The sequence below is a fragment of the Arthrobacter sp. TMS2-4 genome, assembly GCF_054511075.1.
Map to the genome: position 1 here is coordinate 1 of NZ_JBTNDI010000004.1, position 115,343 is coordinate 115,343.

The 115,343-nt window shown below is 70.0% G+C and carries 103 protein-coding genes and 6 tRNA genes; 67 read left to right on the plus strand and 42 right to left on the minus strand.

Annotated elements, in window-relative coordinates; translation table 11 throughout:
* Window positions 1–244 precede the first annotated feature (244 nt).
* Window positions 245–1,165: an acyl-CoA thioesterase II gene (tesB, locus tag ACX80F_RS06975; RefSeq protein WP_459335667.1), complete on the minus strand. Its 921-nt coding sequence runs from the start codon at window positions 1,163–1,165 to the stop codon at window positions 245–247.
* 184 nt (window positions 1,166–1,349) lie between these two features.
* Between tesB and ACX80F_RS06980 the strand changes: the two genes are divergently transcribed.
* Complete coding sequence (locus ACX80F_RS06980; RefSeq protein WP_459335668.1) at window positions 1,350–1,823, plus strand: acyl-CoA thioesterase; 474 nt, start codon at window positions 1,350–1,352, stop codon at window positions 1,821–1,823.
* Window positions 1,820–2,476, plus strand: coding sequence for a hypothetical protein (locus ACX80F_RS06985; protein WP_459335669.1), 657 nt, complete (start codon window positions 1,820–1,822; stop codon window positions 2,474–2,476). The genes ACX80F_RS06980 and ACX80F_RS06985 overlap by 4 nt, the downstream gene beginning before the upstream one ends.
* Before the next feature lie 7 nt (window positions 2,477–2,483).
* Here ACX80F_RS06985 and ACX80F_RS06990 read toward each other — a convergent pair whose 3' ends face one another.
* The 4 genes from ACX80F_RS06990 to pepN form a co-directional block, all read right to left on the minus strand.
* The gene (locus ACX80F_RS06990) at window positions 2,484–2,978 is read right to left on the minus strand and encodes a globin (protein WP_459335670.1); all 495 of its coding nucleotides are present in this window, start codon (window positions 2,976–2,978) and stop codon (window positions 2,484–2,486) included.
* Window positions 2,975–3,610, minus strand: coding sequence for a mechanosensitive ion channel family protein (locus ACX80F_RS06995; protein WP_459335671.1), 636 nt, complete (start codon window positions 3,608–3,610; stop codon window positions 2,975–2,977). The genes ACX80F_RS06990 and ACX80F_RS06995 overlap by 4 nt, the downstream gene beginning before the upstream one ends.
* Window positions 3,611–3,715: 105 nt before the next feature.
* Window positions 3,716–4,195, minus strand: a complete 480-nt coding sequence (locus ACX80F_RS07000; RefSeq protein WP_459335672.1) for an OsmC family protein — start codon at window positions 4,193–4,195, stop codon at window positions 3,716–3,718.
* 82 nt (window positions 4,196–4,277) lie between these two features.
* Window positions 4,278–6,827, minus strand: a complete 2,550-nt coding sequence (gene pepN, locus ACX80F_RS07005; protein ID WP_459335907.1) for an aminopeptidase N — start codon at window positions 6,825–6,827, stop codon at window positions 4,278–4,280.
* A 214-nt stretch (window positions 6,828–7,041) separates the two neighbouring features.
* On the opposite strand from pepN, the gene ACX80F_RS07010 reads away from it, so the two are divergent.
* Window positions 7,042–7,512: a ribose-5-phosphate isomerase gene (locus ACX80F_RS07010; protein ID WP_459335673.1), complete on the plus strand. Its 471-nt coding sequence runs from the start codon at window positions 7,042–7,044 to the stop codon at window positions 7,510–7,512.
* Window positions 7,505–8,386 (plus strand): Fpg/Nei family DNA glycosylase, encoded by an 882-nt coding sequence (locus ACX80F_RS07015; RefSeq protein WP_459335674.1) that lies wholly within the window; start codon window positions 7,505–7,507, stop codon window positions 8,384–8,386. The genes ACX80F_RS07010 and ACX80F_RS07015 overlap by 8 nt, the downstream gene beginning before the upstream one ends.
* Before the next feature lie 33 nt (window positions 8,387–8,419).
* Here ACX80F_RS07015 and ACX80F_RS07020 read toward each other — a convergent pair.
* Window positions 8,420–8,490: transfer RNA gene (locus ACX80F_RS07020), tRNA-Gly, on the minus strand.
* 113 nt (window positions 8,491–8,603) lie between these two features.
* Here ACX80F_RS07020 and ACX80F_RS07025 point away from each other — a divergent pair.
* The 5 genes from ACX80F_RS07025 to clpX all read left to right on the plus strand — a co-directional run bounded on the left by ACX80F_RS07025 (window position 8,604) and on the right by clpX (window position 13,334).
* Window positions 8,604–8,677: transfer RNA gene (locus ACX80F_RS07025), tRNA-Pro, on the plus strand.
* A 69-nt stretch (window positions 8,678–8,746) separates the two neighbouring features.
* On the plus strand, window positions 8,747–10,285 hold the full coding sequence (gene tig / locus ACX80F_RS07030) for a trigger factor (RefSeq protein ID WP_459335675.1): 1,539 nt from the start codon (window positions 8,747–8,749) through the stop codon (window positions 10,283–10,285).
* A gap of 245 nt (window positions 10,286–10,530) precedes the next feature.
* Complete coding sequence (locus ACX80F_RS07035) at window positions 10,531–11,157, plus strand: ATP-dependent Clp protease proteolytic subunit (RefSeq protein WP_277621623.1); 627 nt, start codon at window positions 10,531–10,533, stop codon at window positions 11,155–11,157.
* A 46-nt stretch (window positions 11,158–11,203) separates the two neighbouring features.
* Window positions 11,204–11,878 (plus strand): ATP-dependent Clp protease proteolytic subunit, encoded by a 675-nt coding sequence (locus tag ACX80F_RS07040; RefSeq protein WP_459335676.1) that lies wholly within the window; start codon window positions 11,204–11,206, stop codon window positions 11,876–11,878.
* A 163-nt stretch (window positions 11,879–12,041) separates the two neighbouring features.
* Window positions 12,042–13,334: an ATP-dependent Clp protease ATP-binding subunit ClpX gene (clpX, locus tag ACX80F_RS07045; RefSeq protein ID WP_459335677.1), complete on the plus strand. Its 1,293-nt coding sequence runs from the start codon at window positions 12,042–12,044 to the stop codon at window positions 13,332–13,334.
* A gap of 55 nt (window positions 13,335–13,389) precedes the next feature.
* Here the strand turns inward: clpX and ACX80F_RS07050 are convergent, their stop codons facing one another.
* Window positions 13,390–14,865 (minus strand): glyceraldehyde-3-phosphate dehydrogenase, encoded by a 1,476-nt coding sequence (locus ACX80F_RS07050; RefSeq protein ID WP_459335678.1) that lies wholly within the window; start codon window positions 14,863–14,865, stop codon window positions 13,390–13,392.
* Window positions 14,866–15,077: 212 nt separating this feature from the next.
* On the opposite strand from ACX80F_RS07050, the gene ACX80F_RS07055 reads away from it, so the two are divergent.
* On the plus strand, window positions 15,078–15,695 hold the full coding sequence (locus ACX80F_RS07055; RefSeq protein WP_459335679.1) for a mycothiol-dependent nitroreductase Rv2466c family protein: 618 nt from the start codon (window positions 15,078–15,080) through the stop codon (window positions 15,693–15,695).
* 67 nt (window positions 15,696–15,762) lie between these two features.
* On the opposite strand, the gene valS is transcribed toward ACX80F_RS07055, so the two are convergent.
* Window positions 15,763–18,387 carry a valine--tRNA ligase gene (gene valS, locus ACX80F_RS07060; protein ID WP_459335680.1) on the minus strand — a complete coding sequence of 875 codons (2,625 nt, stop codon included), beginning with the start codon at window positions 18,385–18,387 and terminating at the stop codon, window positions 15,763–15,765.
* An 87-nt stretch (window positions 18,388–18,474) separates the two neighbouring features.
* Complete coding sequence (locus tag ACX80F_RS07065) at window positions 18,475–19,998, minus strand: SulP family inorganic anion transporter (protein WP_459335681.1); 1,524 nt, start codon at window positions 19,996–19,998, stop codon at window positions 18,475–18,477.
* A 133-nt stretch (window positions 19,999–20,131) separates the two neighbouring features.
* Between ACX80F_RS07065 and ACX80F_RS07070 the strand changes: the two genes are divergently transcribed.
* A complete protein-coding gene (locus ACX80F_RS07070) occupies window positions 20,132–20,530 on the plus strand; it encodes a MerR family transcriptional regulator (RefSeq protein ID WP_459335682.1) in 399 nt (132 codons plus the stop codon).
* A gap of 46 nt (window positions 20,531–20,576) precedes the next feature.
* On the opposite strand, the gene ACX80F_RS07075 is transcribed toward ACX80F_RS07070, so the two are convergent.
* The 3 genes from ACX80F_RS07075 to ACX80F_RS07085 all read right to left on the minus strand — a co-directional run bounded on the left by ACX80F_RS07075 (window position 20,577) and on the right by ACX80F_RS07085 (window position 23,037).
* On the minus strand, window positions 20,577–22,103 hold the full coding sequence (locus ACX80F_RS07075) for an arsenic transporter (protein ID WP_459335683.1): 1,527 nt from the start codon (window positions 22,101–22,103) through the stop codon (window positions 20,577–20,579).
* A gap of 82 nt (window positions 22,104–22,185) precedes the next feature.
* A complete protein-coding gene (locus ACX80F_RS07080) occupies window positions 22,186–22,608 on the minus strand; it encodes an arsenate-mycothiol transferase ArsC (protein WP_459335684.1) in 423 nt (140 codons plus the stop codon).
* Window positions 22,609–22,671: 63 nt separating this feature from the next.
* Entirely contained in the window at window positions 22,672–23,037 is a 366-nt protein-coding gene (locus ACX80F_RS07085; RefSeq protein WP_459335685.1) for an ArsR/SmtB family transcription factor, read from the minus strand.
* A 102-nt stretch (window positions 23,038–23,139) separates the two neighbouring features.
* Here ACX80F_RS07085 and ACX80F_RS07090 point away from each other — a divergent pair, with 102 nt between their 5' ends.
* The 4 genes from ACX80F_RS07090 (at window position 23,140) to ACX80F_RS07105 (ending at window position 26,728) form a co-directional block, all read left to right on the plus strand.
* Complete coding sequence (locus ACX80F_RS07090) at window positions 23,140–23,580, plus strand: arsenate reductase ArsC (RefSeq protein WP_459335686.1); 441 nt, start codon at window positions 23,140–23,142, stop codon at window positions 23,578–23,580.
* A gap of 57 nt (window positions 23,581–23,637) precedes the next feature.
* Window positions 23,638–25,059, plus strand: a complete 1,422-nt coding sequence (locus tag ACX80F_RS07095; RefSeq protein WP_459335687.1) for an NAD(P)-binding protein — start codon at window positions 23,638–23,640, stop codon at window positions 25,057–25,059.
* Window positions 25,060–25,210: 151 nt separating this feature from the next.
* The gene (locus tag ACX80F_RS07100; RefSeq protein WP_459335688.1) at window positions 25,211–25,861 is read left to right on the plus strand and encodes an arsenate-mycothiol transferase ArsC; all 651 of its coding nucleotides are present in this window, start codon (window positions 25,211–25,213) and stop codon (window positions 25,859–25,861) included.
* Window positions 25,862–25,933: 72 nt separating this feature from the next.
* Window positions 25,934–26,728, plus strand: a complete 795-nt coding sequence (locus tag ACX80F_RS07105; protein WP_459335689.1) for an SDR family oxidoreductase — start codon at window positions 25,934–25,936, stop codon at window positions 26,726–26,728.
* Window positions 26,729–26,740: 12 nt separating this feature from the next.
* Here ACX80F_RS07105 and ACX80F_RS07110 read toward each other — a convergent pair whose 3' ends face one another.
* Complete coding sequence (locus tag ACX80F_RS07110) at window positions 26,741–28,069, minus strand: cytochrome P450 (RefSeq protein WP_459335690.1); 1,329 nt, start codon at window positions 28,067–28,069, stop codon at window positions 26,741–26,743.
* A gap of 394 nt (window positions 28,070–28,463) precedes the next feature.
* Between ACX80F_RS07110 and ileS the strand changes: the two genes are divergently transcribed.
* From ileS to ACX80F_RS07135, 5 genes are all read left to right on the plus strand, one after another.
* On the plus strand, window positions 28,464–31,772 hold the full coding sequence (gene ileS / locus ACX80F_RS07115; protein WP_459335691.1) for an isoleucine--tRNA ligase: 3,309 nt from the start codon (window positions 28,464–28,466) through the stop codon (window positions 31,770–31,772).
* Window positions 31,765–33,177, plus strand: a complete 1,413-nt coding sequence (locus ACX80F_RS07120; protein ID WP_459335692.1) for a bifunctional folylpolyglutamate synthase/dihydrofolate synthase — start codon at window positions 31,765–31,767, stop codon at window positions 33,175–33,177. The genes ileS and ACX80F_RS07120 overlap by 8 nt, the downstream gene beginning before the upstream one ends.
* Window positions 33,178–33,185: 8 nt before the next feature.
* A complete protein-coding gene (locus ACX80F_RS07125) occupies window positions 33,186–33,632 on the plus strand; it encodes a DUF4233 domain-containing protein (RefSeq protein ID WP_459335693.1) in 447 nt (148 codons plus the stop codon).
* A 73-nt stretch (window positions 33,633–33,705) separates the two neighbouring features.
* Complete coding sequence (gene ndk / locus ACX80F_RS07130) at window positions 33,706–34,122, plus strand: nucleoside-diphosphate kinase (protein WP_459335694.1); 417 nt, start codon at window positions 33,706–33,708, stop codon at window positions 34,120–34,122.
* A 59-nt stretch (window positions 34,123–34,181) separates the two neighbouring features.
* A complete protein-coding gene (locus tag ACX80F_RS07135; RefSeq protein ID WP_459335695.1) occupies window positions 34,182–35,147 on the plus strand; it encodes an aldo/keto reductase in 966 nt (321 codons plus the stop codon).
* 157 nt (window positions 35,148–35,304) lie between these two features.
* Here ACX80F_RS07135 and ACX80F_RS07140 read toward each other — a convergent pair whose 3' ends face one another.
* Window positions 35,305–36,948 (minus strand): GAF domain-containing sensor histidine kinase, encoded by a 1,644-nt coding sequence (locus tag ACX80F_RS07140; RefSeq protein WP_459335908.1) that lies wholly within the window; start codon window positions 36,946–36,948, stop codon window positions 35,305–35,307.
* A gap of 485 nt (window positions 36,949–37,433) precedes the next feature.
* Between ACX80F_RS07140 and ACX80F_RS07145 the strand changes: the two genes are divergently transcribed.
* Complete coding sequence (locus ACX80F_RS07145; protein WP_459335696.1) at window positions 37,434–38,063, plus strand: TetR/AcrR family transcriptional regulator; 630 nt, start codon at window positions 37,434–37,436, stop codon at window positions 38,061–38,063.
* 153 nt (window positions 38,064–38,216) lie between these two features.
* Window positions 38,217–39,836: an HNH endonuclease gene (locus ACX80F_RS07150; RefSeq protein WP_459335697.1), complete on the plus strand. Its 1,620-nt coding sequence runs from the start codon at window positions 38,217–38,219 to the stop codon at window positions 39,834–39,836.
* Between the two features lie 188 nt (window positions 39,837–40,024).
* On the opposite strand, the gene ACX80F_RS07155 is transcribed toward ACX80F_RS07150, so the two are convergent.
* From ACX80F_RS07155 to ACX80F_RS07195, 9 genes are all read right to left on the minus strand, one after another.
* Complete coding sequence (locus tag ACX80F_RS07155) at window positions 40,025–42,151, minus strand: 3-hydroxyacyl-CoA dehydrogenase NAD-binding domain-containing protein (protein WP_459335698.1); 2,127 nt, start codon at window positions 42,149–42,151, stop codon at window positions 40,025–40,027.
* Entirely contained in the window at window positions 42,148–43,407 is a 1,260-nt protein-coding gene (locus ACX80F_RS07160) for a thiolase family protein (RefSeq protein WP_459335699.1), read from the minus strand. Before ACX80F_RS07160 ends, ACX80F_RS07155 begins: the two co-directional genes overlap by 4 nt.
* Before the next feature lie 85 nt (window positions 43,408–43,492).
* Window positions 43,493–44,800, minus strand: coding sequence for an HRDC domain-containing protein (locus ACX80F_RS07165; protein WP_459335700.1), 1,308 nt, complete (start codon window positions 44,798–44,800; stop codon window positions 43,493–43,495).
* 57 nt (window positions 44,801–44,857) lie between these two features.
* Complete coding sequence (locus tag ACX80F_RS07170) at window positions 44,858–45,484, minus strand: DUF3000 domain-containing protein (RefSeq protein ID WP_459335909.1); 627 nt, start codon at window positions 45,482–45,484, stop codon at window positions 44,858–44,860.
* Window positions 45,485–45,546: 62 nt separating this feature from the next.
* On the minus strand, window positions 45,547–46,626 hold the full coding sequence (locus ACX80F_RS07175; protein WP_459335701.1) for a threonine aldolase family protein: 1,080 nt from the start codon (window positions 46,624–46,626) through the stop codon (window positions 45,547–45,549).
* Between the two features lie 7 nt (window positions 46,627–46,633).
* Complete coding sequence (locus ACX80F_RS07180) at window positions 46,634–47,341, minus strand: SDR family NAD(P)-dependent oxidoreductase (RefSeq protein ID WP_459335702.1); 708 nt, start codon at window positions 47,339–47,341, stop codon at window positions 46,634–46,636.
* Window positions 47,338–48,702, minus strand: a complete 1,365-nt coding sequence (locus ACX80F_RS07185) for a DUF6421 family protein (RefSeq protein WP_459335703.1) — start codon at window positions 48,700–48,702, stop codon at window positions 47,338–47,340. The genes ACX80F_RS07180 and ACX80F_RS07185 overlap by 4 nt, the downstream gene beginning before the upstream one ends.
* A gap of 212 nt (window positions 48,703–48,914) precedes the next feature.
* Window positions 48,915–49,340, minus strand: coding sequence for a peptide-methionine (R)-S-oxide reductase MsrB (msrB, locus tag ACX80F_RS07190; RefSeq protein WP_459335704.1), 426 nt, complete (start codon window positions 49,338–49,340; stop codon window positions 48,915–48,917).
* Window positions 49,341–49,354: 14 nt separating this feature from the next.
* On the minus strand, window positions 49,355–49,843 hold the full coding sequence (locus ACX80F_RS07195; RefSeq protein WP_459335705.1) for a hypothetical protein: 489 nt from the start codon (window positions 49,841–49,843) through the stop codon (window positions 49,355–49,357).
* Window positions 49,844–49,948: 105 nt separating this feature from the next.
* On the opposite strand from ACX80F_RS07195, the gene ACX80F_RS07200 reads away from it, so the two are divergent.
* On the plus strand, window positions 49,949–51,217 hold the full coding sequence (locus ACX80F_RS07200; RefSeq protein WP_459335706.1) for an alpha/beta hydrolase family protein: 1,269 nt from the start codon (window positions 49,949–49,951) through the stop codon (window positions 51,215–51,217).
* Here ACX80F_RS07200 and ACX80F_RS07205 read toward each other — a convergent pair.
* Both ACX80F_RS07205 and ACX80F_RS07210 read right to left on the minus strand, forming a co-directional pair.
* On the minus strand, window positions 51,201–51,641 hold the full coding sequence (locus ACX80F_RS07205) for a SufE family protein (RefSeq protein ID WP_459335707.1): 441 nt from the start codon (window positions 51,639–51,641) through the stop codon (window positions 51,201–51,203). The two genes, ACX80F_RS07200 and ACX80F_RS07205, sit on opposite strands and share 17 nt — an antisense overlap.
* A complete protein-coding gene (locus ACX80F_RS07210) occupies window positions 51,638–52,555 on the minus strand; it encodes a sulfurtransferase (protein ID WP_459335708.1) in 918 nt (305 codons plus the stop codon). Before ACX80F_RS07210 ends, ACX80F_RS07205 begins: the two co-directional genes overlap by 4 nt.
* Before the next feature lie 256 nt (window positions 52,556–52,811).
* Between ACX80F_RS07210 and zapE the strand changes: the two genes are divergently transcribed.
* The gene (gene zapE, locus ACX80F_RS07215) at window positions 52,812–53,843 is read left to right on the plus strand and encodes a cell division protein ZapE (protein ID WP_459335709.1); all 1,032 of its coding nucleotides are present in this window, start codon (window positions 52,812–52,814) and stop codon (window positions 53,841–53,843) included.
* 86 nt (window positions 53,844–53,929) lie between these two features.
* Here zapE and ACX80F_RS07220 read toward each other — a convergent pair whose 3' ends face one another.
* From ACX80F_RS07220 to ACX80F_RS07240, 5 genes are all read right to left on the minus strand, one after another.
* Complete coding sequence (locus tag ACX80F_RS07220) at window positions 53,930–54,181, minus strand: antitoxin (RefSeq protein WP_459335710.1); 252 nt, start codon at window positions 54,179–54,181, stop codon at window positions 53,930–53,932.
* Window positions 54,182–54,345: 164 nt separating this feature from the next.
* Window positions 54,346–54,419, minus strand: a tRNA-Gly gene (locus ACX80F_RS07225).
* A gap of 26 nt (window positions 54,420–54,445) precedes the next feature.
* Window positions 54,446–54,520 (minus strand) — tRNA-Val (locus tag ACX80F_RS07230).
* A gap of 27 nt (window positions 54,521–54,547) precedes the next feature.
* Window positions 54,548–54,618: transfer RNA gene (locus tag ACX80F_RS07235), tRNA-Cys, on the minus strand.
* A 52-nt stretch (window positions 54,619–54,670) separates the two neighbouring features.
* A tRNA-Gly gene (locus ACX80F_RS07240) sits at window positions 54,671–54,744 on the minus strand.
* 138 nt (window positions 54,745–54,882) lie between these two features.
* Between ACX80F_RS07240 and ACX80F_RS07245 the strand changes: the two genes are divergently transcribed.
* From ACX80F_RS07245 to rpe, 5 genes are all read left to right on the plus strand, one after another.
* Complete coding sequence (locus tag ACX80F_RS07245) at window positions 54,883–55,770, plus strand: cytochrome (protein WP_459335711.1); 888 nt, start codon at window positions 54,883–54,885, stop codon at window positions 55,768–55,770.
* A gap of 145 nt (window positions 55,771–55,915) precedes the next feature.
* Complete coding sequence (gene def / locus ACX80F_RS07250; protein WP_459335712.1) at window positions 55,916–56,524, plus strand: peptide deformylase; 609 nt, start codon at window positions 55,916–55,918, stop codon at window positions 56,522–56,524.
* Window positions 56,521–57,465 carry a methionyl-tRNA formyltransferase gene (gene fmt / locus ACX80F_RS07255; RefSeq protein WP_459335713.1) on the plus strand — a complete coding sequence of 315 codons (945 nt, stop codon included), beginning with the start codon at window positions 56,521–56,523 and terminating at the stop codon, window positions 57,463–57,465. Before def ends, fmt begins: the two co-directional genes overlap by 4 nt.
* Window positions 57,462–59,057 carry an RsmB/NOP family class I SAM-dependent RNA methyltransferase gene (locus tag ACX80F_RS07260; RefSeq protein WP_459335714.1) on the plus strand — a complete coding sequence of 532 codons (1,596 nt, stop codon included), beginning with the start codon at window positions 57,462–57,464 and terminating at the stop codon, window positions 59,055–59,057. The genes fmt and ACX80F_RS07260 overlap by 4 nt, the downstream gene beginning before the upstream one ends.
* 31 nt (window positions 59,058–59,088) lie before the next feature.
* Entirely contained in the window at window positions 59,089–59,751 is a 663-nt protein-coding gene (gene rpe, locus ACX80F_RS07265; RefSeq protein ID WP_459335715.1) for a ribulose-phosphate 3-epimerase, read from the plus strand.
* 8 nt (window positions 59,752–59,759) lie between these two features.
* On the opposite strand, the gene ACX80F_RS07270 is transcribed toward rpe, so the two are convergent.
* Window positions 59,760–60,431 (minus strand): acVLRF1 family peptidyl-tRNA hydrolase, encoded by a 672-nt coding sequence (locus tag ACX80F_RS07270; protein ID WP_459335716.1) that lies wholly within the window; start codon window positions 60,429–60,431, stop codon window positions 59,760–59,762.
* Window positions 60,432–60,529: 98 nt separating this feature from the next.
* On the opposite strand from ACX80F_RS07270, the gene ACX80F_RS07275 reads away from it, so the two are divergent.
* From ACX80F_RS07275 to nusB, 13 genes are all read left to right on the plus strand, one after another.
* Window positions 60,530–62,002, plus strand: coding sequence for a replication-associated recombination protein A (locus ACX80F_RS07275; protein WP_459335717.1), 1,473 nt, complete (start codon window positions 60,530–60,532; stop codon window positions 62,000–62,002).
* A gap of 301 nt (window positions 62,003–62,303) precedes the next feature.
* The gene (gene rpsD / locus ACX80F_RS07280) at window positions 62,304–62,930 is read left to right on the plus strand and encodes a 30S ribosomal protein S4 (protein ID WP_434994135.1); all 627 of its coding nucleotides are present in this window, start codon (window positions 62,304–62,306) and stop codon (window positions 62,928–62,930) included.
* Window positions 62,931–63,090: 160 nt separating this feature from the next.
* Window positions 63,091–63,465: a DUF948 domain-containing protein gene (locus ACX80F_RS07285; protein WP_459335718.1), complete on the plus strand. Its 375-nt coding sequence runs from the start codon at window positions 63,091–63,093 to the stop codon at window positions 63,463–63,465.
* Window positions 63,466–63,490: 25 nt separating this feature from the next.
* On the plus strand, window positions 63,491–63,769 hold the full coding sequence (locus ACX80F_RS07290; RefSeq protein ID WP_459335719.1) for a hypothetical protein: 279 nt from the start codon (window positions 63,491–63,493) through the stop codon (window positions 63,767–63,769).
* A 92-nt stretch (window positions 63,770–63,861) separates the two neighbouring features.
* Complete coding sequence (alaS, locus tag ACX80F_RS07295; RefSeq protein WP_459335720.1) at window positions 63,862–66,540, plus strand: alanine--tRNA ligase; 2,679 nt, start codon at window positions 63,862–63,864, stop codon at window positions 66,538–66,540.
* Window positions 66,541–66,548: 8 nt separating this feature from the next.
* Window positions 66,549–67,151 (plus strand): Holliday junction resolvase RuvX, encoded by a 603-nt coding sequence (gene ruvX / locus ACX80F_RS07300; protein ID WP_459335721.1) that lies wholly within the window; start codon window positions 66,549–66,551, stop codon window positions 67,149–67,151.
* Window positions 67,148–68,401 (plus strand): endolytic transglycosylase MltG, encoded by a 1,254-nt coding sequence (mltG, locus tag ACX80F_RS07305; RefSeq protein ID WP_459335722.1) that lies wholly within the window; start codon window positions 67,148–67,150, stop codon window positions 68,399–68,401. Before ruvX ends, mltG begins: the two co-directional genes overlap by 4 nt.
* A complete protein-coding gene (locus ACX80F_RS07310; RefSeq protein WP_459335723.1) occupies window positions 68,402–69,283 on the plus strand; it encodes a shikimate dehydrogenase in 882 nt (293 codons plus the stop codon). It begins immediately after the preceding gene.
* 32 nt (window positions 69,284–69,315) lie between these two features.
* Window positions 69,316–70,524, plus strand: a complete 1,209-nt coding sequence (gene aroC, locus ACX80F_RS07315) for a chorismate synthase (protein WP_459335724.1) — start codon at window positions 69,316–69,318, stop codon at window positions 70,522–70,524.
* The gene (locus tag ACX80F_RS07320) at window positions 70,524–71,126 is read left to right on the plus strand and encodes a shikimate kinase (protein WP_459335725.1); all 603 of its coding nucleotides are present in this window, start codon (window positions 70,524–70,526) and stop codon (window positions 71,124–71,126) included. The genes aroC and ACX80F_RS07320 overlap by 1 nt, the downstream gene beginning before the upstream one ends.
* Window positions 71,116–72,210 (plus strand): 3-dehydroquinate synthase, encoded by a 1,095-nt coding sequence (gene aroB, locus ACX80F_RS07325; protein WP_459335726.1) that lies wholly within the window; start codon window positions 71,116–71,118, stop codon window positions 72,208–72,210. The genes ACX80F_RS07320 and aroB overlap by 11 nt, the downstream gene beginning before the upstream one ends.
* Before the next feature lie 129 nt (window positions 72,211–72,339).
* Window positions 72,340–72,903 carry an elongation factor P gene (gene efp / locus ACX80F_RS07330; RefSeq protein ID WP_459335727.1) on the plus strand — a complete coding sequence of 188 codons (564 nt, stop codon included), beginning with the start codon at window positions 72,340–72,342 and terminating at the stop codon, window positions 72,901–72,903.
* Complete coding sequence (gene nusB / locus ACX80F_RS07335) at window positions 72,900–73,310, plus strand: transcription antitermination factor NusB (protein WP_459335728.1); 411 nt, start codon at window positions 72,900–72,902, stop codon at window positions 73,308–73,310. The genes efp and nusB overlap by 4 nt, the downstream gene beginning before the upstream one ends.
* 179 nt (window positions 73,311–73,489) lie before the next feature.
* Here nusB and ACX80F_RS07340 read toward each other — a convergent pair whose 3' ends face one another.
* The gene (locus ACX80F_RS07340; protein ID WP_459335729.1) at window positions 73,490–74,791 is read right to left on the minus strand and encodes a PrsW family intramembrane metalloprotease; all 1,302 of its coding nucleotides are present in this window, start codon (window positions 74,789–74,791) and stop codon (window positions 73,490–73,492) included.
* A gap of 102 nt (window positions 74,792–74,893) precedes the next feature.
* Between ACX80F_RS07340 and pyrR the strand changes: the two genes are divergently transcribed.
* The 13 genes from pyrR (at window position 74,894) to ACX80F_RS07405 (ending at window position 89,986) form a co-directional block, all read left to right on the plus strand.
* The gene (gene pyrR / locus ACX80F_RS07345; RefSeq protein WP_459335910.1) at window positions 74,894–75,475 is read left to right on the plus strand and encodes a bifunctional pyr operon transcriptional regulator/uracil phosphoribosyltransferase PyrR; all 582 of its coding nucleotides are present in this window, start codon (window positions 74,894–74,896) and stop codon (window positions 75,473–75,475) included.
* The gene (locus ACX80F_RS07350; protein ID WP_459335730.1) at window positions 75,472–76,512 is read left to right on the plus strand and encodes an aspartate carbamoyltransferase catalytic subunit; all 1,041 of its coding nucleotides are present in this window, start codon (window positions 75,472–75,474) and stop codon (window positions 76,510–76,512) included. The genes pyrR and ACX80F_RS07350 overlap by 4 nt, the downstream gene beginning before the upstream one ends.
* Entirely contained in the window at window positions 76,509–77,891 is a 1,383-nt protein-coding gene (locus ACX80F_RS07355; RefSeq protein ID WP_459335731.1) for a dihydroorotase, read from the plus strand. The genes ACX80F_RS07350 and ACX80F_RS07355 overlap by 4 nt, the downstream gene beginning before the upstream one ends.
* Complete coding sequence (locus tag ACX80F_RS07360; RefSeq protein WP_459335732.1) at window positions 77,879–78,457, plus strand: PH-like domain-containing protein; 579 nt, start codon at window positions 77,879–77,881, stop codon at window positions 78,455–78,457. The genes ACX80F_RS07355 and ACX80F_RS07360 overlap by 13 nt, the downstream gene beginning before the upstream one ends.
* Window positions 78,454–79,680, plus strand: a complete 1,227-nt coding sequence (carA, locus tag ACX80F_RS07365) for a glutamine-hydrolyzing carbamoyl-phosphate synthase small subunit (RefSeq protein WP_459335733.1) — start codon at window positions 78,454–78,456, stop codon at window positions 79,678–79,680. The genes ACX80F_RS07360 and carA overlap by 4 nt, the downstream gene beginning before the upstream one ends.
* The gene (carB, locus tag ACX80F_RS07370) at window positions 79,680–82,988 is read left to right on the plus strand and encodes a carbamoyl-phosphate synthase large subunit (RefSeq protein ID WP_459335734.1); all 3,309 of its coding nucleotides are present in this window, start codon (window positions 79,680–79,682) and stop codon (window positions 82,986–82,988) included. The genes carA and carB overlap by 1 nt, the downstream gene beginning before the upstream one ends.
* Window positions 82,978–83,829, plus strand: a complete 852-nt coding sequence (gene pyrF, locus ACX80F_RS07375; RefSeq protein ID WP_459335735.1) for an orotidine-5'-phosphate decarboxylase — start codon at window positions 82,978–82,980, stop codon at window positions 83,827–83,829. The genes carB and pyrF overlap by 11 nt, the downstream gene beginning before the upstream one ends.
* A gap of 169 nt (window positions 83,830–83,998) precedes the next feature.
* Window positions 83,999–84,337 carry an integration host factor, actinobacterial type gene (gene mihF, locus ACX80F_RS07380; protein WP_459335736.1) on the plus strand — a complete coding sequence of 113 codons (339 nt, stop codon included), beginning with the start codon at window positions 83,999–84,001 and terminating at the stop codon, window positions 84,335–84,337.
* Between the two features lie 10 nt (window positions 84,338–84,347).
* Entirely contained in the window at window positions 84,348–84,917 is a 570-nt protein-coding gene (gene gmk, locus ACX80F_RS07385) for a guanylate kinase (RefSeq protein WP_459335737.1), read from the plus strand.
* A gap of 46 nt (window positions 84,918–84,963) precedes the next feature.
* On the plus strand, window positions 84,964–85,224 hold the full coding sequence (gene rpoZ / locus ACX80F_RS07390) for a DNA-directed RNA polymerase subunit omega (RefSeq protein WP_043445516.1): 261 nt from the start codon (window positions 84,964–84,966) through the stop codon (window positions 85,222–85,224).
* 28 nt (window positions 85,225–85,252) lie between these two features.
* Entirely contained in the window at window positions 85,253–86,494 is a 1,242-nt protein-coding gene (gene coaBC, locus ACX80F_RS07395; protein ID WP_459335738.1) for a bifunctional phosphopantothenoylcysteine decarboxylase/phosphopantothenate--cysteine ligase CoaBC, read from the plus strand.
* A gap of 51 nt (window positions 86,495–86,545) precedes the next feature.
* Window positions 86,546–87,757, plus strand: coding sequence for a methionine adenosyltransferase (gene metK / locus ACX80F_RS07400; RefSeq protein WP_459335739.1), 1,212 nt, complete (start codon window positions 86,546–86,548; stop codon window positions 87,755–87,757).
* A 24-nt stretch (window positions 87,758–87,781) separates the two neighbouring features.
* Window positions 87,782–89,986 carry a primosomal protein N' family DNA-binding protein gene (locus ACX80F_RS07405; RefSeq protein ID WP_459335740.1) on the plus strand — a complete coding sequence of 735 codons (2,205 nt, stop codon included), beginning with the start codon at window positions 87,782–87,784 and terminating at the stop codon, window positions 89,984–89,986.
* Here ACX80F_RS07405 and ACX80F_RS07410 read toward each other — a convergent pair.
* A complete protein-coding gene (locus tag ACX80F_RS07410) occupies window positions 89,983–90,723 on the minus strand; it encodes a DUF2306 domain-containing protein (protein ID WP_459335741.1) in 741 nt (246 codons plus the stop codon). The two genes, ACX80F_RS07405 and ACX80F_RS07410, sit on opposite strands and share 4 nt — an antisense overlap.
* A 166-nt stretch (window positions 90,724–90,889) precedes the next feature.
* Between ACX80F_RS07410 and ACX80F_RS07415 the strand changes: the two genes are divergently transcribed.
* A complete protein-coding gene (locus tag ACX80F_RS07415; RefSeq protein WP_459335742.1) occupies window positions 90,890–91,594 on the plus strand; it encodes a TetR/AcrR family transcriptional regulator in 705 nt (234 codons plus the stop codon).
* An 11-nt stretch (window positions 91,595–91,605) separates the two neighbouring features.
* Here ACX80F_RS07415 and ACX80F_RS07420 read toward each other — a convergent pair whose 3' ends face one another.
* Window positions 91,606–91,893, minus strand: a complete 288-nt coding sequence (locus tag ACX80F_RS07420) for a hypothetical protein (RefSeq protein ID WP_459335743.1) — start codon at window positions 91,891–91,893, stop codon at window positions 91,606–91,608.
* A gap of 560 nt (window positions 91,894–92,453) precedes the next feature.
* On the opposite strand from ACX80F_RS07420, the gene ACX80F_RS07425 reads away from it, so the two are divergent.
* Window positions 92,454–92,918, plus strand: coding sequence for a nuclear transport factor 2 family protein (locus ACX80F_RS07425; protein ID WP_459335744.1), 465 nt, complete (start codon window positions 92,454–92,456; stop codon window positions 92,916–92,918).
* Between the two features lie 152 nt (window positions 92,919–93,070).
* Here the strand turns inward: ACX80F_RS07425 and ACX80F_RS07430 are convergent, their stop codons facing one another.
* From ACX80F_RS07430 to ACX80F_RS07450, 5 genes are all read right to left on the minus strand, one after another.
* A complete protein-coding gene (locus ACX80F_RS07430) occupies window positions 93,071–93,685 on the minus strand; it encodes a hypothetical protein (RefSeq protein WP_459335745.1) in 615 nt (204 codons plus the stop codon).
* A 128-nt stretch (window positions 93,686–93,813) separates the two neighbouring features.
* On the minus strand, window positions 93,814–94,965 hold the full coding sequence (locus tag ACX80F_RS07435; protein ID WP_459335746.1) for a glycosyltransferase family 4 protein: 1,152 nt from the start codon (window positions 94,963–94,965) through the stop codon (window positions 93,814–93,816).
* Window positions 94,962–95,834 carry an alpha/beta fold hydrolase gene (locus ACX80F_RS07440; protein ID WP_459335747.1) on the minus strand — a complete coding sequence of 291 codons (873 nt, stop codon included), beginning with the start codon at window positions 95,832–95,834 and terminating at the stop codon, window positions 94,962–94,964. The genes ACX80F_RS07435 and ACX80F_RS07440 overlap by 4 nt, the downstream gene beginning before the upstream one ends.
* On the minus strand, window positions 95,834–96,661 hold the full coding sequence (locus ACX80F_RS07445; protein WP_459335748.1) for an aldo/keto reductase: 828 nt from the start codon (window positions 96,659–96,661) through the stop codon (window positions 95,834–95,836). Before ACX80F_RS07445 ends, ACX80F_RS07440 begins: the two co-directional genes overlap by 1 nt.
* A gap of 61 nt (window positions 96,662–96,722) precedes the next feature.
* Window positions 96,723–97,724 carry a sugar-binding transcriptional regulator gene (locus ACX80F_RS07450; protein WP_459335749.1) on the minus strand — a complete coding sequence of 334 codons (1,002 nt, stop codon included), beginning with the start codon at window positions 97,722–97,724 and terminating at the stop codon, window positions 96,723–96,725.
* A gap of 121 nt (window positions 97,725–97,845) precedes the next feature.
* Between ACX80F_RS07450 and ACX80F_RS07455 the strand changes: the two genes are divergently transcribed.
* From ACX80F_RS07455 to holA, 8 genes are all read left to right on the plus strand, one after another.
* Window positions 97,846–99,588 (plus strand): glycerol-3-phosphate dehydrogenase/oxidase, encoded by a 1,743-nt coding sequence (locus tag ACX80F_RS07455; protein ID WP_459335911.1) that lies wholly within the window; start codon window positions 97,846–97,848, stop codon window positions 99,586–99,588.
* A 138-nt stretch (window positions 99,589–99,726) separates the two neighbouring features.
* On the plus strand, window positions 99,727–100,470 hold the full coding sequence (locus tag ACX80F_RS07460) for an MIP/aquaporin family protein (protein ID WP_459335750.1): 744 nt from the start codon (window positions 99,727–99,729) through the stop codon (window positions 100,468–100,470).
* Between the two features lie 69 nt (window positions 100,471–100,539).
* Window positions 100,540–102,057 (plus strand): glycerol kinase GlpK, encoded by a 1,518-nt coding sequence (glpK, locus tag ACX80F_RS07465; RefSeq protein WP_459335751.1) that lies wholly within the window; start codon window positions 100,540–100,542, stop codon window positions 102,055–102,057.
* Window positions 102,058–102,357: 300 nt separating this feature from the next.
* Window positions 102,358–104,856 carry a leucine--tRNA ligase gene (gene leuS, locus ACX80F_RS07470; protein WP_459335752.1) on the plus strand — a complete coding sequence of 833 codons (2,499 nt, stop codon included), beginning with the start codon at window positions 102,358–102,360 and terminating at the stop codon, window positions 104,854–104,856.
* A 54-nt stretch (window positions 104,857–104,910) separates the two neighbouring features.
* Window positions 104,911–105,780 (plus strand): DegV family protein, encoded by an 870-nt coding sequence (locus tag ACX80F_RS07475; protein WP_459335753.1) that lies wholly within the window; start codon window positions 104,911–104,913, stop codon window positions 105,778–105,780.
* 82 nt (window positions 105,781–105,862) lie between these two features.
* On the plus strand, window positions 105,863–106,753 hold the full coding sequence (locus ACX80F_RS07480; protein WP_459335754.1) for a helix-hairpin-helix domain-containing protein: 891 nt from the start codon (window positions 105,863–105,865) through the stop codon (window positions 106,751–106,753).
* Window positions 106,754–106,851: 98 nt separating this feature from the next.
* Window positions 106,852–109,329, plus strand: coding sequence for a ComEC/Rec2 family competence protein (locus ACX80F_RS07485; protein WP_459335755.1), 2,478 nt, complete (start codon window positions 106,852–106,854; stop codon window positions 109,327–109,329).
* Window positions 109,330–109,416: 87 nt separating this feature from the next.
* Window positions 109,417–110,430, plus strand: coding sequence for a DNA polymerase III subunit delta (gene holA, locus ACX80F_RS07490; RefSeq protein WP_459335756.1), 1,014 nt, complete (start codon window positions 109,417–109,419; stop codon window positions 110,428–110,430).
* 124 nt (window positions 110,431–110,554) lie between these two features.
* Here the strand turns inward: holA and rpsT are convergent, their stop codons facing one another.
* Both rpsT and ACX80F_RS07500 read right to left on the minus strand, forming a co-directional pair.
* Window positions 110,555–110,815 carry a 30S ribosomal protein S20 gene (gene rpsT, locus ACX80F_RS07495; RefSeq protein ID WP_459335757.1) on the minus strand — a complete coding sequence of 87 codons (261 nt, stop codon included), beginning with the start codon at window positions 110,813–110,815 and terminating at the stop codon, window positions 110,555–110,557.
* Window positions 110,816–111,026: 211 nt separating this feature from the next.
* Complete coding sequence (locus tag ACX80F_RS07500) at window positions 111,027–111,560, minus strand: type II toxin-antitoxin system PemK/MazF family toxin (RefSeq protein ID WP_459335758.1); 534 nt, start codon at window positions 111,558–111,560, stop codon at window positions 111,027–111,029.
* Window positions 111,561–111,780: 220 nt separating this feature from the next.
* On the opposite strand from ACX80F_RS07500, the gene lepA reads away from it, so the two are divergent.
* Together lepA and hemW are read left to right on the plus strand one after the other, a co-directional pair.
* The gene (gene lepA / locus ACX80F_RS07505; protein ID WP_459335759.1) at window positions 111,781–113,634 is read left to right on the plus strand and encodes a translation elongation factor 4; all 1,854 of its coding nucleotides are present in this window, start codon (window positions 111,781–111,783) and stop codon (window positions 113,632–113,634) included.
* A gap of 21 nt (window positions 113,635–113,655) precedes the next feature.
* Entirely contained in the window at window positions 113,656–114,885 is a 1,230-nt protein-coding gene (hemW, locus tag ACX80F_RS07510) for a radical SAM family heme chaperone HemW (RefSeq protein WP_459335760.1), read from the plus strand.
* Window positions 114,886–114,928: 43 nt separating this feature from the next.
* Here the strand turns inward: hemW and ACX80F_RS07515 are convergent, their stop codons facing one another.
* Entirely contained in the window at window positions 114,929–115,342 is a 414-nt protein-coding gene (locus tag ACX80F_RS07515; RefSeq protein WP_459335761.1) for a DUF4870 domain-containing protein, read from the minus strand.
* Window position 115,343: the final 1 nt, after the last annotated feature.

Below are 115,343 nucleotides of genomic sequence, written 5' to 3' on the forward strand. Positions count from 1 at the left end.
GGATCCTCCACCGCTGGTACAAACGCCCGACCGGCTGACGAGCCACACCCAGCAACGTCGACACGCCCATATCCGCGATGCCCTTCTCAAACCACGCTACAGCGGCCTCACACTGCTCCACCGACAACGAACTACGTGCATCCATGAAAAAGCTCCCCGGGAGTCGAAACTGAATTTCTCAGTCCAACTTCCGGGGAGCAGTTCAGCGCCTGCCGTGTCCCTTCCTGCGTCTGCGGGCCGGGTGTCAGGCGGACGGGATCCGAACCATGCCCTCCTGGGCCACGCTCGCCACCAGCGCACCGCTGCGGTCGTAGATGCGGCCGGCGGCGAGGCCGCGGGCCCCGGACGCGCTGGGGGAGCTCTGGACGTAGAGCAGCCACTCGTCGACCCGCACGGGGCGGTGCCACCACATCGCGTGGTCGAGGCTCGCCACGTTCATGCCGGGCTGGATCCAGCTCAGTCCGTGGGGTCGCAGGATCGATTCGAGCAGCGTGTAGTCGCTCGCGTACGCGAGGGCGGCACGGTGGATGTTCGGATCGTCGGGCATGGGCCCGAGGCTGCGCATCCAGACGGCGTTCCGCGGCTCCCGGGACCCTTCGTTGGACAGGTACAGCGGTGCGTCCACGTGCCGGATGTCGAACGGCCGGTCGAAGGCCCAGGCCTGCGCGACGGGATGGTCGAACGCGCCGAGGAGTTCGGCCGTCGACGGCAGGCTCTCGGGATCGGGCATGCCCTGGGGCATGGTGTCCTGGTGGGTGACGCCGTCGTCGGGCTCCTGGAACGAGGCGATCATGGACAGGATGGGCACGCCGTTCTGGTAGGCGTGCGTGCGGCGGGCGGAGAACGAGCGCCCGTCCCGCAGCCGCTGGACGCCGAACGTGATGGGCTGGTCCGCGTCTCCGGCCCGCAGGAAGTAGCCGTGCATGGAGTGGACCTCACGCGTGGGCTCGACCGTCCGCATCGCGGCGATCAGGGACTGTGCCAGCACCTGGCCGCCGAAGACGCGCCGGCCCGGCTGGCGGGCGGAGCTGCCGACGAAGATCTCCTCGTCGGTCTGCGCCCCCTCGGCACTGCTGAGGTCGAGCAGGTCGAGGAGCGCACGGGTGGGGTCCTTCGCCTGACCTCCCTGCGCCGGTGCCTCTGATGCTGGCGCGTGTTCTGCCATGGTTCGGTGTCTCCTCGTAGGGCGGGGGCGGTGGAAGCAGTCGCTCCCGGGCACCTACTGACAGTAGACGCCGCTCCATGAGCACTCAATACGGGCACGCGGCCGCGGCCATGGTGTTCCTCACACGGGTTCGGCGGGCCGCGGCGAATCGTCGGGCGGCGGCCGGGTTTGAGAGGATGGCGCTATGTCCCCGGTGCACACCTTTCCCCTCCAGCTGCGGTTCGGCGACGAGGATTCCTACGGCCACGTCAACAATGTCCGCTTCCTCCAGTTCCTCGAGGACGCGCGCCTGTCGCTGATGCACGAGCCACGGCCCGATGGTTCCTTCATGGAGCTGATCGACCCCGACCACTACACACTCGTCGGCCGGCAGGAGATCGAGTATCTCTCGCCACTGAGCGTGAGCATGGAGCCGGCCGCCGTCGATCTCTGGGTCACCGCTGTTGGCGGCTCCAGCTTCGAGCTCGGCTACACGGTGCGCGACCGGGTGGCGGAAGAGGGGAGCACCGCCAGTGCGGTCGCCGCCACCACGATGGTGCTGGTCGGCCGCAGCACGGGCCGTCCTGTGCGTCTCTCCGACGGCCAGAAGACGATCCTCCGGTCCTGGCAGGGCCCGGCGGTCCCCTTCCGCCGCGCCCGCGCCGGGGTGCGGGCGTGACCTCCCCGTCCCTGCGCTTCGCTGACCCGCAGACCGTCGCCGACCTGCGGACCTTCACCGCCCGTGCCAGGGCCGGCGACGACGCCGGCATGAGACTCGTGAGCGCGGGCCGGGTCCTCGCGGCGTACGTCTGCACCCTCCGTCCCACCGTGCTGGGCGAGGCCGTCCCTACCGTGCTCGGGCTCAGGACCATGGCGCTGGACGAGCAGGCCGACGTCGACACCACCGTCGCGCTCGGCTCGGTCCTCGACCGGCTCGCCCGCATGCCCGAGGGCGACGTCGTGTTCCCGGTGCCCACCGTGACGGTCACCGAGACCTGGGCCGGCGTCCTTCCTCCCCGGTCGGGGTGGGATGCGGCCGGGACCGTGGCGGCGGAAGTCCTCGACCAGGCGGCCCACCGGGGCATCGCCGAGGTGGCCCGGAGCCTGCCCGAACGCGCGGGCGCGCCCCTGGTGAGCAGCGCGAGGATCGCCGTGTGGGGGCGCCCCCTGGACGGTGTGCCCGGTGCCGTCCCGGCCGGAGCGGCCTTCGGGGCGTTCAGCCTCGGCTTCCTGCAGCCCGGGACGTCGGCGACCGTCCACACGAACGGACGCTGGTCCCGGGTCAGCACGGCGCGCGGTCATGTCCTCGTCCGGGCCGCCGCCGTCCTCTGACCGGTCGTCAGTCGGCGGCGTTCACCATCGAGTGTGCGGCGCGCTCGAGGTAGTCCCACAGGGTGGCCTTGTGCAGGGGAGCGAGGTCCAGGGTGTCCACGGCGGCGCGCATGTGCTGCAGCCACCGGTCGCGTGCCTGCGGCCCCACCCGGAACGGCATGTGCCGCATGCGGAGCCGCGGATGGCCCCGCTGCTCCCCGTAGGTCTTCGGCCCGCCCCAGTACTGCTCGAGGAACAGCAGCAGGCGTTTCTTCGCGGGACCGAGATCCTGCTCGGGGTACATGGGACGCAGCACGTCGTCCTCCGCCACGCCGTCGTAGAAGGCATCGACCAGCCGTACGAACGTGGGGTGGCCTCCCACGGCGTCGTAGAAGTTGTCGGTGTACTGCGGCTGGGTGAAGCCCTGCCCGGCGGCGACGAGCCGTTCCACGGGCAGCGCCGTCCGTGCCCCCGGAACGGGAGGGGTCGCGTCCGGTGCCTGCTGCGGGTCCTGCGTGTTCATGACTGCTCCTGGACGAGGGCGGGTGCTGCCGGGGGCGCGGGCTCGGGCGTTGGTTCCACGTAGTCACCCTGCGACCGGTTGCCCACCTTGGTGATGTCCCCGTTCCGCACGTACCAGATGGCGCCGTCCTGATCGACCATGCGGGTGATGCGCAGGCCGAGGGACTGGACCACGCCGACGGTGTCTCCGACCTCGATGGTGTCGCCGATACCGTACTGGTCCTCGATCGTGATGAAGAAGCCGAGGAAGGCGTCGCGGATCACCTCGCGCGCGCCGAAGCCGATGGCGATGCCGACGATGCCGACGCTGGCCAGGATGGGCCCGATGTTGAAGCCGAGGGTGTCGATGGCCATGAGGCCAGCGATGATCGCGATGGTCAGCGCTGCCACGCTCGACAGCAGGCCGCCGATCGTCTCCGCACGCTGGACGCGCCGGGCGCTGTCGAAGGGGCGCAGCGCGGGCTGGGCCCACTTGAAGTGCGGCTTCTTGAACACGCTGTAGCCGCTCTGGACACGCTTGACCGACCGGTTGATCAGGGCGCGGATCACGAGCCAGAGGATCAGGGCGCCGATCAGGATGACCAGGGCGCCGAGGACCTGGCCGCCATAGCCGAGGGAGTCGAGGAATGTCATGGGAATCGCTTTCGTGCGGGCATCCGGGGTCCGCCGGAGAAGGGCGCGGTAGGCGTAGGGATGCCTTAACAGGTTACAGCGGAGCCGGAGCGGTCCCGGTTCCGTTCAGCGCGGGGCCGCGGCGGACGTGGGCTCGTGATGGACCGGGAAGTTCAGGGACCGGGCGATGAAGCACAGGCGGTTCGCCTCCGCGTGCAGGGAGTCCGCGAGGCCGGACTGGGCGGCGTCCTGCAGCTCGACGACGGGGTGCAGGACGATCCCCGTGAACTCGCCGCTGCCGTCCCGGTTGAGCCGCATGGTGCCCGTCGCCGTGTCCCGGTACCCGGTGACGACGACGCCGGCCTTCACCGCGACGTGCAGGTAGGACAGCATGTGGCACTGCACGACGGCGGTCAGCAGCAGCTGTTCGGGGTTCCAGCGGTCCTTCGCCCCGTGGAACGTGGGGTCGGCCGTGCCGGCCAGGACACCCGGGCCGTCCACTTCCACCTCGTGGTCGCGGCTGTAGGCGCGGTATCCGGACGTGCCGGTGCCGAGGTTCCCGGTCCAGCGGACACGCGCGGCGTAGGAGTGTTCCTGCAGGTTCATGACACGACCCTAACGCCGGTCCGCCGGAGAGGGGCAGCAGGTGCCGGGCGGGGAGGACGATGCTCCTCCCCGCCCGGGGTGCCTACCGGTCGGCGGCCTGCGCCCTCAGGGCGCGGTCGACGCCGTCCCGGCTCTCCAGCACCAGGCGCCGGAGTGAGGGGGATTCCTCCCCGAGGGTTTCGAGGAAGGCATCCGTGCGGTCCAGCGTGTCCTGCGTGGTCAGGAGCGACGGGTAGAGGCCCACGACGATCTGCTGGGCGATCTCGTGCGTGCGGGTCGCCCAGACCTCCTGGATCGAGGCGAAGTACCGCTCCATGAAGGGCTCAAGGAGCGAACGGTCGTGGACGCGCGTGAACCCTCCGATCATCGACCGCTGGGCGGCGTTCGGCAGGTCTGCGGAGCCGACGAGCGCGGCCCAGGCCGCCTCCTTCGCCTCGGGGGTCGGTACTGCCGCCCGGGCCGCGGCCGCCGCGAGCTCGCCGGTCGCCGTCGAGTCCGTGGCGAGTTCGGCGTCGATCTCCCGCTCCCCGGCGCGACCGCCCGCCACGAGGCTGGTGAGCAGCTCCCACCGCAGGTCCTGGTCCACCACGAGTCCCTCGGGCACGTGGTCGCCTGAGAGCAGGGCCTGGACGGTGTCCAGCTGGGGCGCCGTGCGGGCGTGGGCGGAGAAGGCCTTCGTGAACTGCAGCTGGGCGTCGGAGCCCGCGTCGGCGGCGAGGGCGAGGTCCAGCAGGCTGTCCGCCGCGGCGTCACCCATCGGTTCACGGTCCTCCGGGCGGACGTAGAACGCGAGGGTCGCGGCGAGCTGCCTGAGCAGCACGAGGACCACGGACGAGTCCGATTCCGCGCCGATGTTCTGCAGCACGAGTTCCACGTAGTCGCGGGCGGGGGTCTCGCCGTCGCGGGCGGCATCCCATGCCGAGGCGAGGACGAGGGTGCGGGGGAGCGAATCGCGGAAGTCCTTCACATGCCGCACCGAGGTGCGCAGGGAGGCCGGGTCGAGGCGGATCTTCGCGTAGGCGAGGTCGTCGTCGTTCAGGAGCACGAGGGCGGGCTGCTTTCGGCCCACGAGGTCCGGCACCTCGGTGCGCCCGCCGTCGACGTCGAGTTCGACCCGGTGCACACGGACGAGGGCGCCGTCGTCGTCGTGGTCGTAGAAGCCGACGGCGAGACGGTGGGGCCGGATGGTCGGGAACGCCTCGATCGCGCTCTGCAGGATCGCGAAGGAGGTGATCGTGCCGCTGTCGTCCGTGGAGAACTCGGGGCGGAGCGTGTTGACGCCGGCGGTCTCGAGCCAGAGGGCGGACCACGCCTTCAGGTCCCGGCCGCTGGCCGCCTCGAGCTCGGACAGCAGGTCCACCAGTTCCGTGTTCTTCCAGGAGTGCTTCGCGAAGTACTGGCGCACGCCCTGCATGAACTCCTCCTGGCCCACCCACGCCACCAGTTGCTTGAGCACGGACGCGCCCTTGGCGTAGGTGATGCCGTCGAAGTTGACCTGCACGTCCTCGAGATCGTTGATCCGGGCGACGATGGGGTGGGTGGAGGGCAGCTGGTCCTGGCGGTAGGCCCAGCCCTTCTCGAGCATCGTAAACGTGGTCCACGCCTGCTCGAACTCCGTGGCTTCCGCGGCTGCGAGGGTGGACATGAACTCGGCGAAGGATTCGTTCAGCCAGAGGTCGTTCCACCAGCGCATGGTGACGAGGTCACCGAACCACATGTGGGCCAGCTCGTGGAGGATGGTGATGGCGCGCCGCTCGACCGTCGCGTCCGGCACACGGGAGCGGAACACGTACGTTTCCACGAACGTGACGGCGCCCGCGTTCTCCATCGCGCCGGCGTTGAACTCGGGCACGAACAGCTGGTCGTACTTCGCGAACGGGTAGGGCGTGCCGAACTGCTCCTCGTAGAAGGCGAAGCCCTGGCGCGTCAGGGCGAAGATGTTCTCCGCGTCCAGGTACTGCATGAGGGACTTCCGGGCGAACACCCCGAGCGGGATGGTGCGGCCGTCCGAGCTGGTCAGTTCGCTGCGCACCGACTGGTAGGGGCCGGCGATCAGCGCGGTCACGTAGGACGACATGACGGGCGTGGGCTCGAAGGACCAGGTGGAGGCGCCGCCGTCGGCGTCGGACCCTGCCTGGACGGGCTCAGGCGTGGCGGTGTTTGAGATGACGTCCCAGTGCGAGGGAGCGGTCACCGAGAAGCGGAACGTCGACTTCAGGTCGGGCTGCTCGAAGACGGTGAACACGCGGCGTGAGTCCGGGACCTCGAACTGGGTGTAGAGGTACACCTCCCCGTCCACGGGATCGGTGAAGCGGTGGAGGCCCTCCCCGGTGTTCATGTAGAGCATGTCGGCCTCGACGACGAGGACGTTGCTCGCGGCGACCACGGGAAGCTGGATCCGGACGCCGTCCGCGACCTCCGACGGGTCCAGCGCGACGCCGTTCAGTTCCACACGGTGCACGGTGTCCGTCACGGCGTCGATGAACGTCGTGGCGCCCTGGTGTGCGTCGAACGAGACCACCGTCGTGGAGCGGAACACGCGCTCACCGCGTGTCAGGTCGAGGGTGACGTCGTAGGAGTGGACGGTGAGCAGATCGGCGCGCGTACGTGCTTCGTCGCGCGTCAGGTTCAGACCGGGCAAGGATCGCCTCCAGGGTGGGGTTCGGGGTCGCCGCGTGTGATGGGGGTTACGCGCACGTTCGATTCTCCCACTCTGCCCGGCGGCCGCAAGCACGTCGACCCCTCCGCGCCCGCGGTCTAGGCTGGAAGCGTCCCGTCCCGCTGCGCGGACACTCCCGCAGCCCCGCCGGCCCTTTCCCGGCGCCCTCCCGAAGGAACCGATCATCATGCGCGTCCACCTCGCCACCGACCACGCCGGCATGGAGCTGAGCGCCCACCTGCTCTCGCACCTCACCGCTGCGGGCCACGACGTCGTCGACCACGGCCCGGCCGCCTACGATCCGGAGGACGACTACCCCTCGTTCTGCATCGACGCCGCTCAGGCCGTCGTGGCGGACCAGGACGCGGGCATCGAGGCCCTGGGCATCGTGCTCGGCGGTTCCGGGAACGGGGAGCAGATCGCGGCGAACAAGGTGCGCGGCATCCGGGCCGCCCTCGCCTGGAGCCTCGACACCGCACGCCTGGCACGCCAGCACAACGACGCGAACGTCGTCGCGGTCGGTGGACGGCAGCACTCCGTGGCGGAGGCGACCGCCATCATCGAGGCGTTCCTCGCCGAGCCGTTCAGCGGGGCAGAGCGGCACAGCCGCAGGATCGCGCAGGTGGCCCGGTTCGAGGAAACGGGAAGCGTTGCCTGAGGGCCATTCGGTCCATCGGCTCGCCCGCCAGTTCGGTTCCGTCTTCACCGGTGAGGCGCTCGCCGTCTCGAGCCCGCAGGGACGGTTCGCCGCCGGGGCCGAGCAGCTCGACGGCGCCACGCTGCTCAGCGCGCTCGCGCACGGCAAGCAGCTGTTCCTCCGCTTCGACAATCGGAGGGTCCTGCGCGTGCACCTCGGCCTCTACGGGGCGTGGACCTTCGGCGGCGACGAGACGTTCCGCGGGGCCTCGAGCATCGGAGCCCCCCGCCGGGTGGGGGAGTCGGAGCAAGCCTCCGACGACGGCGCCACCTCGGGTTACGCCGGACCTCCCGCGCCCGTCGGCGCCGTCCGGGTCCGCCTCGTGTCGGCGCACGGCTGGGCGGACCTCAGGGGGCCCACCGCCTGCGAGGTGATCACCGCGGCGGAGGAGAAGGCCGCCCGCGCGAAGCTCGGCCCCGACCCCCTCCAGCCGCGCTCGGACGGCGCCGTGTTCGCGCGGAAGCTGATGTCCAGCGTCACCCCCGTGGGCACCCAGCTCATGAACCAGGCGGTGATCGCCGGGATCGGCAACATCTACCGGGCGGAGGTGCTGTTCCTGCAGGGCATCAACCCGTGGCGACCGGGCAAGCAGGTGCGCGACGACGAAGCAGACGGTCTCTGGGCCGACACCGTGCGGCTGATGAAGGACGGTGTGCGGGACGGGCGCATCGTCACGACGACGCCGGAGGCACGGAACGGGCGCCCGAAACGCTCCGCCCCGCACTACGTCTACAAGCGGACGGGTCAGCCGTGCCGCCGCTGCGAAACCCCGATCCTCACCGCCGAGATGGCGGCGCGGAACGTCTACTGGTGCCCGCAGTGCCAGGAGCATTAACCACGAAAGCCCGGACCTCAGGTCCGGGCAGCGAGGGGATGACGGGAATCGAACCCGCGTAATCAGTTTGGAAGACTGAGGCTTTACCATTAAGCTACATCCCCGCAAGGGCACCTTCCGGAGCCCCGTGGAACGCCTATAACTACATCACAGCCGCAGCGCTATCGCCAAATGTGCGAGGTCGCCGTAAAGGTGCGTAGACTGGCACTCGCACTTACGGGGTGTAGCTCAGCTTGGTAGAGCGCCTGCTTTGGGAGCAGGAAGTCGCAGGTTCAACTCCTGTCACCCCGACTCTGTTGTGTGATGAGGAAAGTGCCTCCGCTGCAGAACCAATCCCAATCATCTCAGGAGTCCTACGCTGTGAAGAGCGCTGTTGAAACCCTTTCCCCCACCCGGGTGAAGCTGACCGTTGAGGTACCCTTCGAGGAACTGAAGCCCAGCATCGACGAGGCCTACAAGACCATCGCAACCCAGGTGCAGGTTCCAGGATTCCGCAAGGGCAAGGTTCCGCAGCAGCTCATCGACCAGCGCGTGGGTCGCGGCTACGTCATCGAGACCGCCATCAACGACGGCCTCAACGGCTTCTACCAGAGCGCCGTGCAGGAGACGAAGATCCGTCCCCTCAGCCGCCCCGAGGTCGAGATCTCCGAGGTCCCCGATCCCGCGAAGAAGGACGGCCAGCTGACGTTCAGCGTCGAGCTGGACATCCGCCCGGAGATCGAACTGCCCGACTACAAGGGCATCGAGGTCACCGTCGAGCCCGTCGAGGCATCCGACGAGGACCTCCAGAAGGCCATGGACGAGCTGCGCGGGCGTTTCGGCACCCTCATCGCCGTCGACCGTCCCGCCCAGGACGGCGACTTCCTCACCATCGACCTGACCGCATCGGTCGGCGACGACGAGGTCGACTCGGCCCAGGACCTTTCCTACCAGATCGGCTCGGGCACCATGCTCGAAGGCATGGACGAGGCCGTCACCGGGCTCTCCACCGACGAGGACGCGACCTTCGAGACCAAGCTGGCCGGCGGCGAGCACGCCGGCGCCGACGCGCAGGTCAAGGTCGTCGTCAAGGCCGTGAAGGAGCGCGAACTCCCCGAGGTCGACGACGAGTTCGCCCAGTTGGCGTCCGAGTTCGACACCGCCGAGGAGCTGCGCGCCGATCTGGCGAAGCAGGCCTCCGAGTCCAAGCTCATGGACCAGGGCGTCGAGGCGCGCGACAAGGTGCTCGACAAGCTCGTGGAGCTCGTCGCCGTGCCGGTCCCCGAGAGCGTCATCGCGGAGCAGCTCGAGCAGCACTTCAACGGCGAGAACGCCCACAGCGCCGGCGAGAACCACGACTCCGAGGAGCACCGCGCGGAGATCCGGACCAACACGGAGCGCGCCTTCCAGAACGAGGTCATCCTCGACGCCGTCGCCGAGAAGGAAGAGGTCGGCGTCAGCCAGCCCGAACTCATCGACTACATCGTCTCGACGGCCGGCCAGTACGGCATGGAGCCGAACCAGTTCGCCCAGATGCTCGACCAGAGCGGCCAGGTCCCGATGATCGTCGGTGAGGTGCGCCGCCGCAAGGCCCTCGCGAAGGTCCTCGAGTACGCGACCGTCACGGACACCAAGGGTGCCGCCGTCGACCTCAGCGAATTCGTCCGCCCCGTCGGCGACGACGCGGAGACCGTCAGCGCGGACGACCTCGAGGCGGACCAGGACGTCGTCGAGGACGGTCAGGCAGCCGAGACCGCAGAGGCCCCCGAGGCCGCAGCCCCCGAGGCTGAGGGAACGGACACCGAGGCCACCGAGGCAGAGGCCCCCGAGGCCGCGGCCTCCGAAGCTGTCGAGGAGCCCGAGGCCTCCGAGGCGCCGAAGAAGAAGAGGGCGCCGCGCAAGAAGGCGGCCTCCGAGTAGCCAGCAGACAGTCAGCGGTGCCGCAGCCTTCGGGCAGCGGCACCGCTGCTTCTTTAAGCCCTCGGGGAACGAGCGGAAGCCCTCGGCGAACACCGTCCGCGCCGCGGCGGCGCCACCGTGCGCCGTCAGCGAACAGTTCCCGACGCGGGAGCAATTCGTCGGACCTGCGGGTTAGTGTCCAAGAAGAGACAAACGGACGGGTCGGCCGAAGCGGCGACGGCCCGCCAGAGTGAGAGGTCAAGCACATGGCAACCGAACCAAGCACCCCGAGCATGGCCGGCCCCGAGATGGGCGGTCGTGACGACTACATCTACAACAGGCTCCTCAAGGAGCGCATCATCTGGCTCGGTTCCGAGGTTCGCGACGACAACGCGAACGCCATCTGCTCACAGCTCCTGCTGCTGTCGGCGGAGGATCCCGAGCGCGACATCTTCCTCTACATCAACTCGCCCGGTGGTTCGGTGACCGCCGGGATGGCGATCTACGACACCATGCAGTTCATTCCGAACGACGTCGTCACCGTGGCCACCGGCCTCGCCGCATCCATGGGCCAGTTCCTGCTCTCCTCGGGCACGAAGGGCAAGCGCTACGCGACGCCCCACGCCCGGATCCTGATGCACCAGCCGTCCGGCGGCATCGGTGGAACCGCGACGGACATCCGCATCCAGGCCGAGCTGATCCTGCACATGAAGCGGGTCATGGCCGAGCTCACCGCGGACCAGACGGGCCAGACCGTCGAGAAGATCCTGAAGGACAACGACCGTGACAAGTGGTTCACGGCCCAGGAGGCGCTCGAGTACGGGTTCTTCGACCACATCTCCGCGCACTCGGGCTCCGTGGCCGGCGGCGGCGGAACCGACCAGACCGCCTAGTCCGCGCCCCGTCCCTTTCTTCACCAGTCGTCCTACAGGAGACACCATGAACCACGAATTCCAGGCAGCAGCGGGATCGTCGGCGCAGAACCTGCCGACCAGCCGCTACATCCTTCCCCAGTTCGAAGAGCGCACGCCCTACGGTTTCAAGCGCCAGGACCCGTACACCAAGCTGTTCGAGGACCGCATCATCTTCCTCGGCACCCAGGTCGACGACGCCTCCGCCGACGACGTCATGGCCCAGCTGCTCGTCCTCGAGTCCACGGACCCCGAGCGCGACATCACCCTCTACATCAACTCGCCCGGTGGCTCGTTCACGGCCATGACGGCGATCTACGACACCATGCAGTTCATCCGGCCCGAGGTGCAGACCGTCTGCCTCGGCCAGGCCGCCAGTGCGGCAGCGGTCCTGCTGGCCGCGGGGGCACCCGGCAAGCGTCTGGCCCTGCCGAACGCCCGTGTCCTGATCCACCAGCCGGCACTCTCCGGAGGGCAGGGCGGGCAGGCCTCCGACCTGGAGATCCAGGCCAACGAGGTCATGCGTATGCGCACCTGGCTCGAGGACACGCTGGCACTCCACTCCGGGCGCAGCTCCGAGCAGGTCAACATCGACATCGAGCGCGACAAGATCCTCACCGCGGCCGACGCCGTCGAGTACGGGCTGGTCGACGAGGTCCTGACCTCGCGGAAGATCACCCCGCCGAAGATCAACACCCCGTAGCAGGACGGCGGATCCGGGGGTCGAGACGGCCCCGGGATCCGCCGCCCGACCCGCTCCTCGCCCGTGGTGCCGTACGGCACCACGGGCCTTTTGATACTGGCTCCCGCAGCCGGGTGGCCTACAGTGGTCATAGCAATCGCGATATACCTAAGGGGATTGAACCATGGCTCGCATTGGTGAGAGCACGGATCTGCTCAAGTGCTCTTTCTGCGGGAAGAGCCAGAAGCAGGTCCGGAAACTGATCGCCGGCCCCGGTGTGTACATCTGTGACGAGTGCATCGACCTGTGCAACGAAATCATCGAGGAAGAGCTGTCCGAGGTCGCCGACCTCGGGACGTTCGAGCTTCCGAAGCCCCGCGAGATCTTCGACTTCCTGCAGGAGTACGTCGTGGGCCAGGAGCCCGCGAAGCGCTCCCTCGCCGTCGCCGTCTACAACCACTACAAGCGCATCCAGTCGGGCAACGGTCCCCGCGCCGCCGGCACCCTCGCCGACGCCGTCGAGGCCGAGGACGTCGAGATCGCCAAATCCAACATCCTCCTCATCGGCCCCACCGGGTGCGGCAAGACCTACCTCGCCCAGACCCTCGCCCGCCGCTTGAACGTGCCGTTCGCCGTCGCGGACGCCACGGCCCTCACCGAGGCCGGCTACGTCGGCGAGGACGTCGAGAACATCCTGCTGAAGCTCATCCAGGCCGCCGACTACGACGTCAAGAAGGCCGAGCAGGGCATCATCTACATCGACGAGATCGACAAGATCTCCCGCAAGAGCGAGAACCCGTCGATCACGCGCGACGTCTCGGGCGAGGGTGTGCAGCAGGCGCTGCTGAAGATCCTCGAGGGCACCGTGGCCTCCGTTCCCCCGCAGGGCGGGCGGAAGCACCCCCACCAGGAATTCATCCAGATCGACACCACGAACGTGCTCTTCATCGTCGCCGGCGCGTTCGCCGGCCTCGAGGAGATCATCGGCTCCCGTGCGGGCCGCAAGGGCATCGGTTTCGGTGCACCCCTGAGCTCCCTCAAGAACGAGGAGGCGAGCTACGGGGATGTCATGCCGGAGGATCTGCTGAAATTCGGCCTGATTCCCGAGTTCATCGGCCGGCTGCCCGTCATCACCACCGTCACGCACCTCGACCGGCCCGCGCTCATGCAGATCCTGACCGCACCGAAGAACGCCCTGGTGAAGCAGTACCAGAAGATGTTCCTGCTCGACGGCGTCGAACTCGTCCTCGAACCGAAGGCCCTCGAGGCCATCGCAGACCTCGCGCTGGACCGGGGAACCGGTGCGCGCGGGCTCCGCGCCATCATGGAGGAGGTCCTCCTCCCGGTGATGTTCGACCTCCCGAGCCGTGAGGACATCGCCACGGTGGTCATCACCGAGGACGTCGTCGCCAAGCGCGCCGAACCCACCCTCATCTCGCACGAGGTGGCGTCGAAGCGCCGCAACAAGTCGGCCTGACAGCCCGCAGGCAAAAGGCCCGGCCGGTTGGCCGGGCCTCCCGCAGGTCTGCGCGTCAGGCGTTGGCCACCACCGCGGCGTCGGTGTCCGCAGCGGGGTACGACGGCGGATGCACCGCCGCCATCTCCTCGAGGACCCGCACCACCTGGCAGCTGTACCCGAACTCGTTGTCGTACCAGACGTACAGGACGACGTAGGTGCCGTCGGCGATCGTCGCGAGCCCGTCGACGATGCCCGTGCGCCGCGAGCCGACGAAATCCGTCGAGACCACCTCCGGGCTGTCGATGTAGTCCACCTGCTTGCGCATGCCCGAATGCAGGGACATCTCGCGGAGGTACGTGTTGACCTCCTCCTTCGTGGTCCCGTGCTCGAGGGTCAGGTTGAGGATGGCGATCGAGACGTCCGGGGTCGGCACGCGGATGGAGCTTCCGGTCAGCTTGCCCGCCAGTTCCGGCAGGGCCTTCGCCACCGCCGTCGCCGCGCCCGTCTCGGTGAGGACCATGTTGAGCGCAGCCGAGCGCCCGCGCCGGTCGCCGCGGTGGAAGTTGTCGATCAGGTTCTGGTCGTTGGTGAAGGAGTGGACGGTCTCCACGTGCCCGTGAACCACGCCGAAGCGGTCGTTGACCGCCTTGAGGACGGGCGTGATCGCGTTGGTGGTGCAGGACGCCGCGGTGACGATGCGGTCGGTGTCCTCGATGGCGTGGTGGTTGATGCCGTGCACGATGTTCTTCAGGGCGCCCTTGCCGGGGGCCGTCAGCAGGACCTTGGCCACCCCGCGGCTCTTCAGGTGCTGTGACAGGCCGTCGGCGTCGCGCCAGCGGCCGGTGTTGTCCACGACGATCGCGTCGTGGATGCCGTAGGCCTCGTAGTCGATGGATGCCGGGTCGTCGGAGTAGATGACCTGGATGCAGATCCCGTTGGCGGTGATCGTGTTCGACGCCTCGTCCACCTGGATGGTCCCTTCGAAGGGGCCGTGCACCGAATCGCGGCGCAGCAGGCTCGCGCGCTTGGCGAGGTCGTTGTCCGAGCCCCGGCGGACGACGACGGCCCGCAGCCTCAGCCCGTGGCCGCCACCGGCCTTCTCGATGAGCAGCCGGGCCACGAGGCGCCCGATCCGGCCGAAGCCGTACAGGACGACGTCGGTGCTCGTGCGCTCGTCGCGTCCGCCCTGGCCCACGATGTCCGCGAGCTCGGCGCGTACGAACTCCTCGAGGGTGCGGCCGTCCCCGGCCCGGTCGTAGGCGGAACGGAGGCGTCCGATGTCGATCGCGGCTGCCCCGAGGTCCAGATCGGCGAGCAGCTGCAGCAGGGGAGCGGTGTCCTCGAGGTGGAGCTCCTCGGTGGTGATGCGGCGGGCGAAGCGGTGCGCCTTGAGGATGCTCATCGTCGACTTGTTGATGAGGCTGCGTCCGTGGATGCTGGTCACCACGTTGTTGTCCCGGTACAGCCGCCCGATGAGCGGGATCATGGCCTCGGCGAGGGCCTCGCGGTCCAACCAGGTGTCGTGCGTCTCGGTCCGGTGGTGCTGCACAGCGGCGTCCCTTTCAACACCGGGGTCACCGGTGCGTGCTCATCCAGCCCGATGGCGACGCAGGGATAGCGCCAGGCATCCTCGACTGGTCGTGTCCTTTCATTAGACCGCCTTGTGCGGGCCCGCACCAATTCGGCCGGAATAGTGGGTCGTCGGTGCGGGTTGCACCGGAAAAGGCCCCGGCCTCCCCGACCCCTGAAGGAGCACCACGCATGAACACGTCCACGTCCGTCGAGAAAGCCGATTTCTGGTTCGACCCCCTGTGCCCGTTCGCCTGGATCACCTCCCGCTGGATCGGTGAGGTGGAGCAGGTCCGCGACATCTCGGTCGCCTGGCACGTCATGAGCCTGTCCGTCCTCAACGAGGGGCGCGACCTGCCCGAGGACTACCAGGCCATGATGCTGCAGGGGTGGAGGCCGGTGCGCGTGATCATCGCCGCAGCCGAGCTGCACGGGGACGAGTACATCAAGAAGCTGTACGACGCGATGGGCACCCGCATCCACATCGGCGAGAACCGGGACTTCGACGTCGTGATCCGCGAGTCGCTGGAAGAGGTGGGCCTGCCGGCGGAACTCGCCGCCCATGCGCACACCGATGAGTTCGACGCCCAGCTGCGCGCTTCCCACAAGGACGGCATCGACCGCGTGGGCGACGAGGTCGGCACGCCGGTCGTGGCCTTCAACGGCACGGCGTTCTTCGGTCCGGTGCTCACCCGAATCCCGCGCGGGGAGGACGCCGGCCGGATCTTCGACGGCGCCGTCATGATGTCCGAGTTCCCCGGGTTCTTCGAACTCAAGCGCTCCCGCACGGAGAGCCCGCGGTTCGACTAGGAGCCTGCTGCCACCAAGCCCGGGAGGGGACCCGCCACCGGCGGGTCCCCTCCTGGGTTGGGCGGCCCTACTCCGCGGGCTGCGGCACCAGCTCGACCTGGGAGACGCTCAGCGCGCCGTCCCCTTCGACCACCTCGAGGTCCCTGGCATTACCGGCTGAGAGGAGATCGGCCAGGCCGGCGCGGATCTGCCCCACCTGGGCGGCGGACGCCGTGACGACGGCACGCTCCACCTCGGTGCGCTGCTTGACCTTGGCCTCCGACTTCGCCTTCCGGATCCCTCCGAGGGCCAGGGCCACGGACGTGAGGACGCCGGCGTCGGCCGTGTCCGGCAGTGCCGTGAGCGCGTCGGCGCCGGGCCAGGCCGCCTGGTGGACCGATCCCTCGCGCCACCAGCTCCAGACCTCTTCGGTGGCGAACGGCAGGAACGGCGCGAACAGGCGCAGCAGGGCGTCCAGGGTCGTCGCCAGCGCGGCCTGGACGGACTGCGTCCCCGCGTCATCGGCATCGCCGTAGGCGCGGTCCTTGACCAGTTCGACGTAGTCGTCCGTGAAGGTCCAGAAGAAGGACTCGGTGAGCTGGAGCGCACGGGCGTAGTCGTACTTCTCGAAGGCGGCCGTGGCCTGCTCGGTTACCGTGCGGAGCTGGACGAGCAGGGAGGTGTCCAGCGCGTTCGAGACGCGGTCCAGGGCACCGGCGCCGACCGACGCCTCGGTGACCCCGAGGTTGAGGACGAACTTCGAGGCATTGAGCAGCTTGATCGCCAGGCGCCGACCGATCTTCATCTGGTTCACCTCGTACGCGGTGTCCGCGCCGAGCTTCGCCGACGCGGCCCAGTAGCGCACCGCATCCGCGCCGAACTGCTCCAGGACGTCCGTCGGGACCACCACGTTGCCCTTGGACTTCGACATCTTCTTGCGGTCGGGGTCGAGGATCCAGCCGGAGAGGGCCGCGTGCTTCCACGGCACCGAGTCCTGGAGGGCGTCGGCCCGGACCGCCGTCGAGAACAGCCAGGTGCGGATGATGTCGTGCCCCTGCGGGCGCAGGTCGAACGGGAACACCTTCCCGAAGAGGTCCTCGTCGCGCGCCCAGCCGCCCACGATCTGCGGGGTCAGGGACGACGTCGCCCACGTGTCCAGCACGTCGTTGTCACCGACGAAGCCGCCGGGCCGGTTGCGGGCGGACTCCTCGAAGCCCGGCGCCGGGTCGGCGGCCGGATCGACGGGCAGGGACTCCAGGGCCGGGATGATCGGGTCCTCGTACTCCGGCTCGCCGTCGGCGTCCAGGCGGTACCAGACGGGGACGGGGACGCCGAAGAAGCGCTGGCGGGAGACGAGCCAGTCCCCGTTCAGCCCCTCGATCCAGTTCTCGTAGCGGGAGCGCATGAAGGCAGGGTGGAAGTCGATCTCGCGTCCCCGCTGGATGAGGGCGTCACGCTTGGCGGCGTCGCGCCCGCCGTTGCGGATGTACCACTGGCGGCTGGTCACGACCTCGAGGGGCTTGTCGCCCTTCTCGTAGAAGTTGACCGGGTGCACGATCTTCTTCGGCTCGCCCTCGAGGTCCCCGCTCTCGCGGAGCAGGGCGACGACGGCTTCCTTGGCGCTGAAGATGGTCTTGCCGGCCAGCTGACCGTAGTTCTCACGGGCCTTCTCGGTCGCGATCCACTCCGGTGCCTCGGCACGGAGCCGGCCGTCACGGCCGACGACGGCGCGGGTCGGCAGCTGCAGCTCCCGCCACCAGGTGACGTCGGTCAGGTCGCCGAACGTGCAGATCATGGCGATCCCGCTGCCCTTGTCGGGCTTCGCCAGGGGATGTGCCTTGATCTCGACCTGGACGTCGAACAGCGGGCTGGTGACGGTGGTGCCGAAGAGCGGCTTGTAGCGCTCGTCGTCGGGGTGCGCCACGAGGGCGACGCAGGCGGGGAGCAGCTCGGGACGGGTGGTCTCGATGTGGATCCGCGAACCGTCGGGGGCGTGGAATGCGATGCGGTGGTAGGCGCCGGGCTGCTCGCGGTCCTCGAGTTCGGCCTGCGCGACCGCGGTACGGAAGGTGACGTCCCACAGGGTGGGTGCTTCCGCCAGGTAGGCGTCCCCGGCCTTGAGGTTCTCGAGGAAGGCGCGCTGCGAGACGGCGCGCGAGGTGTCGTCGATGGTCCGGTACGTCAGGTCCCAGTCGACCGACAGGCCCAGGGTGCTGAAGAGGTTCTCGAAGACCAACTCGTCCTCGACCGCCAACTCCTCGCAGAGTTCGATGAAGGTCTTCCGTGAGACGGCGTCGAAGTCCCGCTGATTCTTCGCAGGCTCGGCGGGAGGCCGGTAGTCGGCGTCATACGGTACGGAGGGGTCGCAGCGGACGCCGTAGTAGTTCTGGACGCGGCGCTCGGTGGGCAGCCCGTTGTCGTCCCAGCCCATCGGGTAGAAGACGTTGGCGCCGCGCATGCGCTTGAACCGCGCCATGACATCGGTCTGCGTATAGGAGAACATGTGGCCCACGTGGAGCGATCCCGATGCCGTGGGCGGGGGAGTGTCGATCGAGTAGACGTCCTCGCGCGTCGTGTCCCGGTTGAAGGCGTAGGTGCCGTCCTCGCGCCACTGGCGGGACAGTCTCTCCTCGAGGCCCTCGAGCGCGGGCTTGTCGGGGACGGAAACGGGCTGGGGGGAGGGCGTGTCTGTGCCCTGGGTTGTGTCGGCCATTCCTCCATTGTTCCCTACTGCCCGCGGACTCCGGCACGACAGCGGCTTCCGCGGGCGAAGTGCTCCGGCTGATCGCGGCTCACCCGGTCAGTGGCCGGCGCCGAGCTTCCCGCCGAGGCGCTCGCGCATCATCGTGGAGGCCTCGTTGAGTCCGACGATCGTGACCTCGGTGCCGTGGGTGCGGTACTTCTCGGTAATGGCGTCCAGGGCGGCGATGGTGGAGGCGTCCCAGAGGTGGGAGCCGTGCAGGTCGATGGTGACCCGGTGGGGATCGGTGGCGTACTCGAACTGGGTGTAGAGGTCGTTGGAGGAGGCGAAGAACAGCTCGCCGTCGACCGTGTAGGTGGCGTGCCGGTCGCCGTCCATGGTGCTTTCGGTGCGTTCGACGGTGACGAAGTGGGCGACGCGGCGGGCGAACGCGACCATGGCCACGAGCACGCCGACGCCGACGCCGATGGCGAGGTTGTGCGTCCACACGGTGACGATGACGGTGGCGAGCATGACGGTGGTCTCGCTCCTGGGCATCCGCTTCAGGGTGGAGGGCTGGATGCTGTGCCAGTCGAAGGTGGCGATGGCGACGAAGATCATGACGGCGACGAGGGCGGCCATGGGGATCAGGGCGACGATGCCACCGAGGGCGACCACGAGGATGAGCAGGAAGATCCCGGCGAGGAAGGTACTGATCCGGGTCCGGGCGCCGGAGGCCTTCACATTGATCATGGTCTGGCCGATCATGGCGCAGCCGCCCATGCCGCCGAAGAATCCGGTGATGATGTTCGCCGTGCCCTGGCCCCAGGACTCGCGGGTCTTGTTGGAGCGCGTGTCGGTGATGTCGTCGACGAGTTTCGCGGTCATGAGTGATTCGAGGAGCCCGACGGCGGCCAGCGCCAGGGAGAAGGGGGCGATGATCTGGAGAGTCTCGAGGGTCAGTGGCACGTTGGGGAAGAACAGGGACGGCAGGCTCTCGGGCAGTTCACCCTTGTCCCCGACGGTCGGGACGAGCACGTTGGCGAGGACCGCGAACACGGTCAGGACCACGATGGCGACCAGGGGTGCGGGGACGGCCCTGGTGAGCCGCGGCAGACCGAAGACGATCAGCAGGCCGACGGCGACCATCGGGTACACGAGGAAGGGTACGTCGACGAGCTCGGGGACCTGCGACAGAAAGATCAGGATGGCCAGGGCGTTGACGAAGCCCACCATGACGGAGCGGGGGATGAAGCGCATGAGCCGGGCGACGCCGGTGATCCCGAGGATCACCTGGAAGATCCCGCCGAGGATCACTGCGGCGATGAAGTAGTCCACGCCGTGGCTGGCTACCAGCGGGGCGATGACCAGGGCGATCGCGCCGGTCGCCGCGGAGATCATGGCCGGGCGTCCGCCGAGGAAGGCGATGGAGACCGCCATGGTGAACGAGGCGAACAGGCCCAGCCGCGGGTCGACGCCCGCGATGATCGAGAAGGCGATGGCCTCGGGGATCAGGGCGAGGGCGACGACGAGGCCGGCGAGGACCTCGGTCTTCAGCAGGCGCGGGTTCCGCAGGGTCCTGGCGACGGACTGCCGCTCGACCGGGGTGAGTTCGGTCGGCGTGGTGGGTGCGGCTACTGACATGGCAGATCCTTCGTGCGTTCGTCCCGACTGTGCGGGAAGGAGAATGTTTGGACGACGACGCACGCCGCTGTGCGGGACCGGTCCGCAACCAACCCTAACGTAAGGGTAGAGTTGCGGCGAAAGAAAGGTGGCCATGACCGACGCAGCCCATACCGCGGGGCGCCGGACCATGCACATCGGCGAGCTCGCCGAGCGCACGGGTCTGTCCCTGCGGACGATCCGCCACTACGACGAGGTCGGCATCCTGCCGGCAACGGCGCGCACGGAGGGCGGTTTCCGCGTCTACACCGAGCAGGACCTCGAGCGGCTCATGGTGATCCGCCGCATGAAGCCGCTGGGCTTCACCCTCGAGGAGATGAAGGACCTCTTGGCCGTCCTGGACGCCCTACAGGGGGCGGAGGATGCCACCGACGCAGCCGAACTGCGCGCTCAGCTTGCCGTTTTCCGCGCATCAGCCGTGGAGCGGCGGGCAAAGCTGATCGAGACCCTCGCACGCGCCGACGAGTTCATCGACGTCCTCGGCCGCTACTGATGCACGGGATACTCCCTTCGCGTCCGGACTGAAAGGCGCGGGAAGGTCAGACCCCGACGACCGTGAGCCATCCCGCGAGGGCGACGAGCGTGATGAGGAGGACCGGGAGAGTGAGGACGATGCCGATGCGGAAGTACTGGCCCCACCCGATGTGGATCCCCTTGCGGTCCAGGACGTGGAGCCATAGGAGGGTCGCGAGGCTGCCGATCGGCGTGATCTTCGGACCGAGGTCGGAGCCGATGACGTTGGCGTAGATCATCGCTTCGTGCGTGAGGCCCGTGGCGCCCGCGGACCCGATCGCGAGGGACGCGATGAGGACGGTGGGCATGTTGTTCATCAGGGACGCGAGGACCGCGACGATGACACCCACACCGAGGGCGGTGATCAGGACGCCGTCGGAGCCGATCGCCGAGAAGACGCCGGCGAGTTCGTCGGTGAGGCCCTGGTTCTTCAGCCCGTACACCACGAGGTACATGCCGAGGGAGAACAGGACGATCTGCCAGGGCGCTTCCCTCAGGATGCGCGGAACCGAGATCCTCCCGTCCGCGAGCGCGACAGCACCCGCGCCTCCTGTGGCCGGTGCGGCACCGTGGGGGTTCAGGCCGGTGCCGGCAGGGGCACCGGCGGTGCCGGTTGACGTCGTCGAGAGGTGAGCCGCGCCGACCGTCTCGTAGTCGAGGTCCGCGACCCGCGCATCAGTCGGCTCTGGCGTGGGCGCGTGCCGTGCCACGGTGGTTGTGAGGATGCTCGTGCGGGAGAACAGGAAGGCGGGTCGGCGGGAGGCGACGATCATGAGGACGAGCGCGCCGAGGCCCGCGACGGCGGAGAGCGGGATGTGGAGGGGGTCCGCGGCGAAGTAGCCGATCAGCAGGACCCCGAGGATCACCCAACCGGTCCTGAAGGTCAGGGGGTCCGCAATGGCGGATCGGGGGGTCGCGAGGGCGCCGACGTCGTAGTGGCGCGGGATGGCCTTCCGGAAGAACAGGAGGAGGACGCCGAGGCTGGCGGCGACGGAGACGAGGCCCACCGGGACCATGACGACGGCGTACCGGGCGAAGCTGATGTCGAAGAAGTCCGCGGTGACGATGTTCACCAGGTTCGACACCACCAGGGGGAGGCTGCCGGCGTCGGCGATGAACCCGCACGCGATGACGAACGCGAGGGATGCCCTGGCCGGGAACTTCAGGGCGAGGAGCATCTGGATGACGATCGGGGTGAGGATCAACGCCGCTCCGTCGTTGGCGAACACTGCCGCGATCGCGGCGCCGAGCAGGACGATGAGGGTGAACAGCAGCACCCCGTTGCCCCGGCCCCAGCGGGCGACGTGGAGGGCGGCCCAGGTGAAGAATCCGGACTCGTCGAGGATCAGCGAGATGATCACGATCGCCACGAACGCGAAGGTCGCGTTCCAGACGATGTCCCACACGATGGGGATGTCCGACAGGCTCACGACGGTGGTGATCAGGGCGAGTGCGGCCCCGCCGAGGGCGGACCAGCCGATGCCGAGGCCGTTGGGTTGCCAGATGACGAGGGTCAGGGTGGCGAGGAAGATCAGGATGGCGACCACGGTCATGGCAGCAGGACTCCTAGCAGGAGGAACTCACGGAAGAACACGGGCAGGGACGAGCGAAGGAGGACTGCAGGCCGAGGAGGCCCTACTCGGCGGTGAGGGTGGCGTGCAGGGCGGTGACGCGGGCGAGGATGTCGTCGCGGACCAGGCGCATGCGTTCGATGCCGCCGATCCCGCGCTCGCTGGGCTCGTCGGTGGTCCACCGTTCGTAGCGCGTGCCCCCGACCTCGTCGACCTGCGCTTCGGGGCCGAGGATCACGACGACGTCCGCCCGGCCCTGGTCCTCGGCGGTGATCTGGCGGGGGATGTTCCGGCTGATGTCGACGCCGACCTCGGCCAGGACTTCGGCGGAGAGAGCATTGACGGAGGAGCCCGGGTTCGACCCCGCCGACGCTGTCGTCACCGAGTCGCCGGCGACCTTGTCCATGAGGCCGGCCGCCATCTGGGACTTGCCGCCGTTCTTGACGCACACGAACAGGATGTGGGGTGTGTCCGCCTTATAGCTCACGGGGGGTTCTCGATTCGTCGAAAAGTCGGTGGACAGGTTCTGGAGGGCGCGGGTCGGTGCCGGCTACCGGTCCTCGGTGAGGACGCCGGCGAGGGCGTTCAGGGCTCCGGGCACGAGCGAGTAGTACGCCCAGACGCCACGTTTTTCGCGGTGCAGGATTCCGGCGTCGACGAGGATCTTCAGGTGGTGGGACACCGTCGGCTGGCCGAGATCCAGCGGCTCGGTGAGGTCGCACACACACGCTTCGTTGGCCGCGCTCGCGGAGATGAGCGACACGAGGCGCAGCCGGTTCGGGTCGGCGATGGCCTTGAACTGCCGGGACAGCGCCTCGGCCCGATCCGCGCTCATGGCGGGAGCCCCGGATGGTACGCAGCAGCGCCCCCCATCGGGTCTGGCGGAAACCGGTCCGGGTCCGGAGATCGTCGTCATGCCCCCAGCATACTCATACATTGACATTCGTCGATATCCTTGCCCATACTCGGAATCGAAGACAGTCGATGTCATGGGACACGCCACGAACGAAGGATGCACATGAGCGCCGAACCAGCAGTCACGACGACCCCCGATCAGAAGAAGCCCTCGGTCCTGTTCGTCTGCGTGCACAATGCCGGCCGGTCACAGATGGCCGCGGCGTACCTGAACCACCTGTCCGCGGGGCGCATCGAGGTCCTCTCCGCCGGATCGCAGCCCGCCGACCAGGTCAACCCCGCCGCCGTCGAGGCGATGAGGGAGGAAGGCATCGACATCACCGCGGAGACCCCGAAAATCCTCACGACCGACGCCGTGAAGGCCTCCGACGTCGTCGTCACCATGGGCTGCGGCGACGAGTGCCCCTACTTCCCCGGCAAGCGGTACGAGGACTGGGTCCTCGAGGACCCCGCCGGCAAGGGCGTGGAATCGGTCCGCCCTATCCGCGACGAGATCAGGGGACGCATCCAGCAGCTCATCAGCGAACTCCTGCCCACCACCTGACCCCGCGCTCGCGGACGCCCCGAAGCATCGCCGCCACACTCGACGAGGAGACCAGCCATGCCTGACATCGCGTATCTACCCACCTCTGCGACCGACCTGCCGGTCGCGGTGATCGGCGCCGGACCCATCGGACTGTCCGCCGCCGCGAACCTGCTCGAGCAGGGGTTCACCCCGATCGTCTTCGAGCAGGGAGGGAGGGTCGGATCCGCGATCCGGCAGTGGGCGCACATCCGCCTCTTCTCGCCCTGGGAGTACGACATCGATCCCGCCGCCCGACGCCTGCTCGAACCCACGGGCTGGACCGCACCACGCCCGACCGCCCTGCCATACGGGCACGATCTGGTCGAGTCCTACCTCGAGCCCCTCGCCGCGATCCCGGCCATCGCGAGGACGCTCCGTTTCAACAGTTCCGTCACGGCCGTCACCCGCCTCGGCATGGACAAGACCAGGACCAAGGGACGCGACACGACGCCCTTCCTCGTCCGCGTCACCACTCCCGAGGGCACCACCGACCATGCTGTCCGCGCGGTCATCGATGCCTCGGGTACGTGGGACCGGCCCAACCCTCTCGGCCAGTCGGGATTGCCGGCGCCCGGCGAGGACACCGTGACCGATCTGGTGACCTCCGCGCTCCCCGACGTCGTCGGAGCAGAACGGGAGCGCTTCGCCGGAAGGACGGTTCTGGTCGTCGGTGCCGGCCACTCGGCCGCGAACACGCTCATCAACCTGGGACAGGTCGCCAGGAACGAGCCCGGCACCCGGATTCTGTGGGCGGTCCGCGGGAGCGGGTCGGCTCAACGACTCTACGGCGGAGGGGACCTCGACGGTCTGCCCGCCCGCGGCGCCCTCGGCAGCCGCCTCAGGACCCTCGTCGGTGACGGCGTCGTCGAACTGATCACGGATTTCACCATCACCTCGCTCGCCCGGAGCGGGTCGCGCCTGGCGGTGACGGCGTCGACACCGGACGGCGTCCGCACGGTCGACGTCGACGTCCTGGTTCCGGCCACCGGCTTCCGGCCGGATCTGGACATCCTGCGCGAGCTGCGGCTGGATCTCGATCCCGCAGTGGAAGCGCCGCGGGCGCTCGGCCCCCTGATCGACCCGGAGTTCCACTCCTGCGGGACGGTCCCCGCCCACGGCGCGGACGTCCTGGCCCATCCTGAGAAGGATTTCTACCTGGTCGGAATGAAGTCCTACGGGCGGGCACCCACGTTCCTGCTCGCCACGGGGTACGAGCAGGTCCGTTCCGTCACCGCCGCGATCGCCGGCGACACCGCGGCCGCTTCCCGCCTGCAGCTCCAGCTCCCCGAAACCGGCGTGTGCAGCACGGACCTCGCCGGGTCCTGTGACGCCCCTGCTGCAGCGGATGCGGAACCCGAGGTCACTGCCGACGCCGGATGCTGCGGCGCACCGGAACTCGTCAGCGTCGGCTTCCCCACCGGGACCGCCCATGGGCGGTCGGGCGACCCGGAATACTGACCCGGAATACTGACCCGGAATACTGACCCGGACTACTGACCCGGCCCACTGACCCGGCCCACTGACCCGTACCACCGGGTGAGCCGGGGACCAGTAGCGACTCCGGCGGGCGGACCCGCCTGCCGGTCGGTGCACCAGGAAGGACAGCACGATGAGCACGTCACCGATCCCCGATGCCCCCAGCGGAAGCCACGAACAACTCCTCCACCGCATCTCCGACGAACTCGCCGATTCCTTCGACGGCGTGTTCGGTCGCGAGATGGTCGAGCGCTACGTGTTCGAGTCCTACACGGCGCTCGCCCGCACAGCGAAGATCCGGACGTACCTGCCGATCATCACGCGCCGGTTCGCCCGCGATCGGCTCTCCGCGCTCGCGCACGCCGAGGGCAAGCGGCCCAGCGGCGTCCCGGAGGTCCTCTTCGTCTGCGTCCAGAATGCCGGCCGCTCCCAGATGGCTGCCGTGCTGCTGAAGGATCTGGCCCAGGGAGCGATCAACGTCCGCTCCGCCGGGTCGATGCCCGCCGAGCGCCTCGACGAGAACGTCGTCGCCGCCATGCATGAGATCGGACTCGATCTCGGTGAGGAGTTCCCGAAGCCCCTGACCGACGACGTCGTGCGGGCAGCAGACGTCGTGATCACCATGGGGTGTGGAGACACCTGTCCCATCTACCCGGGGAAGAAGTACGAGGACTGGCAGATCTCGGATCCGGCGACGATGGACCTGGACGGAGTCCGCACCGTTCGCGAGGTGCTGGCGACGCGCGTCCGGAACCTCGCCTCCACGCTGATTACCGTGCCCTGACCTGCACCGGAGCCGAACCCGGTGCAGGCGAGGCAAGGGCTGCACCCGGTCACCACTGGCTACAGTGGACCCATGACCCCGACCTCCCGCGCGCCGCTCGGCGCCCCCGCTGACCCAGCCCCGTCCGCCCTCCGCGCCATCGTCACCGGCGCCAGCTCCGGGATCGGCGCCGCGACCGTCAGGACCCTCCGTCGGGAGGGGTGGGACGTCGTGGCCGCCGCCCGTCGGATCGACCGCCTGCGCGCGCTCGCGGAGGAGACGGGAGCGACGCCGATGGCCCTGGACGTCACCGACCAGGCATCCGTGGACGCCTTCACGGCCGAGGTCACGGCGACCGGCCCGGTCCACGCCCTGGTCAACAACGCCGGGGGCGCCTTCGGGACGGAGCGGGTCGCCGACGCCAGGACGGAGGACTGGGAGTGGATGTACAACGTGAACGTCCTCGGGTCACTGCGCATGACCCGCGCGCTGCTCCCGGCGCTGCGCGACGGCGGCCAGGGCAGCGTCCTGTTCCTGACGTCCACGGCGGCGCTCGCCCCCTACGAGGGCGGCGCCGGGTACTGCGGCGTGAAGGCGGCGCAGGAGTCCATGGCCCGCTCGCTCCGCCTCGAGGAGGCGGAGCACAACATCCGCGTCATCGAGGTGTCCCCGGGCATGGTGCACACCGAGGAGTTCTCCCTCAACCGGCTCGGCGGCGACCAGGGCGCCGCGGACGAGGTCTACGCCGGTGTCCCGTACCCCCTGACCGCCGACGACGTGGCTGCTGCGGTCGCGTTCACGCTCAACGCGCCGCACCACCTGAACGTCGACCACCTCGTGCTCCGGCCGCTGGCGCAGGCCGCCAACCACAAGGTCCTCCGGGCCTGAGCCCGACGGTGGTCAGGCGCGGAGGGAGACACCCAGCCGGACGCTGTAGTTGTCCATGGTGCCCGGCAGGGGGCTGTCCGGGTCGAGGACCTGCCCTTCCTCCACCCGGAAGTCGTGCCCGCCGACGAGCGCGGCCAGGGCTGCGCTGGTGACGAGCAGCACGAGCTGCTTTCCCGGGCAGACTACCGGTCCGTCGCTGAAGGGGACCAGCGGCCAGCCGTCGTCTTCCTCGGTCAGCCAGCGCTCGGGGGAGAAGTTGTGTGCGCTGCGCAGCGACCGCTCGTCCCGGTGGAAGTACGGCGCGTACACCAGGACGCCGCAGTCGGCCGGCATCAGACCGTGGTCCCACTGCACGGGCTGCGTGCTCTGGCGGAGGATCATCGGGGTCGTGGGCCACAGGCGCAGCGACTCGAGGATAGCGGCGCGCAGGTAGGGGAGGACCGTGCGTCCCGAGGTGTCGCCGTCGACCTCGCGCCGCGCCTCGGCCATCGCCCCCGGGTGCGTGGCGAGCACGGTCAGGGCGCGGAACGTCGCCATGCCGGCGGGATCGAACGCGAACAGCCACTGCGGCACCTGGTCCGCGGGCTCGGCGCCCTCGCCCCGTGGCGCGGCCGCCATCACCGCTGCGAGGCTCCCGGGCTCGGCGTTCGCGAGTTCCTCGCTGATCCGCGCCAGGAAGCGCCGGCGGGTCTTCTTCCGCACCGGCTTCAGGAATGCCCAGTTCCCGTCCTTGCGCAGGCGGATCATCATGGCCGTGAGGTCCTTGTCCTCGCGCGCGTGGTCGCCGAACACCACGCGCCGCACCACCCGGTACCAGGCGTCGAGGAAGTCGTCCCAAGGCAGGGTCCCGCTGCGGGAGGCTTCGGCCAGCAGCTCCCGCATCTCCTCCTCCACCACGGGGACGAACCGGTCCGCGAGGTGGTGCACGGGGTGATCCGTGTCGAGGACCTGTTCCTGCAGGGCGCGGCGCACCGTCCGGAGGGGTCCGCGCGTTATGAGGACGTTGGCGGGCTGGAAGTGGGACAGCGCCGCTCGCTTCTCGCCGCTGGCGGGAGTGAAGGGTTCGGGGGACTGCGCGAGGACGGTGTTGGCGTCACCTGGGGCCAGGACGATGGCCTGCTTGCGGACCGGCAGCTTGAGCATGAGCGGACCGGCCGGGTACTTCGCGTGGATCGACCGCACGATCCCGACGGACCTGGTATCGAGATCGAGGCGCGCTGCGAGCCCCACCGCCCAGGGGCGCCGGATGATGGGGCCCTTCACGATGGTCGGCAGCAGGACGCCGAGAAGCAGCCGGGCCGTGTCCGGGGCGGACGCGGTGGGAAGGGGGGTAGTCGTCATCCTCCCACCCTGCCAAGCCGCGCCGTCCACCACAACGGATTTCGGTGCGCGCACCGGTGGCGGCCGGTGTGCTTCGACGCTTTCGACAACGATTTCGGCGCCACGTTAGACTGGGAGGACAAGCGTCGACCCGGCCATCACCGGCGAGCTTCCGGAAGAAAGGCCTCCTCCTCGCAGGGAGCCCGTAGAACCGGACGGGGAGCCCGTCACAGCCTGCAAACGAGCGGCGGCCCGGGCCCGCACGACCGCCATGAGCGGCACGGCGGACGACGGCGGCAAGTGAGGTGGTACCGCGGGTCCTCGACCTTCGCGGCCGGTCAGGCAACCGGTGGCGGGAAACAGGGGCCGTCCTCACGGCAGGATTCCTGCACCACCCGACGCCGCCGTACACAGGATGAGACCCATGCCGCAGATCTACCCCAAAGCAGTGTCGCCCGACGACGGCGGCACACCCTCCGCCGGGACCAGCGCCTCCCCGCGCTTCCCCGAACTCGAGGAGCGCGTCCTGCGCTACTGGGAGGAGGACGGCACCTTCCAGGCGTCCATCGACCAGCGGGACGCCGGCCTCGACGGCTCCAACGAGTTCGTGTTCTACGACGGGCCGCCGTTCGCCAACGGACTGCCGCACTACGGCCACCTCCTCACCGGTTATGCCAAGGACCTCGTGGGTCGGTACCAGACCCAGCGCGGGCGCCGGGTGGAGCGACGCTTCGGCTGGGACACGCACGGCCTCCCCGCCGAACTCGAGGCGATGAAGCAGCTCGGGATGACCGACAAGCAGCAGATCCTCGCGATGGGCATCGACAAGTTCAACGAGGCCTCCCGGGCGTCCGTCATGAAGTACGCGGGGGAGTGGCGCGACTACGTGACCCGCCAGGCGCGCTGGGTCGACTTCGACAACGACTACAAGACGCTGAACCCCGAGTACATGGAGTCCGTCCTCTGGGCCTTCAAGACCCTCCACCAGAAGGGCCTCACGTACAGCGGCTACCGCGTGCTGCCCTACTGCTGGAACGACGAGACGCCGCTGTCCAACCACGAGCTGCGGATGGACGAGGACGTCTACCAGGACCGCCAGGACCAGACCGTCACCGTCACGTTCCCGATCCTGCCCGGCGACTCGGACCTCTCGAAGGACCTCGCCGGCGTGCAGGCGCTCGCGTGGACCACCACGCCCTGGACCCTGCCGACCAACGCGGCGCTCGCCGTCGGACCGGACATCAGTTACGTCGTCGTCGAGGGCGTGCGCGAGGGAGAGCGCGGGCGCTACCTGATCGCGGAGGAGCTCCTCGGCAACTACGCCAAGGACCTCGGCTTCGCCGATCCAGCCGCCGCGCGCGAGGCCGTCGTGTCCCGGTACCGCGGCACCGAGCTCGCGGGCCTCACCTACCAGCCCCTCTGGGACTACCTTGCGGACCCCGAGGAGGGCGGCTACCGCAATGCGTTCCGCGTCCTCGTCGCGGACTACGTCACGACGACGGACGGCACCGGGCTCGTCCACCAGGCGCCGGCCTACGGCGAGGAGGACCAGAAGATCTGCGAGGAGGCCGGCATCCAGGTGATCCTCTCGGTCGACGAGGGAGCCAGGTTCCTGCCCCTGTTCGGCACCGGGCCGCTCGCGGAGATCGTGGGGCTGCAGGTCTTCGAGGCCAACCGGCACATCACACGCGTTTTGAAGTCCGAGGGGCGCCTGGTGCGCCAGTCCAGCTACGTCCACAGCTACCCGCACTGCTGGCGCTGCCGCAACCCCCTGATCTACCGCGCGGTGTCCTCCTGGTACGTCGAGGTCACCAAGATCCGTGACCGCATGGTGGAACTGAACCAGGACATCACCTGGATCCCCGGCAACGTCAAGGACGGCCAGTTCGGCACGTGGCTCTCCAACGCGCGCGACTGGTCCATCAGCCGCAACCGTTTCTGGGGCAGCCCCATCCCTGTATGGCAGTCGGACAACCCCGAGTACCCGCGCACCGACGTCTACGGCTCGCTCGCCGAGCTGCAGGCGGACTTCGGACGCCTGCCCACCAACACGCAGGGCGAGGTGGACCTCCACCGTCCCTTCATCGACGAGCTCACCCGGCCCAATCCGGACGACCCGACGGGGACCTCGACCATGCGCCGCGTGGAGGACGTCCTGGACGTCTGGTTCGACTCCGGGTCCATGCCCTACGGACAGGTGCACTACCCGTTCGAGAACGAGCAGTGGTTCGACACGCACAACCCGGCGGACTTCATCGTCGAGTACATCGGGCAGACCCGCGGCTGGTTCTACATGCTGCACATCCTCTCCACGGCGCTCTTCGACCGTCCGGCGTTCCGCAACGTGATCAGCCACGGGATCGTCCTGGGCTCCGACGGACAGAAGATGTCCAAGAGCCTGCGCAACTACCCCGACGTCTCCGAGGTCTTCGACCGCGACGGCTCGGACGCCATGCGCTGGTTCCTCATGGCGTCCCCGATCCTCCGGGGCGGCAACCTGGTGGTCACGGAGCAGGGCATCCGCGACGGCGTGCGCCAGGTCATCCTGCCGCTGTGGAACGTCTGGCACTTCTTCAGCCTGTACACCAATGCGGCCAGGGGCGGCGCGGGCTACGAGGCGAGGACCGTAACGCCGGAGGCCGCCGCGCTCCTCACCGAGCCCATCGACCGCTACATCCTCGCCAACACGGGGAACCTCGTCCGCGACCTCACGGGGGCGCTCGACGCGTTCACGATCAGCGACGCCTGCGAGTCCCTGCGCCGCTACCTCGACACCCTCACCAACTGGTACGTGCGCCGCAGCCGCCAGCGCTTCTTCGAGGAGGACACCGACGCCTTCGACGTCCTCTACACGTGCCTCGAAGCCGTCTGCCGGGTCGCCGCACCACTGCTTCCGCTCGTCACCGAGGAGATCTGGCGCGGCCTCACCGGTGGCCGGTCCGTCCACCTCACCGACTGGCCGGAGTCGACGTCGTTCCCCGCCGCCCCGGACCTCGTGGAGCACATGGACCGCACGCGATCCGTCTGTTCCGTGGGCTCCAGCCTGCGCAAGGCCGCGAACCTCCGGGTGCGGCTGCCGCTGCGCGAACTCACCGTTGTCGCGCCCGGCGCCGAGCAGCTGTCGGGTCAGTACCAGTCGATCATCGCCGACGAGCTGAACCTGAAAGCCGTGCGTCTCGTCGACGCCGCCGATGCCGAGCCGGCCGAGTTCGGCATCACCCAGCGGCTCGTGGTCAACGCCCGCGCGGCAGGACCACGGCTGGGCAAGAACGTCCAGACCGCCATCAAGGCTGCGAAGTCCGGCGACTGGCAGGTCGACGACGACGGCGGCGTCACCGCGGGCGGTCTCGCCCTCGAGCCGCACGAGTACACCCTCGACACGGTGGTGGAGGGCACCGACGCCGCCGCGAAGGCCGTGACCGTGCTGCCGGGCGGAGGGTTCCTCGTCCTGGACACGGAGGTCACGGCCGAGCTGGCCGCGGAAGGGACGGCCCGCGACGCCGTCCGTGCGATCCAGCAGGCGCGCCGCGACGCAGGCCTCGACATCAGCGACCGCATCCGGACCACCGTCGGCGTCTCCGCTGGTCAGGTCGGAGCACTCGAGGCGAACGCGGAGCTCATCAGGGCGGAGACCCTGACCCTCGAGCTGCGCATCGAGGCCGTCCCCGACGCGGGCGACGACTTCACCATCACCGTCGAGAAGCAGGAGCACCAGCATGGATGACACGACAGGCACCGGCGCCACCGACGGCGCGGACGCCCCGGGACACAGCGCCGGGCTGGACGCCTTCTCGGTCGAGAGCGTGTACGCGGAGCTCCTCGGCCGCGCGCCGGAGAACAGGATGGAGCCCCGCATGGCTCCGCTCCATCGCGCGATGGAGATCCTCGGCGAGCCCAACCGGGCGTTCCCGATCATCCACATCACGGGCACCAACGGGAAGACCTCGACCGCGCGCATGATCGAGAGCATCCTGCTGGCGCACGACCTGCGGACCGGCCGGTTCACGAGCCCCCACCTCACGCGGGTCACGGAGCGCATCAGCATCGACGGCGAGCCGGTCGGGGACGAGACGTTCGTCCGGGTGTGGGACGAGATCAAGCCCTACCTCGACATCGTGGACGGCGAACTCCTCGTCGCCGGGGAACCGCGCCTGACCTACTTCGAGTGCGTCACCATCCTCGCGTTCGCGATCTTCGCGGACGAGCCGATCGACGTGGGCGTCATAGAGGTGGGACTCGGCGGGATCACCGACGCCACGAACGTCGGCGACGGGCAGGTCGCCGTCGTCACGCCGATCTCCCTCGACCACACCGAGCTGCTCGGTGACACCGTCGAGGACATCGCCCTCGAGAAGGCGGGCATCATCAAGCCCGGCGCCGTCCTGATCAGCGCCATCCAGCCCCGCGACGCCGCGCAGGTCCTCCTGGAGCGGGCGCGCGAGGTCGGGGCGGAATTCCGCTTCGAGGGCGTCGAGTTCGGCGTCGAATCCCGGACGGTCGCCGTCGGCGGGCAGGTGGTGTCCCTCACCGGGCTCGCCGGCCGCTACGGCGAGCTGCTGGTACCCCTCCACGGTGAGCACCAGGCCGAGAACGCGGCCGTCGCCGTCGCCGCCGTCGAGGCGTTCTTCGGCGGGGGTGAGCGCGAACTCGAGACGGAGCTCGTGCGCAACGGGCTCCGGGCGGTCACCTCGCCCGGCCGCCTCGAGGTCGTCAGGACCGCGCCGAGCATCATCGTCGACGCGGCGCACAACCCCGCAGGGGCGCGCGCCGCGGCCAGGGGCATCAACGAGGCGTTCGACTTCAGCCGGCTCGTCCTCGTCATCGGGGCGCTGGAGGACAAGGACGTGGCGGGCATGCTGGCCGAACTGCACGAGGAACTCGGTGGCATCCTGGAGGACGTCTGCCTGACGCAGTCGACGTCGCCCCGGTCCGTCCCCGCCGCCGACCTCCTGCAGCCCGCCCTGTCGGCCGGGTTCGCGGAGGAGAACATCACCATCCTCCCCGGGCTCGACGACGCCCTGGAGTGGGCGGTGATGAAAGCCGAGGAGAACAACGACCTCTCCGGGGGCATCCTCGTGACCGGATCCATCACGGTGGTCGGGGAAACCCGCACCCTCCTCGGGAAGTAGGCCCACGCATGGCACGACGCATGACCAAGGCGCAGCGCGAGTGGCGGCCGGGGATGCCGAAGAAGCGGCGGTCCACGAAGATCCTGTTCGCCTCGACGGTCCTTGTCCTCGAGGCGTTCGTGGTGTTCTTCGCGACGCTCGCGGTGTTCGGCCTGCGCCGCGACGAGATCTCCCCGGCCCTCATCCTGACCTCCGGGCTCCTCCTCAGCGTGGTGCTGGTGCTCACCTGCGCCGTGCTGACGAAGAAGTGGGGCATCGCGCTCGGCTGGATCCTGCAGCTCGTCCTCATCGCCGGCGGCTTCCTCGAGCCCGTCATGTTCGTCGTCGGCATCGCGTTCGCCCTCACGTGGCTGTACGGGATCCGGCAGGGGATGCGCGTGGACCGCGAGAACGCCGAGCGGGACCGGCTGCAGGCGGAATGGGAGAAGGCGAACCCCGAGGAAGCGGGGTCTTGAGTAGAGTCGAACCCGGAACCAGCTGTCCCATCCGCGCCGTCCCCGACGGCGCACCCACCTCCCAGGAGTCCCCATGAGCGTTGAGCGCACCCTTGTCCTCGTCAAGCCCGACGGCGTGTCCCGCGGCCTGACGGGCACCATCCTGTCCCGCATCGAGGCGAAGGGCTACACCATCGCCGAGCTGAAGCAGGTGCACGCCACCCGTGCCCTCCTCGAGGAGCACTACGCGGAGCACGTCGGCAAGCCCTTCTACGAGCCGCTCGTCGAGTTCATGCTGAGCGGCCCGATCGTCGCCGCCGTCTTCGAGGGCCAGCGCGTCATCGAGGGGTTCCGCTCGGTGGCGGGAACCACGGACCCGACGACGGCGGCGCCCGGCACCATCCGCGGTGACTTCGGCCGCGACTGGGGTGTCAAGGTGCAGCAGAACCTCGTGCACGGGTCCGACTCCGCCGAGTCCGCCGAGCGCGAGATCGGCATCTGGTTCGCCTGATGCCACTCCCGTTGCCCCGGGTCATGTGCCCGGGGCAACGGTATTGGTAGGTTAGGGGCATGATGACCTACCGCAGACTGGGCTCCTCAGGGCTCAGCGTCTCCACCGTCGGGCTCGGCTGCAACAATCTGGGCCGGGCAGGCACCACCTCCGAGTCGCAGGAGGGAACCGATGCCGTCGTCCATGCGGCGATCGACGCAGGAATTACCCTGTTCGACGTCGCCGACGCCTATGGCAGGGAGCCCGGGGTCAGCGAGGTGCAGCTCGGCAAGGCCCTGCGGACCCGGCGCGACGACGTGGTCCTCGCGACGAAGTTCGGTCTCGACATGGCCGGCGTCAACGGACCCGACTGGGGCGCCCGCGGGTCCCGCCGCTACATCATCAGGGCCGTCGAGGCTTCCCTCCGGCGGCTCGGCACCGAGTGGATCGACCTGTACCAGTACCACGTGCCGGACCCGCAGACACCCGTCGAGGAGACCCTCGCGGCCCTCGACGACCTCGTGACGAGCGGCAAGGTGCGCTACCTCGGGCACTCCAACTTCGCCGGCTGGCAGATCGCCGAGGCCGAGTTCACGGCGCGCAGCGGCGGCTACACGCCCTTCATCTCCGCACAGAACGCCTACAACCTCCTCGACCGCCGCCTCGAACGTGAGGTGGTCCCCGCCGTCGAGGCCTATGGCCTGGGCGTCCTGCCGTACTTCCCGCTCGCCAACGGCCTGCTCACCGGCAAGTACCGGCGGAACGAGGTCCCCGCCGGTAGCAGGCTCACCCACTCGCGCAGGAACCTCCTGGAGACCGCCGACTGGGACCAGCTCGACGCCTTCTCCGCGTTCGCCGCGGAGCGGGACCTCACGGAGGTCCAGGTGGCGTTCTCCTGGCTCGCCGCCCAGCCGTCCGTCGGATCCGTGATTGCAGGTGCGACGACGCCGGAGCAGGTGCGGCAGAACGCGGCCGCGGCGGACTGGACGCCGTCGGACGAGGACCTCGACGCCCTGGACGCGATCTTCCCGCGCCCGGCGGCCTGAGCCCCGCCGGTGCGGGCCGGTGCGGGCCGGTGCTGCCGGAGGTGCCCGGTCGGTAACCGGACAGGGGCGGGTTCAGGTGGTTACTGCTGCGTGAACAGGTGGGTGACGAAGTACTGCTTGCGATCGGTCCGGTGTGACGCCGCTGCCCGGGCACTATTCACCCTGTGGCCTCTGCTGCGGGTCGGGGGGTGGTCGGCGCAGTCCAGCGGATGCTGGTGCCGTGTCCTGGAGTGCTGTCGATCGTGCATGTTCCGCCCACGGCGGCGGCGCGATGCTGCAGATTGGCGAGACCGCTCGTGCGTTCCGGGTTCTCGAATCCGCGCCCATTGTCGGTGATCAGGACCTCGACGGTCCCCTTCGACGCGGCGACGCCGATGCTCAGAGTGTCGGCGCCGGAGTGTCGGGCAGCGTTGCTGATCCCCTCGGCGAGGACGGCCAGCAGGTGATCGGCGACCTCGGCGGGCACGACACGGTTGACCGGGCCGGTGAACCGCAGATCGAGGGCGATTCCTGTTCCCGCGGTCCCTTCCCGCAGCGTGTGTGCGATGAGGTCGGTGAGGAATTGGCTGTCGATCCGATCGGACTGGAGCGAGTAGATGGTGTCGCGCAGTTCACGGATGGTCTCGTCCAGTTCCATGGTCATGGTGGTGATTCTTTGCTGGGCGTCCGGGACGCCTGTGAACCGGCGGAGCGTCTGGAGGCCCAGTCCCGTCGCGAACAGGCGCTGGATCACACGATCGTGCAGGTCCCGGGCGATCCGGTCCCGATCGGTGGAGAGAGCGCGTTCTTCCTGTCGGCGGTTGGCCCGTGACAGGTCCAGGGCCAGACCGGCCTGTGTACCGAAGACGGTCGCTGATTCGAGTTCGGCCTCGGAGAACGGTTCGGCCCCTTCGGGACGGGTGATGATCAGGATTCCGTTGGGCGTCGACTTGTAGCCGAGCGCGACGATCATGACGGGCCCGAGCTTCACCGCGGTATCCGCCTCGAACACGGCCCCCGGATCCCGTGCACGGTATCCGTCTCCCGTCTCTTCGATGGTTTTCAGCACGGGACCTGCCAGTTTCTGACCCGCCGGTATGGACAGGACTCCGACCGAGGTCCGGCACCTCAGTACCCCGTCCTGACCCGGTGATGCCACCACGACAAGCGCTGCCCCGGACACGGTCAGGGCGCACTCGGCGATGAGGTCGATCCCGCCTGGCTGCTGCGGGAAAGGTGTGGTGATGAGCTGTTCGTTGACGCTCATGCCGGCTTCGAGCCACCGTTGGCGCCGTGTCTCGTCGTCGAAGAGGCGTGCGTTCTGGATCGCCAGGCCCGCGGCGGCCGCCAGGGCGACGGCGAGGTCCTCGTCCTCGTCGGTGAAGTCCAACCCGCCCTCCTTCTCCGTCAGGTACAGGATGCCGAAGACTTTCTCCCGCACCCGGATGGGCACCCCCAGGAAGGAGGACATCGCGGGATGGCCGTCAGGAAATCCTGCAGAGGACATGTGATGCCCCAGATCATGGAGTCGGAGCGGTCTCGGCTCGCGAATCAAGAGGCCCAACACACCCTGGCCGGTCGGAAGATCGCCGATACGCCGGATCCCCTCGTCATCGATCCCGACGGTGATGAAATGGTTCAGCTGCCCATCCTCACCAATGACGCCCAGCGCACCATAATGAGCATCCAGGAGATCACACGCCGACCGCACTACCCGGTCGAGGACCGCTTCCAGGCTCAGATCCTCGGCAAGCGAGACCACCGCCTCCAGTAGTCCCTCGAGATGTTCCTGGATGACCAGCAGATCCTCGGCCCGGTCCATGAAATCCCGGAACAGATCCTGCGTGCGACGGCGCAGTGGCTCACGCCACACGGGGAGTCACCCACTCCAGCGGACGAACCACATACTCAGCACCTGGGGCGTTGCAGACGGCCGCGACACTGACCGGGGGCTCCTTGTCGATGAGCCTGACCGGGACGGTCCCAACGACGTCAGTCACGCTGCCTGGAATGAAGGTGGAGATGATCACGGGACATCCCTCAGGGTCCGGAATGTGGACGTTGATCGACCACGGCCTCAAAATATCAGACCGGATGACCGATCGCGAGGGATCCCTGCGCGGACAACGACGGCCATTCTGCCCGGCACGGGCTCACGTCGGGGTCGTCGCTCTCGACCTTCCAGCCTTCGACAGCGGCTGATCCACGGGAGATGTCCAGGAGCATTCGTCGTAACGAAAATGAACAGACTTGTCTGTCTGATCGGCCTAGGATGAAGGACGCGAGGATCGTCACGAAGGAGACCGAGTGTCATTGGTACAGGAACATCCGGCGGCGAACGCGCGGCAGCGGATTCTCGATGCGTCCTATGCCCTCTTCGTGGAGCGGGGAGTACGGTCGGTGGGCGTCAATGAAATCATCCATGCTGCCGGGGTGGCGAAAGCGTCTTTCTACAGTCATTTCCCGTCGAAGAACGACCTGATCATGGAGTTCCTGGACCGCCGCCGGGATCTGTTCACCATCGGCTATCTGGGTGCTGAGTCACGGAAGCGTGGGGCCACGCCCCAGGATCAGCTCCTGGCGATTTTCGACATCTTCGACGAATGGTTCCAGGCCGAGGATTTCACCGGATGCCCCTATATACGAGCTCTTGTCGACGCCGGCCCTGCCGATGTGGTCGGATCCGCCAGTGCCGGCTACCTGGGGGACATGCGCGACGAGGTCGAGAAGGCCGCCGCCGCGATGGGGTTGATCGATCCGAGGGATTTCGCGGAATGCTGGATGATCCTCCTCCAGGGGTCGGTCGTCGCCGCCCTGGGAACCGGGTACACCTCGCCGCAAAGAATCAGGAAACTCGGGCAGCTGCTGATCACCACCCACACACCGAACCCGACAGGCTCCGATAATCGGGCAGTAGTGTCGGAGCCTGCTCGCTGAGGCTGGATCCCAAGCGGACGCTGACGTGAAGGAGCATCAGCTGTCGTGGCCTCGCCGTGCGCGGGTGCGTGGTCAGGCGTTGGAGCGAAGCGCCGCTGCGCTGACCGCTTCAGGTGACCCTCATAATGTCGGTGGTGGTTGGGAGAATTCAGTATGGACAGCAGCCGGAATGCTCCTCCCGAAACCGCCGATATCGGTGGTTCTGCCGGGTCTGGTGCGGTTCCGGCCGGTCGCGTGAGTGTTGGCTGGGTGGGGGATCTGATCGACGCGATGGGCTCCCTGCCCATGTCGGCGGATGGTGCTTCGTTGATCGATGAGGTGCGTGCCCTGGAGGAGTTGAAGTCGGCGATCGCGGGTCGGCAGGCGCGGGCCGCGGTGGCGTTCGATCTGGTCCGGCGTCAGTGCGATGCCGCAGCCGGCGTCCCGGTTGCGGAGCAGGGGCGTGGGGTGGCCGCGCAGATCGCCCTCGCCCGCCGCGAGTCCCCAGCACGCGGTGGCCGGCTGCTCGGCCTGGCCCGGGCGCTGGTGACGGAGATGCCCCACACAATGGCAGCCCTGGAGGCGGGACAGTTGAATGAGTGGCGGGCGACCCTCATGGTCCGGGAGACGGCGTGCCTGTCCGCGGCGGACCGGTGCGCGGTCGACGACGAGGTGGCAGCGGATGCGGGCACGTTCGACGGCGCCGGGGACCGACGGCTCGTCGCCGCGGTGCGGGCGGCGGCGTACCGGCGGGACCCGAGGTCTGTGACCGAGCGGGCGAGCCGGGCCGCGGCGGACCGGCACGTGAGTCTGCGCCCGGCCCCGGACACCATGACCTACTTGACCGCCCTGCTCCCCGTCGCCCAGGGGGTGGCCGTGCACGCGGAGCTCACCCGGCACGCCGACACCCAACGCGCCAAGGGTGATTCCCGCAGCCGGGGCCAGCTGATGGCCGACGCCCTCGTCGAACGCACCACCGGCACCCCGGGCGGGTTCTCCCGCATCGAGGTGCAGCTGATCATGACCGACCGGACCCTGTTCCAGGGCGAGAGTGAACCGGCCCGCCTGCCGGGCTACGGGATCGTCCCCGCCGGCTGGGCCCGAGACCTCCTCACCCAGAAGAACGCAGGGCATCCCGGACAGCAGGCCGGGCGACCGGCAGGGCACCGGGCGGAGCAGGTTGTGGGACACGTGTCGGGGAGCGGAGCCGATCCCGCAGCCGATCCCGCAGCCGCGCGCGCCTTCCAGGTCTGGCTCCGGCGCCTCTACACCGCCCCCGGGACCGGGGAGCTGATCGCCGCCGATTCCCGCGCCCGGCTCTTCACCGCCGGGCAGCGCCGGTTCATCCAGGCCCGGGACCACCTGTGCCGGACCCCGTACTGCGACGCCCCGATCCGGCACTACGACCACATCATCCCCTGGCACACCAACGGACCCACAAACCTCGCCAACGGGGCAGGGCTGTGCGAGGCATGCAACCACACCAAAGAACTCCCCGGCTGGAAAACCACAGCACCACCCAGCAGCAGCACCGGTTCCGGGACAAGGCATGCCCTCGCCATCAGCACGCCCACCGGCCACACCTACCACTCCACCGCACCACCCCTCCCCGGCAACGGACCGAACGGGAAGGACCACGAGTTCGAGGCCGGGAGGCGCGCCGACGCGGCGCCCCCGCCCACATCGCCGAGCCACGCGCCGAACCACGTGGCGGACCACGCGTCAGAGGATCAAGGCACACCGGCGTATTCCTCCGCGCGACGGAGCCGACGAGCCGAACTGCTCTACGCCTGACCTCCGCGGTGGACGGCGCTCCGAAGACGTGACGTGCCCACATTGCGCGGGGGAGCTTCCCAGACGCGGGACGTGGATGAGTCCGTCGGACGGCCTTGACCGGACGGGTCCCCCAAGGAGCCATGACCGCGAAGAGGCCCCTGACCGTCCGGTCAGGGGCCTCTTCCACTGCTGAAGGAAGTGCTGCGTCAGGACTGGTGGAACCGCTTCCCATTGACGCGCTCGGACGCGCCGACGCGGTCCAGGTAGGGGGTGATCCCGCCCAGATGCATCGGCCAGCCGGCGCCCATGATCATGCACAGGTCGATGTCCTCCGGTGCCGCGACGACGCCTTCGTCGAGCATGCGCCCGATCTCGTCCGCCAGAGCATCCTGGGTGCGGCGCAGCACTTCGTCGGAGGAGGACGGGCTGTCCCCGCGCTCCATCAGGGCCAGGGTCTGCTCGGGGACCAGCGAGGAGCCGTCCTCCTGCGTCTCCCACAGGCCCTTCACGCCGGCGTCGATCAGCTTCTGCTGGTTCGCCGAGACGTGGAAGCGGTCGCCGAAGGCGGTGTGCAGCGACTCCTGCACGTGCTGTCCGACGGGCAGGCCCACCAGGGCGAGCAGCCGGAACGGCGTCATGGGCAGACCCATCGGACGGAGGGCGCTGTCCGCAGTCTCTGCGTTCGTGCCCTCGTCGAAGACTGCCGTGATCTCGCCGAACATACGGCCGAGGATGCGGTTGACTACGAACGCCGGGGCGTCCTGCACGAGGACCGCGTTCTTCTTCAGGCCCTTCGCGAGCACGAAGGCGGTCGAGAGCACGGCATCATCGGTCTTCGGTGCGCGGACCACTTCGAGCAGCGGCATGGCTGCCACCGGGTTGAAGAAGTGGAACCCGACCACGCGTTCCGGGTGCGCAAGATCCGCGGCCATTTCCGCCACGGACAGCGAGGACGTGTTGGTCGCGAGGATGCACTCGGGCGAGACGACGGCCTCGACCTCCGCGAAGACCTGCTTCTTCACCGACATCTCCTCGAACACCGCTTCGATGACGAAGTCGGCGTCGGCGAAAACGTCCTTCGACACGGAGCCGGAGACGAGCACCCGGGTGCGGTTCGCGGCGTCCTGGGACAACCTCTTCCGGTCGAGCATCTTGTCGATCTCGGCGTGGACGTAGGCGACTCCCTTGTCCACCCGGGCCTGGTCGATATCCGTGAGGACCACCGGCACCTTGAGCTGCCGGGCGAAGAGCAGCGCGAGCTGGCTCGCCATGAGCCCGGCACCTACGACACCGATCTTCGAGACCGGGCGGGCGAGCTTCCGGTCCGGGGCACCGGCGGGACGCTTGCCGCGCTTCTGCACCAGGTCCAGAAAGGCGTAGACCGTGGCGTGGAACTCGGGCGTCTGCATGAGCTCGGCGAGGGCCGTGCACTCGGCCGCGGCCGACTCCTTCTGGGACAGGGTGAGGCCTGCCTCGAGCAGGTCGAGCACCCGCGACGGCGCCGGGGCGGCGTTGCTGGTCTTCGCCTCGACGAAGGCACGTCCGGCGGCGACGGCGGCGGTCCACGCGGCGTCGTCGTACCGTGCGCGTTCGGTCCGGCGCTGCTCGACGGCGTCTGCGGCCTCGCCGCCCTTCAGGACGCGGGCGGCCCAGAGGAGGGACTGCTCGATGTAGTCGGCGGGCTCGAAGAGTGCGTCGGCGATGCCGAGTTCGTAGGCCGCCGGGCCGTTCAGGCTCCGGTTGTTGCTCAGCGGGTTCTCGATCATGACCTTCACCGCGTTGGCGGGGCCGACGAGGCGGGGGAGTCGGTAGACGCCGCCCCAGCCCGGGACGAGGCCGATGAAGGCTTCGGGCAACCCGATGCCGTTGGCGCCCGAGGACACGGTGCGGTAGGTCGCCGCGAGGGCGATCTCGAGGCCGCCGCCCAGGGCCACGCCGTTGATGAAGGCGAAGCTGGGTACGCCCAGGTCGGCGAGGAGGTCGTACGCCTCATGGCCGAGCTCGGCCATGAGGCGGCCGAGGTGCTCCGACCTGACGCTCTTGACCGTGCTGAGGTCGGCGCCCGCGACGAGGAAGTAGGGCTTGCCGGTCACGGCGACGGCGGAGATCTCGCCGCGGGCGGCGCGTTCCTTCAGGCCCTCGAGCGTGCGGCCGAACTCGATCAGCGTGTTGGGCCCCAGGGTGGTGGGCTTCGCGTGGTCGAGGTCGTTATCGAGGGTGATGAGCGCGAGCACGCCGGCGCCCTCGGGAAGCGCGATGTCCTGGACGTACGAGTGGGTGACGATCTCGGTGGGAACCAGCGCGGCCAGTTCGTCGTAGCGTTCGAAGCTCATGCTGCATCCTGTCCGTAGTGCTCGTGGTGGGGGTTCTCCCAGATGACGGTCGCGCCCATGCCGAGGCCGATGCACATGGTGGTCATGCCGTAGCGGACCGAGGGGTCGGCCTCGAACTGGCGGGCGAGCTGGTTCATGAGGCGGACGCCGGAGGAGGCGAGCGGGTGCCCGACGGCGATGGCGCCGCCGTAGCGGTTGACGCGCGGGTCCTCGTCGTCGATGCCGAAGTGGTCGAGGAAGCTCAGGACCTGGACGGCGAACGCCTCGTTGATCTCGAAGAGCCCGATGTCGCTGATGTCCAGTCCGGCCTGGCGCAGCGCCTTCTCCGTGGCCGGTACGGGTCCGATGCCCATGACCTCCGGCTCGACGCCGGCGAACGCATACGCCACGAGGCGCATGCGCACCGGGAGGCCGAGTTCCGCGGCAGTGTCGGCGGAGGCGAGCAGGGCCGCGGTGGCACCGTCGTTCAGTCCGGCGGCATTGCCGGCGGTCACGCGTCCGTGGGCACGGAACGGCGTGCGCAGCGTCGCGAGGTCCTCGCTGGTGGTGCCGGGACGCGGGGGCTCGTCCACGCTGTTCAGGGTCCAGCCCGTGCCGGGCTTCTTCCCGGCAACCGGTACGAGGTCCGGCTGGATGTGCCCGTCCTCGTAGGCCGCAGCGAGCTTCTGCTGGCTGCGGACGGCGTAGGCGTCCGTGCGGTCCTTCGTGATCGCCGGGAACCGGTCGTGCAGGTTCTCGGCGGTGTTGCCCATGTTCAGGGCCGCGGGGTCGACGATGCGCTCGGACATGAAGCGCGGGTTCGGGTCCGTGCCGGCGCCCATCGGATGGTTGCCCATGTGCTCGACGCCACCGGCGATGACGACGTCGTAGGCGCCGAAGGCGATGCCGGACGCGGTGGTGGTCACGGCCGTCATGGCGCCCGCGCACATGCGGTCGATCGCGAAGCCGGGGACGGTGCGGGGGAGTCCGGCCAGGAGGGCGGCGGTGCGGCCGATCGTGAGGCCCTGGTCGCCGGTCTGCGTGGTGGCCGCGATCGCGACGTCGTCGATGCGCTCCGGTGGCAGCGACGGGTTGCGGCGCAGGAGGTCGCGAATGCACTTCACCACGAGGTCGTCCGCGCGCATACCGGCGTAGATGCCCTTGTCGCCCGCCTTGCCGAAGGGGGTTCGTACGCCGTCGACGAAGACGACGTCGCGGACGGAACGTGCTGCACGTGACGTCGTGCCCGTGGGTGCGGTGCCGGTTTCTTGGCTCACCTGGTACTCCTCTTTGAGATGTTGATCCGCACACATGTTACTGGCCAGTAACATAGCGTGCAAGCGGCCACCAGGGACCTGCCCGTCAGCCGGCAGCCGTGTCCTGGTCTCCATGCCCGCCCTTGACGGGCAGCGGGTCCGGGTCCAGGAAGGCGACCGTGATGATGGCGGCGACCTGCTCGATCTGCCACGGCCGCGCGCCGAGGTCGGCGAGGGCCGCCGCGACGGACTCGAGGGAGATCTCCGCGGGCGGACGCCAGGCGATGCGGCGCAGGTAGTCAGGAGTCAGCAGGTTCTCGACCGGCATCCCCAGCTTCTCGGCACATTGCGTCACGCGGGGCCGCGCGGTCTGCAGCCGGGCCGCGGCCGCGGGGTCCTTCTCCGCCCAGACGCGCGGTGGGGGAGGAGCATTCGAGGCCACGTGCAGGGGCGGGAGGTCGGTGAGCTTGTTCGCCTCACTGATGCACCGGATCCAGCGGGGCGCCTCCTTCTGGGCCGCCCGGCCGTGGAACCCCTTGGTCGCCAGCAGTTGGGGGACGGTCGTGGGCATGGCCCTGGCCGCGGCGATGATGGCGGAGTCGGGGATCAGCCGGCCGGGAGCGACGTCGCGGCGCTGCGCGAGGTCCTCGCGCTCCAGCCAGATCTGGCGTACGGCGGCCAGCTGCCGCCGGTCGCGGAGCTGGTGCAGCCCGGAGGTGCGACGCCACGGGTCGACCCGAGGCTCGGCGGGGGGAGTGCGGCGGATGTGTTCGAACTCCTCCTCGGCGATCCGGAGCTTGCCGTCCTCCTCGAGGAGCGCGGCCAGCTTGTCGCGGAGCTCCGTGAGGACCTCGACGTCGAGCGCCGCGTAGCGGAGCCAGGGCTCGGGCAGCGGCCGTTTCGACCAGTCCGCGGCCGAGTGTTCCTTCGCCAGGCTCAGTCCCAGCAGTGATTCGATGACGGCGGCGAGACCCACCCGCGGCAGGCCGGCCAGCCGCGCGGCGAGCTCGGTGTCGAAGAGCCGGTCCGGCCACATGCCGAGCTCCGAGAGGCAGGGCAGGTCCTGGCTGGCGGCGTGCAGGATCCACTCGACGCCGTCGAGGGCGTCGTCGATGATTTGGAGGTCCTCGAAGGGCTCGGGGTCGATGAGCCAGGTGCCGGCGCCCTCGCGGCGGATCTGCACGAGGAAGGCGCGCTGGCCGTACCGGAAGCCGGAGGCCCGCTCCGCATCGACGCCCGCGGGTCCCGTGCCGGCCGCGAGGGCCGCGGCCGCACGCTCGAGGCCGGCCTGCGTGTCGATGACCAGGGGCACGCCGTCGCGAGGTTCGGTGAGGGGAAGTGCTTCGGGGATGCCGGTGTCGGCGGGATCGGACGCTGCGGCGCGGTCCGTCTGTTCGGAAGTGTGGGAACTCATGGTGTTTTCAGTCTATCCCGGAGCGTTCCGCGGGCCGCCCGGCGCGGACCCGCCACCTCAGGACAGGCGGTGCGGCAGGTGTGCGACGCCGTCGGGCAGGGGCGGCAGGCCGGCGAAGGTGCACACCATGTCCGTCCAGGCCTCGAGGTGGCGCCGTACGTCGGAGGTGTCGGGTGTCCAGGAGGCCCGCAACTCGATGTCGATGGTGTCCGCCCGGTCCTCGAGCGTGCCGTAGCTCTCCGACAGGATCCTCGTGGCGGTGCCGCCCGCGTGGTGATGGCGGGCCCCGTGGTTCCTCAGGGCCTCCGCGAGCCAGGTCCAGGCGACGGAGCCGAGGAGGGCGTCGTTGCCCATGTCCGCCTCGAGCTGGGCGCGGATGTACGTCACGATCCGGAAGCGGCCGTTCCACACCTCGGAGCCGGCGGGGTCATGGAGGAGGATGAAGCGGCCCGTCGCCAGCTCCTCCGGATCGGGGGCGACGACGAGGGAGCGTGCCGGACCGTGGACGGGTACGGCTGGTCTGACGGGCTCCCCGAACACCTCGGCGCCGAGCGCGACGGCGAACGGGGCCAGTCGCGAGGGCGCGGGAACCTCCTCGAGACGGATCTCGCTGCGGCGGGCCGCCTTCCGGAGGCCCGCGAGGGCGTCGAGGAATTCGGCTGGAAGCTGCGACACGCCACCGATTGCACTCACTCCCGCAGGCTATGCCCTGCCGGCGGGCGCGCCGTGGCGGCGCGCCGGGACCGTCAGGCGGACGCTTCCCGGCGGATCGCCTCGATGAAGGCGTCGACGTCGTCCTCCGTCGTGTCGAACGAGCACATCCAGCGCACCTCACCCGTGGCCTGGTCCCAGTCGTAGAACCGGAAGCTCTCCCGGATGCGGTCCGCAGCGCCGGAGGGAAGGATCGCGAAGACCGCGTTCGCGGTGGTCTCCTGCGTCAGCGTCACGCCCGGGATGTTCCGGACCCCCTCGGTCAGGCGGGCTGCCATGGCGTTCGCGTGGGACGCCGAGCGGAGCCACAGATCGCCGTCCAGCAGGGCGATGAGCTGGGCGGAGACGAAGCGCATCTTCGACGCGAGCTGCATGTTGAGCTTGCGGAGGTATTCCAGGCCCGTGGACGCCTCCTGGTTCAGCACGACGACGCACTCGCCGAACATGAGGCCGTTCTTGGTGCCACCGAAGGACAGGATGTCCACGCCGGCGTCACGCGTGAAGGCCCGGAGGGGCTGGCCGAGGGCCGCTGCCGCGTTGGCGAGCCGGGCGCCGTCCATGTGCAGGCGCATCCCGCGGGCGTGGCAGTGGTCGGCGATGGCCTTGATCTCGGCGACCGTGTAGAGCGTGCCGAGTTCCGTGGTCTGGGTGATGGACACGGCAAGGGGCTGCGCGCGGTGCTGGTCGCCCCAGCCCCAGGCCTCGCGGTCGATCAGCTCGGGCGTCAGCTTCCCGTCCGGCGTGGGTACGGTCAGGAGCTTGATGCCGCCCACGCGCTCGGGCGCGGCGTTCTCGTCCACGTTGATGTGGGCGGTCTGCGGGCAGATCACGGCGCCCCATCGCGGCAGCACCGACTGCAGGGAGAGGACATTCGCTCCGGTGCCGTTGAAGACGGGGTAGATGGAGATCCCCTCGCCGAAGTGGTGCTCCATCACCTCGAGCAGCCGTGCCGTGTACTGGTCGTCGCCGTAGGCGACCTGGTGCCCCTCGTTGGCCGCGGCGACGGCCGCGAGGACCTCGGGGTGCACCCCCGAGTAGTTGTCCGACGCGAAGCTGCGCTGGGTGCGGTCGTGGAGGACGGCGGGCGAGGCCGGGGGAGTCAGGGTGTCGGTCACCGTGCCATTATCCCCGAACCGCGTCGATGCGGATCCCGTTGACCTTCGCGGCCGGTGCTCCGGGCAGGCCGGCGAGGATCTCGGCCAGGTCCTCGACATGCGTGTAGCCCTTGAACGCGCGCTCCGGATGCTGCCGGCGTTGCGCGTCGTCCACGAGGGCCTTCACGACGACGGCGGTCGCGGCCGCCGTCGTGCCGTCGCGGGCGAAGCCGTCGGCGACGGCCTGCAGCCAGGCGTCGACGGACGCCTTCACCGCTGCGTAGGACGCGTTCGCGGCGGTGGGCGCGGCGACGGCCGTGGCAGAGACGGCGGCGAGCCGCCCGCCGCGCGCGGCCAGCTGGTCGTAGAACGCCCGGCTCGTGTTGAAGAGGGTCACGAAGACCGAGCGGTGCAGGAAGCCGTGGTCCTCGCTGGTCTGCGTGGTAATGCCCTTGCCGCCGCGCCAGCCGCCCACGAGGTGGAAGAGGGCGTCGGTGCCGCCGTGGTCGGAGCGCACGCGGTCGGCGAGGGCGAGGACCGCGGCCTCGTCCGTCAGGTCGCACACCTGCCGGTCCACGCCGTCGAGCTCCGGGAAGGCGGACCCGAGGCGCCCGGCGTGGGAGCCGACGGCGACCACCGTCAGTCCGTCCGCGACGAGCCGGCGCGTCAGGGCGATCCCGGACGCGCTGGTGGCTCCGGCGACGACGGCGAGCCGAGGCCGGGCGGCGGGGCTCACGCGGCGTCCGCCGTGATGCCGGCCGTCGATTCGATGACGGGCTTCAGCTTGCGGTCCAGCGCCTCGAAGAACATGGACAGGGGGAACTCGTCGTCCAGGACGGCGTCGGTGAGGGCACGCGGCGGACCCAGAAGCTCGAGCGCGTCCGGTCCCTTCGCCCACACGGACGCGGGATGCGGGGTGACCGTGGCCGAGACGAGCTCGTAGGCAGCGAGCCAGTGCGCGATCTTGGGGCGGTCGATGGACCGCCAGTACAGCTGCTCGATCGCCTCGCCGAGGGCGACGACGACGTCGGCCACCTCGTCCCAGTCGATGGTGAGCTTGGTGTCCGTCCAGTGGAGCACCCGGTGCTGGTGCAGCCACGCGAACAGCAACTGGCCGCCGAGGCCGTCGTAGTTGCGCACGCGGCTGCCCGTGATGCTGAAGCGGAAGATGCGGTCGAAGATCACGGCGTACTGCACGAGCCGCGCGTGCCGGCGGGCCTCGGGGGAGGCATCGTCGTCCTTGGCGATCCTCACCGACTCGCGGAAGGCCGTCAGGTCGCAGCGCAGTTCCTCGAGCGAGTACAGGAAGAACGGCATGCGCTGCTTGATCATGAACGGATCGAACGGCAGGTCGCCGCGCATGTGGGTGCGGTCGTGGATGAGGTCCCACATCACGAAGGTCTCCTCCGCGAGCGTCTGGTCATCGAGCAGTTCGAGTGCCTCGTCGGGGAGGTCGAGGCGTGTGATTCCGGCGGCGGCGCGGACCACCCTGCGGAACCGCGCGGCCTCCCTGTCGGCGAAGATGGCGCCCCACGTGAAGGTGGGCGTCCGGCTGACGGCGACGGTCTCGGGGAAGAGTACGGCGGAGTTCGTGCGGTAGCCGTCGGTGAAGTCGAGGAACCTGATGGGGACGAAGAGCGCGTTGGAGTACTCCCCGGCCTCCAGCTCGGCGACGAACTCCGGCCACAGCACCTCGATGAGCACGGCTTCGACGAGCCGGTTGGTGCTGCCGTTCTGCGTGTACATCGGGAAGACGACGAGGTGCTGGAGGCCGTCCGTGCGCTCCAGCTGCGGCTGGAAGGCGAGCAGCGGCTCGAGGAAGTCGGGGACGCCGAATCCACCGGTGCGCCACTGGTCGAAGGCCGTGACGGTGCGGGCGAGGTAGTCGGCGTCATGCGGGAACAGGGGCGCGAGCTCCTGCACGGCCGCGGTGATCCGGAACGTGTGGTCCGCAGCGGCCGCATGGTGCTCGGCGTCCGGGATGGACCCGTCCTTGACCTGCAGGAGTCGCAGTTCGTGGGCAGCGGCCTTCAGCGCCTTCCAGGCGGGCGTGTGCTGCGGCGTGCTGCTGGCGCGGACGAGGGGGGTGACGGTCATGGCTGCTGCTTTCTCTGGCCGGGACGACTGCTGGTGCTCTGCCGCGAGCGTAGCAACCAGAACAGCAACTCTTATATGTGAGTGCGTCATGCATCAGAGATTCTTATTCTCAGGCTGGGTACCTGCCATAGGAGAACCAGACGGCCTTTACAGCGCCCCGGACGCAGTAAAGGCCGCCCCCGAGGGGACGGCCTTCCCTGCGGCATCTGCGACTACTCGGCGGGAACCAGTTTCATGGAGATGGAATTGATGCAGAAGCGCTGGTCGGTCGGCGTGTCGAAGCCCTCGCCCTTGAACAGGTGGCCGAGGTGGGAATCGCAGCGGGAGCACCGCACCTCGATGCGCTCCATACCGAGCGAGCGGTCGTGCAGGTAGCGCACCGTGCCCTCCGCCAGGGGTGCCCAGAAGGAGGGCCAGCCGCAGTGCGAATCGAACTTCTCATTGCTCGTGAACAGGTCGGCGCCGCACGCCCGGCACGCGTAGGTGCCCGCGGTCTTGGCGTCGTAGTACTCGCCCGTGTACGGGCGTTCGGTGCCTGCCTTCCGCAGGACCTGGTACTCCTCGGCGGTCAGCTCCTGCCGCCATTCGTCGTCGGACTTCTCGATCTCCGGCCGGTACGTTTCGCGTTCAGTGGTCATGACTCCTGCAACGCCTACGAGTCACCAATAAATCCCGAGCCCGAGTAGAGGTGCAGGACGGCGATGCCGAGCTTGGCCTGTGCCTTGCTGGCCCAGTCGGTGTGGAAGGTGTCCGCCATGGCGTGGGGTCGCGTGATGACCACGGCCTGCGTGGCTCCGTTCTCCGCCGCCTCCTCGATCATGGCGTCCACGGGGTTCTCGCTCGTGGTTCTCCCGCGGGCGGTGAAGCCCCCGTCGGCAAGCAGCTGCAGTGACACTTCGAGGGCCTCGCGGGCGGCGGCCTCGTCATGGCGGCGGTCGTCGGACGAGAAGGTGCGGAACGCCTCACCGACCTCCAGCAGGCTCAGATGGCGGAAGAACTCTCCCAGGACCGACTCGCCGGCGTCCTCGGGGATCAGGACCACGATCTCCACCAGCTCGTCCTCTCCCCGCAGCGTCTGCAGGTTGCGGAGGTCCGGACCGGTCAGTGCTTCTTCACTCAGCACGAGGATTGTCTGCGTCATGGCGCCACTGTACTGCGCGGTCCTGCGCACCTCCCGTTCGGACCGCAGTGCCCGCACCAGCGCGGCAATCGACGGTCCTCCGCGGCGCAGGGTAGAAATGGAACCATGACATCGAAGACGCCACCGGCCGCAGCGCAGCAGGGAACCGCACCGTGGCTGAAGTGGACAGCACTCGGGGTCGGGGCGGGGGCCGCCCTGACGTCCTCGGCGGCCGGCGCGATCTCGGGCCTCGCGGTGTATTTCGCGCGGCAGGTCGTGACCCCGGCGCGCACCCGCGACGAGAACCTCGACATCCTCGCCGTCGTCGGGTCGGCCGACAACCGCACCGTCATCCTCCCCGCCACCGAGGACACCACCGTGGAGGGGACCTACAGCCTGTACTTCGACCGGGGCGCAGGCCACGCCCGCATCGGAGCCATCCGGTCGTACGTCCCCCGCGAGGGCACCGTGGAACGCGTCGTCGACGCGGTGGACGCCGGCGACCTGGCCTCGGCGACACGCGGCTGGTGGAGCGGCGCCGTGTACACCTCGCCGTCCGCGGTCGGTTTCGCGGACGAGGAGGTGCTCGTCCCCGTCGAGGGCGGCGCGGCTCCGGCCTGGCTGGTCCGCGCCGAGGCCCCGTCCAGCACCTGGGCGATCATGGTGCACGGCCGCGGTGCCACGCGCGCCGAGGCGCTGCGGGCGCTCGCCCCGGCACGACGACTCGGGCTGACCAGCCTGGTCATCTCCTACCGGAACGACGGCGAGGCACCTGCGGCGCCGGACGGACGCTACGGCCTCGGCATGACGGAGTGGCACGACGTCGACGCCGCCATCGACTTCGCGATGACGCACGGGGCCCGCGACGTCGTGCTCTTCGGGTGGTCGATGGGCGGGGCGATCGTCCTGCAGGCCGCCGACCTCTCGCGCCACCGCAGCCGGATCACCGCGCTCGTCCTGGACGGACCGGTGATCAACTGGATGGAGGTGCTCGCGCACCACGCCGCGCTGAACCGGATCCCCGCGCCCGTGGGACGGCTCGGACAGTATCTCCTGGCGAGCCAGCGCGCGCGCAGGATCACCGGCCTCGCCGCTCCGCTGGACCTCAAGAGCATGGACTGGATCGCACGCGCGGAGCAGCTGACACTGCCCACGCTGGTCCTCCACAGCGAGGACGACGAGTTCGTGCCCATCGGCGCCTCGGCCGAACTGGCCGCGAAGAACCCGGTGTTCGTCACGCTCGAGCGATTCCATCGGGCACGGCACACGAAGGAGTGGAACGTCGATCCTCAGCGCTGGGAATCCGTCGTCGAGCGCTGGCTCGCCGGGCGCCTCTTCGGGCGGACCCTGCCCGGCGGGAAGATGCCGGGTCCGGCGGTTACTGGGCTTCCCTGATCTTCCGTTTGATCCGCCCCAGCATCGCGGACATGCCGCGCATCCGCAGGGGAGTGATGGCGCGCGTGAGGCCGAGGCGGTCGGGCACGTCGTCCGGCACCGCGAGGACGTCCGCGGCCGGCAGGCCGTCGAGCCCTTCGAGCAGGACGCCTGCGAACCCTCGCGTCGTCGGGGCCTCGCGCGGCGCCGAGAAGAACAGGTGGACCGGCCGTTCCGGCCCGTCGCCGATCTCCATGGTGAGGAAGAGCGGGCTCTGGCACTCCACGACCTGCTCGAGCAGCTCGGGGTGATCGCTGTACCGCTCGGGCAGCCCGGGGAGCCCGGTGGAGAACTCGAGGAGGAGCTGCAGCCGGTCCGGTTCGGACAGGGCCTGGAAGTCGTCGATGATCTCCGCGAGCTGCGCGGGGACGGTCTCCTGGCTCATCGTGCCGTCCTTCGTGCTGCGGCCGGCAGGTCGCCGGGCTCGGTGCCGCGGACGATGGGCACGCGGACGGCGTTGCCCCACTCGGTCCACGAGCCGTCGTAGTTGCGGACCCGGTCGAAGCCGAGCAGGTGCGTGAGGACGAACCAGGTGTGGCTCGAGCGCTCCCCGATCCGGCAGTAGGCGACGACGTCGTCGCCGTCCTGCAGCCCCGCCTCGTCCCGGTAGATCGCATCCAGTTCGGCCCTGGTGCGGAAGGTGCCGTCCGGCGCGGCTGCCCGTGCCCAGGGGACGGAGCGGGCGGTGGGGATGTGGCCGCCGCGCAGGGCGCCCTCCTCGGGGTAGGCCGGCATGGTGGTCCGGGCACCCGTGTACTCGTCGCCGGAGCGGACGTCGATCAGCGGACTGCCCAGGTGGTCGAGGACGTCGCCCAGATAGGCGCGGATGGTCGTGTCGTCGCGGTCGACCACCGGGTAGTCGACGGCGGTGATGCCGGGCCTGTCGGTGGTCAGCGGCCGGTCCTCAGCGACCCACTTGTCCCGCCCGCCGTCGAGCAGCCGGACGTCGTCGTGGCCGAAGAGCGTGAAGACCCAGAGCGCGTAGGCGGCCCACCAGTTGCTCTTGTCGCCGTAGATGACCACGGTGGACCCGCGCGAGATGCCCTTGGACGCCATCAGGCGCGCGAAGCCCTCACCGTCGACGTAGTCCCGCGTCACCTCGTCGTTGAGTTCCGTGTGCCAGTCGATCTTCACCGCACCCGGGACGTGGCCCGTCTCGTACAGCAGGACGTCCTCGTCCGACTCGACGACGACGAGGCCCTCGGCGCCGAGGTTCGCGGCGAGCCAGTCGGTCGAGACGAGCCGCTCGGGGTGGGCGTACTCGGCGAACTTGTCCTGCGGATCTGGAGCCAGGGTCATTGCGGCCTTTCGCGTTGCTGGGGGCTGTCCGGACACGAGCGCGCGCGTCCTGCGGACGGGCGGTCGTGGTTCCACCTAGCCTAACGACGCGGCCGGAGGATTGCTTCCGGGGATCCGCCGCGCGTCAAGGGCCGTGGTCGCGGGCCCCGGGGGAGCACCGCGCGGACGGGGGTGCCGTAGTCTTGCGTAGCGGAACGGCAGCCCGCGGGCCCGCCGCCACCACCATCAGCCGGAGAAGAGAAAGCGGGCCGTATCCGTGCCAGTCATCGAACACCTGACCGAGCGCAGCCCCAGAGTCTCCGTCGATGAGTTGCTGGGCGGCTTCTACCCGTCCCCCCGCTTCGGCGAGGTGTCCTTCGACAGCTACCGTCCGGACCCGCAGCAGCCGTCGCAGTCGGCTGCGGTCTCGAAGCTCCGCGATTTCGCGGCCTCGGTCGACGAGCCGAAGCAGTCGGGTCTGCGCAGGTTCTTCGGCGGGGCGAAACCCGAGACGCGCGCCGGGATCTACCTCGACGGCGGTTTCGGCGTGGGCAAGACCCACCTCCTGGCCTCCCTGTGGCATGCCTCCACCGGGCAGAAGGCCTTCGGGACGTTCGTCGAATACACGAACCTGGTGGGCGCGCTCAGCTTCCGCAAGACCGTCGACGCGCTGAGCGGCTACAGCCTCGTCTGCATCGACGAGTTCGAACTCGACGATCCCGGCGACACCGTCCTGATGTCACGCCTCATGCGCGAACTCGCGGACGCCGGGGTCAAGCTCGCGGCGACCTCCAACACCCTGCCGGGGTCCCTGGGGGACGGGCGGTTCGCGGCCCAGGACTTCCAGCGGGAGATCCAGGTGCTGGCGGACCAGTTCGAGGTGGCACGGATCGACGGCGAGGACTTCCGCCACCGCGGCCTGCCGCAGGCCCCCGACGCGATGGACGACGCCGGGCTGCGTGAGAGGGTCGCGTCCTACGCGGGCGGGGTCCTTGCCGAGGACGAGTTCGGGGATCTCCTCCGGCACCTCTCGGACGTGCATCCCAGCCGGTACCGCCAGATGCTCGACGGGATCGACGCCGTGGCCTGGCACAACGTGGAGACGATCACGGAACAGGCCGTCGCGCTGCGCTTCGTGGTCCTCGCGGACCGGTTGTACGACCGCGACGTGCCCATCATGGCGAGCGGCACGACGTTCGATCACCTTTTCACCGAGGAGATGATGCACGGCGGGTACATGAAGAAGTACTACCGGGCGGTCTCCCGCCTGACGGCCCTCGCCCGGCAGGGCAGCGACGTCACGTCCTAGCCGTCGTCGGACCTCCGGGCCCTACGCAGGAAGCGCCGGTACCGCCTCTCGGCGGGACCGGCGCTTCCTTATTGCCAGGCTGGGTGCTACACGGCCGGCGGGGAGGTAGGGCCGACGTCGCCCTTGCCGTCCTTCCTGTCGATCTTGTCGACCATCTCCGAAGCCTTCAGCTGCGCTCCGTTGATGTGACGTGAGTACTTGCCATGGGTCCTGCTGTCGACGAAGTCGCCAGCCTTCCCGATGCCGTTCTTCACCGTGTCGGAATTGCCGCCAATGAGTTCGGTCGCCTTGCCCGCGAGGGTGCCGGCCTTGCCCTTGAGCCCGTTCAATAAACCCACGGACACCTCCTTTCGGTCGTGGAGACGCAGGCCGTCTCTGCTGGATCCAGCATAGGTCAGGACCGGACGGAGTTCCGAGGGGACGGGGGCGGTTCGCCGACGGCGGAGCACAAAAAAGGCCCGGTCCTCGCCAGGACCGGGCCATGGCCGACAACCGGCCTGAGAGCGGACGACGGGATTCGAACCCGCGACATCCACCTTGGCAAGGTGGTGCTCTAGCCAGCTGAGCTACGTCCGCAAAAAAGCGCCCCCGAGGGGGCGCCGTGGTGGGCGATACTGGGATCGAACCAGTGACCTCTTCCGTGTCAGGGAAGCGCGCTACCGCTGCGCCAATCGCCCATTCTCATGGATGCTCGTTCTGTAACGAGGTGGGGACGGGATTCGAACCCGCGTATACGGCTTTGCAGGCCGCTGCCTCGCCTCTCGGCCACCCCACCATGATCGGATTGCTCCGACCACCGGACGGATCCGGCCATACAGTGACTTGCGAGCGGACGACGGGATTCGAACCCGCGACATCCACCTTGGCAAGGTGGTGCTCTAGCCAGCTGAGCTACGTCCGCAAGAGAAAGAAAAGCCTGAAACTCCCGCTCGATGCCGTGCATTTGACGGTGTTTCTTCGTTTTCCAACGAGAGAAAACTCTATAGGACGTTCGGGGGTTCGTCCAATCGGTGTCGGAGCCACCTGAGAGACTGGAGTCATGACCGCCCCGCTCCTCGCCCACGCAACGCCGCACGGCCGGATGTACGCCCGCTCCACGTCGGAGCAGCCCGCCGTCCCGTCCATCACCACCGTCATCTCGCAGCTCCCCACGTCCCTCGGTGGCTGGTACGGCCACATGGCAGCCAGCGCCCTGTCGCGGGACGCCCGCCTGCCGGGAGCCCTGGGCAATCCGTCCGAGCTGCGCATGGCCGTCCGCGACGCCTCCTCGGCCGCCGAACGCTACCGTGACGAGGCGGCCCTGCGCGGTACGCGTGTGCACCACTACTGCGAACAGGTGGCGCTGCGCGCCCTCGGACGGCCCGACGAGCTCGACGCCGCACGCCTCGCCCTCGAGGAGCAGGGTGAGGGGGGCTTCGCCCAGCGCTTCGACGAGTGGTGGGACCTCTACGACGTCCGTCCCGTGGAACCCGAGCTGACGGTCTGGAACAGCGAGCTCGGCTATGCGGGCACCCTGGATCTCGTCGCCACGATCGGTGGCAGGACGTGCCTGATCGACTACAAGACCAAGAACACCGACCGCGACGGCTTCGTGAAGGCACTGGACGACAAAGTGGTGATGCAGCTCGTGGCGGGGATGAAGGCGGAGGAGTCCCTCGTCGATCCGGTGAAGGGCGAGTGGCGGCCGTGGGCGCACGGGGACCAGCCGCTGCTGCTCGGAGTGGCCGTGGGGCAGACCGAGGTGCGGGCCATGCGGGCCAACCCGTCGGTGCTGAAGAACCACTGGCTGCGGTTCTGCGCGCTCCGGCGGGCGTGGGAAGCAGGGCTCGACGCCGAGGAGGCGGGCCGGGCCCTGCTGCCGCTCGGTCCGCCGCCCGGCCGGTCGGTCCCCGCCGAGCCCGCGCTCCCCGCGGCGCCGCGGCACTAGGATTGACGGGAACCAGCGCGCCCGGACCACGGCGCCGGTGACCGACCCGGGCGCAGCACGCCCACCGTGGGGCATCGCTGATGCGACCGAAGCATCCGAAGTACCCGAAGTACCCGAAGTACCCGAAGCGAGGAACAGAGCACCGATGGCCGTCCTGAGTATCCGCATGATCGGCGATCCGATCCTCCGCACCCCTGCCGCGGAGGTCACCGAGTTCGGCCCCGAACTCGCCCGCCTGGTCGAGGACATGACCGAGACGATGATCGACGTGCATGGGGCAGGACTCGCCGCACCCCAGGTCGGCATCGGACTGCAGGTCTTCACCTACAGGGTGGACGGCGCCCAGGGACACGTGGTGAACCCGGTGCTGGAGATCGGTGGCGCATCCCAGGGCGAGTCCGACGTCGAGGGCTGCCTCTCCGTGCCGGGCCTCGGGAGCTTCGTGGACCGGTCGGACTGGGCGCGCGTCACCGGCCAGGACGTGTCCGGACAAAACATCGCCGTCGAGGGCACGGGCATGCTGGCGCGCGCCTTCCAGCACGAGACGGACCATCTCCGCGGGACCCTCTACATCGACCGGCTCGCGGGCGAGGACCGGAAGAATGCCTTGAGGGCCATCCGGAGCGCCGACTACAACCGCGTCACCTCCCGCACGGCGGAGGAGCGCGCACGCTCCCTCGGATCGAGCTTCGCCCGCCCCGCGACTCCGGCCGCCGGGGGACGCACCGGCGCGGCAGGCCGGACCGTCCGATGAGGATCCTCTTCGCGGGCACCCCCGGGGTCGCCGTCCCCTCGCTGCGGGCGCTCGTGGACGCAGGGTTCGACATCGCCGCCGTCCTCACCCGGGTGGATGCACCTGTGGGACGCCGGAAGGTCCTGACACCGAGTCCGGTCGCCGCCGCCGCCGAGGAACTCGGACTGCCCGTCCTCAGGGCGAACCGCTTCACCCCCGACCTGATCGCCCACCTGGGCACCCTCGGGCTCGACGCCGCGGCGATCGTGGCGTACGGCGGCATCGTCCCGACGGCGGGACTGGTCGTTCCCCGGAACGGCTGGATCAACCTGCATTTCTCGGTCCTCCCGGCGTGGCGGGGCGCGGCCCCCGTGCAGCACGCGGTGCTCGCCGGGGACGACGTCACGGGCGCGACCACCTTCCTCCTCGAGGAGGGGCTCGACACCGGACCGGTCTTCGGCGTGATGACGGAGACGTTGGACCCCGCTGCCACGAGCGGCGAGGTCCTCGAGCGCCTGTCGCACAGCGGGGCGGTCCTGCTCGTGCAGACCCTCTCCGGCCTGGAGGCGGGCCGGGTGGCGGCGACGCCGCAGACGGGTGACGCGAGCCTCGCCCCGAAGCTCACCATCGACGACGCGCGGATCGACTGGTCCCAGCCGGCCGTCGCCGTCCGCCGGCGCATCAACGCGGTGACCCCCGAGCCCGGGGCATGGAGCACGCTCGACGGGCAGCGCGTGAAGCTCGGACCCGTCACCCCGATCGGCGGCGACGACGGGCGCCACGGCGAGGGACAGCGCACCGTCCCGCCCGGCAGGATCGACGTCGTGGGGCGGCAGGTCCTGGTCGGTACAGGAACGGACGCGCTGGTCCTCGGGAACCTGCAGCCGGCCGGTAAGAAGATGATGAACGCCCTCGACTGGGCGCGTGGCGCGGCGACGCGCGGAGAGCTGGTGTTCGAGTGAGTACGACCGGAGGAACGAACAGGGAATCGGGCGGGCGCGGTGAGCGCAGGCCGGGCGCCGCAGCCAGCGGCGCCGGCAGGGCCGGAGGAGGTGGCCGGAATGCCGGTCAGGGCGGCGGCACCCGGCGCCGCGACGAGCAGGGCAGGGAACGGAACCGCGGCGGCGACCGCCAGTTCTCCCAGGCCGCGCCGTCGCAGCGCACACGCCGCGCCGACCCCGCGCGCCTCGTCGCGTTCGAGGTGCTGCGCGCCGTCGCCGGCGAGGACGCCTACGCGAACCTCGTCCTGCCGACCAGCATCCGCAAGCACCGCCTCGACCGACGTGACGCGGGCTTCGCGACGGAACTCACCTATGGCGCCCTGCGCGGACAGGGCACCTACGACGCCGTCCTCGCCCGCTGCGTCGATCGTCCGCTGGACCAGCTCGACCCCGCCGTCCTGGACGCCCTGAGGCTCGGCGTACACCAGCTTCTCGCCATGCGCGTCCCCGCCCATGCGGCGCTGGACCAGACCGTGGGCCTCGTCCGCGCCGTCATCGGCGCCGGGCCCTCGTCGCTGGTGAACGCCGTGCTCCGCAAGGTCACCGCACACGACCTCGACGGCTGGATCGCCGAGCTCGTCCGGGACCTGGCGGATGCGACCGCCATCGCAGCCCTGACCCACAGCCATCCCGAGTGGATCGTCCGCGCGATGCGCCAGGCGCTCGTCGCCCACGGCCGGGACGTCACGGAGATCGATGCCCTGCTGGCGGCCGACAACGCCGCACCGATGGTCCATCTCGTCGCCCTGCCGGGGCTCGGTACGCTCGACGACGCCCTCGAGGAAGGCGCCGAGCCGGGCCGGCTCGCACCGGGATCGGCCTACTACGCGGGCGGCGACATCAGCAGGCTGGCAGGGATCGCGACCGGCACCCTCCGCGTCCAGGACTCCGGCTCGCAGCTCGTGGCGCGGGCCCTTGCAGCCGTGGACCTCGACGGACGCCGGACGAACGGGCCCGAACGGTGGCTGGACCTGTGCGCCGGTCCCGGCGGCAAGACGGCCCTCCTGGCGGCGATCGGGCTCGACGACGGCGTGCACCTGACGGCGGTCGAGCCGGTCCCGCACCGGGCCCAGCTGGTGAGGCAGGCGCTGCGGCCCGTGCCGGAGGACTCCTGGACCGTGCGGGTCGGGGACGGGCGCGACGTCGGGCGGGAGCAGCCGGAGAGCTACGACCGCGTGCTCGTCGATGCGCCCTGCACGGGGCTCGGCGCCCTGCGCCGCCGTCCGGAATCGCGCTGGCGCCGGAAGCCCTCCGACCTCGTGGGCCTCGCGCCGCTGCAGCGTGAGCTCCTCGCCTCCGCGCTCGACGCCGTCGCCCCCGGTGGCGTGGTGGCCTACGTGACCTGCTCGCCGCACCACGCCGAGACGGACGCCGTCGTCGACGACTGCCTGCGCAAGCGTCCCGGCTTCGAACGCCTCGACGCGGGAGCCGCCCTCGATGCCGTGAGCATCGGGGGAGCGCTCGACGCCGGGCACGGGACGAGCGCGCAGCTCTGGCCCCACGTGCACGGCACGGACGCGATGTACCTCGCGCTGATCCGGAAGACGCCCTGAGGACCTCGGGGCGGCAAGGAAAGGAACGGCAGTGACACACCTTCGCATCAACCCGAGCATCCTCTCGGCGGACTTCGTGAACCTGGAGACCGAACTGCAGCGCATCGCGTCGGCCGACGCGGTGCACGTGGACGTCATGGACAACCACTTCGTGCCGAACCTCACGCTCGGGCTGCCGATCGTCCGGCGGATCCAGCAGGTCAGCCCGCTGCCGCTCGACGTGCACCTCATGATCGAGGACGCCGATCGCTGGGCGCGCGCCTACGCGGAGGCCGGTGCCGCGTCGGTGACGTTCCACGCCGAGGCCGCGGCGGCCCCGATCAAGCTGGCCCGGGAGCTGCGGGATGCCGGCGCCAAGGCCGGCATGGCGCTGCGGCCCGCCACCCCCGTGGAGCCCTACCTGGACATGCTGGGCGAGCTTGACATGCTGCTCGTGATGACGGTGGAGCCAGGATTCGGCGGGCAGTCCTTCCTCGACCTCACCCTGCCGAAGATCCGCCGCGCCGCCGAGGCCGTCCGGGGTGCGGACCGGCCGCTCGCCATCCAGGTGGACGGAGGCATCACCGAGGAGACGATCCTGCGCGCCGCCGACGCCGGGGCGACGGTGTTCGTGGCCGGTTCCTCGGTCTACGGGGCGGACGATCCCGCGACCGCGATCACCGCCCTCCGGGCGGCAGCAGCCCGGGAGGGCTGAGGCGCCGCTTATCGGGTCTCGGCGGGAGGATCGGTCACCGTGATGCGGATGGACAGGGCCGTGCGGGCAGCCTCCTTGAGGACGGCGAACCGGGGGTCCGGCACCGTGAGGAACGGGACCTGCGGGAGCTGCGCGAAGCGTGACAGGACGGGTTCTCCGAGGACGCTCGTCGCCAGCGCCCTGTCGCCGCCGAGCTGCAGGCACGAGGGGGTGTGGACGCCGAACAGGGCCGCAGCGCGAACTGCGGTCTCCTCCACCAGGGCATCCGCCTGGTTGGCCCGCCGCCGCGCGAACCGCTGCTGCGACCAGCCGCCTGCGGCGGTCCGCCCCTGGACGTAGCGCGTGCCCGTCTTCGACGAGGCGATGCGGCCGTCCCTGGCGACCCCCACGGAGTAGCCTCCCCGCCGGATGAGCAGGATCCCCACCGGGAGGGTCGGATCCACCGCGGAGAGCAGGTCCGCGACGAGGCCCGACGCCGCCGCCGGAGGGCGCGGAAGGCTGCCCTGCGGCAGCGGTGGGGACAGCACCGCGGTGCAGCCGTTCGCCGCGGACACGAGGACCGAGCCGTCCGCGCGCCCGGGCGCCGGTTGCGCATCGAAGGGGCCGTTGCGGGCCTGGAAGCGCGTCAGCCACCCCTCGAGGCGCCCGGTCTCGACGAGGACGGACCTGGTGTCGGGCATCGGGGTCCTCTCGTCGGCGGGCGCGGTCCGGCCGTCGTCCTGCGGGGGAGTCCCGGCGGGTGCCGGGGCGGTCAGTGGCCCACAGTAACGTTGGTGCCGTGAATGATCTATTCAGCGCCGCGGCCGACGACGCCGAGTCGGACGACGTACCCGCCGGTGGCGCCCGTGGCTCGGCGGTCCTGCGGCCCCGGAGCCCGCTCGCCGTGCGGATGCGGCCCCGCAGCCTCGACGAGGTCGTCGGCCAGCAGCACCTGCTGGGTCGGGGATCGCCGCTGCGCACTCTCGCGGGGGAGCACGATCCCGGCGCCCACGCGGCGCCGTCGTCGGTGATCCTCTGGGGTCCGCCCGGGACGGGCAAGACGACGCTCGCCCACGTGATCGCGCGCGGCCAGGGCCGGAAGTTCGTCGAGCTGTCCGCCATCACCGCCGGCGTCAAGGACGTGCGCCGCGTCATGGACGACGCCCTGACCTCTCGGGACCTGTACCGGCAGACGACGGTCCTGTTCCTCGACGAGATCCACCGGTTCAACAAGGCCCAGCAGGACGCCCTGCTGCCCGGGGTGGAGAACGGCTGGGTGGTCCTCATCGCGGCCACCACGGAGAATCCGTCCTTCTCCGTCGTATCGCCCCTGCTCTCCCGGTCGCTGCTGCAGACACTGCGGCCGCTCGACGAGGCCGACATCCGGGGGCTGCTCCAGCGGGCCGTCGACGACGACCGCGGTCTGGCCGGGACGGCCGAACTGTCCGAGGAGGCTCTCGAGCATCTGGTGCGCCTTGCCGCAGGGGACGCACGGCGCGGGCTGACCGCGCTGGAAGCGGCCGCCGGCGTCGCGCAGTCCGAGGCGCGCGACCCGTCCGTCGATCACGGGCAGCCCCGCGCACCCGAGGACGCGACGGCCGACGACGACGATCAGGAGGGGCAGGAGGTCCTGCCCGTGCTGGTCACGCTGCAGCACGCGGAGAAGGCCGTCGATGTCGCAGCCCTGCGTTACGACCGCGCCGGCGACCAGCACTACGACGTCGCGAGCGCGTTCATCAAGTCCCTGCGCGGATCGGACGTCGACGCCGCCCTGCACTACGTGGCGAAGATGCTCGAGGCCGGTGAGGACCCGCGGTTCATCGCGCGGCGGCTGATGATCTCGGCGTCGGAGGACGTGGGGATGGCTGACCCGACCGCCCTGCAGACGGCGGTCGCCGCAGCGCAGGCGGTGCAGCTCGTCGGCATGCCCGAGGCCCGGATCATCCTCGCCGAGGCGGTCGTGCACATCGCCACCGCGCCGAAGTCGAACGCGGCCTACAACGGCATCAACGCCGCCATCGCCGATGTCCGGGCGGGCCGCGGCCAGGGCATCCCGGCGCACCTGCGGGACGCGCACTACCCGGGCGCCTCCCAGCTCGGCCACGGGAGGGGCTACGTCTACTCCCACGACGAGCCGCACGGGATCGCGATGCAGCAGTACGCACCCGATGACCTGGTGGGCCGCAACTACTACGAGCCGACGGACCGGGGCGCGGAACGCGACATTGCCTCCCGCCTGGCACGGCTCCGGCGGATCATCCGCGGCAGGTGACGCCTACGCCGCCGGTGCCGGTCTCCGGCCCGGCGGCGCCCCTCGCGTCGGAATTCGGCCCACCGCCCCCGCGCTGCTAGCATTGAACGCTGACTGGCAAGTCGTCGTGTACCAGCCCTCCCCGTACCGTGCAACAGGTTCCTGTTGGTGCGTGCGGTGGATGGCCAGGGTCGCGGCGGACTGTAGTACCGGGAAGCGGCCAATCCCGGCTCTCCGCAAGTGGAGGCCAGCGACACCGGAAGTGCGGACGCCCCCGTGGCGCAGGTCCGCTTCTTCGCCGCAAAAACATCGAAAGGTAGACGTGGCTAACAACACACGTGCCCGCCGGAAGGTTCGCATTTCGCGTGCCCTCGGCATCGCCCTGACTCCCAAGGCAGAGAAGTACCTCGAGCGTCGGCCGTACGCGCCGGGCCAGCACGGCCGCGCGCGTCGCAAGCAGGACAGCGACTACGCCGTCCGCCTGCGCGAAAAGCAGCGCCTGCGCGCCCAGTACAACATCCGCGAGGCGCAGATGGCCCGCGTGTTCGAGGAAGCGCGTCGGACCGCCGGCCTGACCGGTGAGAACCTGATCGAACTGCTCGAGATGCGTCTCGACGCTCTCGTGCTCCGTGCCGGGTTCGCCCGGACGAGCGCCCAGGCGCGCCAGCTCATCGTCCACCGCCACATCATGGTCGACGGCGCCCGCGTCGATCGCCCGTCGTACCGCGTGTCGGAGGGCCAGCTCATCCACGTGCACAGCCGCAGCGAGACCATGGTCCCGCTGCAGGTTGCCGCCGCCGGTGCGCACCGCGACGTCCTCCCCGCCGTCCCCGGCTACCTGGACGTCCAGCTCGACAAGCTCCAGGCGCGCCTCGTGCGTCGCCCGAAGCGCTCCGAGGTCCCCGTGACCTGCGAAGAGCAGCTCGTCGTCGAGTACTACGCACGCTAGGCGTCCACGGCCGCGGGTCCCACCCGCGGCACTGAACGACAAGTGTGGTCGAAGAGCCCGCGGCACCCGCCGCGGGCTCTTCGTTCTGTAAGGTACTAAGAGCACGAAATTCCCCCGCCCGCCCCTCCCGGCGTGCACCCATGCGTAAAGGAGACCGCCCATGTCAGGTGGAGATATTGCAGGCCTGATAGCGGCGGGCGTGTTCGCCGTCCTGGTCCTGCTGCTGGCCGTTCCGATCTGGAAGCTCGGCCGTGTGTTCGACGAGCTGCGCAAGGCCATCCGCACCGTCACCGACGAGACGACGCCGCTGCTCGAGGAGGTCACGAGCACCGTGAGCACCACGCACCGGCAGCTGCGGACGGTCGACGGCATCACATCCAACGTCTCCGACGCCTCGGCGAACATCTCGGCGCTGTCCTCGCTGATCGCCGCGACCATCGGCTCTCCACTCATCAAGGTCTCGGCGTTCTCCTACGGCGTCCGATCGGCCCTCGCCGGCCGGACCTCGCCCGCACGCCGCCGCCGCAGCCGCTAACCCCCACGACGAACCGGAGAGAACGATGATCAGACGAGCATTCTGGCTGGCCGCCGGCATCACGATCGGTGTGGTCGCCGTGCGCAAGGTGACCCAGGCCAAGGCGAACCTCGGACCCGAAGGCATCAACCGCGCGGTCGGGCAGATCAGTGACAGCATCACGGATTTCGCCGACGCCCTGCGCTCGGCCATGACCGAGCGTGAGGACGACCTCCGCTCGGCCCTCGGCGTGGCGGCCCCCACCGCCGCCGACAAGGACGCCGCCGTGGATGTCGCCCCGGCCACGCGCCGCTCCCTCCGCTAGGACCGAGCACCGCCGGCGCCGGCCGTCCCGGCCGCCCACCTCCCCGTCCGGCCCCTGCTGTCCGGACCACCCACCGAAGGATCTGCCCCCACATGAAGTCCCACGAGATCGCCGGCCGCTGGCTGAGCTACTTCGAGAAGAACGGGCACACGGTCGTGCCCTCGGCGTCGCTGGTCTCCTCGGACCCGTCCCTGCTCTTCACGGTCGCCGGGATGGTGCCGTTCATCCCGTACCTGACCGCCCGCGAGACGGCCCCCTACAGCCGCGCGACGAGTGTCCAGAAGTGCATCCGCACCGGCGACATCGAGGAGGTCGGCAAGACCGCACGGCACGGGACCTTCTTCCAGATGTGCGGCAACTTCTCCTTCGGTGACTACTTCAAGACCGACGCCATCCGCATGGCGTGGGAACTGCTGACCAGCGACGTCGCCGACGGCGGGTTCGGCCTGCCGGCGGACCGGCTGTGGATCACGGTGTACCACGAGGACGACGAGGCGCTCGAGATCTGGCGCGACGTCGTCGGCGTGCCCGCCGGGCGGATCCAGAAGATGGGCAAGAAGGACAACTACTGGTCCACGGGCCAGCCTGGACCGGCCGGTCCCTGCTCGGAGATCTTCTACGACCGCGGACCCGCGTACGGGGTCGACGGCGGCCCCGAGGCCGACGACGACCGGTACGTGGAGATCTGGAACCTCGTCTTCATGCAGTACCAGCGTGGTGAGGGCACCGGCAAGGACGACTTCGAGATCCTGGGCGAGCTGCCCAAGAAGAACATCGACACGGGCCTCGGGCTCGAGCGCCTCGCGATGATCCTGCAGGGCGTCGAGAACATGTACGAGACGGACCAGGTGCGTCCCGTTCTGGACCGGGCCGCGGCGATCAGCGGGAAGACGTACACGAGTTCCGAATCCCCCGAGGACCCGCACCACACCGACGACGTCCGCCTGCGCGTGGTCGCCGACCACATCCGCTCCTCGCTGCTGCTCATCGCCGACGGCGTCACCCCCTCCAACGAGGGCCGGGGTTACGTGCTCCGCCGCCTGATCCGCCGTGCTGTCCGCGCCATGCGGCTCCTCGGCGTCGAGAAGGCCTGCCTCCCCGAGCTGCTGCCCGCGTCCCGCGACGCCATGAAGGAGGTCTACCCGGAGGTCGAGTCGGACTTCGCACGGATCAGCCGGATCGCCTACGCCGAGGAGAAGGCGTTCCTGCGCACCATCGCGTCCGGTACCGCGCGCCTCGAGGAAGCCGTCCGGGAATCCCTGTCCGAGCAGCGCCCCCTGTCGGGCCAGGACGCCTTCACGCTCCACGACACCTTCGGCTTCCCCATCGACCTGACCCTCGAGATGGCCGGGGAGGCCGGCCTCGCCGTCGACGCCGAGGGGTTCCGCTCGCTCATGCTCGAGCAGCGCGAGCGCGCCCAGGCCGACGCCCGCGGCAAGAAGGCCGGCCACGCCGACCTCTCCGTCTTCACCGAACTGCTGGGCCGCGGTCAGACCGTCTTCACGGGCTACGACGAGCTGACGTCCGAGGCCACGATCGTCGCGGTCCTCGACCGCGGCCAGTCCGTTCCGAGCGCCCTGCAGGGCAGCGAGATAGAGCTCGTCCTCGACCAGACCCCGTTCTACGCCGAGGCCGGCGGACAGGCCGCCGACGTCGGACTCATCACGGGCAACGGATTCGTGGTCGAGGTGCTCGACGTCCAGCGCCCCATCAAGGGCCTGAGCGTCCACCGCGCAGTAGTGCGCGAGGGTGAGGTGTTCCCGGGCGCGGTCGTGACGGCCGCCGTCGACCGCCAGCGGCGGCACGCGGGAGAGCAGGCGCACTCCGGCACGCACATCGTCCACGCGGCCCTCCACGAGATCCTCGGCCCCGAGGCGCTGCAGCGCGGCTCGTTCAACAAGGCCGGCTACCTGCGCTTCGACTTCGCCTGGGGCGAGGGCATCAGTGCCGGGGCCCGGTCGGAGATCGAGGAGGTCTCCAACATCGCCATCCGCAACAACTACGAGGTCGAGACCAAGATCATGTCCCTCGCGGACGCGAAGGCGCTCGGCGCCACCGCGCTGTTCGGAGAGGCGTACGGCGACACGGTGCGCGTCGTCGAGATGAACGCCGAGTTCTCCCGCGAGCTGTGCGGCGGCACGCACGTGCCCTCGACGTCGCTCATCGGCAGCCTGACGCTGCTCGGCGAGCAGTCCGTCGGCTCGGGCAACCGGCGCATCGAGGCCCTCGTGGGGCTCGATGCGTTCCGTCACCTCGCCGCCGAGCGCGCACTCGTCACCGAGCTCTCCGACATGATGAAGGTGCCCTCCGCGCAGCTGCCCGAACGCCTCTCGGCGACCCTCGAGAAGCTCAAGGCCGCGGAGAAGGAACTGGATCGGCTCCGCAAGGAACAGCTCGCCCTGACCGCGGGGTCGCTCGTCGACACCGCAGTGGACGTCGACGGCGTGCGCCTGGTCGCCCACGACGCCGGCGGGATCGGCGGCGCCGACGAACTGCGGACCCTCGTGCTGGACCTGCGCGGCCGCCTCGGATCCGAACCCGCCGTGGTCGCCGTGACCGGCGTCGCCCAGAACCGCCCGCTCGTCCTCGTCGCCACCAACGAGGCGGCGCGGGCCGCCGGGGTCAAGGCCGGTGCGCTGGTGCGCACCGCCGCGAAGATCCTGGGCGGCGGCGGAGGCGGCAAGGACGACGTCGCACAGGGCGGCGGAGCCGACGTCACGCGCATCCCGGACGCGCTGTCTGCGATCCGTACCGCGGTCGCGGAGCGCTGACGGCGCCCGTGGAGGAGAACGGTGGGGGAGCGGCGTCCGGTACGTCCTACCCCTTCGGTCCGAAACTCGGCGTCGACGTCGGGAAGGTGCGCGTGGGCATGGCCGGGTGCGACCGCGAGGGCCTGATCGCGACGCCCATCCGCACGCTGAAGCGGGATGCGCGGAAGAACAACGACATCCGGATCCTCGTCCGGGAAGCGGTCGAACGCGGCGCCGTGCAGATCATCGTGGGGCTCCCCAGGAACCTGAGCGGCCGCGAGGGGGCGTCCGCGGAGATGGCACGGGAGTACGCCGGGCTGCTCGTGGAGGAGCTGGCCCGGCAGTCCCATCCGGCGCCGGTACGCCTCGTGGACGAGAGGCTGAGCACGGTGTCGGCGCACCGTTCCCTGCACGCCGCTGGTATCGGCAGCCGTGATCACCGTAAGGTGGTGGATCAGGTGGCTGCCGTTGAAATACTCCAGCATGCCATCGACATGCAACGTTCGCGCGGACAGGATGTGGGGGATCCGGTTCCCGTCGCGGCAGCAGGTGCTCAGGACCCGTTGCCGACCCCTACCGAGGAGCCCCTCATCAGAGACAGTACGCCCAGCAGGAGGACATCCGAGTCGTGAGCGACCGCCATTCCGCCCCACAGGGCGCCGCGGACGACGCGGCGGACCACCCAGCAGACCAGGCCGACGAGGGCTACTACGACGAGTTCCCCGAGGACGGGCACGCACATCCGGAGCCCGTCGAGGAGTTCTTCGTGGCACAGGACGTCCCGCGCGCCAACGGCAAGCGCCCGCCCTCGAAGGCCAAGCGCCGCCGTCGCGTCCGCCGGACCGTCATCATGCTCGTCGTGCTCGCCCTGTTCGCCGGTACCGTGTACGGGGCCGCTCTCATGCTGCGTGACTTCCTCGGCCTGAACGAGGTCAAGGACTACGCGGGCCCCGGTGGTGAGGAAACCGTGTTCACGGTCCCCGAAGGGGCCGGCGCGCTGGCGATCGGGACCGGTCTCGAGACCGCGGACATCGTCGCGGACTCCGGGACGTTCGTCGAGGCGCTCGGCGCCATCGCGGACGGGCGGGAGGTCCAGCCCGGCGAGTACGAGATGCGCCAGCAGATGTCCTCCGCGGCAGCCGCCGAGGCGCTCCTCGGTGAGGACCCGACGATGGTCTCCTACGCCGCCGTCGCCCGCGACCTGCGGCAGGGCGAGGTCTTCGACATCCTGAGCGAGTCCACGGGTATCCCGCGGGCCGAGTTCGACGCCCTCGCCGAGGACCCGGGACAGTTCGGACTCCCCGCGCAGGCACTCTCCCTCGAGGGCTACCTGCACCCGGGGGAGTACCGGTTCGACGTCGAGGCCACCGCGACCGAGATCGTCACCGAGATGATCACGGCGACCACCGACCGGCTCGTCGAGGACGGCGTGACCGACCCGGACGAGCAGTACGACATCCTGACGGTCGCGAGCATCGTCCAGGCCGAAGCGCAGGAAGGCGACTACGCCACGGTCGCCGGGTCCATCTACAACAGGCTGAAGCCGGGGAACACCGAGACCAACGGACTGATCCAGTCGGATGCGACGGTGACCTACGGGCTCGGGACCCGCACCTACCAGTTGACGGAGGAGCAGAAGAAGGACACCTCCAACCCGTACAACACGTACGCCAACCCGGGGCTCCCCAAGGGGCCGATCGGCTCCCCGAGCGACGAGGCGATCGACGCGACCGTCAACCCGGCGGACGTCCCGTTCTACTTCTGGGTGACGGTGGACCTCGACACGGGGGAGACCAAGTTCTCCGAGACGTACGCCGAGCACCTGGGCTACGTCGCCGAGTACGACGCATGGTGTGCCGACAATCCCGGACGGTGCCAGTAGGTGGTTCCGGCGGGGACCGCCGACGCCCGGCGGCTCCGGGCGGCCGTGATCGGTTCTCCGATCTCGCACTCGAAATCGCCCCTGCTGCACACCGCGGCGTACCGGGCGCTCGGCATCGACTGCTCCTACACGGCGGTCGACGTCGATGAGGCGCACATCGGCGCGTTCATCGACGACGTACGCGGCGGCGGGGCGTGGCGCGGGCTGTCCGTGACGATGCCCCTCAAGGGCGCCGTCGCACGGCTGGTCGACAGCACGACGGCGCCGGCGACGGTGCTCGGTGTCATCAACACCGTCGTCGTCGGCGACGGCCCGCATCCCACGCTCACGGGCCACAACACCGACGTCGCCGGGGTGGCCCATGCCCTCGCGGCGGCCGGCGCGGGGACGCCCCGACGTGCCGTCGTGCTGGGCGGTGGCGGCACCGCCGCGGCCGCCGTGGCAGGCCTCGCGCAGCTCGGAGGCGACGCGGTATCCGTCCTGGTGCGCCGCCCGGACGCCGCGGCGGACCTGCAGCGCATCGGTGCCGCCCTCGGCCTCGGGATCGCCATCGTGCCGTGGGCGCAGGCGGCCGAGGTGGTGCGCGCGTCCGACGTCGTCATCTCGACCCTTCCGCCACGGGCCGCCGACCCTCTCGCCCGCGAGCTCACGGCACACGCACCGTTCCGCACGGACGGGACGCTGCTCGATGTCGCCTACGACCCCTGGCCGAGTCGGCTCGCCGCGGCCTGGCAGCAGGCCGGCGGGCGCATCGTGCCCGGCCTCGACATGCTGATCCACCAGGCCGTCGAGCAGGTGGCGCTGTTTTTCCCCGGCGTCGGTGAGGACCGCGCCGCCGTCCTGCGGGCGATGTGTGACGCAGCGGGGGTCTCCCGGCACTGAGGTGGGACACGCCGCATGGCAGTATGGAAGCCATGTTGCGTTGGTTGACCGCAGGAGAATCGCACGGCCCCGCCGTGGTCGGGATCATCGAGGGCATGCCCGCCGGGGTGGGCATCACGAGCAGTGCCATCCAGGACGCGCTGGCCCGTCGGCGGCTCGGGTACGGGCGCGGCGCCCGCATGAAGTTCGAGCGGGACGAGGTGCGCATCATGGGCGGCGTCCGGCACGGGGTGACGCAGGGCGGACCCGTCGTCATCGAGGTCGCGAACACCGAGTGGCCCAAATGGGAGAAGATCATGTCCGCGGATCCGCTGGGCGACCAGGACGCAGCGGACCTCGCCGACTCCGCCCGCAACGCCCCCCTGACCCGCCCGCGCCCCGGTCACGCGGACTTCACCGGCATGCAGAAGTACGGCTTCGACGAAGCACGTCCCGTCCTGGAGCGCGCCAGCGCCCGCGAGACGGCGACGAGGGTGGCGCTCGGTACCGTCGCCGCGAAATTCCTCGAGGGCCTCGGGATCCGCCTCGTCAGCCACACGGTCGCCGTCGGCTACATCTCGGTGCCCGACGACGCCGTCCTGCCGACGCCGGACGACGTGATCGCCCTCGACAACGATCCGCTGCGATGCTTCCACCAGGACACCTCGGACGCCATGGTGGCGGAGGTGGATGCCGCCCACAAGGAGGGCGAGACGCTCGGGGGCGTCGTCGAAGTGGTCGCCTACGGCCTTCCCCCGGGCCTCGGCAGCTACGTGCACTGGGATCGCCGGCTCGACGCCCGCCTCGCCGCCGCCCTCATGGGCATCCAGGCCATCAAGGGCGTCGAGGTCGGCGACGGCTTCGAGACCGCCGCGCGACGCGGCACGGCCGCCCACGACGAGATCATCCGCAACGACGAGGGCAAGATCGTCCGCGCGAGCAACCGCGCCGGAGGTATCGAGGGCGGCATGAGCATCGGGGACACGCTCCGTGTCCGCGCCGCGATGAAGCCGATCGCCACCGTGCCCCGGGCGCTCCGGACCGTCGACGTCAGCACCGGTGCCGCCGCCCGGGCACACCACCAGCGCTCGGACGTGTGCGCCGTCCCCGCGGCCGGCGTCGTCGCCGAGGCCATGACGGCCCTCGTGCTCGCGGAGGCCGTGACCGAGAAGTTCGGCGGGGACTCCCTGGCCGAGACAGCCCGCAACCTGCGCAGCTACCTCGAGAACATCCCGGAGTTCCTGGACTCCGCCGGGGCCTGATGCAGCAGACCCGTGCGATCGCCCTGGTGGGGCCGATGGCGGTCGGCAAGTCGGCGGTGGGCAGAATGCTCGCCGAGCGGATCGGAGCCCGGTTCATCGATACGGACCGGGTGATCGTCGAGCAGCACGGCAGCATCGCCCGGATCTTCGCCCGCCAGGGCGAGGACACGTTCCGCGCCATCGAGGCCGAGGTGGTCCGCGCCGCCCTCGCCGAGGACGCCGTGGTCTCCCTGGGCGGCGGGGCCGTCCTCCACCCGCGGACGCGGGACCTGCTGCAGGACACCACGGTCGTGTTCCTCGACACCGACCTCGCGACCGTCCTCCCGCGCATCGGCGCCGACTCCGGCCGGCCGCTGCTGGCCGGGCGCCCCGCGGAACGGTGGCAGGCACTGTACGACGCACGGCGGCCCGTCTACGAGGCGCTGGCCACGACCGTCGTCGACACGCGCGGCCTCTCCGTCCGCGGGGTCACCGCCGCGGTGCTCAGGGCCCTGCCGGCCCTCTGCCGTCGCGACGATCGGCCCGACGGCGGCAGCCCCACGACACACCACCCGACACACGACCTGAACCACGAGAGCGGGACCACACCCCATGGACACTGAGACCCCCACCATCATCCCGGTCACCGGCAGCACGCCCGGAGACTCGTACGACGTCGTCGTCGGTCGCGGACTCCTCGGGCGGCTGCCCGCGATCCTCGGCGAGCGCGTGCGGCGCGTCCTGGTGATCCACCCGAGGGCGCTGCGCGCGACCGGCGACACCGTCCGTGACGAGCTCGCCGACGCCGGCTTCACCGCCGTCACCGCGGAGATCCCGGACGCGGAGGAGGGCAAGCACATCCAGGTGGCCGCCTTCTGCTGGCAGGTGCTCGGCCAGAACGACTTCACGCGGTCGGACGCCGTGGTCACCGTCGGAGGGGGAGCGGTGACCGACCTGGGCGGGTTCGTCGCGGCGACCTGGCTGCGCGGGGTCCGCGTGGTGCACCTGCCCACGAGCCTGCTCGGCATGGTGGACGCCGCCGTCGGAGGGAAGACGGGCATCAACACCGCCGAGGGCAAGAACCTCGTGGGGTCCTTCCATCCGCCGGCCGCCGTCCTGGTGGACCTCGACGCGCTGGGCACGCTGCCCAAGAACGAACTCGTGACGGGACTCGCCGAGGTGGTCAAGTGCGGGTTCATCGCGGACCCCGTGATCCTCGACCTGATCGAGCGGGACCAGGCGGCGGCGACGGACGCTGCATCGCCCGTGCTACGGGACCTCGTGGAGCGGGCCATCCGGGTGAAGGCGGACATCGTCTCCGAGGACCTCCGTGAATCGGGCCGCCGCGAGTACCTCAACTACGGCCACACCCTCGCCCACGCCATCGAGCTCGCGGAGCGGTACTCGTGGCGGCACGGCGCGGCCGTCTCGGTGGGCCTGGTGTTCGCCGCGGAGCTCTCGCGGATGGTCGGGCGGCTCAGTGATGCCGATGCGGACCGGCACAGGAGCATCCTCGAGTCGCTCGGCCTGCCGGTCACGTACCGGCGTGACCGCTGGGCCTCGCTCCTGGACGGCATGCGCCGCGACAAGAAGTCCCGCGGCGACCTCCTCCGCTTCGTGGTGCTGGACGGCATCGGCAGGCCGGGCATGCTCGAGGTCCCCGACACGTCGCTCCTCTTCGCCGCCTACCAGGAGATCGCGTCCTGACCCCGTCCGCCGGGTCCCGGCGCCGCGGGGTAGACTGGTCTCTGGACTTTCGGCGCGCCTCCGCGCGCCCGCTGTGCCCCGGCCGGCCCCTCCGCTCCCGTACACGCACGAACCGACGAAAGTGAATCTGTGGCGACCACGAACGACATCAAGAACGGCACTGTGCTGAAGCTCGAAGGCAACCTCTGGAACGTCCTCGAATTCCAGCACGTCAAGCCCGGCAAGGGTGGCGCCTTCGTCCGCACCAAGCTTCGCAACATCCTCTCCGGCAAGGTGGTCGACAAGACCTTCAACGCGGGCCTGAAGATCGAGACGGCCACCGTGGACCGCCGCGACTACCAGTACCTGTACAAGGACGGCGAGGACTACGTCTTCATGGACACCACGGACTACGACCAGCTCACGGTGCCGGGCAAGACCGTCGGCAACGCCGCCAACTTCATGCTCGAGAGCCAGATGGCCACGATCGCCATGCACGAGGGCTCCGCGCTGTACGTCGAACTCCCCGCGTCCGTGACGCTGGAGATCACCTACACGGAGCCGGGCCTCCAGGGCGACCGCTCCACGGGCGGCACCAAGCCCGCCACCGTCGAGACCGGCCACGAGATCCAGGTCCCGCTGTTCCTCGGCACCGGCACCAAGGTCAAGGTCGACACCCGCACGGGCGAGTACCTGGGACGCGTCAACGAGTGAGCGCACGCAGTAAGGCCCGACGCCGGGCCCTGGACATCCTCTTCGAATCGGCGCAGCGCGACATGCCCGCCCTCGAGGTCATCCGCGCACGCCGCGAGAAGACCGACATGATCATCGCCGACTACACCGTCGACGTCGTCGAGGGCGTCCTAGAATGCCAGGAGCAGATCGACGAGTACCTGAGCACCTACTCGCAGGGCTGGACGCTCGACCGCATGCCCGCCGTCGACCTGATGATCCTGCGGATCGGCAGCTGGGAGCTGCTCTTCAACGACGACGTGCCCGACGGCGTCGCGGTCAGCGAAGCCGTCGAGCTCGCCAAGATGCTCTCCACGGACGAGTCGCCGAAGTTCGTCAACGGTCTCCTCGGACGCCTGCAGCAGCTCAAGCCGACCCTGCTCGCCTGAGCGGCCCTCCGCTCGTCCCTGGAAGCCCCCGCAGGCCGTCGATGGCCTCCGGGGGCTTCTGTGTTCAAGGGGTGCTCGGTCCTGTCGCGCTCGTCGTGCAGGTGTGGCGGGTCGCACCACCGACCACACGCGCACTCGAGGCCCGACGGCAACCCGACGGCAACCCGACGGCGCCACTCCTACCCGGCGGTCGAGGCCAGATGGACGATCCGGGCCCGCCGCTGCGACGCCTCGGCCAGCAGGGCGCGTTCCTCGGCCACGTAGTCGCCGTCGCGCCGGCCGCCCAGCATCCGCTGGCGCGTGTACGCGATGCGCGACGCCGTCCGGATGAACGCGTGCATGTCCGCCTTCGCCCCGACAAGTCCTGCCCACGCGAGGGCCCGCGACCTGCCGGGCCCGGTCGCGAGCATGTGCACCTCCTCGACCGTGAACCAGCCCGCCTCCGCGTAGTCGCCCAGGCGCGCCTCGGTGAGGCGCCGCTCGGCACGCCGGAGGAGGACGACGGCGATCACGGCGGCGATGAACAGCGGCACCTGGACCACGAAGTAGAAGAGGAAGAAGTTGTCGAACAGCAGGATCGTGCCACCGTTCCACAGCATGTGACCGGCGATGGCCGGCAGGAGCCCGAGGACGAAGGCACCGAGGATCCGGGCGTTGCCCCCACCCCGGGTCAGCGCGTGACCGAGGACGAACCCGAGCACGGCAGTGAACATGACATGGGCGAACGGGGAGAACAGTCCGCGCAGCACGAACACCCCCACGAGGGCGCCGGCGTTGCCCGAGTCCATCACGGCGGAGCCGAAGTAGAGGATGTTCTCCGTGAACGCGAAGCCCGCCGCGACGGTCCCCGCGTAGACGATGCCGTCCACCGGTCCGTCGAAGTGGCTGCGGCGCGTGTACACGAGGATCAGGACGCCGAGGCCCTTGGCGAATTCCTCGACGAGCGGCGCCTGGAGGACCGGGCCGATCACGTCCGGGGACGTCGTGGTGAGCGCATTCCCCAGCAGTTCGACCACGTAGGTGCCGAGCAGCAGGGTCACGGCGACGGACGTCCCGGCGCCCCACAGGAACGCGAAGAGCAGGGCACCGCGCGGTTCGGGGTCCCACCGGTCGATCCAGCGCAGCCCGAGGAGGCAGATCCCCAGGGGGACCAGCGCGAGGATGCCGCAGAGGACGAACGCCGACGGCCCGAGGGACAGCGAGAGGACGAGGAGGACGGCGGCGACCACCACGGCGGCGACGAGCACGAGGAGGACGTCGAGCACCCGGCGGTGTCGGGGCGTCCGGTCCCACACCGGATGGATGGGGTCGCCCGGACCGCGCGTCGGCGCCGCCCGAGGGTGCCGCACGGTGGTGTCGCTCCACCACCCCTGGTCGCTCCGCCGGTACCGCCGGAGGTCGTGCTGCGCCCGGCGCGGGTCCTCCGGTCGTCCGTAGCCGTGCGGCCCGCCCGCGTTCGTTCCCTGGTTGTTCAGTGCCATTCCCCAACCCTAGGGGCAAGTACCGCTGTGGTAGTTTTGAATGCGCAACCACCCTTTAAGTTCCGTCCCGTGAGGCGGGGAAGGAGGAAGCGTGTCATGACCATGCCTGCCTCGGAATCCGGCATCACCAAGCGCGTTGTTCTCGCAGCAGCAGACATCGACCGCGCACTCACGCGCATCGCCCACGAGATCCTCGAGGCGAACAAGGGTTCGCAGGACCTCGTCCTCCTCGGCATCCCGCGCAGGGGCTTCCCCCTGGCCCAGCGCCTCGCCCAGAAGATCGCCTCCGTGGACCCCTCGGTGGACCCGGACCTCATCACGGGCCAGCTCGACGTCACCCTGTACCGGGACGACCTCCGCCGCAATCCCACTCGCTCACCGCTCGCGACCCAGCTGCCGCCGTCGGGCATCGACGACAAGGTCGTCGTCCTCGTCGACGACGTCCTCTACTCGGGGCGCACCATCCGGGCGGCCCTCGACGCCCTCGCCGACCTCGGCCGTCCGCGCGCCGTCCGCCTGGCGGTCCTCGTCGACCGCGGTCACCGCGAACTGCCCATCCGCGCAGACCATGTGGGCAAGAACCTCCCGACATCGTCCCGCGAACGCGTGCGCGTGCATCTCGCCGAGATCGACCTGATCGGCGGGTCCGCCGTGAACGAGGTCGTCATCGAGGGCGGCGCGTGAAGCACCTGCTCAGCACCCAGGACCTGTCCGTCCGGAACGCGCTGCGCCTGCTGGACGTCGCCGAGGAGATGGCGGTGGTCGGGGAGCGGGAGATCAAGAAGCTCCCTGCGCTGCGCGGCCGGACGGTGGTGAACCTCTTCTACGAGGACTCCACCCGCACGCGCATCTCCTTCGAGGCCGCAGCGAAGCGCCTCTCCGCCGACGTCATCAACTTCGCGGTCAAGGGATCGTCGGTGTCCAAGGGCGAATCGCTGAAGGACACCGCGCAGACCCTGGAGGCCATGAGCGCGGACGCCGTCGTGATCCGCCACCCGGCCTCCGGGGCCCCGGCGCGGCTCGCGGCGTCGGGCTGGATCGACGCCGCCGTCGTCAACGCCGGGGACGGGACCCACGAACACCCTACCCAGGCCCTGCTGGACGCCTTCACGCTGCGCCGGCACTGGGCGCGGCTCGCGGGCACACCCAGCGCGGGGAGCACCCTCGCCGGCATGAAGATCCTGATCGTCGGGGACGTCCTCCACTCGCGGGTGGCGCGCTCCAACGTCTGGCTGCTGACGACGCTCGGCGCGGATGTCCTCCTCGCCGGCCCGCCCACCCTGCTCCCGGTCGGCGTCGAAGCCTGGCCCTGCACCGTCTTCTACAACCTCGACGACGCCCTCGCGCAGCGGCCCGACGCCGTCATGATGCTCCGCCTGCAGGCCGAGCGGATGAACGCCGCGTTCTTCCCCTCGACGCGCGAGTACTCACGGCGCTGGGGGTTCGACGACGGACGGCTCGCGCTGCTGGACACGATGGGCCTCGACGACACCGTGATCATGCACCCCGGTCCCATGAACCGGGGCCTCGAGATCTCGGCCGCCGCCGCGGACTCGCCCCGCTCCACCGTCCTCGCCCAGGTCCGCAACGGCGTGTCCGTGCGGATGGCGGCCCTGTACCTGCTGCTCGCCGGGGATCCGCGTGACGCGCAGGACGACTCCGACGGGCAGCACCAGACCGACGACCCGCCAGCCCTCATCCCGGAAGGCCGCCCCCTGTGACGACCCGCACCAGTTCCACCGGCCCCACGCCACCCCCGTACCTCATCCGCGGAGCCTCGATCCTGGGCCGCGACGCCCAGGACCTCCTCGTCCGCGACGGCGCCATCGCCGCCGTCGGCGCCGCCGCGGCGTCCGAGGCGCCGGCGGACGCCGAGACGATCGACGCCGAGGGCCTGATCGCCCTACCCGGCATGGTGGACCTCCACACGCACCTCCGCGAACCGGGACGCGAGGACGCCGAGACGGTCGAGACCGGCTCCCGCGCCGCCGCGCTCGGCGGGTTCACCGCCGTGCACGCCATGGCCAACAGCTCTCCCGTGGCCGACACCGCCGGCGTCGTCGAGCAGGTGTACCGCCTGGGACTGGCCTCGGGCTGGGTCGAGGTCCGCCCGGTCGGGGCGGTGACCGTCGGGCTGCGCGGCGAGCGGCTCGCCGAACTCGGCGCCATGGCCGAGTCCCGGGCCGCCGTCCGCGTGTTCTCCGACGACGGCATCTGCGTCTCCGACCCGGTGCTCATGCGCCGCGCGCTCGAGTACGTCAAGGCGTTCGACGGCGTCATCGCGCAGCACGCGCAGGAACCCCGCCTCACCGAGGGCGCCCAGATGAACGAGGGCGAGGTCTCGGCCGTGCTCGGCCTCGCCGGCTGGCCGGCCGCCGCGGAGGAGAGCATCATCGCCCGCGACGTCCTGCTCGCCCAGCACGTCGGCTCGCGCCTGCACGTCTGCCACGTCTCCACGGCCGGGTCGGTGGAGATCATCCGGTGGGCGAAGGCCCGCGGCATCGACGTCACCGCGGAGGTGACCCCCCACCATCTGCTCCTCACCGACGAGCTCGTCCGCAGCTACGACCCGGTCTACAAGGTCAACCCGCCGCTGCGCACCTCCGACGACGTCCACGCGCTGCGTGCGGCCCTCGCGGACGGCACGATCGACGTCGTCGGCACCGACCACGCGCCGCACCCGAGCGAGCACAAGGAGTGCGAGTGGGCGCAGGCCGCCATGGGCATGACCGGTCTCGAGACGGCGCTGTCCGTGGTGCAGCACACCATGGTGGACACCGGCCTGCTGGACTGGGAGGGCTTCGCCCGGGTCACCTCCGTCAGCCCGGCCCGGATCGGCCGCCTCGAGCACCAGGGCCGGCCGATCGCCGCCGGCGAGCCCGCCCACCTGATCCTCGTCGATCCGGCCGCGCGCTGGACCGTCGACCCGTCCACGATGGCCACGAAGGGACGCAACAGCCCCTTCCGCGGCCTCGAGCTGCCCGGCAGCGTCCGGGCCGTCTTCTACGCCGGGCACCCGACCGTCCTCGGCGGGCGCCTCGCGACGCCCCGCCCCGCGTCCGCCACCACGACCGAGGAGGCCGCCGCATGGAATATCTAGGCTGGGTCGTGCTGACCCTCGGCATCATCGCCGTCGTCATCGTGCTCATGGGACTCGGCTGGCGCAACCGGCTGCGCCGCCAGTCGGACGTCCCCGCGCCTCCTGAGCCGCCCGCGGACCCGGGACCCGTCCTCTACGAGGCCGAGGGACAGTACGTGGCGACGACGACGGCGGGGGACTGGCTCGACCGTATCGCCGTCCACGGGCTGGGCCTGCGCGGCAACGCCGTCGCCACCGTCCACCAGGACGGCATCCTGGTCACGCGCACCGGCGCCCGCACCGTCTTCATCCCGCGCGGTGACCTCACCTCCGTGCAGCTCGCCGGCGGCATGACGGGCAAGTTCGTCGAGAAGGAGGGACTCGTGATCCTCACCTGGCGCCTCGGCGCCCTCGGCGTCGACACGGGGTTCCGCACCCGCCACGCCGCGCACAAGGCCCAGCTCCTCGCCGCCGCGGCCGCCCTCGTCCCGGCCCGCCCCGCCCACCCGGGCGCCGCCCGCACCGACACCACAGACACCACCCCCGACCGCACTCCACCGACCCCCGAAGGCAGGGAACAGCTGTGAGCCACGCTCCAACAACGGCACCGGTCCACCGACAGGCACCCGCAGTGCTCGTCCTCGAGGACGGCCGCACGTTCCGCGGCCGCACCTACGGGGCCGAGGGCACCACGTTCGGCGAGGCGGTCTTCGCCACCGGCATGACCGGGTACCAGGAGACCATCACCGACCCGTCCTACGCCCGTCAGCTCGTCGTCCAGACGGCGCCGCACATCGGCAACACCGGGGTGAACGCCGCCGACGCCGAGTCGCGCCGCATCTGGGTGGCCGGGTACATCGTCCGCGACGCGGCACGCCGTCCGTCCAACTGGCGCTCCGAGCAGAGCCTCGACGACCAGCTGCGCGAGCAGGGGATCGTCGGGATCGAGGGCGTCGACACGCGTGCCGTGACGCGGCACCTCCGCGAGCGCGGGGCCATGCGTGCCGGCATCTTCTCCGGCGCCGACGCTTCGCTGCCCGAGGACCGGCTCGTCGAGCAGGTCCTCGCCCAGCCGTCCATGGCGGGCTCCCGCCTCGCCGAGGAGGTCAGCATCGACGAGACGTACGTCGTCGAACCCGCCGACCACGGCTGGGCCGGCGAGACGGTCGCCACCGTCGCCGCCCTGGACCTCGGCATCAAGGCGATGACCCCCAGGCACTTCGCCCAGCGCGGTGTGCGCACCGTCGTCCTGCCCGCCGCGGCCACCTTCGACGACGTGCTGGCCGCGCGGCCGGACGGCGTCTTCATGTCCAACGGCCCCGGTGATCCCGCGACGGCCGACGCCCAGGTGGATCTCCTGCGGCGCGTGCTCGATGCACGCGTGCCGTTCTTCGGCATCTGCTTCGGCAACCAGATCCTCGGCCGCGCGCTCGGCTTCGGCACCTACAAGCTGCGCTACGGCCACCGGGGGATCAACCAGCCCGTCCTGGATCGCCGCACCGGCAAGGTCGAGATCACCTCGCAGAACCACGGCTTCGCCGTCGACGCCCCGCTGGACGGGCCCGTGGAGGCGCCCGCCGGCAGCTACGGCCGCGTCGAGGTGAGTCACGTGTCCCTGAACGACGACGTCGTGGAGGGCCTGGCGTGCCTGGACCTCCCGGCCTTCTCCGTCCAGTACCACCCCGAGGCCGCGGCCGGTCCGCACGACTCGGCGTACCTCTTCGACCGCTTCATCGACCTGATGCGGGCCGAGAAGGACCGCGCAGGCGACCAGCCCGCCCCTGCCAGCACAACCCAGGAAGAGAACTGATGCCCCGCAGAACCGACCTCAAGAGCGTCCTCGTGATCGGCTCCGGGCCGATCGTCATCGGGCAGGCCGCCGAATTCGACTACTCGGGCACGCAGGCGCTGCGCGTGCTGCGCGAGGAGGGCCTGAGGGTCATCCTCGTGAACTCCAACCCGGCCACCATCATGACCGACCCGGAATTCGCCGACGCCACGTACGTGGAGCCGATCACCCCGGACGTCGTCGAGAAGATCATCGCGAAGGAACGCCCGGACGCCCTGCTGCCCACCCTGGGCGGCCAGACGGCGCTGAACACGGCGATCGCGCTCGACAAGAACGGTGTCCTCGAGAAGTACGGCGTGGAGCTCATCGGCGCGAACATCGCCGCGATCGAGCTCGGCGAGGACCGCGAGAAGTTCAAGGGCGTGGTCGCGCGGTGCGGCGCGGAATCGGCCCGGTCCTCGATCATCCATACGCTCGACGAGGCGCTGGCCGCCGCGGAGGAGCTCGGCTATCCGATGGTCGTCCGGCCGTCCTTCACGATGGGCGGTCTCGGCTCCGGCCTCGCGTACACCGAGCAGGACCTCCGCCGGATCGTCGGCCAGGGCCTGCAGTACAGCCCCACCAGCGAGGTCCTTCTCGAGGAGAGCATCCTCGGCTGGAAGGAGTACGAGCTCGAGATGATGCGGGACCGGAACGACAACGTCGTGGTCGTGTGCTCCATCGAGAACGTCGATCCCGTGGGTGTGCACACCGGGGACTCCATCACGGTGGCTCCGGCCCTGACGCTCACCGACCGCGAGTACCAGCGCCTGCGGGACATCTCGATCGCCGTGATCCGCGAGGTCGGTGTCGACACGGGTGGCTGCAACATCCAGTTCGCCATCGAGCCCGACACGGGCCGCGTCGTCGTCATCGAGATGAATCCGCGCGTCTCGCGCTCCTCCGCCCTCGCATCGAAGGCCACCGGGTTCGCGATCGCCAAGATCGCCACGAAGCTCTCCCTCGGCTACACGCTCGACGAGATCCCCAACGACATCACGCTGAAGACCCCGGCGTCCTTCGAGCCGACGCTGGACTACGTGGTGGTCAAGGTGCCCCGCTTCGCGTTCGAGAAGTTCCCCGCCGCGGACCCCACGCTGACCACCACCATGAAGTCCGTGGGCGAGGCCATGGCGATGGGCCGCAACTTCACCGAGGCGCTGCAGAAGGCGCTGCGCTCCCTCGAGCAGAAGGGGTCGCAGTTCTCCTACGCGCCGGTTCCCGCCGCCGATGTGGACGCCCTCGTCGAGGCGGCCCGGCGCCCCACCACGGAACGGCTCTCGCAGGTGCAGCGCGCCCTGCTCGGTGGCGCCGGCGTGGAGCGGCTGTACGAGGCGACGGGGATCGACCCGTGGTTCCTCGACCAGCTGGAACTCCTCAACGAGGTCGCGGAGGAGATCCGCTCGGCGCCGAACCTGACGGAGGACGTGCTGCGGCGCGCGAAGCGCCACGGGTTCTCCGACGAGCAGATCGGCTCCCTCAGCTCCACGCCCGAGGCCGTGGTGCGCGGGGTGCGGCACGCGCTCGGGATCCGCCCGGTCTTCAAGACCGTGGACACCTGCGCCGCGGAGTTCGCCGCCTACACGCCGTACCACTACTCGTCCTACGACGAGGAGGACGAGGTGGCGCAGCACGAGCAGCCCTCCGTGATCATCCTCGGCTCCGGGCCCAACCGGATCGGCCAGGGCATCGAGTTCGACTACTCGTGCGTCCATGCCACCATGGCGCTGCGTGAGGCCGGGTACGAGACGGTCATGATCAACTGCAACCCCGAGACGGTTTCCACGGACTACGACATCTCCACGCGCCTGTACTTCGAGCCGCTCACCCTCGAGGACGTCCTCGAGGTCATCGCCGCCGAGCGGCGCACCGGCGGGGTGCTCGGCGTCTTCGTCCAGCTCGGCGGGCAGACGCCGCTGAAGCTCGCCCAGGAGCTCGCCGACGCCGGGATCCCCATCCTCGGCACGTCCCCCGAGGCCATCGACCTGGCCGAGCACCGCGGCGCGTTCAGCCGGGTGCTCGACGCCGGCGGCCTGATCTCCCCCAAGAACGGCACCGCGGTGTCCTTCGAGGACGCGAAGAAGATCGCCGACGACATCGGCTACCCGGTGCTGGTCCGGCCGTCCTACGTGCTCGGCGGCCGCGGCATGGAGATCGTCTACGACGAGCCGAACCTCTCCCGCTACATCTCCAACGCCACGGAGATCACGGAGGCGCACCCCGTGCTGATCGACCGCTTCCTCGAGGACGCGATCGAGATCGACGTCGACGCGCTGTACGACGGCACGGAGATGTACCTCGGCGGCATCATGGAGCACATCGAGGAGGCCGGCATCCACTCCGGCGACTCCGCGTGCGTGCTGCCGCCCATCACCCTCGGCGCCGATGTGCTGCACCGCGTCCGGGAGGCCACGCTCGCCATCGCCGAGGGCGTCGGCGTGCGGGGACTCATCAACATCCAGTTCGCGCTGGCCTCCGACGTCCTCTACGTGCTCGAGGCGAATCCGCGCGCCTCGCGGACCGTGCCGTTCGTCTCCAAGGCCACGGGCGTGCAGCTCGCGAAGGGCGCCGCCCTCATCGGCACCGGAATCACCGTCGCCGCACTGCGCGAGCGCGGGATGCTCCCGGCCCGGGGCGACGGCGGCTCCCTGCCGCTGGACGCGCCGGTCTCCGTCAAGGAGGCCGTGCTGCCCTTCAGCCGCTTCCGCACCCCCGAGGGCACGGTGGTGGATTCCCTGCTCGGCCCCGAGATGCGCTCCACGGGTGAGGTGATGGGCATCGACAAGTACTTCGACACGGCCTTCGCCAAGAGCCAGGCCGCCGCGAACGCCGCCCTGCCGGTGCAGGGCAAGGTCTTCGTCTCCGTGGCGAACCGGGACAAGCGCGCCATCGTGATGCCGGTCAAGCGGCTCGTGGACCTCGGCTTCGAGATCGTGTCCACCGGCGGGACGGCCGACGTCCTGCGACGCAACGGCATCCAGGCGACGACGGTCCGCAAGGTCGCCGAGGGGACGGGCGCCCATGGTGAGGGCACCATCGTCGACCTCATCACCGAGGGCGGGATCGACATGATCATCAACACGCCCTCGGGGGGCCAGGCGCGCGGCGACGGCTACGAGATCCGCGCGGCCGCCACGTCCTACGGACTCCCGGTCATCACGACGATCCCCGAGGCGGGGGCGGCCGTCCAGGCGATCGAGGCCATGCGCTCCTACGAGTGGTCGGTGACGAGCCTGCAGGAGCACGCGGCGAACCTCCGGGCGTCGACCGCGGCCCGCGATGCCTCCTGAGCCGGGTGCCGCCGTGAGCCGTGCCCCCTTCGGGGAGCGCCTCGCGGCGGCCCGGGCGGACCGGGGAAGCCTCTGCGTCGGCATCGACCCGCACCCCGGACTGCTCGGTGCCTGGGGGCTGGAGGACACCCCGGCGGGCCTCGAGCGGTTCTCGCTCACGGTGCTCGACGCGGTCGGGCCCGTCGTCGCGGCCCTCAAGCCGCAGGTCGCACTCTTCGAACGGCACGGCGCGCGCGGACTCGCGGTCCTCGAGACGCTGCTGGCCCGCGCGGCCGACGCGGGCGTGCTGACCATCGCGGACGCCAAGCGCGGCGACATCGGATCCACCATGCAGGCCTACGCCGAGGCGTGGCTGGGGGAGGGCCATCCGCTGGCAGCCGACGCGGTCACCCTGAACCCGTACCTGGGGTTCGAGTCGCTCCGTCCCGCCCTCGACCTCGCTGCGGCGACGGGACGCGGTGTGTTCGTCCTCGCCCTGACCTCCAATCCCGAGGGCCGGTCGGTGCAGCACACGGGCGGGGACGCGTCCGTGGCGCGGTCGATCGCGCATGCGGCAGCGGCCGAGAACGCCGGTCCGGGACCCGGGCAGGTGGGCCTGGTGATCGGCGCGACGATCGGTGATGCGGCGCAGCGGCTGGGGCTGGACCTGCCCTCCCTCAACGGTCCGATACTCGCCCCGGGGGTCGGGGCCCAGGGCGCGGGGCGGCGCGAACTGGAGGCAGCGTTCGGCGCGGCCCTGCCGTTCGTGCTGCCGACCTCGAGCCGGGCGGTCCTCGCCGCCGGGCCCGACGCGGCGTCGCTGCGGGGGGAGGCGGAGCGGACCCGCGACGGGCTCGCGTGAGCGCGGGCGCGCATTGATTTCGGAGGCGTGCGCCCGGTAGGTTCGTTCCACCGGGCCTGCCGGCCCCACCCACCCCGGAAGGCGTCCACGCGCGTCCGGCGATCCACCTGACCCAGCCACGACGAGCGGTCGCCACCCTCCGTGGTGCCGTCCAGCGTAGGGAGCAGCAGTGAGCCTGAAGCCATTGACGGACGAGGAACGGACGCGGGCGCGGGAGAAGGCGACGGCGGCGCGTGCGGTGCGGGCGGACGTCAAGTCCCGGCTGCGGACCGGTAAGCTTTCCGTGGCGGACGTGATCCAGAACCCCGACGGCGACGACGCCGTGGGCCGCCTCAAGGTCCTCGACCTCCTCAAGGCCCTGCCCGGCGTCGGCGACGTGCGGGCGGCGGCCATCATGGCGGAGGTGGGCATCGCGGGGACCCGCCGGGTCCGCGGACTCGGCATCCACCAGCGCAAGGCCCTCGTCACGTATCTCGAACAACACCACTCTGGCTCGGCCAGGAAGTAAGGAAGCGTCAGTGTCTCAGCCCCGGTTGACAGTCCTGGCCGGCCCCACGGCGGTCGGCAAGGGAACAGTCTCGACCTACATCCGGGACAACTATCCCGCCGTGTGGCTCTCCGTGTCGGCGACCACCCGCCCGCCACGCCCGGGGGAGATCGACGGTGTGCACTACTTCTTCGTCTCGGCAGAGGAGTTCGACCGGCTCGTCGCCGAGGAGCAGCTGCTGGAATGGGCCGTGGTGCACGGCCGCAACCGGTACGGCACGTTGCGCCGGACGGTGCAGGCCGCGATGGACGAGGGCCGCACGGTCCTTCTGGAGATCGATCTGCAGGGCGCGCGCCAGGTGAAGGAGACCATGCCGGAGGCGAACTTCGTGTTCCTGGCGCCTCCCAGCTGGGACGAGATGGTGCGCCGGCTCGCAGGACGCGGCACGGAAACGGCCGAGGAACAGCAGCAGCGGCTGGAAACCGCTAAACTGGAACTTGCCGCCGAGCCGGAATTCAACCACACCGTCGTCAACGACACCGTGGAGCATGCGGCAGACGAGCTCGTATCACTGATGGGACTGCGTCCGCTGGAGCGCTGAAGTGCGCTGATCCGGGCGGTCCCGCCTTATTTTTTTGGAGAACTCTGTGTCAACTCAGCCCGAAGGCATCATCAACCCGCCGATCGATTCTCTGCTGGAGGCCTCGGACTCGAAGTACGCCCTCGTGATCTACGGCGCCAAGCGTGCCCGCCAGATCAACGCGTACTACTCGCAGCTCCACGAAGGCCTGTTCGAGTACGTCGGCCCGCTCGTCGACACCCGCCTGAACGAAAAGCCCCTCTCAATCGCGCTGCGCGAGATCAACGAGGGCATGCTGGTGTCCTCGCCCATGGAACAGTCCGAGTAGTCCCGGCAGCCCCGGGCACGGACAGCCAGTGCGCGTAGTCCTCGGTGTCGGAGGAGGGATCGCGGCCTACAAGGCCGCATCCCTCCTCCGTCTTTTCACGGAGTCGGGCCACGACGTCACCGTCATCCCCACCGACGCCGCCACCCGTTTCGTCGGCACCGCCACGTGGGAGGCCCTCTCCGGGCACCCCGTCAGCAACAGCGTCTGGGACGACGTCGACAAGGTGAACCACGTGCGCCTCGGGCACGAGGCCGACCTCATCGTCGTCGCGCCGGCCACGGCCGACGTCCTGGCGCGGGCCGCCGCAGGGCTCGCGAACGACCTCCTGACCGGCACGCTCCTCATGGCGCGCGGCCCCGTCCTCATGGCTCCCGCGATGCACACCGAGATGTGGCACCACGCGGCGACCCGCGCGAACGTCGACACCCTCCGCTCGCGCGGCGTCACCGTCCTCGAACCGGCGTCCGGCCGCCTCACCGGGGCGGACTCCGGGCCGGGCAGGCTGCCCGAGCCCGCGGACATCTTCGCGGCAGCGATCGCCGTCGCCGGGAACGGCGTCGTCGGGCACGGCGTCGTCGGGCACGCCCCGACCGGCAGCCTTCAGGGCCGGCGCGTCACCATCTCCGCGGGCGGCACGCGCGAAGCCCTCGACCCGGTGCGGTTCCTCGGGAACCGGTCCTCCGGCAAGCAGGGCATGGCCCTGGCCGAGGCCGCCCTCGCCCAGGGCGCGCACGTGAACCTCGTCCTCGCCCACGCCGAGGTTGCACCGCCCGCCGGCTGCGAGGTGGTGCGCGTCGAGTCGGCCCTCCAGCTGCGCGACGCCGTCCTCGGCGCGCTGCCCGCCACGGACGTGCTCGTCATGGCGGCCGCCGTCGCCGATTTCCGTCCCGCGGAGATCGCCGCCACCAAGATCAAGAAGACCGAGGACGGCGCGGACCCGGTCATCACCCTCGTCCGGAACCCCGACGTGCTCCGCGAGGCCGTGCTCGCCCGGGACGCCGGGACGCGGCGACTGGTCGTCGCCGGTTTCGCGGCCGAGACCGGTGACGCCGCCGCCGACCCCCTGACGCACGCGCGCGCCAAGCTCGCACGGAAGGGCTGCGACTTCCTGGTGCTCAACGTGGTCGGCTCCGATCGCGCGTTCGGCCAGGACTCCAACGAGGTCACCATCCTCGACGCGGACGGCGGGGAGTCCGAGGGGGTCCACGGCTCCAAGCGGGTCGTCGCCGACGCCGTGATCGCCCATGCGGCGCGCCTGCTGTCCCGCTGATCCATCGATCCTCGGGGCGGGACCGTCCCTTCGACCAAGTAGAGTGAGCACGTGAATTCTCCCCGCACCGATTCCCCCCTGCGTCTGTTCACCTCGGAATCGGTCACCGAGGGCCATCCCGACAAGATCTGCGACCAGATCAGCGACGCCATCCTCGACGGCCTGCTGGAGCAGGACCCGGAGTCACGCGTCGCGGTGGAGACACTCGTGACCACCGGCCTCGTGCACGTCGCAGGTGAGGTCACCACCGAGGCGTACGTCGAGATCCCTGACATCGTGCGCAAGACCATCCTCGGCATCGGCTACGACTCGTCCGCCAACGGCTTTGACGGCGCCCGCTGCGGCGTGTCCGTGTCGATCGGCCAGCAGAGCCCCGAGATCGCCTCGGGCGTGTTCACGTCCCTCGAGACCCGCGAGGGGAGGGGAGTGGATCCCTACGACGCCCAGGGCGCGGGGGACCAGGGCATCATGTTCGGCTATGCGAGCGACGAGACCGCGGTGCTCATGCCCGCCCCCATCTGGCTCGCGCACCGGCTGTCCGAACGCCTCACCGCCGTCCGCAAGGACGGGACCCTCCCGTACCTGCGCCCCGACGGGAAGACCCAGGTCACCATCGGGTACGACGGCGACCGACCCGTCTCGATCGACTCCGTGGTCATCTCCTCCCAGCACTCCGCCGAGGTGTCCCTCGACGAACTGCGCGCCGGTCTCGTCGAGCACGTGGTCACCCCGGTCCTGGCCGATTCCGACCTCGACGCGTCCTCGGTCCGCCACATCCTCAACCCCGGCGGCGCCTTCGTGATCGGCGGCCCGGTGGGCGACGCCGGACTGACCGGCCGCAAGATCATCGTCGACACCTACGGCGGTACGGCCCGCCATGGCGGCGGTGCGTTCAGCGGCAAGGACCCCTCGAAGGTGGACCGCTCGGCGGCCTACGCGATGCGCTGGGTCGCCAAGAACGTCGTGGCGGCCGGCCTGGCCCGCCGGGCCGAGATCCAGATCGCCTATGCCATCGGCATGGCACAGCCCGTCGGCATATACGTGGAGACCTTCGGCACCGAGACGGTGGATCCGCGGAAGATCGGTGCGGCGATCCGCGAGGTCTTCGACCTCCGCCCGCTCGGCATCATCAACGCCCTCGACCTCAAGCGCCCCATCTACCAGCGGACCGCGGCCCACGGCCACTTCGGCCGTGAGGAGAACGGGTTCACCTGGGAGCGCACCGACCGCGTGGACAAGCTCAGGAGCTTCTTCAACGCCTGATACGGGAGGGGCGGCCGGAACATCATGACGCACACCACCCGCGTGCCCGACACGACGGACGGCCAGCTTTCGCTGCTGCACGGCTTCGGCGCCGCCCGGCTGCCGCAGGCCGATCCCGAACGGGCGTCGTCGCTGCCCATCGCCCGAGTGATCCTCGACGCGCAGCTGCCCCACCTCGACCGGTACTTCGACTACGCGGTGCCTGCTGCCATGGACGCCGAGGCACAACCCGGCGTCCGGGTGAAGGTGCGGTTCGCCGGGCGCGAGCACGCAGGCTTCCTCGCCGAGCGGGTCCAGAAGGCCAGCACGACGGCGACGCTCCTGCCGCTCGCGAAGGTCGTCTCTCCCCAGCAGGTGCTCACCCCCGCAGTTCTCGCCCTCGCGACGGCAGTCGCCGCCCGCTCCGTCGGCACCGTGAGCGACGTCCTGCGATCGGCCATCCCCCCGCGCATGGCGAGGGTCGAGGCCGAGTTCGACGATCCGGGCGCCGGAGGGCAACCCACGACGTCGTCCTCCGGGACGACGGACCCCGGGGCCCCTGCAGACCTGCTGCCCGTCGTCGTGGGGCGGCCCGCCTCGGGTGGCTTCCGTCGCTACCCGAACGGCACCGCCTACCTCCAGCACGTCCGCGCCGGCGAATCGCCCCGCGCGATCCTCACGAGCCTCGGCGGGTACGGTGCCATGGCCTGGCACGAGGAGATCGCCGACGCGGTCGCCGCCGCCGCGTCCTCGGGCAGGGGGGCTGTCGTCGTCGTCCCCGACCAGCGGGACCTCGCACGCATGGAGGCCGCCCTCGTGGCACGGCTCGGGGCGCCGGCCGTGGCCCGCCTGACGGGGGAGGACGGAGCGACGCCCCGGTACCGCAACTTCCTGCGCATCCTCCACGGAGCGGCGACCGTCGCCGTCGGCACCCGGTCCGCCGCCTATGCACCTGTGCGGAACCTCGGGCTCGTCTGCCTCTGGGACGACGGCGATGACCAGCACATCGAGCAGCGCGCGCCCTACCAGCACATCCGCGACGTCCTGCTGCTGCGCGCCGAACAGGCCGGAGCCGCGATGCTGCTCTCCTCCTTCGGCCGCACCACCGAGGCGCAGCGCCTCGTCGACACCGGCTGGGCCCACGCCATCCAGGCGGACCGCTCCGAGATCCGCCGATCGGCGCCCCGCGTCCTCCACGCCGCCGACGCCTACCAGATGGAGCGTGACCCGCTGGCCGCCCAGGCCCGCATCCCCCACGCTGCGTGGGCCGCGGCGCAGGCAGGTCTGAGGACCGGCCCCGTCCTCCTGCAGGTGGCGCGCACAGGCTTCTCCCCGGCCCTGGCCTGCGACCGGTGTCGCCACGCCGCGCGCTGCACGGTCTGCGCGGGACCCCTGGCGCAACCCGGCCGGCACGCGCCGCCGGCCTGCCGGTGGTGTGGGCGCCCCGACAGCCACTGGGCGTGCCCGGAATGCGGCGGCACCCGGATGCGGGCCACCGTCACGGGCGCGACCCGGACCGCCGAAGAACTGGGACGCGCCTTCCCCGGCGTCCCGGTCGTCTCCTCGGCGGGCGAACACATCGTCGACGACGTCCGCGACGCCCCGGCCGTGGTCGTTGCCACGCCCGGGGCGGAACCCGTGGCCGCTGCGGGGTACGCCGCCGTCATCCTCCTCGACGGCAACGCGATGCTCAGCCGCGAATCGTTGCGCGCAGAGGAGGACGCACTGCGGCGCTGGTTCTCCGCGGCAATCCTCGCGCGTCCCTCCACCGCGGGTGGGACGGTGGTGATCACGGGTGACGACGACGTCGCCGTGGGCCACCTCGTCCGGTGGGATCCCGCCGGCGCGGCCGCCCGCGAACTGGCCGAACGGCACGAACTCGGGCTTCCGCCGGCCGTCCGGTACGCCGTGCTCACCGGGACCAGGGAAGCCCTCACCCACTTCCTCGAGGGCTTCGACACCGGGGGAACCATGCGCGTGGTCGGTCCTGCGCCGGTCCCGCCCGATGTCCGCCGGGAGGCGGTGCAGGCCGCCCGTGCCCTCGCCGGCCCCGGGCGCGGCGCCGACCGCGGCAGCCCGGCCCCCACGGATGCGCTGGCAGGACAGGGTAGTCACCGCGTGCTGCTGTTCTTCTCCTACCGGGCGGCCGCCGGCGTCACGAAGCTGCTCCGGGCCAGGCGAGCGGCCCTGTCCGCCCGGCGGACGGGTGAACCCGTCCACATCCGGCTCGACGCCCTCGACGTGCTCTAGCGAGGGACCGGTGGGAGGTCGACACGAGATGACCGAAGGGCGCCCGGGGACCGGCGGGGTGTTCGGGTCCGTTCCCGCCGCCGGATGACGACCTCCGCCACGACGAGGTTGACCAGCCATCCGGCCCCCATGAGCAGCGCCCGCAGCGTCACACCGGGCGGACTGCCGAGGAGCTCCGGGAGGATGAGGATCAGGGCCTGGGTTCCTGCGCCGAGCCCGATCGCGTAGGCGCGGGTCATCCACGCCCCGTGGGCCCGGATGTCACCGCGGATCACGGCGCGGACGCCCAGGAGGAGGCTGAGGGCCATCCCGGTCCCGAAGAGGAGCCGGAAGGCGAGGAGGAGCGCGCCGTCACCGGGCGGGAGCGTGGAGAAGCAAGCCATCCACAGGCCGGTCAGGGCCGCCACGAGGCCGGCGGGGAAGAGGATCCGCCCGGCTCTCCTGTGCCAGGTGCGCCCGCGCCGCCGCAGGGAGGGGGCGAACTGGAAGGCGCCGAGCAGGGTGTACAGCGTGGCGCCGAGGATGTGCAGGACCACCGGAACGGGGAACTCGACGAAGCGCGCATTCTGTTCGGTGACCTCGGGCGCGCCGGCCAGCTCCGTGAGGCGGGCGGCGCCGGCGAGCATGGGGATGAGGCCCAGCACGATCAGACCCGCGGGGACCAGCCACGTCCGTCGGCGCGGTGGCTCTGCCGCTGTTCCGGTCGCGGTTCTCCCGGATCCTCTGGTTGTCGTCATGGTCGTCCTGTCCTTCCCCTGCTGCCCACCGGTGCTGCCGGAGCAGAACCGGTGGATCACCACGCATGGCGTAGAGTGTACGGCGTACACCTCGTGGCCTTCACAGTAGGTGTACGGTGTACACCCGTCAAGGGGTAACCGGACAGAAAAGGAAAGGTGGTCGACGATGGCAGGACGCGGGACGGCGCGGGCGCCGTTGAGCAGACACGCGGTCCTGAGTGCCGCCGTCGACCTCGCGGACGACCAGGGCGTGGCGGGGCTGAGTATGCGGACTCTCGCCGAGGCCCTGGGGGTCGTGCCCATGGCGTTGTACAAGCACGTCTCCAGCAAGGAGGACCTGCTCGACGGCATGGTGGACTCGATCGTGGCCGAGATCGATCCGCCGCTCGAGGGGCAGGGCTGGAAGATGACGGTCCGCAGCCGGGTCCTTTCGGCCCGGACCGTCCTCCGGCGGCACCGCTGGGCGCGCCAGGTCCTCGAGACCCGGACCACCAGGACCCCGGCCGTGCTCGCCTACACGGACTCGTTCATCGGCATGTTCCTCGATCGGGGCTTCTCCGTGGATCTGACGCACCACGTCATGCACGCGCTGGGAAGCCGGATGTGGGGTTTCACCCAGGAACTCTTCGACGCCCCGGATCCGGCCGGGCCGGTGGGCGCGTTATCGGCGGCTCAGCCCGACGCGGCGCAGCTCGAGGAGATGGCCCGGCGGTTCCCGAACGTTCTCCGCATCGCGATGGCGTCGGCGCACGACGACTGTGTCGTCGGGCGTGGGTGTGATGACCAGTTCGAGTTCGAGTTCGCCCTCGACCTGCTGCTCGACGGCGTGGAGGACCTCCATGCACGGGGCTGGACGTCGGCGGGGGCATAGCGTTCGGGCAGCTACGGTCGAGGCGGCAGTCGCCAGCCGTCGGAGTCGACGTCCACCAGCAGCGGCGGTCCACCGGACAGTCCCTGCTGGAGGAGGGCACGAGCGAGGGCTTCCGCCGGCGCGGCGAGGACGAACGTCTCGCCGCGGAAGAGGTCCGCGGCCTCCTCGACGACGGTGGCTACGTCGCAGGGGTCCGTGAGGTCGAAGCGGGCGGCGACCCTGCGGCGGCTGAGCCAGGCAGGAGGCTCCGCGTCCGTCGCGAGGAGGATCGCCGTGGCCGGGCACTGCAGGTCCGTCATTGGGCGGTGAGCTCCGATCGGCGAGAGCGGTCGTGTCGCAGGAGCAGCCTATAGTACGCCCACACTGGTGCGAGGACTCGAGAGAACAATCGAGCGACCGTCGCCTCCTGCGGCAGCAAAACTCCTGATCTGGGCTGAGGCGGATGATGGTCCGCGATCGCGATGGAACCCGCACCGGCGGGGCATGCCGCGATGGCAGCGCCATCCGCAGGGTGTCCTGGATCGACGCAGTTCACACGCACGGGAGCCACCAGTCACAGCGGTCATCGCTCGAGGACTTCCCATACCCTCATCCTCATCCATGCGAAGAGGGGACTTCAACTGTCCGAACGCCGGGACCCGCTCGCAGGCTGACGACGACCTTGCCACCAGCTGCGTGGATGCAGGCTCCTCCCCGAGTACTCATCGACTGCACCAGGACGACCCCTGAGAGACAGCCAGAGCCGACCGCGAGCGACCTCCTGGCCGCTGCACCGGCCTCTCGTCGGTCCTGGCTCCACCGTCCGGATGGGGGGATCCGCCTGCAGCGGTTCTGCGATGCTTCTGGCTACGATCGGGAAATGACGAGGTTCCTTGATCAGCCCGCGTGGCACAACGCCCCGATGCCACCGGTGTCGGTCACCAGGGCCACAGCGCAGACATGGCTCGATGCGTACGTGACGGCATGGAAGGCCTACGACGAACGATCGATTGCGGCCCTTTGGTCGGAGACTGCTGTGTGGCACTACCCCTTCCAGACGCGCGTATCAGGACGCGAGAACATCGTCGCGGAATGGATGGGTGAGCGCGACACCTTCACGGACGAGTCCTTCGACGCCAAGTACTATCCGGTCGCGATCGAGGGCGATCGGGTGGTCGCGCACGGGCGGACTGTCTTCTACGCGCCGGACAGTGACCGCGTGGTCACGGCGTACGACAACATCTGGTTCCTGAGGTTCGACGACGCGGGACGGTGTTCCGAGTTCCATGAGTGGTACGCGGGGCGCCCCGAGGACGAACCGGATCGAGCAGTCCCCGAGCGCTAGGTCATCTCTCGGGACGACGTCGGCCCTTGGACAGGTCGGACCGTGCGCGGAGTGACCGCCGGGTCCGTCCGGGGCCCCGACGGCGCCAGCGAGCGCCCGGATCGTCCGGGCACGAGATCAGATACGACGATCGAGGGTCTTGTCGAAGCTCGTCACTTCGCCGCCTCGTCCAGTAGCTCGCACACGTCGCTCATATATCGGGTGGTGTTCTTCGTGACATCGATCGAAACGGGCTCCAGAACCTTGGGATCCTCCGAGAACACGATGTCGATCGCGAAACGGCCCTTCTCGAAGTAGAAGAACTCAGGCAACCCGGCGTCCGCTATGGCGTCGGCTTCAGCGGAGCTCAGAGGCCAGATGATGGACGGTCCCTTCAGCGAGGCCGAGTAGTTGTTCTGGTCCGCCGAGATGTGCTCCGTGTACCGGCCCGAGACGTCGAGTTCATCGATGAAGGCGTGATCGGACGTGCGGGTGAGGTCGACGGTGGTGTCGCCGCGGTACTTGATGACCGTGCTGCCGTCCCGTCGTATGTTCACCTTCCATTCGACGTCCTGGACATCGCCGGCCGTCATGGTGACGGTCGAGCCGCAGGCGTCGATGTCGATCGGGTCGTAATACTGCGCCGGAACCGGCACGAAATGTCCGCCCGTATCCTTCGGTGGCGACGGGGCCGGTTCCTCGGCGGTGTCGGCTCCGGCGGGCGCCACCCCGGTGAACGTGAGCGCGAGCAGCAGGGGCAAACAGGAGAGTTTCTTGAGGTCTTTCACGGTGACTCCTCAGCAACGCAGGATCACGCGTCCGGTGTCCTGCCTGATGAATGACTATTCATTGCCTGCTAGGCGACGAGACCGGTGATGGTGCCTCGAGGGCGTCAGACGACGCCGACCCGGGAATGCTATCCCTGACTCTTGACCGCGTCAACGATGCTTCGTCCCGGAAACCGGTGACCACGGGACGACCGCCGGGCCCGTCGGTGCGCGTATTCCCCGACGGCGCGGTGGCAGGCATCCCGGAGCTGCTCGGCGGAGTCCGCCCACGAGTATGTCCCCGCCCGCGCGAGCCCGGCACGGGAGGCTTCGGCCCAGCGGCCGGGCTCGTCGAGGGACCCGACGGCGGCGGCGAGCGCCTCGGGATCGTCGGGGTCCACGAACAACGCTGCCGCGCCACCGACCTCGCGGAAGATCGGGATGTCGCTTGCAATCACGGGCGTGCCGGTCGCCATCGCCTCGATGAGGGGGAGTCCGTAGCCCTCGGCCCGGGAGAGGGTCACGAGTGCCGTCGAGTCGGCGAGCAGGTCCTCGTACTCGACGTCGGTGACGCCGTCGTGGAAGACCACGCGCCCCGCCGCGGGGGAGAGCGCCTCGAGTTCCGCCCGGCGTTCGGCGGAGATTCTGCTCAGCAGGTGCAGTGTGTGCCCTGGAAGGGACTCCATGGCGCGGACGATCGTCTCGACGTTCTTGTAGGGCATGAACGACCCCATGTAGAGCAGCGACGCCGACCGTGGAGCGTCGGGGTCGCGCCGTCGCGACGTCGGCTGGGGGGCGTTACCCACGAGCTGGACGGGCCGGCGGGTCAGCCTGTGGCGGAGCATCAGCTCCGCCGTGGTCGCGGAGATCGTGGCGACGACGTCGGCCCTGTCCAGCAGGAGCCGCTGCGGCCAGTACGCCAGGTGGTAGAGCCGCCAGAGCGCACGCACCGGCAGCGGCAGGAAGGACGGCGGCGTCGGGTTCTGGTAGTAGATCAGGTCGTGCAACGTGAGCACCAGGGGGTACCGCCGGCCCCAGGAGCCCATGGTCTGCATCGGGCAGACGACGACGTCGGGGCGCAGACGGTTGATGCGTGCGGCGACGAACAGTTCGGCGGGGGAGAGCGGGCTGTTGACCAGCACGTGCGGGACCTCCGGCAGGAGGGCGAGCTGGCGGCGGTCGCTGATGAGCATGACGACGTCGTCGCTCGCCGCGAGCGCAGCGATGAGGCTCGCCCCGTACCGGCTGATGCCGTCGTGATGGTCGGTGCGCGTGAACCGCGCGTCGAACAGGATCCTCATGCGGGAACGGTTTCCAGGAATGGACCGATCAGCTGGGCGGCCTCACGCGGCTTCTCGTAGTGGACGAGATGGCCGACGGCGGGCAGGATCTCGAGCGTCGCCGTCGGCATCAGTGCTGCGAGCTCCCGTTGGCTCTCCACCGACCCGATGTCGTCCTGCGCCGCTGCCACGAGCAGGACGGGCAGCCGCAGGTCGCGGGCCCGATCCCTGACGGTCCCGGAGATGGAGGCGCGGAAGGCTTCGAGCACCACCCTGCGGCTCGCGAAGGAGCTGAAGTACGCATGGTGCTGGCCGTGGATCCAGCGGCGCAGCGCGCGGTCCGTGGTCTTGGCCATGAAGATGCTCATCCCGCGGACGATCGCGGGATTGGAGAGGAGCGCCCGGCCGGCGTTCTCGGGCAGCCGGTCGGCCGCCACGTAGTAGGCCTCGGCGACCCGGGACGCGGCGCGGCTCGGCCCCTCGAGCGCGGGGGCGCTGATGGGGTTGACCAGCACCAGCGCCGCCGCGAGTCCCGGGTCGAGCGCAACGGCTTCCGCGGCGACGATCGAACCGAACGAGTGCCCCAGCAGCACACGGGGTTCCGGGGCGAACCGCTGCGTGCAGGCGGTGATGAAGCGCGCGTACGCACCGACGTCATGCCTGCCGGGCAGTTCCTCGCCCTGGCCGAAGCCCGGGAGGTCGGGCAGGAGGACGCGGTGGCCAGGCAGTTCCTCCGCGAGGCGCAGCAGGCCGTGGTGGTCGCCGCGGAAGCCGTGCACCATGACGATCGGCAGGCCGGGCAGGACTCCGGGCTCCTCGAGTGCAGGGAAGTCCCAGACGCGCTGGAGGGTGCCCTCCCATGCCAGGGTGCGGACGACGGCCTGCCGCATCAGCCCACCCTGTCGGGGTGCGAACCGAAGCGCTGGTCGCGCTCGAGCGCGTCGAGCGCCGCGACCTGGCCGGCGTCGAGCCGGAATCCGAAGATGTCGAGGTTGGAGCTGATCCGCTCGCGCGAGCTGGCCTTCGGGATCGTCAGGATGCCGTGGTGCAGGTGCCACCGCAGGATCACCTGCGCGGGTGTGCGTCCCAGGTCCGCCGCGACCCGGGCGATGACCGGATCGGTGAGGACGTTGCCGCGCCCGAGCGGGCTCCAGGCCTGCGTGACGATGCCGTGCTGCTCGTGGAAGGTGCGGAGCGCGTGCTGCTGCAGGTAGGGGTGCAGTTCGATCTGGTTGAGGACAGGGACCACCCCGGTCTCGGCGAGCAGCCGCTCGAGGTGGTCCTGCTGGAAGTTCGAGACGCCGATGGACCGGACCCGGCCGTCGGCGCGGAGCCGCTCGAGGGCCCGCCAGGACTCGACGTACAGGTCCCTGGAGGGGCAGGGCCAGTGGATGAGGTACAGGTCGAGGTAGTCGAGGCCCAGCCGCTGGAGGCCGTCGTCGAAGGCCCGGAGGGTGGCGTCGTAGCCGTGGTCGTCGTTCCATACCTTGGAGGTGATGAAGAGGTCCTCGCGCCCGCCGTCGTAGGACCGCGCGGCGGCACCGACGCCGGCCTCGTTCCCGTACAGGGCCGCCGTGTCAAGGAGGCGGTACCCGGCGTCGAGCGCCGTCGAGCACAGGTCCTCGGTGACCTCCGGCGGAACCTTGTAGACGCCGTACCCGATCACGTCGATCGAGTGGCCGTCGGTCAATGGCACGCGGGGAACGGAGGAGTCCATGGGTGCACTCTACCGAGCGCCGCGGGGCTCCGGCGCGGACGGACCCCCGGGGATGCGGGGCCTACGTGTGCAGGAGGCGGCGGGCCGAACTCTCGTCGAGAATGAGGTCCGTGGCGAGGTTCGCGGCAAGAGCACCACGAAGACCGTCGATCTTCGACTCGCCCGAGACCACGCAGATGCGCCGTCGGACGGTGCTCAGGGCGTCGAGATCCGGTCCGGTGCTGCGTCCGTTCAGGAGGACGTCGCGGTGACTGCCGTCGGCCCGGAAGAACATGGTGGCCACGTCGCCGACCACCTCGTCCCGCTCCAGGGTGTCGAGATCCTGGCGGTCGAGGTACCCGCCGCTGTACACGTGGCTGGGGACCCCTGCACCGATGGAGCCGACACCGAAGACCGCCATGGTCATCCGGTGCTGCAGATCGAGGATGCGCCGCACACTGCGCTCCGCCCACATCGCCGTCTTCGTCTCCGCATGGTCGAAGAACGCCGGCACGGGGAACTGCTCGACGCGCGCGCCGTAGGCCTGCCCGAACCGACGCAGGATCTCGCTCGCGTAGGTGATGCCGGTGGTCTGGGTGTTACCCGCCCCGTTGAGTTGGACGAACGTGCTGTCATGGGTCTGCTTGCGTGTGAGGTGGTGGCTGACCGCGCTCAACGTCGACCCCCAGGCGACGCCGATGATCGCGTTGGATTCGACGAGCGGCCCGATGGTCCTGGCCGCCTGGATCGCCACGCGGTTGAGCACCTCGGTGTCGTTCACCGAGTCCGCCACCGGGACCACATGCGCCTCCACGGAGAAACGGCGGCGGATCTGCTGCTCCAGCGCGGGCGCGCGCTCGGACGGATTGTTGACCTGGATCTGCACGAGTCCCGTCTCCCGTGCCATGGAGAGCAGCCGCGACACCGTGGACCGCGAGGTGTGCAGTTCCCGGGCGATCGCATTCATGGTCAGATCCTGCAGGTAGTACATCTGCGCGGCCCTCAGGGCGTCTCCGGATCGGGAACCGGGGGACCGCTCGGGAGGCTGATCCTCCGTCCCGGGACCGCCCCTCGTCGTCGTCATTCCCCTAGTCTTTCCCGGCCTGCACGTTTGTGCAAGGCAGTTGACTGCTATTCCCAGTCGGGAAGAATGAGGAGTGCAGTAACCAATTCCGACATTGACGTTACGGAGTAGTACCTTGAGCATTCCAGCCGACCGGACTACCGGAGAAGGCACGACGACAACGACCCGCAAGGTGGTGCAGGAGCTCCGGGACAACCCCCGGGCGAAGGTCCTGATCATCGGTGGGGGCATCAACGGGGTCGGCACGTTCCGCGATCTCGCACTCCAGGGGATCGATGTCGCGCTCGTCGAGCGCGGCGACTACTGCCAGGGCGCCTCAGGGGCATCCTCGCACATGATCCACGGAGGTATTCGCTACCTCGAGAACGGCGAGTTCCGTCTTGTCCGGGAATCCGTCGTCGAGCGCAACGCCCTGCTGCGCATCGCCCCCCACTACGTGAAGCCCCTGCAGACCACGATCCCCATCTACACGACGTTCTCCGGGATCCTCTCCGCTCCGATGCGCTTCCTGACGCACCGTCAGGGCAAGCAGGTGGAGCGCGGCGCCGTGCTCATCAAAGCCGGCCTGACCATGTACGACTTCTTCTCGCGTGACGGCGGCAACGTGCCCCGTCACTCGTTCGTCGGCCGCAAGAAGGCCCTCGCTGCCATGCCGGACGTTCGCAAGGACATCAAGTACGCGGCGACCTACTTCGACGCCTCGGTGCACAACCCCGAGCGCCTGACCCTCGACGTCCTGCGTGACGGGAAGATCGTCAACCCCTCGGCCCGGGCCTCGAACTACGTGAGCGCGGTCGGTACGAGCGACGACGGCGTGCTGCTGCGCGACGAGCTCACGGGCGAGACGTTCACGTTCCAGGCCGACGTCGTCGTCAACGCGACCGGCGCGTGGACCGACGGGACCAACGCCACCCTCGGCACCGAGACGCGCTTCATGGGCGGCACCAAGGGCTCGCACATCGTGCTCGACCACCCGGAGTTGCTGAAGGCGTGCAACGGCACCGAGATCTTCTTCGAACATGTCGACGGCCGGATCGTCCTGATCTACCCGATGGGGGACCGCGTCCTGGTCGGCACCACGGACATCGATGTCGACATCGAGGAGCAGGCCGTGTGCACCGACGAGGAGATCGACTACTTCTTCGAGCTGATCGGCCATGTCTTCCCGGACATCAAGGTCTCCACCGAGCAGATCGTCTACAGCTTCTCGGGGGTCCGTCCGCTGCCGCGGCACGACGAGACCTCGCCCGGCTTCGTATCGCGGGACTACCGCATCGAGAAGCGCGAGGAGAAGCTCGGCGGCCGGAAGGTCACCACGCTGAGCCTCGTGGGCGGTAAGTGGACCACGTTCCGCGCCCTGTCGGAGCACCTCACCGACGAGACGCTGGCCGCCCTCGGTGCCACGCGCAGGGCCTCGACCAGGGGTGTGGCGATCGGCGGAGGCATGGATTTCCCGACCGACGAAGCCGCGGAGCGCGCCTGGGTCAGGAAGGCCGTACGGCCCGGAGTCGACGAGGCGCGCGTCGAGGTGCTGCTCACCCGCTACGGGACACGCGCGACCGATGTCATCGAATACCTGACAGACGGCCCCGACAGGGTGTTCAATTCCACGCAGGAGCTGAGCACGCGCGAACTCGCCTACATGGTGGAGCACGAGCAGATCGGTCACCTGATCGACGTCCTGATCCGCCGTACCTCACTCGCATTCCGGGGACTCGTCACCGGGGAGCTGCTCGCGGAGCTGGCAGACACCCTGGCGCCCCTGCTCGGATGGGACGACGCGCGATCGGCAGCCGAGATCGAGCTCGCCGAGAAGGTCCTCGCGGAGGCGCACCGGGTGCACGTCAAGAACCTGACGCCGTAGCGGCTCCCGCCGCATCGGGGTCGAACCGCTGCTTCCCGCGGCGGTGCAGTGCCAACGGCAGTGGTTGCCGGGGGAAGCGAACGGGTGCCGTCGAGGCGGCGGCACCCGTCGATAAGTGAATAGACAAAGGAGTCAAAGATGTCTCTGGACGTATTCGTTGCTGAAACATTCGGCACATTTATGCTGTTGCTGCTCGGCACCGGCGTGGTCGCGAATGTCGCGCTCGCCAGGACCAAGGGCAACAACGGCGGTTTTCTCATGGTCAACTTCGGGTGGGGGCTCGCCGTCTTCGCCGGCGTCTACGTCGCCGCGCTGTCCGGCGCCCACCTGAACTTCGCCGTCACCGTGGGTCTCTGGGTGAATCCCGACGTCGGCGAATTCGCCGGCGGTGTGGACAAGAACTTCATCAACGCCATGGCCTACTTCGCAGCGCAGATGCTCGGCTCGATCCTCGGTGCCGTCGTCTGCTGGCTCGCGTACAAGCAGCACTTCGACGAGGAGCCGGAGCCCGCCAACAAGCTCGGCGTCTTCTCGACCGGTCCTGCCATCCGCAACTACGGCTGGAACCTCGTCACCGAGATCATCGGCACGTTCGTCCTCGTGTTCGTCATCCTGTCCTTCGGCAGCACCCCGTCCGGTCTCGGCCCGCTCTCCGTCGCACTGCTCGTCGTCGGCATCGGCGCCTCGCTCGGTGGTCCCACCGGGTACGCCATCAACCCGAACCGTGACCTCGGCCCCCGTATCGCGCACGCCCTGCTGCCCATCAGGGGCAAGGGTGGCAGCGACTGGGGCTACTCCTGGGTCCCGGTCGTCGGCCCGATCATCGGCGGTGCGCTCGCCGGGTTCGTCATCCAGTTCGTCTCGTTCCCCCCTGCAGTCTAGGAAGCATTGCCGTGGGCGGCCTCGCGGCCGCCCGCCCGTCCACGTCGTCATCCAATGAAGGAGTAAGACATGTCGCAGCAGTACGTCATCGCCATCGACCAGGGCACCACCTCCAGCCGGGCCATCGTGTTCGACCACAAGGGCGATATCGTGTCCTCCGGCCAGAAGGAGCACGAGCAGATCTTCCCGAAGGCCGGCTGGGTGGAACACGACCCCGCCGAGATCTGGGCCAACACCCGCGAAGTCATCGGCAACGCGCTGTCGAAGGCGAACCTGACCCGCCACGACATCGCCGCCGTCGGCATCACCAACCAGCGCGAGACCGCCGTGGTCTGGGACAAGACGACGGGCCAGGCCGTGTACAACGCCATCGTCTGGCAGGACACACGGACCCAGAACATCGTCGACGCGCTCGCCAAAGACGGCGGCGTCGAGCGCTACAAGGACAAGGTGGGCCTCCCGCTGGCCACCTACTTCTCGGGCACCAAGATCAAGTGGATCCTCGACAACGTCGAGGGCGCCCGCGCGAAGGCCGAGGCGGGCGACCTCCTGTTCGGCAACACGGACTCCTGGGTCACCTGGAACCTCACCGGCGGCACGGACGGCGGCGTGCACATCACCGACGTCACCAACGCCTCCCGCACGCTGTTCATGGACCTCGAGACCCTGTCCTGGGACGAGTCGATCCTCGCCGACTTCGGCGTCCCGCTCTCGATGATGCCGGAAATCAAGTCCTCCTCGGAGGTCTACGGCACCGTCCACACCTCGCAGCTCCTCCGCGAGGTGCCGGTCGCCGGCATCCTCGGGGACCAGCAGGCAGCCACGTTCGGTCAGGCGGCGTTCGACAAGGGCGGCGCGAAGAACACCTACGGCACCGGCAACTTCATGATCGTCAACACCGGTGAGGAGATCGTCCACTCCAAGAACGGCCTGCTCACCACCGTCTGCTACAAGCTCGGCGACGCGAAGCCGGTCTACGCGCTCGAAGGGTCCATCGCCGTCACCGGGTCGCTGATCCAGTGGCTCCGGGACAACCTGGGCATCATCAAGAGCGCCCCCGAGGTGGAGCAGCTCGCGACGACGGTCGACGACAACGGCGGCGTGTACATCGTCCCGGCGTTCTCCGGCCTCTTCGCACCGTACTGGCGTTCCGACGCCCGCGGCGCGATCGTCGGGCTGACCCGCTTCGTCAACAAGGGGCACATCGCCCGTGCGGCGCTGGAGGCCACGGCCTTCCAGACGCGGGAGGTGCTGGACGCGGCCAACGCCGACTCCGGCGTGAACATGGAGGACCTCAGGGTCGACGGCGGCATGGTGGCCAACGACGCCCTGATGCAGTTCCAGGCCGACATCCTCGGTATCCCGGTCATCCGTCCGAAGGTCACGGAGACCACGGCCCTCGGCGCCGCCTACGCCGCGGGCCTCGCCGTCGGATTCTGGAAGGACACCGACGAGCTCTCCTCCAACTGGTCGGAGGACAAGCGCTGGATCCCGGAGATGGACGACGCCGAGCGCGATCGCCAGCTGCGCATGTGGAAGAAGGCCGTCACCAAGACCTTCGACTGGGTCGACGAGGACGTCAGCTAGCACCGGTGCGCCGGGGGCGTCCTGTGGTCCTATGGACCGCAGGACGCCCTTCCCGTGCTGCAGCGCCGCCGGGCACCGTTCCGCGCACACTGCTAAAGTGGACGAATGCTGCGCACCTCGCTCCTTACCTAGCCGCACGGTCCCCGCCGTGCGGCAGCCCCTCCGTCTGCGAGGGGCTTTTGTGTGTCCGGCGCAGGACCGCCTCCGTCGTCGGCCGCTGCCGCCGGGGGTGCCGCACGAGGCAGGCAGTGACGCACCACCGCAGAACCACGTTCCACCGACAGGACAGGCCAACATACAGTGAGCAGCAACCCCGAGGTCGCTCAGCCGGACGACAACACCTACGATTTCCCGGCCATCGAGGCGAAGTGGCCGGCGGTCTGGGACAGGCTCAAGGCGTTCGCCCCGGCCGACGACGGGTCGCGCGAGCGGCGCTACGTCCTGGACATGTTCCCCTACCCGTCGGGCGACCTGCACATGGGCCACGCCGAGGCGTTCGCCATGGGCGACGTCGCCGCGCGGTTCTACCGGCAGAAGGGCTTCGACGTCCTGCACCCGATCGGCTGGGACTCGTTCGGGCTCCCCGCCGAGAACGCGGCGATCAAGCGCAACGCGCACCCGGCCGAGTGGACGTACGCGAACATCGAGACCCAGGCGAACTCTTTCCGTCGCTACGCGATCAGCGCCGACTGGGACCGCCGGCTGCACACCTCGGACCCGGAGTACTACCGCTGGACCCAGTGGCTGTTCGTGCGGTTCTTCCAGAAGGGCCTGGCGTATCGCCGGGACTCCCCGGTGAACTGGTGCCCGAAGGACCAGACGGTGCTGGCGAACGAGCAGGTGATCAACGGCGCGTGCGACCGGTGCGGGACGCTGGTCACCAAGAAGAGCCTGAACCAGTGGTACTTCAAGATCACGGACTACGCGGACCGTCTGCTGGATGACATGGAGCAGCTCAAGGGCCACTGGCCCGAGCGCGTGCTCGCCATGCAGCGCAACTGGATCGGCCGGTCCGAGGGAGCCCACGTCCGCTTCCGGATCGGGGCCGACGCCGGCCTGCCGGACACCGACGTCACCGTCTTCACCACGCGCCCCGACACCCTGTACGGGGCCACCTTCTTCGTCGTCGCGGCGGACGCCGAGCTGGCGCTCGAGCTCGTCACCCCCGAACACCGCGCCGCCCTCGAGGCATACCGCGAGCAGGTCAAGGGACTCTCGGAGATCGAGCGGCAGGCGACGGAACGGGAGAAGACGGGTGTCTTCACCGGCCGCTACGCCGTCAACCCCCTCAACGGCGAGAAGCTGCCCGTGTGGGCCGCGGACTACGTGCTCGCCGACTACGGGACCGGTGCCATCATGGCCGTCCCCGCGCACGACCAGCGCGACCTCGACTTCGCGCGCACCTTCGACCTGCCCGTCCGTACCGTCGTCGACACCGGGGCGGAGGACGCCGCCGATACCGGGGTCGCGACAACCGGCGAAGGGATCCTCGTCAACTCGGGGGAGCTGACCGGCCTGGACAAGACCGCGGCGATCCGCCGCGCCGTCGAGCTGATCGAGGCGCAGGGTACCGGCGAGCACACCATCAACTACCGGCTGCGCGACTGGTTGCTGTCGCGGCAGCGTTTCTGGGGCACGCCGATCCCGATCATCCACTGCCCGTCCTGCGGCGAGGTGCCGGTCCCGGACGACCAGCTGCCCGTCACGCTGCCGGAGGGGCTCCGCGGGGAGGCGCTGGCACCGAAGGGGACCTCGCCACTGGCCGCCGTCGAGGAATGGGTCACCGTGGCGTGCCCGTCCTGCGGGGGCGCCGCGCGTCGGGACACCGACACCATGGACACCTTTGTCGATTCGTCCTGGTACTACCTCCGGTTCATCGACCCCCACCTGGACACCGCGCCCTTCGACACCGAGGCGGTGAACCGCTGGCTGCCGGTGGGACAGTACGTGGGCGGCGTCGAGCACGCCATCCTCCACCTGCTCTACAGCCGGTTCTTCACGAAGGTCCTGTTCGACCTGGGGATGGTCTCCTTCACGGAGCCCTTCAGCGCCCTGCTCAACCAGGGCCAGGTGCTCAACGGCGGAAAGGCCATGAGCAAGTCGCTCGGCAACGGGGTGGACCTCGGGGAGCAGCTCGACCGCTTCGGCGTCGACGCCGTGCGCCTCACCATGGTGTTCGCGTCCCCGCCGGAGGACGACGTCGACTGGGCGGACGTCTCGCCGTCGGGCTCCGCGAAATTCCTCGCCCGCGCCTGGCGGCTCGGCGGTGACGTGACGAGCGCTGCCGGCACGGATCCCTCGACGGGTGACAGGACGCTGCGCTCCGTGACCCACAGGACGATCGCCGATGCCTCCGAGCTGATGGAGGCCAACAAGTTCAACGTCGTCATCGCCAAGCTGATGGAACTCGTCAACGCGACCAGGAAGGCGATCGATACCGGGGTGGGCGGAGGCGATCCGGCCGTCCGGGAGGCGGCGGAGGCCGTCGCGGTGATCCTCGGATTGTTCGCGCCCTACACCGCCGAGGACCTGTGGGAGCGGCTCGGCCACGAGGCGACCGTGGCGACAGCAGGCTGGCCTGTCGTCGACCCGGGCCTGCTCACGCAGGACAGCGTCGTCGCCGTCGTCCAGGTGCAGGGCAAGGTGCGCGACCGCCTCACGGTGTCGCCGGACATCGACGAGGACACCCTCCGCGAGCTCGCGCTGGCCAGCGATCAGGTGCAGCGGGTCCTGGACGGCCGCGACGTGCGGACGGTCATCGTCCGCGCGCCCAAACTGGTCAACATCGTCCCGGCCTGATGAGATTCCGATGAGGCGGGCCCGGACGGGCGGCGGACCGGCAGGGGAGGCGCCGTGCGCGTAGCCGTCGTCACGGATTCCGCTGCAGGGTTCCCGCCCGGCTGGCGCGTACCCGGTGGGCCTGCCGAGGGGATCGAGGTGATCCCGATGCCGGTGCTCGTCGGGAACGAGATCCTCACCGGCGAGTACGACGACGTCACAGCCCCGCTGATGATGGCTCTCGCCGCGGGGTCCGACGTGCGCACCTCGCGGCCGTCGCCCGGCCAGTTCGACAGGCTGTACGGCCGGCTGGCCGCCGAGGGCTACGACGGCATCGTGTCGGTGCACCTCTCGGGCCTGCTGTCGGGAACGGCGGACGCGGCACGCCTCGCGGCCTCCCGCGCCGAGATCCCCGTCGAGGTCATCGATACGCGGACGGCGGCCATGGCGCAGGGCCGCGCCGCCCTCGCAGCCCTCGCGGCCGCACGCCGCGGCGAGGATCTGCAGGCCTCGTCCGCCGCCGCCGCGATGGCTGCCCGCGGCTCCGCGCTGTTCTTCTACGTCCCGAACCTCGAGCAGCTGCGGCGTGGGGGACGGGTGACCGGCGCGGCCGGGTGGCTAGGGACGCTGCTCTCGGTCCGGGTGATTCTCCACGTGCAGGGCGGGCGCCTGGTACCGCTGGAACGCATGCGTTCGGCCGCCCGGGGGATCCAGCGGCTGCAGGAACTCGCCGTGGCGGACGTCGCACGGTGGGGCGGGGGAGTCCGGTTGACCGTGCACCACTTCGGCAACGAGGACGAGGCCTCGGCGCTCGTCGAGCGGCTCGGTCTCGCCCTCGGACCCGGGCTGGTCTCCCTCGCGCCCTGCCCCGCGGTGCTTGCCGCCCACGCCGGCCTCGGGGTCGTGGCCGTCGCCGTCAGCGCGGAGCAGACCGGCATCGCCTGACACGGCGCGTGAGCGGACCGGAGATGTCCACATAGCCGAACCGGCGACGGCACGCCTGCTGCGCCTTCCCTAGGTTGGCTGCATGGGTAAGCACCGATGGCCTACGGCCGGCGACGCCTGGGCGCCGCCCCCCCACCCCCTTCCGCATCCCGAAACCGACGTCGAAGCCGACGGCGATCCTTCCCTCCGTGGGGGTGTCCAATGGCGTGTCGCGCGCTCGGCGGCGCTCGTGTTCCTCGGGGTCGCGCTGGCGGTCGGAGCGGGCCTCTTCCTCGTGCGCAGCTCCGAGCCGTCCGCCGCCGCGGTGTCGGTGCAGCTCGATGCCGGGCCGACAGCATCCCGGGAGACGGTTCCCGGTCCTGCCGGAAGAGGTTCCGGCCCCGCTGCTGCGACGTCCGGTCCCGCAGGCGGGAGCGTTCCTCCGGGTGCTCGCGCGGGGCCCACCGCGCCGTCCGGGGCCGCTCCCGCGGAGGGGCCACTGGTCGTGTACGTCACCGGAGAGGTTGCGTCCCCCGGTGTCGTCACCGTCCCTGCAGGCACCCGCCTCGTCGAGGTGATCGAGCGCGCGGGCGGTGCCCTCCCCGCGGCCGATCTCGAAGGGATCAATCTCGCCGGCATCCCCGCCGATGGCGAGCACATCCACCTGCTGGCGGTGGGTGAGGAGCCGCGTCCCGGCGTGGCCGAGCCGCCCGCACCCTCGTCGGGCGGTCCGGGGACCCGGACCGATCCGAGCACCGGCACTCCTGCCGGCCATGCGGGTGCTGCCGGTGCTGCAGCGGGGGTCATCGACCTCAACACCGCCACCCTGGCCGAGATCGAATCGCTCCCCGGGGTGGGGCCCGTGCTCGGGCAGCGAATCATCGATTGGCGGGACGAGCACGGCCCCTTCGGGCAGGCCGCCGATGTCGACGCCGTGCCCGGGATCGGTCCCGCGCTGCTCGAGGGAATCCTGCCACGCGTCACGGTCCGATGAGCAGGGCGGGGGTGCCGGACGCCCCGGACGCCGGCGAAGGACCGGGGCGATGTCCACCGACCGGCGCAACGGAGGGCCCCGCTGCGTCGGATCCCGCAGTGTCGGATCCCGCAGCGTCGGACCGTGCGCGTCGCCCGCGCTGGAGCGGCGATCTCAGGCTCGTGCCCTCCGCCGTAGCAGCGTGGATCGCCGCCGCGGCCGCCGTCCACGGCGGAGCGACGGGGGCGGCGGCGGGAGGCCTCCTCGCGGGCGCGACGGGCCTCGTCCTCGGGTGCGTGCTCCTCCTGGTCCCACGGAGACCTGCAGCGACACAACCCGTGTGGATCGTGCTGACGGCGCAGGCCCTCGCGCCGGCCGCTGCGCTGGCCCTCGTCCTGCTGGCCGCAGCGGGAGTCCTCGCCCGTGCCGAGCACGGACCGGTCGACCGGGCCGTGCGGGCCGGCGTTCCGTTCACGGCGGTCCTGCGGATCGCGGGCGAGCCGACCCTCCTGCCTCCCGGTGACTTCGGCGGTGGTGACCGCTACCTGATGGACGCCGACGTGATCGGGGGCGTCCTGCAGGGCAAGCGGTTCTCGGCCCGGACGCCGGTCGCGGTGCTCGCCCCCGAGGGATGGGGCGGGATGGGTACCGGGGATACCGTGCGCGTGCTGGGGACCGCGAAGCCCTCCGATCGGGTGGGCAGGGCGACGGCGGTCTTCCTCCCCGCCAGTGCGCCGAGCGTCGACGAGGCGGCCGGGTGGCTGGGCCATACCGACCACCTGAGGACGCGGTTCCGGGAGCACTCCCTGCGCGACGACCGCGATGGGGGACTGCTCCCGGGCATGGCACTCGGTGACAGGACCGGCCTGGACCCCGATCTTGCGGAGGCCATGAGGGCGACCGGCCTGACGCACCTGACGGCGGTGAGTGGGGCGAACTGCTCCTACGTCGTGGCGTTCGCCTACCTGGCGCTGCGTGTCGTGCGCGCCCCGCGCGTGCCGGCGGGTGCGGGAGCAGTGGTCGCCCTCGCGGGATTCGTGATGCTGGTACGGCCCGAACCGAGTGTCCTCCGCGCAGCCGTGATGGGTGCGATCGGCGTCGCAGCCGTCCTGTCCGGGCGCGGCAGGGTGTCGCTGACGCTCCTCATGGTGTCCGTCATCGTCCTGCTCGCGACCGATCCCTGGCTCTCCGTGTCCTATGCGTTCACGCTGTCCGTCGCCGCGACCCTCGGCCTCGTCATCGCGGGTCCTCGGGTGTCGGAGACCCTCCAGCGGGTGATGCCACGGCCCGCCGCCCAGCTGCTGGCGGTCCCCCTGACCGCACAGCTGTTCTGCACACCCGTCCTCGTCCTCATCCAGCCGGTGCTCCCGCTGTACTCGCTGCCGGCGAACGTCCTTACCGCACCCGTCGTGCCGGGCATCACCTTGCTGGGCATGCTCGCGGTCCTGGCGCTCGTCGGGGCCCCGGTCCTGGCGGCCCCGCTGATCGGCTCCGCCCAGTGGGGCACGCGGTGGGTGGCCGGCGTCGCGGAGGTGCTGTCCACGGGGCCGGGTGCGGCGGTGCCCTGGCTCCCGGGGTTACCCGGCGCGATCGGTGCGGCGGTGGTGTCCCTGATTGTCCTCGCGCTTCTGGTCCGGCGGGAACCGCCCGCTGCAGCCCGGACAGGCGACGTCCACCGGAGGGGAGGAGGCCCGCGCGGCCGGTTCCCGGCACGGCGACCCGCAGCGGCTGCCGCGCGACCCCGCCGCGTGGCGGCGGCGGTCCTCGCGGTCCTCGTCGTGTGCGTCGTCATCGTCACCCTCGTCCGGGTGAGGGCGGGACCCGTGGCCGGGATGTGGGATCTGGCGATGTGCGACGTCGGCCAGGGCGACGGCGTGGTGCTGGCGACGACTCCCGGCCACGCGCTGGTGGTCGACGCAGGGCCGGACCCGGATGCCATGGACCGCTGCCTGGACGCGCTGCAGGTGGAGGTGATCGACGCCCTCGTCATCACCCACCTGCACGACGACCACTTCGGCGGCGCGGAGGGAGTCCTGCGGGGCCGAACCGTCTCCGCTCTCTACTACTCGAGCGGCGAGACCGGACTCCCGGAGGCGGTGACCGACGTCGCCCGAGCGAGCGGGATCGATCCCGAGCGGCTGGACACCACGACCGACCTCGACCTCGCGCCGCTCCGGGTCGACGTCCTGTGGCCCGTCGCGGGAGCCGACGTGTCCGAGGAGAACAACGCGAGCGCGGTGCTCGACGTCGAAGTGCCCACCGACGGCCGCCCGACCAGGATCCTGCTGACCGGCGATCTCGAGGAGGACGCGGCAGGGGTACTGCTGGGTGCCGACCCGGGTCTCGCGGACAGGGGAGTCGACATCCTCAAGATCGCGCACCATGGGGCGAGGAACGGGGGTACCGCGCTCATCGACGCGCTCGACCCGCGTCTGGCGCTCATCTCGGCGGGTGAGGACAACGAGTACGGACATCCGCATCCGAGTATCCTCGACGCGCTCGGCCGGGCAGGGATCACGGCCGTCCGGACGGACGAGCTGGGATCCTTCACGGTGGACGCCGTCGGCACGACCGTCGAGGTCCGCCCGCTCCGATGAGACGCCCCGGACCGGGTGGTCGGGGACTTTGAGGCACGTCGGCGCCGTGCGACAGTAGGAGGTGTTTCGAAGGAAGGAACCCGCCACGTGGCAACGAGATCACCGTCCGGTCGGACCGGCGCCGCTCATCAGCAGGCAGCGACCTGGCGTGACGTGCAACCGGCGGGCGTCGTCCTGCTCACCGGTCCGGAGGACTACCTCGCGTCGAAGGCGGCAGAATCGATCCGGCAGCAGGTCCGGACGGCGCAGCCCGCCGCCGAGCTCGTCCGGTTCGACGCCGGATCCTACGAGTCCGGCCACCTGGCGATGCAGGCGAGCCCGTCGCTCTTCGGGGACTGGAAGATCATCGAGGTGGCCGGGCTGGCCCAGATGAACGACGCCTTCCTGGTCGACGCGCTGTCCTACCTCGCCGACCCGGCGCCCGACGTCGTCCTGGTGCTGCGCCACTCGGGCGGCAATCGCGGCAAGAAGCTGCTGGACGCCATCAAGGCTGCCCGGGCCACCATCGTCGACTGCCAGCCGCTGAAGAAGGACGGTGAGAAGGTCGACTTCGTCGCCACCGAGTTCCGCCTCGCGCGCCGGCGCATCGATCCGGATGCCGTCCGCGCTCTCGTCGCCGCCGTTGGGTCGCAGCTGCCGGAGCTCGCGGCCGCCTGCCAGCAGCTCATGGCCGACATGACCGGTGACGTCACGGTCGAGACGGTGGAGAAGTACTACGGAGGCCGCGTCGAGGCGACGGGCTTCAAGGTGGCCGATGCCGCACTGGCGGGGCGGACCGCTCAGGCCCTGTCGATGCTCCGCCACGCCCTGGCCACGGGGGCCGACCCCGTCCCGATCGTGGCCGCGCTCGCGATGAAGGTCCGGGCCGTGGCGAAGGTCCACGGGGTCCGGGGGTCGTCCATGCAGCTGGCCAAGGACCTCGGCATGGCCCCCTGGCAGGTGGACCAGGCGCGGAAGGAAGCACAGCGCTTCAGCCCGGACGCCCTCGCCCGCTGCGTGCGGGCCCTCGCGGAAGCCGATGCCCAGGTGAAGGGCGAGTCTCGGGACCCCGTCTACGCGGTCGAACGGGCCGTCACCGTCATCGCGCTCGGTGACGGCTGAGCAGGGGCCTTCCACCGGACGGCCGAGCAGGCCTCCCCTCGGACACCAGCTCCAACGGATTCCAGGGTGAACGCCGAAGGGCCGGCCCCGTCAGGAGCCGGCCCTTCGTCGAAGATTCCGCCGCTTAGAGCGCGTTGACCTTCTTGGAGATCGCGGACTTGTGGTTCGCTGCGTTGTTCTTGTGCAGCACACCCTTGGTGACAGCCTTGTCGAGCTTGCGGCTGGCCGTCTGCAGCGCCGTGACGGCAGCGTCCTTGTCCGCGCCGTCGACGGCCGTGTTCACGGCGCGGATGGCGGTCTTGAGCTCGGACTTGACCGAGTTGTTGCGCTGCCTCGCCTTTTCGTTGGTGAGGATGCGCTTCTTCTGGGACTTGATATTTGCCACGTATGAGAACTTTCTTTGTTTTGCGGACTGGTCGTGAGGGTATTTCGGCCGACCGAAGACTGAGCGGCGTGGGGATACCGTGTGGCGATCGGCCAAAGTGCCCGAAGACCTGCGCGGACACACAGCTATACAGATTAGCAGAAAGCCGCCCGCAACCCGAGCGGTCCGGGGTCGACTCCGGTTCCGGCCGCGGGAGGGGCGCACGACCGCGTCAGCCGAGCAGGTGCCCGGGGACCGCCGCGAGAACCTCCCCGTAGCGCCGGCGCGGAAGGACGGCGCCCTCCCTCCGGATGTCGTCCGGCCGGATGCGGAGCAGGCGGTTCACCTTCACTTCACTGGGGCGCCCCTGCCGGTCCCACGCGCCGGTCCCGATGTCGACGTAGTGCTCGTCGTGGTCGCGGGCGTTGTTCCTGTCCCGGCTCGTGAGCATCAGGCCGAGCAGGACCTCACCTTCCCGGCCCACCAGCAGCACCGGGCGGTCCTTCCCCTGTGACGGGTCGTCCTCGTACGGCACCCACGTCCACACGATCTCCCCGGGATCGGGTCTGCCGTCCGCGGTGGGGGAGTACGCGAGCAGGGCCGCATCGCGGCTCCGGGTGGGCCGGGATGGACGGGACGGGGAGGTATCCGCGCCTCCGGTAGGGCCCCGCCGGCCGGGCGCGCCCCTCCGCACGGGTGCGGTGCTGCCCACGGCGCGGGCGACACGGTGAGCGAGGGACAGGAAGGAACGCAGGGTGATCGCCATGGTCGCATCCTAGCGAGCACACCGGGCCACGGCGGCGGCCCGTGTGGACGACGTCACCGGCGCCGGCCGGCCGGGCGATTGCCGCACCCGCGCGGCATCATGGGACACTAGGGAGGATGGCCGCGGACCGGCAGTGCCGGACCGGAGGTTCGCCGGCCGGACGCTGTTCCGTGAGAGACGGTCCGCAAGAGTCCCTGTTCAGCAAGAGTGAGGAAGCTACGTGTCACCCATGGCCCGCACCGCTCCGGTGCCTGCCGCCACCGATCCGGCGATCATCAGGAATTTCTGCATCATCGCCCATATCGATCACGGGAAGTCCACGCTGGCCGACCGCATGCTGCAGCTCACGGGAGCCGTCGAGCAGCGGGACATGAAGGCGCAGTACCTCGACCGGATGGATATCGAGCGCGAGCGCGGCATCACGATCAAGTCCCAGGCCGTCCGGCTGCCCTGGGAGGTGGACGGTACCGCCTACGCCCTCAACATGATCGACACGCCCGGCCACGTGGACTTCACCTACGAGGTGTCGCGATCGCTCGCCGCCTGTGAGGGCGCGATCCTGCTCGTGGATGCGGCCCAGGGCATCGAGGCCCAGACCCTCGCGAACCTGTATCTCGCGATGGAGAACAACCTCACGATCATCCCGGTGCTGAACAAGATCGATCTTCCTGCCGCCCAGCCGGAGAAGTACGCGGCGGAGCTCGCGAGCCTCATCGGCGGTGAGCCCGAGGATGTGCTCATGGTGTCCGGGAAGACCGGCGTCGGCGTCGAGGCGCTGATGGACAAGATCGTGCGGGACCTCCCGGCGCCGACCGGGAACCCTGACGCGCCGGCCCGGGCCATGATCTTCGACTCCGTGTACGACACCTACCGCGGCGTGGTCACCTACGTGCGGGTCGTCGACGGCAAGCTCAGCCCGCGCGAGCGCATCCAGATGATGTCCACCCGGGCCACCCACGAGTTGCTCGAGATCGGCGTCAGTTCTCCCGAGCCCAAGCCCAGCAAGGGTCTGGGCGTCGGCGAGGTGGGCTACCTCATCACGGGCGTCAAGGACGTCCGCCAGTCCAAGGTCGGCGATACCGTCACCACCCTGGCGAAGCCGGCCGCGGAGTCGCTGGGCGGATACCAGGACCCCAAGCCCATGGTGTTCTCGGGTCTCTATCCGCTCGACGGCACCGACTACCCCGTGCTGCGCGACGCCCTGGCGAAGTTCACCCTGAACGACGCCGCGCTGGTCTACGAGCCCGAGACCTCGGCCGCGCTCGGGTTCGGGTTCCGCGTCGGCTTCCTCGGTCTCCTGCACCTCGAGATCACCCGCGAACGCCTCGAGCGCGAGTACAACCTCGATCTCATCTCCACCGCGCCGAACGTCGAATACGAGGTGACGCTCGAGGACAAGCACGTCCTGAAGGTGACCAACCCCAGCGAGTACCCGGTGGGCAAGATCGCCGAGGTGCGCGAGCCCATGGTGTCCGCGACCATCCTCGCGCCGTCGGAATTCGTCGGCGCCATCATGGAACTCTGCCAGCAGCGCCGCGGCGTCCTCGGCGGCATGGACTACCTCTCGGAGGACCGCGTCGAGATCCGGTACCGGCTGCCGCTCGCGGAGATCGTCTTCGACTTCTTCGACCTGCTGAAGTCCAAGACCCGCGGGTACGGGTCCCTCGACTGGAAGGCGGACGGCGACCAGGTGTCCGATCTCGTGAAGGTCGACATCCTCCTGCAGGGCGACCAGGTGGACGCGTTCAGCGCCATCACCCACCGCGACAAGGCCTACGCCTACGGCGTGATGATGACGGGCAAGCTCCGCGAGCTCATCCCGCGCCAGCAGTTCGAGGTGCCCATCCAGGCGGCGATCGGGGCGCGGATCATCGCACGGGAGAGCATCCGCGCGATCCGCAAGGACGTCCTCGCCAAGTGCTACGGCGGCGACATCTCGCGCAAGCGCAAGCTGCTCGAGAAGCAGAAGGAGGGCAAGAAGCGGATGAAGATGGTGGGGCGCGTGGAAGTGCCCCAGGAAGCGTTCATTGCCGCCCTGTCGTCCGACGAGTCGAAGGACAAAGCCAAGAAGTGACCTGCAACGCTTCGGGATGTCATGCCTAGCGCACTGCCGCTCGGCCTGCCGGCGCCGGAGGACGGCGTCCTGCCGTCCTCCGCGGCCGAGGGGGCCGTCGACCGCGACTTCTGCCTCTATGTCCACATCCCGTTCTGCGCGGTCCGGTGCGGTTACTGCGACTTCAACACGTATACGGCGACCGAACTCGGCGGAGGCGCGTCCCAGGACGCCTACGCCGGCTCCGTCCTCGCCGAACTCGCCCTCGGAGCCCGGGCGCTGGAAGCCTCGGGGGTGCCGGCCCGACCGCTCTCGACCGTCTTCTTCGGGGGCGGGACGCCCACGCTGCTCCCGGCGGAGGACCTCGCGGCGATCCTGCGGGCGGCCCGCGACCAGTGGACCCTCGCTCCCGACGCCGAGGTGACCACCGAGGCGAACCCCGACTCGGTCACGCCCGAATCGCTGCGCGTCCTCAGGGAAGCCGGCTTCACCCGCGTCTCCTTCGGCATGCAGTCCGCGGTACCCCACGTCCTGGCCGTCCTCGACCGCACCCACTCCCCGGAGCGGGTGCCGCAGGCCGTGCAGTGGGCCCGGGAGGCGGGGCTGAACGTCAGCCTCGACCTGATCTACGGCACGCCGGGGGAATCGCTGGAGGACTGGCGGACCTCCGTGGCCACGGCGCTGTCCTACGGACCGGACCATATCTCCGCCTACGCCCTCATCATCGAGGACGGCACGAAGCTCGCGTCGCGCATCCGCCGCGGGCAGGTGCCGCCGATCGACGACGACGACCACGCCGACAAGTATGTCCTCGCGGACGAGATGCTCACTGCGGGGGGCCTGCAGTGGTACGAGGTGAGCAACTGGGCGCGCACGCCCGCCGACGCCTGCCGGCACAACCTCGCCTACTGGCGCGGCAGCGACTGGTGGGGAGCGGGACCGGGTGCCCACTCGCATGTCGGCGGGACCCGCTGGTGGAACGTGAAGCATCCGCGCCCCTACGCGGACGCCCTGGCAGCAGGCCGTTCTCCGGCGGCCGGACGCGAGGTCCTCGCGGACGAGGACCGCTACGTGGAGGACGTGATGCTGCGGGTGCGCCTGCGGGAGGGACTCGCCACGGACACCCTGGCGCCGTCAGGGCGGCGCGCCGTCGCCGGGCTGATCGCGGACGGGCTGGTCGATCCTGCCGCGGCCTTCGCGGGTCGGGTGACCCTGACGTTCAAGGGTCGGCTGCTCGCGGACGCCGTCGTGCGCCGCCTGCTGCCCGACTGACCCGGGAACTGCGCCCCGGACGGTCAGGGGCGGGCCTGACCGGTCAGCGGATGAGGCGGAGATTCAGGGGGTAGCGGTAGGGCCGGCCACGGTTGACCTGGATGCCGGCAGTCACCGAGAAGATGGTGATCGTGAGCCAGATCAGCGCATTCAGGACCGCGAACACCCCGCCGACGACGGGCACGAGGGACAACAGCCAGGCGGCCAGCGCGAGGATGGTGGGCGGGAGGGTGAAATTTAGCGCCTCCTTCGACTCCTGGGCCGTGAAGGGGCCGCGATCCTTGAAGATGAGGAAGATCAGCAGGGACGGGACGAATCCAAGGATCCCGCCGAAGTGGGCCAGGGTGGCGTACTGGCGGTCCTCCGACGCCGTCAGGGGAAGGGCGTTGGCCGGGGTGCCCTCGAACGTGGGCTGGGACTGGCCCCGTCCGTGCTCTCGGTCGGCAGTATTGGACAAC

Bases quoted from the DNA above. Each gene is read 5' to 3' on its own strand.
- tesB (WP_459335667.1), bottom strand. From the start codon at position 1,165: ATGGCAGAACACGCGCCAGCATCAGAGGCACCGGCGCAGGGAGGTCAG.
- ACX80F_RS06980 (WP_459335668.1), top strand. From the start codon at position 1,350: ATGTCCCCGGTGCACACCTTTCCCCTCCAGCTGCGGTTCGGCGACGAG.
- ACX80F_RS06990 (WP_459335670.1), bottom strand. From the start codon at position 2,978: ATGAACACGCAGGACCCGCAGCAGGCACCGGACGCGACCCCTCCCGTT.
- ACX80F_RS06995 (WP_459335671.1), bottom strand. From the start codon at position 3,610: ATGACATTCCTCGACTCCCTCGGCTATGGCGGCCAGGTCCTCGGCGCC.
- ACX80F_RS07000 (WP_459335672.1), bottom strand. From the start codon at position 4,195: ATGAACCTGCAGGAACACTCCTACGCCGCGCGTGTCCGCTGGACCGGG.
- ACX80F_RS07010 (WP_459335673.1), top strand. From the start codon at position 7,042: ATGCGCGTCCACCTCGCCACCGACCACGCCGGCATGGAGCTGAGCGCC.
- ACX80F_RS07035 (WP_277621623.1), top strand. From the start codon at position 10,531: ATGGCAACCGAACCAAGCACCCCGAGCATGGCCGGCCCCGAGATGGGC.
- ACX80F_RS07040 (WP_459335676.1), top strand. From the start codon at position 11,204: ATGAACCACGAATTCCAGGCAGCAGCGGGATCGTCGGCGCAGAACCTG.
- clpX (WP_459335677.1), top strand. From the start codon at position 12,042: ATGGCTCGCATTGGTGAGAGCACGGATCTGCTCAAGTGCTCTTTCTGC.
- ACX80F_RS07055 (WP_459335679.1), top strand. From the start codon at position 15,078: ATGAACACGTCCACGTCCGTCGAGAAAGCCGATTTCTGGTTCGACCCC.
- valS (WP_459335680.1), bottom strand. From the start codon at position 18,387: ATGGCCGACACAACCCAGGGCACAGACACGCCCTCCCCCCAGCCCGTT.
- ACX80F_RS07065 (WP_459335681.1), bottom strand. From the start codon at position 19,998: ATGTCAGTAGCCGCACCCACCACGCCGACCGAACTCACCCCGGTCGAG.
- ACX80F_RS07070 (WP_459335682.1), top strand. From the start codon at position 20,132: ATGACCGACGCAGCCCATACCGCGGGGCGCCGGACCATGCACATCGGC.
- ACX80F_RS07075 (WP_459335683.1), bottom strand. From the start codon at position 22,103: ATGACCGTGGTCGCCATCCTGATCTTCCTCGCCACCCTGACCCTCGTC.
- ACX80F_RS07085 (WP_459335685.1), bottom strand. From the start codon at position 23,037: ATGACGACGATCTCCGGACCCGGACCGGTTTCCGCCAGACCCGATGGG.
- ACX80F_RS07090 (WP_459335686.1), top strand. From the start codon at position 23,140: ATGAGCGCCGAACCAGCAGTCACGACGACCCCCGATCAGAAGAAGCCC.
- ACX80F_RS07095 (WP_459335687.1), top strand. From the start codon at position 23,638: ATGCCTGACATCGCGTATCTACCCACCTCTGCGACCGACCTGCCGGTC.
- ACX80F_RS07100 (WP_459335688.1), top strand. From the start codon at position 25,211: ATGAGCACGTCACCGATCCCCGATGCCCCCAGCGGAAGCCACGAACAA.
- ACX80F_RS07105 (WP_459335689.1), top strand. From the start codon at position 25,934: ATGACCCCGACCTCCCGCGCGCCGCTCGGCGCCCCCGCTGACCCAGCC.
- ACX80F_RS07110 (WP_459335690.1), bottom strand. From the start codon at position 28,069: ATGACGACTACCCCCCTTCCCACCGCGTCCGCCCCGGACACGGCCCGG.
- ileS (WP_459335691.1), top strand. From the start codon at position 28,464: ATGAGACCCATGCCGCAGATCTACCCCAAAGCAGTGTCGCCCGACGAC.
- ACX80F_RS07120 (WP_459335692.1), top strand. From the start codon at position 31,765: ATGGATGACACGACAGGCACCGGCGCCACCGACGGCGCGGACGCCCCG.
- ACX80F_RS07125 (WP_459335693.1), top strand. From the start codon at position 33,186: ATGGCACGACGCATGACCAAGGCGCAGCGCGAGTGGCGGCCGGGGATG.
- ndk (WP_459335694.1), top strand. From the start codon at position 33,706: ATGAGCGTTGAGCGCACCCTTGTCCTCGTCAAGCCCGACGGCGTGTCC.
- ACX80F_RS07135 (WP_459335695.1), top strand. From the start codon at position 34,182: ATGATGACCTACCGCAGACTGGGCTCCTCAGGGCTCAGCGTCTCCACC.
- ACX80F_RS07140 (WP_459335908.1), bottom strand. From the start codon at position 36,948: ATGGACCGGGCCGAGGATCTGCTGGTCATCCAGGAACATCTCGAGGGA.
- ACX80F_RS07150 (WP_459335697.1), top strand. From the start codon at position 38,217: ATGGACAGCAGCCGGAATGCTCCTCCCGAAACCGCCGATATCGGTGGT.
- ACX80F_RS07155 (WP_459335698.1), bottom strand. From the start codon at position 42,151: ATGAGCTTCGAACGCTACGACGAACTGGCCGCGCTGGTTCCCACCGAG.
- ACX80F_RS07165 (WP_459335700.1), bottom strand. From the start codon at position 44,800: ATGAGTTCCCACACTTCCGAACAGACGGACCGCGCCGCAGCGTCCGAT.
- ACX80F_RS07185 (WP_459335703.1), bottom strand. From the start codon at position 48,702: ATGACCGTCACCCCCCTCGTCCGCGCCAGCAGCACGCCGCAGCACACG.
- msrB (WP_459335704.1), bottom strand. From the start codon at position 49,340: ATGACCACTGAACGCGAAACGTACCGGCCGGAGATCGAGAAGTCCGAC.
- ACX80F_RS07195 (WP_459335705.1), bottom strand. From the start codon at position 49,843: ATGACGCAGACAATCCTCGTGCTGAGTGAAGAAGCACTGACCGGTCCG.
- ACX80F_RS07200 (WP_459335706.1), top strand. From the start codon at position 49,949: ATGACATCGAAGACGCCACCGGCCGCAGCGCAGCAGGGAACCGCACCG.
- ACX80F_RS07205 (WP_459335707.1), bottom strand. From the start codon at position 51,641: ATGAGCCAGGAGACCGTCCCCGCGCAGCTCGCGGAGATCATCGACGAC.
- ACX80F_RS07210 (WP_459335708.1), bottom strand. From the start codon at position 52,555: ATGACCCTGGCTCCAGATCCGCAGGACAAGTTCGCCGAGTACGCCCAC.
- ACX80F_RS07245 (WP_459335711.1), top strand. From the start codon at position 54,883: ATGACCGCCCCGCTCCTCGCCCACGCAACGCCGCACGGCCGGATGTAC.
- def (WP_459335712.1), top strand. From the start codon at position 55,916: ATGGCCGTCCTGAGTATCCGCATGATCGGCGATCCGATCCTCCGCACC.
- fmt (WP_459335713.1), top strand. From the start codon at position 56,521: ATGAGGATCCTCTTCGCGGGCACCCCCGGGGTCGCCGTCCCCTCGCTG.
- ACX80F_RS07270 (WP_459335716.1), bottom strand. From the start codon at position 60,431: ATGCCCGACACCAGGTCCGTCCTCGTCGAGACCGGGCGCCTCGAGGGG.
- ACX80F_RS07285 (WP_459335718.1), top strand. From the start codon at position 63,091: ATGTCAGGTGGAGATATTGCAGGCCTGATAGCGGCGGGCGTGTTCGCC.
- ACX80F_RS07290 (WP_459335719.1), top strand. From the start codon at position 63,491: ATGATCAGACGAGCATTCTGGCTGGCCGCCGGCATCACGATCGGTGTG.
- alaS (WP_459335720.1), top strand. From the start codon at position 63,862: ATGAAGTCCCACGAGATCGCCGGCCGCTGGCTGAGCTACTTCGAGAAG.
- aroC (WP_459335724.1), top strand. From the start codon at position 69,316: ATGTTGCGTTGGTTGACCGCAGGAGAATCGCACGGCCCCGCCGTGGTC.
- ACX80F_RS07320 (WP_459335725.1), top strand. From the start codon at position 70,524: ATGCAGCAGACCCGTGCGATCGCCCTGGTGGGGCCGATGGCGGTCGGC.
- aroB (WP_459335726.1), top strand. From the start codon at position 71,116: ATGGACACTGAGACCCCCACCATCATCCCGGTCACCGGCAGCACGCCC.
- ACX80F_RS07340 (WP_459335729.1), bottom strand. From the start codon at position 74,791: ATGGCACTGAACAACCAGGGAACGAACGCGGGCGGGCCGCACGGCTAC.
- pyrR (WP_459335910.1), top strand. From the start codon at position 74,894: ATGCCTGCCTCGGAATCCGGCATCACCAAGCGCGTTGTTCTCGCAGCA.
- ACX80F_RS07360 (WP_459335732.1), top strand. From the start codon at position 77,879: ATGGAATATCTAGGCTGGGTCGTGCTGACCCTCGGCATCATCGCCGTC.
- carB (WP_459335734.1), top strand. From the start codon at position 79,680: ATGCCCCGCAGAACCGACCTCAAGAGCGTCCTCGTGATCGGCTCCGGG.
- pyrF (WP_459335735.1), top strand. From the start codon at position 82,978: ATGCCTCCTGAGCCGGGTGCCGCCGTGAGCCGTGCCCCCTTCGGGGAG.
- ACX80F_RS07405 (WP_459335740.1), top strand. From the start codon at position 87,782: ATGACGCACACCACCCGCGTGCCCGACACGACGGACGGCCAGCTTTCG.
- ACX80F_RS07410 (WP_459335741.1), bottom strand. From the start codon at position 90,723: ATGACGACAACCAGAGGATCCGGGAGAACCGCGACCGGAACAGCGGCA.
- ACX80F_RS07415 (WP_459335742.1), top strand. From the start codon at position 90,890: ATGGCAGGACGCGGGACGGCGCGGGCGCCGTTGAGCAGACACGCGGTC.
- ACX80F_RS07420 (WP_459335743.1), bottom strand. From the start codon at position 91,893: ATGACGGACCTGCAGTGCCCGGCCACGGCGATCCTCCTCGCGACGGAC.
- ACX80F_RS07425 (WP_459335744.1), top strand. From the start codon at position 92,454: ATGACGAGGTTCCTTGATCAGCCCGCGTGGCACAACGCCCCGATGCCA.
- ACX80F_RS07435 (WP_459335746.1), bottom strand. From the start codon at position 94,965: ATGAGGATCCTGTTCGACGCGCGGTTCACGCGCACCGACCATCACGAC.
- ACX80F_RS07440 (WP_459335747.1), bottom strand. From the start codon at position 95,834: ATGCGGCAGGCCGTCGTCCGCACCCTGGCATGGGAGGGCACCCTCCAG.
- ACX80F_RS07445 (WP_459335748.1), bottom strand. From the start codon at position 96,661: ATGGACTCCTCCGTTCCCCGCGTGCCATTGACCGACGGCCACTCGATC.
- ACX80F_RS07450 (WP_459335749.1), bottom strand. From the start codon at position 97,724: ATGACGACGACGAGGGGCGGTCCCGGGACGGAGGATCAGCCTCCCGAG.
- ACX80F_RS07460 (WP_459335750.1), top strand. From the start codon at position 99,727: ATGTCTCTGGACGTATTCGTTGCTGAAACATTCGGCACATTTATGCTG.
- glpK (WP_459335751.1), top strand. From the start codon at position 100,540: ATGTCGCAGCAGTACGTCATCGCCATCGACCAGGGCACCACCTCCAGC.
- ACX80F_RS07480 (WP_459335754.1), top strand. From the start codon at position 105,863: ATGGGTAAGCACCGATGGCCTACGGCCGGCGACGCCTGGGCGCCGCCC.
- ACX80F_RS07500 (WP_459335758.1), bottom strand. From the start codon at position 111,560: ATGGCGATCACCCTGCGTTCCTTCCTGTCCCTCGCTCACCGTGTCGCC.
- hemW (WP_459335760.1), top strand. From the start codon at position 113,656: ATGCCTAGCGCACTGCCGCTCGGCCTGCCGGCGCCGGAGGACGGCGTC.